Here is an 86,722-nt window from a genome sequence, read left to right on the forward strand (position 1 = left end):
ATTGAATTAACTTCGTAGCAAGGTAAGATATGGAGTACTCGAAGAGTGCAACCAAATTAATCATCGTATCTTCGTCGAATTAACTTCGATGTAAGATGAAATATGGAGTACTCGAAGAGTGCAACCAATTTATTTACCGCATCTACATTGAATTAACTTCGTAGCAAGGTAAAATAGGAAGTACCCGTAGGGTGCAACCAAATTAATCACCGACAATATAATACATACTAAAATGTAAATTTAATTTAAAACAAAATGGTCCGGTAGTTCAGTTGGTTAGAATGCCTGCCTGTCACGCAGGAGGTCGCGGGTTCGAGTCCCGTCCGGACCGCCATTTAAATAACAGATCTTATGGCTTGGTAGCTCAGTCGGTAGAGCAAAGGACTGAAAATCCTTGTGTCGGCGGTTCGATTCCGTCCCAAGCCACCATTTTATTTGGAGGGGTAGCGAAGTGGCTAAACGCGGCGGACTGTAAATCCGCTCCCTCAGGGTTCGGGAGTTCGAATCTCTCCCCCTCCACCATTTTTATAAATAGGGGTATAGTTTAATGGTAAAACGAAGGTCTCCAAAACCTTTGATGTGGGTTCGATTCCTACTACCCCTGCCATTTTAATATGGCGGTCGTGGCGAAGTGGTTAACGCACCGGATTGTGGCTCCGGCATTCGTGGGTTCGATTCCCACCGGTCGCCCTCAATCTTTGGGCTATAGCCAAGCGGTAAGGCAACGGGTTTTGGTCTCGTCATTCCCAGGTTCGAATCCTGGTAGCCCAGCCATTTTGCGGAAGTAGTTCAGTGGTAGAACACCACCTTGCCAAGGTGGGGGTCGCGGGTTCGAATCCCGTCTTCCGCTCCATGGCGGCATAGCCAAGTGGTAAGGCAGAGGTCTGCAAAACCTTTATCACCGGTTCAAATCCGGTTGCCGCCTCTCTGTTACAATCGTTATGAATATTGATTGCTGCCGTTTTATTACATGCCAGTGTGGCGGAATTGGCAGACGCGCGGGACTCAAAATCCCGTTCCCTTCATCGGGAGTGTCGGTTCGATCCCGACCACTGGTATACCAAGTCAAGTGACTTAGAATTAAAACCGTTAAAATGTTGTTCTATCAACGTTTTAACGGTTTTTTTGTGTTTGAATGTCGTCAGAAAGACTAAGTTTTAACCTATGCTACACAAATGCTACACATTGAAAACTGAAAAATTTATCAAACTAGACCAAAAGAACCTACCTTGAGCCAGTATATTATATGTTTTATAATCTTGATAACAGTTAGTAATAACATCCTTTTCAGCTTCTAACATCTCTACACCTTCTTAACCGCGTGCAGGATAGCATTATCGCTGATTAATTTTTTAGTTAAATCGAACAATGTTATAAATAAAGGAAATTTATTGGATATTGTCGAATTACTAGTAAGTAAGAGGGGAAAACCAAATAACGGTATTTTAAAGCTTCTAAATCGTTTGTCCCGAATAACAGACGGAACCGTTAACCATCAGGAGGATTCTTTTATGAAAAATCGAATAAAGTTTTCAATGACAGTATTTATTTCAATGATTATTATATTAGCTGCATGTGGATCAACTGATGAAGAAATTACGACAGTTAATAGTAAGAAAGAAGTGAATGATTTAACTGTAAGTGCAATTGAATCTAATAGTTCGATGGATGATGTTGAATCAAACGAATCTGATTCTGCTGAAAAAGAAAGTAAAGAAGTAAAAGTCCTATCGGAAACCAATGAACCTATTCAAATTGGTAGTGGGGAAGAAGCGATCAAATTCCTGAAGCAACAATTACTAGAGGGAAAAGATGATAATATTTCGTTTGGTACAAATGGTGAAATCGAAGAAGATGAAAAGGGTACATATTATACGGTTCAATTGGTCGACATATCGTTGCGTGTATCTGGGAAGACAGGGAACTTAGGTTATTATAAAGTGTATCAAGACGGTACGTATGAACTCTATCAATTAAGTTCTAATACAAATGTAAGCGACCAATCTACGGATGATAAAGAGAAATATCTAAGTAGACTTCGTGAGGTTGAAAAAGAGATGGAAACTTTACGAAAGAATTCCGACGCTATGACAACATTAGACATGGAGAAAGAACAAGTGTTTAGATATGAAGTTTGGGATAAAGAGCTGAATGAAATTTACGGCGTGTTGAGGGAAAAACTTAGTAAAGAACAGGCGGACCAATTAAGAAATAAACAACAAGAATGGATAGAATACAGAGATGAAACCGCTAAAGAAGAATCACTAACATATGAAGGTGGTTCCAAGGAATCTTTGCATTTTGTAGCAACTCAAGCAACTCTAACAAAAGAAAGATGCTTTGAGTTAGTATTAGATTATATGAATTAATCATTGGTGACAAAGTAAAACCGGCTCAGAGGTTATGTATGGAGTATATGAAGCCTTAAATAAATTAGGGTAATCGGTTACCCGGTTGGGATTCTCTTTTTAACAAAATTTGTCTTGGTCGCTTCAGTAATATATACAAGTATCTAACTAATTACGAATATCATAAGCTGTAAAGAAAGACCTTTTTATCGATATTCATATATGCCACTATACAATGAGTAAAAATGGAGGTGTCCGGATGACCAATCGTTATCATTGTTGTGCCACATGTAAACATTTTCGGATTGATCGATTTGAGGACGGTAGTAGACGAGTTTATTGTAAAAGACTAGGCTTTGATACGAAACCAACATACCAATTTAATTGCTGGGATCCAAAAGACCGCGTAGTGAAAGCGATGAAAGAAGAGAAAGAGTGATTAGAGAGATTTTATCATTCTATTCAAATAGTTGAGTTTATTAAAGGTTAAGTATAGAATGAAAAGTAATAGAATAATAAATGAATTGTTTCTACTAGGGGAGCTTGTGTTTCAAGCTGAGAAAAAAGGTACACTTTTTGACCCTCAGGACCTGATCTGGATCATGCCAGCGTAGGGAAGTAGTTTAAATGTTAACTACCAAACCAGGTCCTTGTGATCTGGTTTTTTATTTTCCCTATTAATACATAAATATGGAGGTAAATATTATGGAGCTAAACAAACAAACCGTATTAATTACTGGAGCAAGTAGAGGGGTGGGTGCTAAATTAGCCACTACTTTCGCTGAACAAGGTGCAAATGTTGTTGTGAATTATTTTAAAAGTAAAGAAAAAGCTGAGGAGCTATCAACAACGTTGGGGGAAAAAGCTATTGCACTACAGGCAGATGTCCGTGATACAGAACAAGTTGATGAAATGGTCAAAAAGGCTGTAGAACACTTTGGTACACCGATTACGACGATTGTGAATAACGCATTGGTAGATTTTCGTTTTGACCCAGTCGCTCAAAAGAATGCATTTGCCCTCGACTGGGATGGTTTCAATACACAGTTCGAAGGAAGCATTAAAGCCTCCTTAAACACGATACAAGCATGCTTAAGCGACATGAAGGAGCAACAGTTTGGTCGTGTGATTAACATTGGAACGAATCTCGTCCAAAACCCAGTCGTTGCGTACCACGAATATACAACGGGTAAAGCGGCAATGATTGGATTTACGCGTAATATGGCGAAGGAATTAGGTCAATACGGTATTACTGTCAATATGGTCTCTGGCGGGTTATTAAAAGAAACGGATGCAAGTAGTGTAACCACAGAGGAAGTGTTTGGAATTATTGAGTCAACCACACCTTTACAAAAAGCAACTAGGCCTGAGGAATTAGCTGATGCAGCTTTATTTTTTGCTTCACCTTGGGCACGAGCAATTACTGGACAAAACCTCGTCGTAGACGGCGGACTAGTGATGGATTAAAACAGGAGGGAATCGAGCATGTATAAGAATTTAAAGGTCGTACAAGAACAGACCCCGTTAGTTCATAATATAACGAATCAAGTGGTGACAAATTTTACGGCGAATGGATTGTTAGCTGTTGGCGCATCACCGGTCATGGCGAATGCGATTGAAGAGGTTGCAGAAATGGCTTCGATTGCAGGAGCAGTCGTCCTAAATATAGGGACGTTAACGACAGACACAGTTGATGCCATGATCGAAGCTGGCAAAGCGGCAAACGAAAAAGGTAACCCTGTCATTTTAGACCCTGTGGGGGCAGGCGCAACAAGTTTCCGCACTGCAAAAGCAAAGCAGATTTTAAATGAAGTAAACGTTACTGTTTTAAGAGGGAACACAGCTGAGATTGCTCATTTAACGGGTGAGCAGTGGGAAATCAAAGGTGTTGATGCTCGTTCGGGAGATGGAGACGTCACACAATTGGCTAAGAGAGCTTCAGAACTCTTTAACAGTACAGTAGTGATTACGGGTGAAATAGATGTCATTTCAAATAATAAAGGTACAAATCTCGTCACAAATGGTGATCCCTTACTGATAAAAGTGACAGGAAGCGGTTGTTTATTATCTTCAGTGATTGGTGCATTTGCTGCTGTAAATAACAATATTCTTGAAGCGGCTACATCGGCTGTTTCCTTTTATGGTATTGCTGCAGAGAAAGCGGCAAATTTAGTCGGAGACAGAGGACCTGGAAGTTTTCAAATTGAGTTTTTAAATCAACTTTCGAAAGTAACAAAAGACGATGAAGTTCTTAGTAAAATCGAAAAAACTACGAAATAAAGGAGCCGAACTATGGTTATCGCAAAAGCATTAACGATCGCTGGGTCAGATAGTGGTGGTGGAGCGGGGATTCAAGCAGATCTTAAAACTTTTCAAGAGTTAGACGCTTATGGAATGTCCATTATAACTGCAGTAACAGCTCAGAATACGTTAGGCGTTCATGGGGTTTATCCGATACCTTTAAATGGGATTGTTGAGCAGATTGATGCAATCGGTAAGGACATGGGAACGAACGCATTGAAAACGGGCATGTTATTTTCGAGTGAGATCATAGAGGCTGTTAGTGAGCGAATTCATCATTACCAATGGGACAATGTTGTCATTGATCCAGTTATGATTGCTAAAGGTGGGGCAAAGCTTTTGCAAGATGAAGCTGTTAACGCATTGATCGATACACTGATTCCACTATCGACGGTCGTAACACCTAATATTCCTGAAGCGGAAATAATCACCGACAGAAAAATAAAAACCATGGATGACCGAAAGAGAGCCGCTCAAGATATCGTTCGAATGGGCGCTACGTCGGTTGTAATGAAAGGCGGTCATGGAAGCGAAGATGACGTTGTTGACTTATTTTTTGATGGTGAAACATTCGTTGAAATGACTTCTCCAAGAATAGACACCCGTCATACACATGGAACAGGCTGTACGTTTTCTGCTGCGATTACAGCCGAACTAGCAAAAGGCGTTGAAATAAAGCAAGCAGTCCTAACAGCAAAAGATTTTACCCGTGCAGCAATCGAAACGGAATTAGGGATAGGCGAAGGACATGGGCCTACTAATCATTGGGCGTATAAAAAAAGGGGTGTAAAAAGTTTCTGATATGATAGACAAAAGAACAGAACAAATCAAAGAATTACTTCCTGTTTATTTTATTATGGGGAGCCCTAACTGTAATGGCAGGGACCCGGTTAACGTGCTTGAAGAAGCGATTGAAGGAGGCATTACTCTATTTCAATTTCGAGAAAAAGGAGAAAAAGCTCTAACTGGAAACGAGAAAGTGAGGTTGGCAGAGCGCTTGCAAAGAGTATGTCAGGAAAACCATATTCCCTTTATCGTAAATGACGATCTCGATTTAGCAATCGAGCTAGATGCTGACGGCGTTCATGTTGGCCAAGACGATTTGGAAGCGGGTATAGTAAGAGAAAAGTTTAGCAATAAGATTTTAGGCGTTTCCACGCACACGATTGAAGAAGCAGCACAAGCGATCAAAGATGGGGCGGATTATTTAGGTTTAGGTCCAATTTATCCGACGAGTTCTAAAGACGATGCTGAAGAAGTCGCAGGGACAGAGATTATTGAACGCTTTAGAGATCATGGGATCACTTTACCGATTGTAGGGATCGGTGGCATTACATCTGAGAATGCTGAGCAAGTGATTCAAGCAGGTGCGGATGGAGTCGCCGTAATCTCTGCTATTGCTTCTTCACCTAATGTGGAAGAGGCAGCCAAAAGCTTTCTCCGTGCTAATAATAAGTAATGGGGGTGTGACATATGTCCATTCCTGAGAAAATTATAAAAGAGATTGATATGTAGAGTGGACAAGAAAGGCAAAAGGTACTTGAAAAGATTGAGGAAAAAATCGATATAATTACTGTGCAGTTTTGGATTAAGCAACTTGAAAAAAGTAAAACATCTTCTTGAATGAATGATAAAAAAATTGCTTCGTCGAGATTTTTGACGAAGCAATCCTTATCATTCACTGTACTTCAAAGTCCCATATTTCCTACATACTTAAGCATCATTTTTAATTGATTCATTCAACCAGTTTCTTGCCTCCAAAGCGACTTCCTGTGTTAAATTATGTCCGTTCACCCAAGCTGTCGTTACATCGGCTCCTCGGTCTTTAAAGAGATTGATCACCCGTTCACTTTCGGATTCCGGTACAATCGGATCGCCTTTTCCAAGGGATAAGAAGACGTCCATATCGCTGAAGTCTTGCGTCTTTTCAACATCAGCTGGATACAACGGGGCGAATAAAGCAGCTTTCTTGAATGATTCTGGATACTCTAACATCAATTGAATCGCGATGTTGGAACCGTTTGAGAATCCGACAAAAATGACATCTTCCAATTTGAAATCATGCTCTTGTGATTTTTCGACGATGAAGTCATAAAGCTCAGTTCCACGAAATTTCAGATCTTCCCAATCATACTTGCCTTCGCCGTGACGTTTAAAGAATCTGTTCATCCCATTTTCTTGTACATTGCCTCGAACACTTAAGATGTTATATTCAGGGTTTAGTAACTCTCCAAGACCAATCAAGTCTTTTTCTGTGCCACCTGTTCCGTGAAGAAGTACGAAAACTGGTGCGCCTTTTTTATTTTCCATGTAAATGTGTTCCATGTAATTCCCCTCCATTTTTATTCAGGTCGATTGATTGTAAATAATTTACTTATTGTAGCGTAGTCATTACCCGCTAGTCTGCTGACAGCATCTAACTTCTTCAGACTGCCAAACTGTTAATACATTCATTCCAGAAACAGCTTTCCAGTTAGATACTTTACCTAATCGTTAACCGGTAAACTCACTTAACATGAATTTATATATTATGAATTAGAGATATTATCGAAAAAAATATAAATCCAAGTATTGCTTATGAAATTTTTGCACATTAACTTCAATGAGTTGTTAATTTGCATTGTACGTGAGTTTATTTAAAAAGTAAAGGATTATGGATGATCAAAGGCCGTCTTCAGTGTTAATTCGTTCGGCTTCAGTGTTTATCAGCCCAGCTTCAGGGTTAATCCGCACCGCTTCAGTGTTTATCAGCCCAGCTTCAGGGTTAATTTGCACCGCTTCAGGGTTAATCCGCATAACTTCAGCGTTAATCCATGCAGCTTCAGGGTTATTCTGCACACCTTCAGGGTTAACCGTATAGCTTAGTAACTTATAAGGCTTGAATCCATAATCCTTTATCGTACTTATTTTTCTTCTTTTACAAACAAGGTGAGCAAGAAAAAGAAGAAGAAACTGGCTAGTAATGCAACACCACCACCGATATAGACTGATAGCGTGACGCCAGTAGGAAGTTCAAATGGCTTCACCATATATAACCACATGCCGATCGTTAATCCTACAGAACCGATAATGGCTGTCCAAACATGAAGCTTCGTTAATAGTGAATCCTTTTGTTGAAAGATCTTGTAATAAACGGCCCATCCGAAAAGGGTTAGCCAGCCGACGACAAGAATATGGGCATGCACCGCACGGAATGCATAAGAACCAGAACCGGCCATATGTGCACCTAAGATAGCACCAATCAGTCCGAATATTCCCGCAAACTGCAATAAAATCTTACTGTTTTTATTCATTCAATACCCCTCCAATTGTTCAAGGTTTCATTATATAAAGTATATCTCTTGAATATGAACGGGGTATGAACAAAGGTTAATGACAGTTGCGATTAGTTAAACTTAACTTTTCGGTAATTCCACATCAATTGTTGTTCCTTCGTTTTCATTACTGTTTATATGAATTGTTCCACCATGCAATTGGACGATGGCTTGGACAATCGATAGTCCTAATCCTGTACCTTCAATCAATCGCGTTCTCGCAGAATCGACTCGATAAAAACGATCAAAGATTTTCGCTTGTTCATCTGCTTTTATTCCGATGCCTGAGTCGATGAAGGAGACGCGCACAGATTCAGGTTTTTCTTCAACTAACAATTCAATGCTGCCATCTGGCCTGTTATATTTAATGGCATTCGTTAATAAATTTTCCCAAACCGTATGGAGTAAAGCAGGATCAGCAGTAATCGTTACGTCCGGTAGTTTAAATCCGATTGATATATTTTTCTCATCCATTTGCCACTGATGATTCCTGATCAGTTCTTTAAGCTGTTCACCTATATGAACGGTAGTCTCTTTCATCAAATCTTCGTCGCGATCCAATGACGCAAGCAATAGTAGTTGTTTCGTTAATGTCGAAAGTCGGCTAATCTCACCATTAATGATGGAAATGTAATTGCTTTTTTCTTCTGGATTGAGAGAATCACTTTCTAGCAGGTTTGTATAGCCTTTTATATTGGATAAAGGTGACTGTATATCATGTGAGATGTTGGAAATAAATTCTTTTCTCATTTCGTTTGTCTGTTCTAGCCTGTTAGCCATTCGTAAAAAATGAGAAGAAAGCTCCCCAAGTTCATCATTCCGCTCTGTATCGAGCTCATCCACATTAAAATTACCTTCAGATAACGTTTTTGTTGCTGTCGTCAGTTTTGAAATGGGTTGAACTAAGTATTTTGTACTGAAAAGAACCATAATAATACTGAGCAGAATGGTTAGGGCTAGCAGCCAACCAAATAAAATATGCATCTCATTGAAAAGCAGTTTAATGTCCGGACGAAGAAAGAGTGCATAGTTTTCATCATTATGTGCTAATGGCACACCAATTGTATTTTTTAATTCATTCGCAAAGAAACCGGTCACGAATGTTTCTTGTGGGAAGTTTAAAATTCCATGAAAAACATTACCGCTTAATACTTGTTCAACAGCGGACTTTGAAAGGTTGTATTCCCGGAAAGGGGCACCGAATGACGTCTCATCGCCAGATTCATCGACTAAATAAAGTTGATATCCAATCGAAGAGATGTTTTCCAAGTAATCATGCAGGTTGACCTCAGGATGTTGTTCGGTGAATTCAGCGATATTCAATGCAATTTCCGTGTTCTTTTCGTCGTTTTCAGGTTTTAATTTTTGTTGATAATACGTATTGGAAATGAAAAAGGCAATAACGCTACTAAAAATCATAATGCCGATTGTAATCCATACAAATTTAACATAAAGGGACCTCATTTGCGTTTAGCCTCCAATGAATACCCAACGCCACGCACGGTTTTAATTTGAAAATCATCTGTTAAATTAGAGAAGCGTTGCCTTAATCGTTTAATATGAACGTCGACTGTTCGTTCATCGCCTTCATAATCCCAACTCCAAACATGTTCAATTATATGTTCTCTTGAAAACACATGCATCGGATTGGATGCTAAAAAGTAGAGGAGTTCGAATTCCTTTAAAGGTAAAAGAATTGTTCGATCATCGATTTGGACTTCATATGTTTGTTTATTGATTATCGTATTGCCGAATCGGATCTTCGAATCGTCATCTGAATGACTGTCGTACCGTCGAAACAATGCTTCGATTCGAAAGATTAATTCTTTCGGCTCAAACGGTTTAACGAGATAATCATCTGTACCGGATTTAAACCCTTCCTCTTTGTCATTAATTTGATCTTTGGCTGTTAAAAGGATGACGGGTATATCGAATTCTCTTCGTATTTCTCTCGTTAAAGCAAAGCCATCCATGAAAGGCATCATGACATCGACGACTGCTAAATCACATTGTTCCTTATGAAGAATTTTTAATGCATCTGTCCCGTCTTTTGCTTGAACGACGTGATAACCCGCTTCGGTTAAATGGATGGATACCAACTGCAAAATGTTTATATCGTCATCGACAACAAGAATTGTTTTCATTGCGTAGCCTCCTTCTTAACCATTTTCAATTGCAAATAGAGCTTGGGACAAATCTGAATTATAAACTCAGAAACACGAATAACAATCTAACTTAGCGTAGGAAATATACGGAGTCTTCTGCGGGAGCAAAAGCCTAGGTGAGACCCCGCAGTGCGAAGCACGAGGAGGCTCAACAGCTGCCCGCGAAAAGCGCAGTATATTTCCGAAGCGAGTATTTCCGGCACACTAAATTAGAATATTCGTATCTGTGTCAACTTTAAAGGTATTGTCTCAGCCTCTTTATATTCTCACTATCGTTAATCGTTTTCTACTAATGTCATTTATTTTCTAGGACCATTCCATCACTCATTTGTAGAATCCGGTCTACGTAAGTGAGCATTTCTTCATCGTGAGTAACCATTAACGTTGTAATATTCATCTTTTTCGTTAAGTCACGTATTAATTCCATCATATCTTTGGATCGTTTTGAATCCAAGCTTGCCGTCGGTTCATCAGCAAAAAGAACTTTTGGTTTGTGAATGATCGCACGAGCAACGGCAACTCGCTGTTTTTCACCACCCGATAATGAAGAAGGGTAGGCATTTTTTCGGTGTTCCATTCCAATCACATTTAGAAGCTGATCAATTTCTTTTTTTTGTTCTCTCTTTGATAATGTAGATTCAGAGACTTCCAGCATAAGCATCAATTGTTCTTCCACTGTGAGGAAAGGAACAAGGTGAGCAAATTGAAAGACGAAGCCAAATTCCTTTGCACGTATTTTACGTACTTGTTCAGAACTCATGGTTGTCAGGTTATTGCCATCAAACAGAACTTCACCATCGGAAGCGGGTTGTAATCCTGCAGCAATCGTCAACAGTGTACTCTTGCCAGAACCCGATGTACCGACGAGTGCGGTGATTTCTCCTTCTTTTAGCGATAGGCTAATGCCTTTCAATATATTTTCCTCTATTTCACCATTTGTAAATGTTTTCTCTACTTCGTCCAATGTGAATATCGTCAAATTAATCCTCTCCTTGTTGGATCGCCCGAAGCGGCTCGATTTTTCTAATTTGTAATCCTGAAAGTGTAGCTCCGATAAAACCGACAACTAAGAAAATGATTGATAGCTGTGTTGTCGTCTCAAAGGTTAAGTGAAAAGGCATTCCTTCAGGTGCGATGCTATTGAACGCATGACTTAGCGAAATGGACAGCGCCAAAGCAATGATGGTAATGAATAACATTTGTGTCCAGATCATCTTGAACAGTCTACTTGTTTTGATTCCAACGGCTTTTAGAATTCCATATAAACCAATCTTTTGAATGTTCATCATGTAGAAAAAGATTGCAAACAACATGCCACTGATGACGATTAAAAACGAAACAATCATTGTTAAGGACATTTGTTCTGCGTTATAACTCGGAATCGTACTTAAAAAATCTTTATTCGAGTAGGATTGTAATCCAGTGAAATTTTGTGCTGAATTTTCTCCTGGTAGGAAAACTAATTGCATTTGTTCAACGTTATACATCTTTTTATAGTCTTCACTATTAATATACGCGACTGGCGCATGGCTGAATTTCTTTTGATCAACGAAACCTTTGACGACTAATTCATCACGGAGTTGATTGTTTGTTAATAGATCCCCCACTTTTATACCTTTCTCTTTCAACGAGCGATCTACGATGACTTCCCTTTCATCAACTTGTGTAAATAGTTTTGAATCGGTTGCTGTAACGAATGCAACACTTTGCTGTTTGTCCTCCTGATCAATCAAGAACCCCATTTGAATCGATAAGGCAACCGCATTTTGATGGTCATTCATGATTTCATGTTGAACATCCGAATCTATTCTAGATAGATTGTAAGTTTCCTCAGCATCTTCACTCATATAGAAATGACCTTCTGGTAAATCTTTTATTAAAGCGGCATTATCCTGTGACAATCCGTTCGCTAAGCCGGATATAATCATTGTCAATAAACTAACAAGGAAAATGATTGAGCCTAGAATCAAAAATCTACTTTTATTTTTCTTGATTTCTTTCCAGCCAATGTTCATCTTTCCATTCCTCCAAGCATTTTGATAATTTTAGTTTACCCATTGAATATGAACGACAGATGAACGGGGGAGAGTAAACTTGTACGAAAATCAAAAGAGTGATGGAGAGAGTATGCAGGAGATTGTTAACACGAGCGTGAAACTATTAAATAAGACATTTGGACTTGGCCAGTGGTGTAACAGGCCAAGCGATTATCATTGATGGAGGGTATACTGCTCAGTAAAGCCGTTTAAAACCGGAAAATGAATAAAAAAATCAGGCAAACAAATCCCGAATTCATGATATTAAAATTGAATGATTTCCCTTGCTGCGTAAACAACTAGATAAATTGGAAAAAACTTTGTCACAATTTGTCTAAAAATTCACTTAAAAAGCATTGAAATATAAACACAATCGTAGTACCATAAGTTTCGCTTGATAAATTAAATATTTCAGAAAAATCACAGAAATTAATCATCGATGGGGGAACTCGATTGTGAAATTATCATTCTCATCCTATGCAGCAGTAGGAGTTATGTTATTCGCGTTATTTTTTGGCGCTGGAAATCTGATTTTTCCGGCAAGTTTAGGACAGAATGCTGGTGAAAATCTCTGGCCAGCGGCAATTGGCTTTTTAATCACGGGTGTTGGCTTGCCACTCCTCGGAATCATCGCCATGAGTTTTTCAGGGAGTCGAAATTTACAAGAGCTTGCGGCACGGGTGCACCCGTTATATGGAGTGTTTTTTACATCATTATTATACTTAACGATCGGGCCATTCTTCGCCTCCCCTCGTACGGGAACGGTGGCGTTTGAAATCGGTATATCCTCTTTTGTCAGTGAGTCGTCTCAGCAACTAGCATTATTTATTTTTACGTTATTATTTTTCTTAGTCGTTCTTTTCTTTTCCTTAAAGCCAGGACAGCTAGTTGATACAATCGGTAAAATGTTGGCGCCTGGGTTAGTTTCTTTGATTGCGATCTTATTAGTAACCGCTTTCGTCAATCCGATGGGTGAATTCCAATCACCACAGGAATCTTATTCGGATGGAGCATTTCTGACAGGGTTTCTTGAAGGCTACAATACAATGGACGCACTTTCATCTTTAGTTTTCGGCATTATCGTCATCAATGCGATTTATGCGATGGGTGTTACGTCGAAAAAAGATATACTTCGGACGACTATTAAAGCTGGTAGCATAGCCATTTTACTTCTTGGAACCATGTATGTGGGGATTGCTTATTTAGGAGCAATCAGTACACAGGTTCTTCCAATATTTGATAATGGTGGGCCTGTTTTAAGTGGCGCAGCCTCGCATTATTATGGAACATTCGGCTCTGTATTGTTAGCGATTGCCATTATACTGGCATGTTTAACGACAGCGATTGGATTGACTGTGGCCAACGCTCAATACTTTCATTCATTGATGCCGAAATTCAGCTATAAAACCTATGTTATTTTCTTTGTGACAATCACGTTTGCCATTGCGAACTTTGGACTGACAAATATCATCACTTATTCCGTACCGATTTTAATGTTTTTATACCCATTAGCGATCGTTTTAATTTTATTAACGTTTTTATCACCACTATTTAAGCATGCACAACTTGTTTACATCACGACGATTTCGGTCACTTTTGTAATCGGTTTCTTTGACGGGTTGAAGTCGCTTGCTGAATCATTAGGAATCGATTACTTCGCTTGGATGCAACCGATAATAACCCTTTTTGAGAAATGGTTACCATTATATGGTCAAGGACTCGGTTGGTTAGTGCCAGCAGCTATATCCATTGTTATAACTGGCTTGATCAGTCGATTCCAAATGAGCAAAGTATCTACATCACGACAAACTACGTAAAATAAATGAGGGTTAAAAAATAGAAAGACGGCACCTGCCATGAAAATAAATGGTTAGGTGCCGTTTTTTGTTCTGTTCATTTAAAAAAATGTTTTAATCAGGGATAGCGTGTGAAAATTGCTCCCTATCGTTGAATAGAAGCACTCTAATCGGGGGTAGCGTACGAAAATACCTCTCTAGCTTCGAATAGAAGCGTTCTAATCGGGGGTAGCACACGAAAATAGCTCTCTACCTTCGAATAGAAGCGTTCTAATCGGGGGTAGCGCACGAAAATAGCTCTCTATCCTCGAATAGAAGCTTTCTAATCGAAGATAACGTACCGAAATAACGCTCTACCCCGGAATAGAAGGGCTCTGAATGATAAAAGCACTTAAATCCGAAATCCGTTCACGAAGTACTCCATAATTTCTTTTTCTTCTTCATTTAATTCGCGTTGCAAAAGTGAGGCCATCTCATGAGCCATAGAATCTCGTTCTCCTTGATGCTTTTCCGCTAACCGCGCGCAGGTTTTCAACAATGATCGAAAGGAAGAGAATTCTTCTTTCGTAAATGGTCCAGGGTGATGGGACAAGAAGAATGTTTCTGCGTCGAACTCATCAATTCTGTCTAGTAGCTTCGTTATGTTTTCAGTCGTATAGTGCCACTTTTCTGCATACATATTTGCATAGAGGCAATCTCCGAGAAAGAGCATTTTTTCCTCGGGTACATAAATTAGCGTCGAGTCAGGTGAGTGGTCGCCGCCAACGTGCTCGATGATACAGGAAACCCCACCGAGATTTAGTTTGATTTGATGATCAAACGTAATGGTTGGGTCTGGAATCATAACGTTTCGATCAGCACCTAATTCAAGCTTGATTGCTTCCGAACAAAAAGGGATTTCAATACCTTGTTCGACACGGCGGTCTAATGCTTGGTCATTCCAAGAATAGCCTTGCAGTTTTTTCATTCCTTGAAGAGTCAGGTTGTTCGCAATCGAAGGGAGGTTCATTTCCTGCAACCCAAATACGTGATCCCAATGCCAATGGGTAAGTGCTAATAAGTGACCACAAATCCCATGAACATTCAGTTGCTGGTTGAACAGTTTTGCATGTTCCGCAGAATTTCCGGCATCGATGAGTAGTGTCCGTGAATCCCCAACGACCGCTGCCAAAATTGGACGATCTGTTTTGGGATACGGTGGTAGGTAATAGATTCGGTCAGAAAGTTGTTGGACGGTCTGCATGATTTAATCTCCTTTAAACTATTTCTTCTATTATAAGGAATGAAGATAAGATTGACCAACTATTGCAGGTTAGACATTTTTGAGCTAAAATTAAATCAAATAATTCTGATAATACTAAAGTTTTTGAATTTAAGTTTATATAACGAAATGGAGGAGATGAAATGAGATCCAACACCATTGCTGAAACAGTCAAACGGACAGCGAAACGGACTCCGCACCACACGGCAATCATTTATGGGGAAAGAACGTGGACGTATGAACAGTTAGATCAAGCAGTCACCAGTGTAGCTCTCGAATTACAAAACCAAGGTGTGAACAAGGGAGAACGTGTTGCTGCGTATGGAAAAAACTCCGACTTATATGTATTACTTTATCTGGCGGCGGTTCGCTTAGGGGCAATTCACGTACCAGTAAACTTTCAACTGAAAGGGGCGGAGCTAGACTATATTTTAAGTGATTCAGACCCGACATTGGTTGTTGCCGATCGCGATCTTGCAAGCGAGATCGAAAAGACCGAGAACAATCACGATCAAGAAGTAATTTACTTTGAAGATCATATTTTAGCGTGGACGACGAAACATGAGGATTCTACAGAGGTTGCTTTCGAAGTGGAGGATACGGATGTTGCCCAGCTGCTTTACACATCTGGAACGACTTCCAATCCAAAAGGTGCGATCATGACACATCGGGCATTAGTTCATCACTATGTAAGTTGTATCCAAGGACTAGATATTAAAGAATCGGATCGAGCACTTCATAGTATGCCACTGTATCATTCTGCACAAATGCATGTTTTCATGCTACCCGCCTTAATGGTTGGTGGCTGGAACAAAGTGTTGAAAGCTCCTGTGCCTGATCAAGTTCTACAGTCAATAGAAGAAGACGAAATCACTTCATTTTTCGCGGCGCCAACGGCATGGGTTTCTTTAGCGAATCACCCAGATTTTACGAAACATGATTTAAGTACATTGAAAAAAGCCTATTACGGTGCTTCGATCATGCCAGGTCCAATTTTAGAACGACTGCAAAACCATCTTCCTGAATTAGGATTTTACAACGTGTTTGGCCAGTCTGAAATGGGACCAGCCTGTACGGTTTTACTTCCTGAAGAACATGAAGACCGTCCAGGTTCAGCAGGACGTCCGCTTATTTTCGTCGAAACACGGGTAGTTGATTCGGAAGGTAAGGATGTTGCTGTTGGTGAGCTTGGCGAAATCGTATATCGATCCCCGCATTTATGTCTAGGTTATTGGAATAAGCCAGAAGCAACGAGCGAAGCATTTAGAGACGGATGGTTCCACTCTGGTGATCTTGTGAAAATGGATGAAGAAGGTTATATCGAAGTCATTGACCGTGTAAAAGATGTCATTAATACGGGTGGTGTCGTTGTAGCTTCGAGAGAAATTGAGGATTGTATTTACGAACTACCTCAAGTTGCAGAAGTCGCGGTCGTCGGTGTTCCCGATGAAAGGTGGATTGAAGCGGTGACCGCATTTGTCGTCACAAAAGATCAGGTTACTGAAGACGAAATCATTCAACATGTGAAAGACAACCTTGCAAGCTTCAAAGTACCGAAACATGTTGAACTCGTCGACAAATTGCCGAGAAACGCTAGCGGAAAGATTCTAAAACGACAACTCCGTGACGCCATAACAAGATAACAATTACTAACCTCTCGAATAAAGTACTTCGAGAGGTTTTTTGATGTGTTGAAAAACAATCTGTCGTTCATCCGTTTCAATCTTCCATCTATAATCTGCAAACTTTCTTATCCAGTTGTTTCGTATTATTATAGATGTAGGAGAGAAAGAAAGGAAGAAGCAAGATGTTTATGTTTGTCACACGTTGGCTGTTTTATTTTATCGGCTTACTTACATTTAGCTACGGAATTACAATAGCACTTAGTATGCAACATCTGGGAATTCATCCATGGGACGTCCTTGCTGTTGCGCTATTTGAAAAATTGGGGTTATCCATTGGTACCTGGGCAATTATCATTTCATTAATTTTAATCATCGTCTCTTGGTTTTTGGATAAAAGCTATATTAAATTAGGGACATTTTTGAACGGTGTGCTGGTTGGTGCCTTTGTCGATTTATTTCTGTGGATTGATTTTCTGCCGAACGCGAGCCTCACTTGGACAGATTCACTTATCATGATCGGCGGAATGGTCGTAATGGGTATCGGTGGCGGATTATATAATTCGGCTCAGGTCGGGTCAGGGCCGAGAGATGGATTTATGTTATCCATTGCAGACAAAACAAATGCACCAATCGGAAGAGTGCGAATCATCGTTGAAAGTTTTATCCTACTTCTAGGATTGATTCTCGGAGGGCCTGTGTTTTGGTTTACACTTATTTTTACATTCGTTCAAAGCCCAGTATTTGCTTATTCATTCACAAGGTTTAAAACCGTATTATCTTTTATTGAACGTCGACACCATACAACGAAAAATAAATCTGAAGCTGTCTGAGTATAAAATAGCCAAATTATATTACAATAATCGAGAAGTCAGACCTTACGATTTATTTACAAATCCACTTTGGTGTTTATGAATTCTTTTACGTGGAATGCTATGATATAAGGTCAAAATCATAGGTGGATTAGGTTATTTTATCGTTAAATTCTCAATTAACATGACTAATTAATGATACTAAACGAATAAAAATTGTGACCAAAGTTTAAACATTGTTGCATAACGACCGTACTTGTTGACAGTTCTGCGGGTTTATTATAATATGTATTTGATTGTAATTATTATTAATAAATATCTATTAGGAGGAATAATTACTATGTCATTAATCGGAAAAGAAGTACAACCATTTCAGGCGAAAGCTTATCACCCTGTAAACGATGAATTTATAGACGTTACAGAAGAGAGCTTAAAAGGTCAGTGGAGCGTTGTTTGTTTTTACCCTGCAGACTTTTCTTTCGTATGTCCTACAGAGCTTGAAGATCTTCAAGAACAGTATGACACATTGAAAGACCTAGGTGTAGAAGTTTATTCCGTATCAACAGATACTCACTTCGTACACAAAGGTTGGCACGATAACTCTGAAAAAATCGGTAAAATCAAATACCCAATGATTGGTGATCCATCAGGTACTGTTTCTCGTAATTTCGATGTATTAAATGAAGAGTCCGGTCTTGCAGATCGCGGTACTTTCGTCATTGACCCAGATGGTGTCATTCAGACAGTTGAAATTAACGCAGATGGAATTGGCCGTGACGCAAGCATCATTGTCGATAAAATTAAAGCAGCACAATACGTGCGTAAGAATCCAGGCGAAGTTTGCCCAGCTAAATGGGAAGAAGGATCTGAAACATTAACACCAAGTCTAGACTTAGTAGGTAAAATTTAAGGAGTGCGATAAGCATGCTTGAAGCAAATATTAAAGCACAATTAGAACAATACCTTCAGCTGCTCGAAGACGATATTGTTTTAAAACTCAGTGTGGACACAGATGACGTGTCAAATAAAATGGAAGAGTTTGTGAATGAAATAGGTTCCATGTCATCGAAAATAACGGTTGAAAAGACAAGCTTAGAAAGAACACCAAGTTTTACTGTAAATCGTGTTGGTGAAGACACTGGGATTGCATTTGCTGGCATTCCACTCGGTGAAGAATTTACATCACTTGTATTGGCTTTATTGCAAGTCAGTGGAAGAGCGCCTAAAGTCGACCAAAGTGTTATTGACCAAGCAAAAGAAGTCAAAGGCGAGTACCACTTTGAAACGTACGTAAGCCTTAGCTGTCATAACTGCCCAGATGTCGTACAAGCATTAAACATGATGAGCGTTCTTAATCCAAATATTTCCCATACGATGATTGACGGAGCGACAAACAAAGAAGAAGTGGAAGCGAAAAACATCATGGCTGTACCGACTGTTATGTTAAATGGTGAAGAATTCGGTAGCGGACGTATGTCTGCAGAAGAAATCTTAGCTAAGCTTGGTAGTGGACCAGATGCATCTGAGCTATCTGCCAAAGATCCATTCGACGTACTCGTTGTCGGTGGTGGACCAGCTGGTGCAAGTGCCGCTATTTATGCAGCACGTAAAGGTATCCGTACAGGAATTGTCACGGAGCGCTTAGGTGGTCAAGTGTTAGACACGATGAGCATTGAAAACTTCATCAGTGTCACAAAAACGGAAGGACCAAAGCTCGTTGCAAGCCTTGAAGAACATGTGAAAGATTACCCAATTGATATCATCAACTTACAACGTGTAAGTGGTATCGAGAAAAAAGACATGTTTGAGATTGAGCTTGAAAACGGTGCGGTTCTGAAAAGCCGTACAGTGATCGCTTCAACAGGAGCGAGCTGGCGTAAGCTTGGTATTCCGGGCGAAGCAGAATTCTCGAACAAAGGTGTTGCTTACTGTGCACACTGTGATGGTCCACTGTTTGAAGGTAAAGACGTTGCTGTTGTCGGCGGCGGTAACTCCGGTGTAGAAGCAGCAATTGACCTTGCAGGCATTGTAAACCACGTAACTGTTCTTGAATATTCTTCAGAATTGAAAGCAGACGAAGTGCTACAAAACAACCTAGCTAAACTTCCAAATGTGACTGTGGTTAAAAATGCTCAATCTACTGAAATCACAGGATCCGATCAAGTCGAAGGACTGAAGTATATCGACCTTGAGACGAAGGAAGAAAAGCAAATTGACTTAGCAGGTGTGTTTGTTCAAATTGGTCTTGTTCCTAATACAGGTTGGCTTGGCGATAAAGTCGAGAAAAACCGTATCGGTGAGATCATCGTTGACAAACAAGGTTCTACGAATGTTCCAGGTCTTTTTGCAGCAGGTGATTGTACGGATGTATTCTACAATCAGATTATCGTTTCAATGGGAACAGGAGCGACCGCAGCATTAGGCGCTTTTGATCACCTCATTAGAAACCCTGTGGAAACAAAAGAAGAACAAGGTGAACCTGTAAGCACAAAATAAAATGAAGCAACCATTAGATCCTCATAAGAGTAGAGCGTACGGCATCTACTTTTATGGGGATTTCTTTATGGATAAGTGAATGAGGAGAAAAAAACCAATACCTTAGTGAAATAAATGAAACTGAGATATAAAAATGTTGATGCAAGATAATGATATAAACAGATATGAAGCGAGAGCGGCTTCTGACTGCTGAAGATTGCCTACTTACTGTTGAAGTTTGCCTGCTGACTGCTGAAGATTAGCTTCTGACTGCTGAAGATTGACCGCTCACTGTTGAAGTTAGGTCTCCCACGAAAGAGTTAGCTTATTAATTATCGGGCTCAATGCAATATAACTTCTAAAATAAAAAACGGCCACAGAATCTGCAATATGGAGGGCACTGCGATTTATGGTAAATGTCGTCTTATGACCTGTCGGTAGAAACAAATTACTTGATGCCATTCAAATATAAAACCCGAACGATTTATTATATACTTAAATCGTTCGGGCTTTAATATCTTAACTTTTATAAATTCGGCTCTTCATAGTAGTAATCTACAGGCACAGGTGCGACTGCAGAACGCTCAAGAGCAGGTGTATCCTTTCTTGCAACTTGATAAACGGCTGATCCGACTATTTTTGCTACATCGAGCATTTTTTCTTTGCTGATATAATCAATTAAATCCTCTTCTGTATGATACCAAGGTTCAAGCGGTGTGTGAATAAATAGTGCCGCAGGAATGCCTAAATTATGAAATGGAACATGATCGCTTCGTCCAAGTTCACTGTATGGAACGAGTTCGCTAACTCGAGATCCAGCTGCAGCTCCAAGATCTGTTACTGTATTTTGTTCGCCATCAGCTGTAAACATAACTAAATCCCCTGCATCCGCACTACCAACCATGTCTAACTGAAACATCGCTACTGTTTGTTCGGCTTCGGCTTCTGACATTGCTTCGGCATATCTTCTGGAACCCCATAGACCATATTCTTCAGCTCCAAAAGCGACGAACTTAACGGTTGTACCTGTTGGAGCTTTTGAGAATACACGCGCTAATTCAAGTAAGACACCAGTACCTGATGCATCATCATTTGCGCCTGGCCCCCAAGGAACTGAATCGTGGTGTGAACCAATAATAATTTGTTGGCCGGAGTCATGGTTTTTCTTCGGCTCTTTAACCGCTTCAACATTATAAGAAGTGACTTCTTTTCCTCCTGATAGGAAAGTAAATTCTTGTACATTGACTTCTTCGTAACCATAATTTTCGAATTGTTCTACCAGGTAATCAACGGTTTCAAGCTCAGCTTCTGTACCTGCACCACGTGGACCAATTTCTTCTGAAAGATGTGACACGTGTTCATAGATTCGGTCTTCATCAATCTTCTTGATGATTTTATTGTCAAATGCGTGGGCAGAACCTCCATTTCCATTATGATTAGCTGCTAGGCCAGGTGTTGTCCAAACCATGAGTAAAACAAGAACCATACTCAAAAGCCTGAATTGTTTCAATCCAATCACTTCCTTTCATGTGGTTGATTGTATGTATTCTGTCATATGTATTCTGTCATAAAGAAAAGAATCCTGTTAATAATCAGAAAATGATAAGAAAGTAATAACGTTCTTGTTGCACTTGATACTTAAGTAGGAAGAAAAAGCAGATGAAAGTCGTAGGTAAATGGTTAGCCTATGAAATGAAAGAAACAGAAATAGTAAAATGCATCATCATTTTTTTGTTGATATTCTTGGATTTAATGATTAAAATGAAGCATGGTATAAATGAATCTTAAATAGCGAACCAGCGAATACAAACGAAAGAACGAGGAGATTCAATATGAAAGAAAATTTCTGGCGTGATTTACCACGGCCATTTTTTATATTAGCACCGATGGAAGATGTAACAGATGTTGTTTTTCGACATGTCGTCAGTGAAGCGGCAAGGCCTGATGTGTTTTTTACAGAGTTTACGAATACAGAGAGCTATTGCCACCCAAAAGGAAGACAAAGTGTTCGTGGCCGTCTGACGTATACGGAGGACGAACAACCGATTGTCGCACATATTTGGGGTGATAAGCCAGCGTATTTCCGAGAAATGAGTATAGGAATGGCGAAGGAAGGCTTTCGTGGAATCGACATTAATATGGGATGCCCTGTTCAAAATGTCGCAGGAAACGGTAAAGGTTGTGGGCTGATACGCCGTCCGGATGTAGCGGCCGAGATTATTGAAGCGGCTAAAGCTGGCGGACTGCCGGTCAGTGTGAAAACAAGACTCGGTTACACACGCGTTGATGAATGGCGAGATTGGCTCACGCATATTTTGAAACAAGATATCGTCAATCTATCCATTCATCTCCGTACAAAAAAAGAGATGAGCGATGTCGATGCGCACTGGGAATTAATTCCGGAAATTAAAAAGCTTCGAGATGAAATTGCACCGGATACATTGCTGACGATTAACGGTGATATTCCAGATCGTCAGAAAGGTTTGGAACTCGTTGAACAATACGGTGTAGATGGTGTCATGATCGGACGAGGGATATTTAAAAATCCATTCGCGTTTGAAAAAGAAAAGAAAGAGCATACACACAAGGAATCGTTGGATTTATTGAGATTACATCTCGATTTATTTGATCAATATGCTGAGCAGATGGAAACACGTCCGTTCAAGACATTGCGGAGATTCTTCAAAATATATGTCAAAGGATTTCGCGGCGCAGGTGAATTACGAAATCGGTTGATGATGACTGAAACGACCGATGAGGTTCGTGAGTTGATCAACGAATATATGGATTAACTAAAACATCTCCTCTCTTTGGTTTTCAAGAGAAGAGGTGTTTTTTTATTCAGATACGGTTTTGGCGCGAGATATTTTTTAGGTAAGTCTAACAATGGAGAGGGAGCCAGTTACCGAAGCAATAATTAATGCTTCCTTAAGCTATACTTACTTAATTTGCACTACAGTAGGTTCATTTTCGCTTATTATTTCGATAATCTGATCCATTAAATAGATATGATGCTCTAAATGTATATCGGTACTCCCAAGTGTTGGGAGAGTATCATACCAATCAATAAAACCTGATTTGTTGGACTTGAAAAAAAGAAAATTGGTCAAAGGTCCTTTTTCTGAACCACCTAAATATTTTTGTATCGCATTCTGTGTGGGTATACTGAGATCAACGCGACTTGCTTCAGGTGTCACTCTAATTGCAAGCACTTCATGGAAAGAATAGGAGAGCTTGAATTGATGGTTGTCATTTGTATCTATAATCATTTCAACATTCGGGTAGTGTGTAATCTGTATAAGGTTTAGGGGTGGTTCGTATGATGTAGATATGGGCTGCCAAACCTCAAAAATGTCATTACTCATCTGTATAGCTCCTTAATAATAACGAATTTTATCAAATTTTGTGCCATAAATTCCATTGTAATCCCCAGTGTACTAAACTAATTATAAGAAAAAACCCATTCTATTACATTATTATGAATATTCAATGTAATTATAATAGGAAAATATTATTAAGTAAACTTGTTTAACTAATTGTATTTAGGAGCCGGCGAGCTAAGGAAACAACTGATGACGACTGAAACAATCGATGAGGTCCGTGAGTTGATCGATCAATATTAAGACGATTGGCCTTTTATAAACACATATTCAAAATATGAAAAAAGCCAGTTACCGAAGTATCGGTAACTGGCTTCTTACATACTAGATTGTTTATTCACTTCGGTCTTGCATTCGTTCGTCTTCGCTCAAAGTACCGATGCCTTTCATCGCAGTACCTAGGTCTTTTGAAAGTTCAGCAATTAACTTATAATCCTTATAATTAGCTGTTGCTTGTACAATCGCCTCTGCAAACTTTTGTGGATTATCGGATTTGAAAATACCTGAGCCGACAAATACTCCGTCAGCACCAAGCTCCATCATTAACGCGGCATCAGAAGGTGTTGCAACACCACCTGCTGCAAAGTTATTGACAGGCAGACGACCTTCTTTTTGAATTGTCAAAAGCAGCTCATAGGGTGCCTGGATATTTCTCGCAAATGTCATCACTTCATCTTCGGACATCGAGGCAAGCTGTCTAATTTCTCCTTGCACTTGTCTAAGATGGCGGACTGCTTCTACAATATTGCCTGTCCCGGGCTCTCCTTTTGTCCGAAGCATGGAAGCCCCTTCTCCGATTCGGCGTGCTGCTTCCCCGAGGTTACGGCACCCGCATACGAATGGTACTGTGTAATCTGATTTTTTTAAATGAAATACATCATCTGCTGGTGTGAGAACTTCACTTTCATCTATATAATCGACACCGATTGCTTCAAGAACACGCGCTTCTACAATATGGCCGATTCTGCCTTTCGCCATGACAGGAATGGATACAGCATTCATCACTTCTTCAGTGATTGTCGGGTCAGCCATACGTGCAACACCGCCCGCTGCTCTGATATCTGAAGGTACACGTTCTAGTGCCATAACCGCGACTGCCCCTGAGGCTTCTGCAATTTTTGCTTGTTCAGCATTCACGACGTCCATGATAACGCCGCCTTTAGGTATTTCTGTTTCGATTTTCGTCATTTGTCCTCATCCCCTTGTAATCCGTCTATTTAAGACTGTCTCTGAACGGTATTATATCACTTGAAACTAGCTTTTAACAGTACTGGTTGTTACCATCGCATCTAACTTCAGGTTCAACAATGGAAAGGATTTATGGCTTTAGCAGCAGTTATTTTCGGTAATTGGCATCCATTCGGTGCAATGGGTGCTGCGCTGTTCTTTGGTTTAGCAAAAAGTTTAAGTGTGGTTAGTGGAGGGATCCCATTATTGCAAGATATTCCACAAGTATTCTTGTTAATCGCTCCTAATGTTTTGACCATTCTTGCCTTAGTAGGACTTATCGGACGTGCTGAGGGCTCCAAGGGCAAACGGTGTACCATATATCAAAGAAAGCAGATATAAAGGCGACGACCGATCCTACTTCATGATTTTTTTAATAGATAAAATTGTCGAAAAATTCTTGTAATATATTGCATTTTGCTTAAGGAAGTAGTATGATATTTTTATCCGATATATTGCATATTGCTAAAACTAATCATCTTAGGAGGAAACTTATCGTGAAATTATCTTTTTCATCTTACGCAGCCGTTGGAGTTATGTTATTCGCACTATTTTTTGGAGCTGGAAATCTGATTTTTCCAGCAAGCTTGGGTCAAAACGCAGGAACGAATCTTTGGCCAGCAGCAATTGGCTTCTTGATCACCGGAGTAGGTTTACCTCTTCTTGGAATCATCGCCATGAGTTTTTCCGGGAGCCGTAACTTGCAAGAACTTGCAACACGAGTACACCCGGTTTATGCCGTGTTTTTTACATCTTTACTTTATTTGACGATTGGACCGTTCTTTGCATCTCCTCGTACAGGAACCGTTGCATTTGAAGTTGGTTTTTCATCTTTCGTCAGCGAATCGTCTCAACAATTATGGTTATTTATTTTTACGTTAGTATTCTTTGCAATTGTTCTATTCTTTTCATTAAAACCTGGGAAATTGGTTGATACAGTTGGTAAAATGCTGGCACCTGGATTGGTGGCTTTAATTGCAATCCTATTGGTTACAGCTTTTGTTAGTCCGATGGGTGAGATTCAAGCACCGCAAGATTCTTATTCAAGCGGAGCCTTCGTAACGGGATTCCTCGAAGGTTATAATACGATGGATGCCTTGGCGTCATTAGTGTTCGGGATTATCGTCATCAATGCTATTCGTTCCATGGGTGTCACATCGAAAACAGACATTCTTAAAACAACGATTAAAGCGGGAAGTATTGCGGTCTTGCTATTAGGATCGATCTATGTAGGAATTGCTTACCTTGGCGCAACTAGTACCCAAGTTCTACCGATTTTCGATAATGGTGGTCCAGTACTAAGTGGAGCGGCTTCTCATTACTTTGGTACATTTGGCTCTGTCCTGTTAGCGGTTGCGATTACCTTGGCATGTTTAACGACAGCCATCGGCCTGACTGTAGCGAATGCACAGTATTTCAATACGCTATTTCCGAAGTTCAGTTACAAATCCTTGGTTGTTTTCTTTGCAACGATTACGTTTGTGATCGCAAACTTCGGACTAACAAACATCATAACGTATTCCATTCCAGTCTTGATGTTCTTGTATCCATTGGCGATTGTCTTGATGATTTTGACATTCGTATCTCCATTGTTCAAGCATTCAAGAGTCGTTTATGGTTCAACAATTGCCGTCACGTTTTTGATTAGTATTTTTGATGGTTTGAAATCTCTAAGTAAATCAATCGGAGTTGAGTTTGCTTGGATGCAACCGATTGTGGATTTCTTTGAAAATACACTACCTCTTTACGATCAGGGTCTTGGCTGGTTACTGCCAGCAGTTGTGGTAATCGTCGTAACAGGCGTCATCAGTCGTTTGCAACCTGATAAATCGCCTGCAGCACAACAAGCTTCCTAAAAATTAAACAAACGAAAACCGGCTTCCTCAATAGGAGCCGGTTTTTCTATATTCAATCATTCAAATTCTTTTAACGTTCGAAGCCAATTTTCCTTCATTGTGGCGGAGGCTTTTTCTTTATTCCCTTTCCTCATGGCTTCAATAATTTGATCGTGTTCTTCGATTGATTTTTCTTCCAATACAATCGAGTTATAGAAGAAATGTCTGCGGACATGTGCTTGTAACGATTCTAGTACGTTATGAATATATGGATTTCTGGCTATGTCAACGATTACTTGGTGAAACTCCTCATCAACCTTCAAGGCTGCATATTCATTTTTGGATTGAATGGTTTGAGCGAACTGATCATTAATCTGCTTTAGTTGTGAAACATGTTCTTCCGTCAAATGTTCAATGGCGAGTTCAGCTGACAATGCTTGTAATGCCGCTAATGGAGGGAGAAGGTCATTAATGGCATCCCGTTTGATTTCGGTAACCTGTGTTGCTTTTCCGGGAAACATTTTGACAAATCCTTGCACTTCCAAAAGCTGTAGTGATTCACGGACAGGGGTTCTGCTGACACCTAGCGATTCGGCTATTTCGGAATCATTCAGTTTTTCGCCAGGGAGCAGTGTCCCTTCGATGATCCACTGTTGAATCTGATTGAATGCGCTTTCTTTTGCTGACTGACGAACAGGTTTGGAGTGATTTGCAGGTACTGGCATCCTACTTCTCCTCTCTAGATACTTTTTTAGTTTATTTATAGTATACATGAAAAATCTATCTAATGGAATATGCAATATATTAGATGAATTGTCAGTAATAGTTTGGTTTTATAGTGAGGTATAAAAACGATAGAGACGAGCTTGGATTATATTTTCTTGGCTCGTCTCTAAAAGCCAGTTTGACGGACAGTGATTGACCACTTTTTATAGTCAAAATTTATATGTTTTATTGAGGGAAGTGAATGATCGCCTAGCAAAAAACATTATCTACTAGGGCAGTTACGACTTTGCAATTAATATAATTTCCGTAACTCTTCGCGAGCCTCTTTAGAAAGCGATCCACCGATATCCATCAATTCCACAATATCTTTAAAAGCTCTTTCAGGGATAGCTAGATCAGGAACTTCTTCTGCTGTAAAGCCTAAGTCGATTTCATTTTCGCGCCCTTCTCGAAGTTTCGCGACAAAGTCAGGTTCTGTTACGAATGGGGTGGACATGCCGACCATATCCGCAAATTCCATGGCTTCCATCGCTTTTTCGGGTGAATTGATGCCGCCGGTTGCCATGATTGGTACGCGATCGGATAGATGATCATAGATCACGCGATTCATGTATTCACCTTTGAATTTTCCTTGACGGATCGTTTGTTTATATATGTTTTTCCCCCAGCTGGCCGTCGCCAGATAATGGATCGTCGAAACATCCATGATTCGGTTCATAAAATCAATGAACTCTTCCACGCTATAACCGATATCGTTGCCTCGCGTTTCTTCCGGTGTGCCTCTAAAGCCGAGGATGAAATCAGCTGGTGCTTCTTCATCAATGACCTTCTGAACGGCTTCCATTACTTCGACCCCGAAGCGTGAACGGTTTTCAAGATTCTGTGGTCCGTATTCATCCTCACGTTCATTAGAAAATGTGGAAAAAAACGTCTGTATCAATAGCCGCTGGGCACTTGAGATTTCTACGCCATCAAAGCCAGCCGCAATCGCACGACGAGTGGCGTCAGCATATTGGTTAATGACGTGTTTGATTTTTCGTTTGGTCATCGGTAAAACCGTGTGTTCAATTGGCGTTTTCAACTCCATTTTACTCGGTCCATATACTACGCCAAAATCCTTCAATGAAATTTTCGAAAATCGCCCAGCATGCGTTAGCTGAATGATCGCTTTCGCACCGTCTTTTTTCATCGCTTGAGCGAGTTTCTTTAAGCCTTCGATACTTCGGTCGTCATCGATGCTAAATCCATATTCGAATAGCTGTCCATACTCCTCAATATAAGCTGCGCCCGTGATTTGCAGTGGGGCGGAACCTGCACGGCGCTTGGCATAAGCCAAATCCTCTTCAGTCACATAGCCCTCGACGGTTGAGGAGTTCGTGATCATCGGGGATAAAACAAAACGATTATCTAATGGAACACCATTTGGTAGTTTAATGTTTTCAAATAAAGGTTTGAACTGTTCGGATGTTTTCATATGTATTACCTTCCATAGTGTATTATTTTAATCTAGTTTTACTATAACATTTTTCTTCAAAGATGTTATCCTACAAGACTCACCACTTTAAAGCGTCTTGCTCAGCTTGTAAAACCGATTATGTTATACTGAAATTTGTATAACTTAACGATCTCAGAGGAGGCTTTTTACCATGAAAAAAAGAGCGAATTTCTTATTTATTGAAAAACAAGATGATGTGTATACAGTAAGCATGACGCCGGAATTGCAAGATGATATCGGCACGGTTGGATTCGTTGAGTTCGTCAATGAAGACAATGTGAAAAAAGATGATCCAATTTTGAATTTGGAAGCTTCAAAAACAGTCCTTGAAGCGTATTCGCCGCTAACAGGTAAAGTTGTCGAGCGAAACGAGAAAGCAACGAGTGAGCCAGCGCTATTGAACTCTGCGAAAACGGAAGAGAACTGGTTGATTAAATTATCGGATGTGGATGAAGCTGAATTTAACCAATTGGAAGATGCATAGGAGTCTACGATGAATCAAAATGAACGGTTAGATTATTTGATCGGTTATTTATTGGAAGAAAATCCGAATGGTCACGAGTTGGCACAGGTAGAGGCTAATTCGATTGCAGATAAATTCGAGTTGTTTCGAGGACTATGCAATATTCGCAAACCAAAGCCTGTAACTGATGAATTCGTCGAAGTTCAGGATGCTTTTTTAACCAAGTGGAATCATGACCGAGAAATTACGCGATTAGGTGATTTGAAACCGGTCCAACCGCAGATTTATCTCTGGAAGGGCGATATTACGACGCTTGCAGTCGATGCGATTGTCAATGCGGCAAATAGTCGGCTGTTAGGCTGCACGCAAGCAAATCATGACTGCATTGATAATATCATTCATACGCGAGCTGGTGTGCAGCTGCGCTTAGCCTGTCACGACATTATGACTGAACAAGGTCGAAAAGAAGCTGCGGGAAAAGCAAAGCTGACAGATGCGTATAATCTACCTTCATCCTATGTGATCCACACGGTCGGTCCATTCATCGACCAACGTGGAGTTTCGCCGATCAAGGAACAGTTGTTGGCATCCTGTTATCAATCCACCTTGGCTTTGGCCGACCAAAAAGAAATGGATTCCATTGCCTTCTGTTGTATCGCTACGGGTGAATTCAACTTTCCGAATGAGCGGGCAGCCGAGATTGCCATCCAGACGGTCAACGATTATTTAAGGGAAAATGAATCCCAACTAAACGTTATTTTCAATGTGTTTTCAGAGAAGGATTTATCCATCTATCAACGATTACTACAAACGAATGAATAGGAGATTAGTATGCAACAACGAAATGAATTTTGGCAGACACCCGTGCATGAATCTTCCTTATCCCAAGCGGATGTTTTGAACCGTCTGATCGATGAAGCGGAAGCGGTCGTCGTCGGGATTGGTGCGGGAATGTCTGCTGCGACGGGTTTTACATATGTAGGAAAACGGTTCACTGACGCGTTTCCTGATTTTATCGAAAAATATCGCTTCTTCGATATGTTGCAGGCAAGTCTTTTTGAATTCGAAGACTGGCAGGAGTATTGGGCTTTTCAAAGTCGGTTCAGCTTATTGAATTATTTTGACCAGCCTGCAGGACTTGCTTATGTCGATATGAAAGAAATGCTCAAGGATAAAAACTATCATGTCATTACGACCAATGCCGATAATGCTTTTTATGCCGCCGAATATGATATGGACAAAGTTTTTCGGATTCAGGGGGAGTATGGATTGTGGCAATGTACGGAGCATTGTCACCAGCAGACGTATCAAAATGAAGATTTGATTCGTGAAATGGTTGAGAAACAATCTGATATGAAGGTCCCTGCCGATTTGGTTCCGTATTGTCCGGAATGTGGTGCGCCACTTGAGGTCAATAAACGGACCGAGGAGAAGGGGATGGTGGAAGATGGCCATTTCCATGAACAAAAAGAACGTTATGAGCAATTTTTGGATGAAAACAAGGACAAAAAGGTGCTTTATTTGGAAATCGGTGTTGGCCATACGACGCCACAGTTCATTAAACATCCATTCTGGAAGATGACCGAGGAAAATGAACAAGCACTGTTTGTGACGATGAATCAAAAACAGTATTTCATTCCGCATGCGATCCGACCGAGAACCGTTCAATTGGATGAAGACATTGCCGAAGTTTTTCATGAAGCAGCTAAAAGTAACGCACATGGGGGATGACCGATGTATTTAATCGAACCAAAGCGAGATGGCAAATGGGTTTATGATCCTGGCACGTCTATGGCCATTCAAGATTATGTGAAGGACCATGTTTTTTTGGATGATGATGTGTTGTTTCCATATATGATGGAGCCGGTTGTTCAGATCGGAAAGTATCAGAATGCGTATGAGGAAATCAATCAGCCATACATGGATGAACACGGAATTAAAATTCTGCGCCGTGTGACGGGTGGTGGAGCAATCTATTTGGATGACCGGAATATGAGCTTTTGTTTTTTAATGAACGGAACGAATGATATTTACGGGAATTACGAACGATTATACGAACCAGCAATTGAGGCATTGAAAAATTTAGGTGTAGACGAGGCATTGCTTGAACAAAAAGGTCGGAATGATCTCGTATTAGATGGCAAAAAGATTTCCGGAGCGGCCATGACGGTAGAAAAAGGCCGTGTGTACGCAGGCTATTCGTTGCTGCTGGATCCCAACTATGAAGCAATGGTGTCCGCGTTGAATCCGAACATGAAAAAAATAGAATCGCATGGCATTCAATCGGTCCGAAGTCGTGTAGGTTCCATCCGACCATATCTTGCGCCTGAATATCGGGACATGACGGTTTGGGAATTTAGCGATTATATGATTTGTCAGTTTTTGGGCACTAATGACGTCACTGAGGCGAAACGATACGAATTAACGGAAGAAGATTGGGCGAACATTGATCAACTGACTGCTGAAAAATATCATAACTGGGATTGGAACTATGGTCGTTTTCAACAGTTCGAATACACTATGACCGAGCGTTTTCCTGTGGGGACGATGACGGTCGGGTTGACGGTCAAACAGGGGAAAGTAGCGGAATGTCAAATTACTGGTGATTTTTTTGGAAAGAGAGATGTATCCGAAGTTGAATCAGCTCTCATTGGTGTCCGTTTACGAAAAGAAGACTTGCTGGCTGCTTTAGAGCGGTTCGACCTAAGTGAGTACTTTGGTAACATTTCAATTGATGAGTTTGTGAGCTTTTTGTTGAGCGAAAAAGTACCGACAACATGAAGAAAGAAGAATGTAAATGGTTCGTTTAGGGATCTTGGATTACGCACAAATTGATGAAGGCGGTAATGCTCGGCAAGCGTTAGCGGATTCAGTCGAGTTGGCGAAGCTAGCTGAATCACTCGGCTATGAACGATTTTGGATGGCCGAGCATCATAACGTACCGGCTTTTGCGTGTAGCTCACCAGAAATGATGATGATGCGAATTGCCGATGCGACCGATCGAATTCGTGTTGGATCGGGCGGGGTTATGCTGCCGCATTACAGTCCATATAAAGTCGCGGAAAATTTTCGGATGCTTGAAGCGGCTCATCCAGGTAGAATCGATTTAGGAATCGGAAACACAATTGGAACGCCGATCGTTAATCAAGCGTTGAATGAGAAGAAAAAAGGAAAGCTCAATTACGAACAAAGTATCACGGACTTGACCGAGTACTTAAGCGACCAAGTCGGAGAAGACCATCGTTTTGCGGGAATTAGCGCAAATCCAGTAATACCGACTGTCCCTCAAATGTGGGCGCTTTCTACAAGCGTCCGAAGCGCAAAAATGGCTGCGAAACTTGGCATTGGCTATACGTTTGGCCTGTTTCCTGCGCCTGGTGTCGATAAATTTGCCATTGGTGTAGAGGCTGTCGAAGCGTACCGAGCTGAATTTGAGTCGTCACCTTTTATGCCGGAGCCTACCGTGTCAATCGCGCCATTTATCGTCATTGCCGAAACGAATGAATTAGCAGAAGCATATGCTGAAGCCTTGGACTTTTGGTTGCTCGGAAAAGATCAGTTCAGTTATGTGAAGGAATTCCCTTCGGTTGAAACCGCGAGAGCTTACAACTACTCGGACGAAGAAATTTCCACGATTGAAGAGAACCGAACACGCATGATTGTCGGCGACCCAGCTCGAGTCAAAGAACAACTGGAAGGTTTGATTCAAGATTTCAAAGCCGATGAAGTATTGCTGATTCCATTGATGCCAGGAATCGAAGTGCGTAGGCGAGCGATTGGATTATTGGCTGAGTTGTTTTGATAATAAATAAAGCAAGAGGGAATGAGTGGTGAGCTCGATTCTTCTCTTGCTTTTTTTGCTTATAGAAGGGTTGCGCTAAATAATTAAGCGGCTGCACTGCATAATTCGGCGGCTTCGTCACATAATTAAGCGGCTTCATCGTATAATCCGGCGGCTAGCGCCTAGAAATCAACGGCTAGAACAGATAATTCGGCGGCTAGAGCCGATTATTCAACGGGTGGAATAGATATTTGAGCGGCTGCACCAAAGGATTAAGCGGCTCCATCACTTAAAAGCAGCTACACTACTAATTCACACATCTAATAGAGAGCTTTCAATGGGGCCCCTTACCGGAACGATCGATCCTCTCTAATAAACATCGAAAGTACAACACCGACAAGCGCAAGTACAGCCATCACAATAAACGCATACGTCGTTCCCCAATAGGTGCCAACTTTATATGGAGCATCCATCGTGGAAGTCGTCACACTAATGATGGTCGTAAGGACAACAATGCCGAATGTCATTGCGAATTGGCGGACGGTGTTGACGATTGCCGAGCCATGTGCGATGTCTTGGTCATTCAGGGCATTCATTCCCATGGTCACCAAAGGCATGAGCGTCAATCCGAAGCCAATCATGAAAAGACAGAAATAAATGGCAATCCAATATGGAGAATCCTGCATTCCCACAGTATTCAGTAGAATCAATGAAATAAACGTACAGCTAAATCCAACGATGCTGATCATTTTCCCGCCATACCGGTCATACAAGTTTCCAGAAACAATGGTAACAATCGATAGAATAATCGTGCCCGGAACTAAAATGAATCCGGATAAAAAGGCGCTGGCATCAAGAACATCTTGCGCAAACATCGGTAAAATTGTCTCGGCAGATAATAGCAGCATCATGTTGATGAAAATTAACAATAACGCCAAGCGGAACGTCGAATGCTTGAATAATTTGATGTTCAAAACCGGCAAACGCAAATTCAATTGGCGACGGATAAACAAGATAATCGTAAAGGCGCCAATAACAACCGGTGCAATAACGAGCGGATCGGCAAAACCAGTCACACTAATCCGACTTAAGCCGAAAATAAACACCGAGAAACCGATTGCTGAAAGAGCGATTGAAACAAAGTCCATTTTTTCCTCTTGTTTATCCAGCACATTTTTCATTTTAAAAGCAGCCAGGATGAGCACGATCGCCACAATCGGAAGCAGCATCCAATGAAGTGAACGCCATCCCAAATAGTCGATGACGATACCGGAAAGGGAGGGAGCTGAAGCGGGTGCGACATTGACGACTGCGCCTAAAAGCCCCATCGCAAATCCTCTTCGCTCATACGGAAAAACTTTTAACAGAATGGTTTGCACTAAAGGAAGCATGATCCCCGCACCAACGGCTTGAATGACCCTCGATAAAATCAATGTTCCAAAGTTCGGTGAATACCCACCAATAATCATTCCAATAACTAAACAACTGAGCGAAAAGACGACAAGCGTTTTTGCTTTATATGTATTCGATAAATAACCGGTCATTGGAATGAAGACGATTGTCGTCAGTAAGAAGGCCGTTGTCAGCCACTGGACCTGTGTCGCGTTGACCCCAAATTCATCCATGATGGTCGGATAGGCGGTAATTAATAAAAATTGACTGAACGTAAATAAAAACGCTGTTGCCATGATCACAACAACGACGGCTTTATGTTCGATTTTTTGCATGCATGTTTGACCCCCGATCATTCATTTTGGGAAAGATCTTTTATGTATCGTTCATCAGTAGCTTCATTATTACATACACCTCACTATTCGTCTAATAGGGATTCATTACCGTTTGTAGCAACAATAAATATATTAGAAACTAACATAGTAAATGGAGAAAAAGAGAGTATCTCCCTTCACAATAGATTTAGTTTCAAATAAAAAACCAGAAGTTACTACTGAGAAGGAACAAATAGACGAAGATGATAAAAATTCTAAAAAATCCACAACGTCAAGTGATGACTTAGATAGTATAATGACCACACATGGAATTTATCTAAGAACAGAAACTCAAGACTGGGGAGTAAATATGGGGTGTTATCTTGAAAAACATATCTATTGTACTTATTACATTTATGTTGATGGGAGGCTGTGGAAGTCCAAAGCAAGATGCAATTGACAGTTTATCTTCACCTTTAAAGGAGTATTTTATCCTCTACGTGTTCGTTGAAAATGAGGAGCAAATAGAAAAGCTAGGAATAAACTTCAAAGAAGATCTAAGTGAAGAAAGTCGCCATAGTGAAGGAATATTTCATTGGGATAGAGAACATGCAAATTACTCAGAGGTTTTGGAGGTAGATGATTACCCAACGTTTATCATCTTCAATGAAAACGAACTATTATTTAAATCAACGAGCATTGAAGAAGTAGACAGTTTTCTTGTTAATAATGAGCCTTTAGGAGAATATAACAGGTAATCATTCACCTACTTCAAGCATCGCTTATTATTCCACCACAATTTCCTTCGCTCACACGAACAAACATTCGATTCGACATAAAAAATATGGTATAATGAAAAGGAATAGCAAAGTACGGACAAGGTGTGGGCTTCCTTTTTCTTTCCGTCTTCTCAGGCGAGAAAGGAGGGTTGCCTATGGACAAGGTTTATTCGTGGTTGTTACTGCTTATAGTAGTATCAATCACGATAAACGTCCAATTTATCCTAGTACCGCTCATTTTCATCATAAATGGCGGGAAAAGAAACACACCTTGCTTCCGCAAAAAGCAAGGTGTGAAGAATAGTTAATCGCCAGTGTATAAACAGCCCACACTTTGTCTTGAGCTATTCTGCAAATAGGGTGGAATGAATACATTCTGCCCTACTTTGCGTTAGGGATGCCTTGTTAAAATGGTTCCCTATTTGAATGTTATTTAACAGATAACATTCATATTCTCTATATTTAATATATCGTTTGGGGAAAGATGTGTCAATCAGTTCACACCTTTTTGTTCAACGTCATCGCGTCTTCAATAAGCGATTTAAGGATTTCCTGCATAATGTCTTCCATCATTTTTAATTTGTTATGTCTTATTGTTTACCGAAGCCTTCCAACAATTCTTTGGTGTCCTTTTCCTGTACCTCGTTTCCTTTATAAAGACAAAGATTAACATGGTGTTTGACGCTTTGTAAGTAATATACTAACCCAACATAAGCACAAGTCGGCATTTTCATTTTCTCAATCCGAGCATAATGGACTTTTGAAATTGGAAAAATTAAAGAACATAAGAGTTTATTATTGACTCATATACTGTGCGGGGGTATAGTATAAATAGAAACGAAAGGAAGTGATGATCTTGGATAATTTCCTACATGATCACCCAATACAACCACGAACGAAAGATGAAAAGCAAGCGGTCATCAATCGCTTGAAACGAATAGAAGGTCAAGTACGAGGCATTCAAAAAATGGTGGAAGAGGATCGCTATTGTATGGACATTTTGGTTCAGATCAGTGCGATTCAATCCGCCTTGAAAAATGTTGGCTACTCGGTCACCGAGCGACATATCAAGCACTGTGTCAGTGATGCGATTAAACAAGGTGAAGGGGAAGACACCATCGATGAATTGATGAGTGTGATGAGACAGTTTTCCAAGTAAGGGGGGACTACAATGAGCGAAGCAAAGCATGAAACAATTGGTGTAACGGGAATGACCTGTGCCGCCTGTTCAAGCCGTGTCGAAAAAGTGCTGAACAAAATGGACGGCGTAGAAGCACAAGTGAATTTGACAACTGAAAAGGCATCGATCGATTATGATCCGGAGAAGACGTCCTTTGATGATATCACGAGTAAAATCGAACATATTGGTTATGGGGTATTAACCGAAAAAGTTGACTTAGATGTTTTTGGCATGACGTGTGCGGCTTGTTCCAATCGGATTGAAAAAGTATTGAATAAGCAAGAGGGGGTATCGGAGGCTTCCGTCAATTTGACGACAGAAAGTGCAGCCATCGAGTATAACCCTGGCTTGGTCGACATTCAAAACTTGATTGAACGGATCCAGAAGCTGGGCTATGATGCGAAACCGAAAGCTGAAGCAGAAGAGAAGAAATCATATAAAGAAGAAGAATTGAAGAAACAGAAGACGAAATTGATTGTTTCAATCATTCTTTCAGCACCTTTATTGGTGACAATGCTTGTGCATCTATTCAACATGACGATCCCAGCAATTTTCATGAATCCGTGGTTTCAATTTGCCTTGGCGACACCGGTTCAATTTGTGATTGGCTGGCAATTTTATGTTGGAGCCTATAAGAACCTCCGGAATGGCGGAGCGAATATGGATGTGCTTGTTGCATTAGGGACAAGTGCTGCGTATTTTTATAGTTTATATGAATCGTTCAAGACAATCGGAAACCCAGGATATGAACCACATTTATATTTTGAAACAAGTGCGATATTAATTACCTTAATTTTATTCGGAAAATATTTGGAAGCGAGAGCGAAAAGTCAAACAACCAACGCGCTTTCTTCCTTATTGAATTTACAGGCGAAAGAAGCACGCGTCATTCGACATGGTGAGGAAGTCATGATCCCGGTTGAGGAAGTCGATGTAGGCGACCGTTTAGTCGTTAAACCGGGTGAAAAAATACCCGTAGACGGTACCGTTGTGAAAGGCCGTACGTCTGTTGATGAATCCATGATCACCGGTGAATCGATTCCAATCGAAAAAGAGATTGGCACCGGTGTCATCGGATCGACCATCAATAAAAACGGATCGATCGAAATGGAAGCAACGAAAGTCGGAAAAGACACCGCATTGGCATCCATCGTTAAAGTGGTGGAAGAAGCACAAGGGTCCAAAGCGCCGATTCAGCGGTTGGCCGATGTCATATCAGGCTATTTTGTTCCGATTGTCGTCGGGATTGCGATTTTGACGTTTATCGTATGGATTACCCTAGTCCAGCCAGGTCAACTCGAGCCGGCATTAGTCGCATCGATTGCCGTTCTCGTCATTGCTTGTCCGTGTGCATTAGGACTCGCGACACCAACTTCGATTATGGTAGGAACCGGTCGTGCTGCAGAAAGTGGCATTTTATTCAAAGGTGGCGGTCATTTAGAACGTACACATGAACTGGACGCCATTGTATTGGATAAGACAGGTACGATCACCAAAGGGAAACCGGAAGTCACTGATTTTACGGGTGATCAAGAGACGTTACAGTTATTGGCGAGTGCGGAAAAGGGTTCTGAACACCCACTAGCCGAAGCCATTGTTGCTTATGCGACTGAACGAGAAAGTGAATTTGTCAATGTGGACGAATTCAGTGCGATCCCAGGGCACGGGATTCAAGCAACGATTGGCGGAAAACAAATTCTCGTCGGTAACCGAAAATTGATGAATGACCACGATGTGATAGTTTCTGACTATGAAGATGACATGATCCAACTCGAAACAGATGGAAAAACAGCCATGTTGATTGCGGTTGATGGTGAGTACCGTGGAACAATCGCCGTTGCGGATACGATTAAAGAAACTGCTCCTCAAGCCATTCGTGAACTGCAAGAGCAAGGTCTTGAAGTCATCATGCTGACCGGCGATAACGAACGAACCGCTCAAGCCATCGCCAGACAAGTAGGTATCGATCAAGTCATTGCTGAAGTTTTACCGGAAGAAAAGGCTGATAAAGTCAAAGAAATTCAATTACAGGGTAAAAAAGTCGGCATGGTCGGAGATGGTGTGAACGATGCACCGGCATTGGTGACTGCGGATATTGGGATTGCGATTGGCACAGGGACTGAAGTAGCAATTGAAGCAGCAGATGTCACGATTCTCGGTGGCGAATTACTGCTTATTCCAAAAGCCATCAAAATCAGCCATGCATCCATCCGAAATATTCGTCAAAACCTATTCTGGGCATTCGGCTACAATACAGCAGGCATCCCAATAGCAGCTGTCGGACTTCTTGCTCCATGGGTTGCCGGTGCAGCGATGGCCTTAAGCTCAGTCAGCGTCGTTACCAACTCACTCCGTTTGAAACGGGTGAAATTATAGATCAACCCCTGCTTTAAAAGGAGGTGAAATAAATGGAACAAACACTTAACGTTCAAGGCATGACATGCGGTCACTGCAAAATGTCCGTCGAAAACGCTTTGAATAACTTAGAAGGCGTCCAAACAGCAGAAGTAAACCTTGATGCTGGTAATGTCGCCGTTACTTACGATGAAGCCAAAGTCAACCAAGAAGCGATGAAAGAAGCCATCGAAGATCAAGGCTATGACGTTGAATAGTATACGAAAGCTGGTTTTCTATTGATGAAAGCCAGCTTTTTTTGTAGAGAAAAATTCTGTAGGTAAAAAATTCATACTATTCACATCAATCCTCTACAATGCTAAGATAGAGTAAGCTGAAAACCAATGGGGGAAATCCAATGAAAGACTATCATTGTTGTGCGACCTGCATTCACTTTGAAGTATACAGAACCGAAGACGGCCGTCCAAAAACTCGCTGCAGTCGTTTAGGCTATGACACAGACCCAACCTATAAATTCAATTGCTGGACTCCAAAAGATCGAATTAAAAAGTTGATGGAGAAAGAAAAGTAGGGTGAATCCTTTAGTGGATTCGCCCTTTTATTATGTTTTGTGTTTTTAACATAGGCGTCAATCGCAAAAGGTTGAGCCTCTAGAGTGCGAGGTTAAGCCTTTAGCTCGCCGAGTTGAGCCTGTAAAGTCCGAAGTTGAGCCTCTAGAACGCCAGATTGAGCCTCTGTATCAAAAGGTTGAGCCTCCATAGCAAAAGATTAAGCGTCTAGCAGCGTTTATTAAGCGTCTGGAGTGCGAGATTAAGCGTCTAGCCGTGTTTATTAAGCGTCTACATTAAAAGATTGAGCGTCTGCATCGAAAGATTAAGCGTCTAGGTTATTTTGTTAAGCGTCTATTACTCTCCTAGACTATGTCCTCCCTCAAAAAAGCACAGTTCATGCATTTCCAACGTAAATTATATGAATACATTAAAGTCATCATTTGATTGAATAACAAAAAGGAATTATACTATATTCAAACGGACTTTTGAATGAAGGTGTGAGACATAAATGAATCGTCAAGATACTTGTGAAATATTTTGTTATAACGAGGAAAAAGTCAATCAAGTTCAACAGGATCTAAATGCGGTGAACATTTCTGGTGCAGCAAAAATGTTAAAGGCGATTGCTGATGAAAATCGAGCAAAAATTGTCTATGCGCTTTGCCAAGAGGAGGAGCTTTGTGTCTGTGACCTAGCTAATATTATCGGTGCAACGGTCGCGACGACATCTCATCACTTGCGAACGCTTCATAAACAAGGCGTCGTACGTTTTCGGAAAGAAGGCAAGCTGGCATTTTATACGTTAGACGCTCAACATATTAAGCAAATTATGATGTTTGCCCTAGAGCACCAGGAAGAAGTGGTGGCCAATGGCTGAACAATTGCGTGAAGAAAAAAATACCTACCGTGTACAGGGTTTTTCTTGTGCAAACTGTGCGGGCAAGTTTGAAAATAACGTCAAAAAACTGCCGAATGTAGAAAACGCAAAAGTGAATTTTGGTGCCTCAAAGATTTCTGTATATGGAGAAGCAACGGTTGAAGAACTAGAGAAAGCCGGGTCATTTGAGAATTTGAAGGTCTTCCCCGAACATACAACGAACGAACCTGATGAAAAGAAAGAAGAAAAAGAGCCTTTTTACCTAAAATACAGTACATTGTTTTATTCGTCTTTGTTCATGGCATTTGGCTTTCTATCCATGTTCATCAATGGCAATGATAACATCGTAACGGCACTTCTTTTCATTGCTTCGATGTTGGTCGGAGGATTATCTTTACTGAAGACCGGTCTCCACAATCTTGTGCGATTTGAATTCGACATGAGAACTCTAATGACCATTGCTGTCATCGGTGGGGTCATCATTGGTGAATGGGCAGAAGTAGCTGTCGTTGTTATTTTATTTGCGTTAAGTGAAGAACTGGAACGTTTTTCGATGGACCGTGCAAGGAAATCCATTCAATCGTTGATGGATATTGCGCCGAATCAAGCCATCGTCAAACGGTTCGGTCAAGAAACGACCGTTCATGTCAATGATATTGTGATCGGTGACATGATGATTGTGAAACCAGGGCAAAAAATTGCGATGGATGGTGTCATTGTAGGTGGTTCCTCATCGATTAATCAGGCGGCCATCACGGGTGAGTCCGTCCCTGTTGAAAAATCTCTGGACGATGAAGTCTTTGCCGGAACGTTGAATGAAGAAGGTCATTTGGAGGTCAAAGTCACGAAACTCGTTAATGATACGACATTGGCGAAAATCATTCATCTTGTTGAGGAAGCGCAAGCCGAACGTGCACCAGCACAAGCATTTGTTGACCGCTTTGCGAAATATTATACACCAGCAATCATGGTCATCGCTGCCATGGTTGCGGTCTTGCCACCATTATTTTTCGAAGCAAGCTGGGAAACCTGGGTCTATCAAGGGTTGGCCGTCCTCGTCGTCGGTTGTCCTTGTGCGCTCGTCATTTCCACACCGATTTCCATCGTTTCCGCGATCGGAAATGCCGCGAAAAAAGGCGTACTCGTAAAAGGTGGAATTTATTTAGAAGAAATCGGTGGATTGAAGGCGATAGCTTTTGATAAAACCGGTACGTTAACAAAAGGCGTTCCCGTCGTTACGGACGTTGAAATGATCGACCAAGATGCGGAGCAAAAGGAATTACTCGGAAAGATCTCCGCATTGGAAAAACGTTCTCAACATCCACTCGCTTCAGCTATTTTGAAAAAAGCAGACGAGGAAGCCGTTGATTATGAGAAGATTTCTGTTGATCACTTCACTTCGTTAACCGGCAAAGGAATCCAAGGTGACATTGATGGAGTTACTTATTATGTCGGTAGTCCGAGTTTATTTAATGAGGTAAGCACTTTAGATGCGGGCGTTAATGATAAAATCAAAACCCTTCAAAACGAAGGGAAAACCGTAGTAGTTGCCGGCACAAAAGAGAAAGTCCAAGTAATTCTCGCTGTAGCCGATGAAGTCAGAGAAGCGAGCCAAAACGTGATTCAAAAACTCCACCGTGAAGGTATCGAAAAAACAATCATGCTGACAGGCGATAACGCCAATACAGGGAATGCGATTGGTAAGCAAGTTGGCGTCACAGATGTGCGTTCTGAACTATTACCACAGGATAAACTAAAAGTCATTCGAAGTTTGCGAGAACGCCATCAAAAAGTGGCCATGGTTGGTGACGGTGTCAATGACGCCCCAGCCTTAGCTGCTTCAACCGTCGGAATCGCCATGGGAGGAGCAGGCACGGACACCGCACTAGAAACCGCTGATGTGGCGTTAATGGGAGACGATTTGGAAAAACTCCCATTTCTCGTTAGACTTAGCCGTAAAACGTTAAATACGATTAAAGGCAATATTACCTTTGCAATTGCGATCAAAGTCGCCGCATTACTCCTTGTAATTCCAGGATGGTTGACCTTGTGGATTGCCATTCTATCAGACATGGGCGCAACGATATTGGTCGCATTGAACAGTATGCGGTTGATGCGGGTGAAAGAAGAATAGATTCAATTAATCAGCACAGTATGAGTAGGTGATTACCGTACTGTGCTATTTTTTCATGAAGAAATACCCCCACCACGTTTATTGAATGGGATATGAGGTAAACAAAATCATAGACAATTTTAGGAGGAGGGGTATCTTGAATCCTTATGTAAAGTTCGGTTTGATGATTTTGACTTCGACCTTTGTGATGTATTGGCTGATGTATTTAAATGTGTTTCAAATTAACCATATATTTTTCAGTGAAATGCGTGTGTATATGGCGTTAATTATGGGATCTTGTATGTCCGTCATCATGATGTTATTTATGTGGAAAATGTACCAGAAGAAAGTACTTAATTGGATCATCATCGGTGCAAGTGTTCTTGTCTTTGGCGTCTCCCTGTGGCTTGTCCGTAGTCAGATGATTGTAGACGACACGGATTATATGCAAGCAATGATTCCTCACCATTCCATAGCCATTTTGACAAGTGAGCGCGCAGAAATTGAAGATCCTCGCGTGAAAAAGCTCGCTGCTGAAATTTCTCAAACCCAAAAAGAAGAGATTGCGCAGATGGAAACATTGATAGCTGATATTGAGAAAAATGGCCCGGAAGATGAAGAAGACGAGGAAGAGGAAAAAGATGCCCCTCAATAAGAGGGGGGTTCTACCCCTTGTTTAGAACTTTTTATAGACCATAAGTGCAAGTTTCCCTGTAGTAACTATGCGTAGATACCGAATTATCCCAATAGTTATACCATATGCTCTTAAATAACTCTAACCTTTAAAATCCCATAGAGGATGAAGAACAATTACCATTAAAGCTAACTGAATTAAATTTTATGGCCGGTAAATGGGCTTCACCCATATAATTTATAACTCTGTTAACAGGGAAAAAATTACAAAATATTACCATATATTGTTTGTACCCTTACGATTCTTCTCACTTCCATTAACTTTGAAGATAATTTTTTAGAATGAAACAGTTGTAGTGTTATATAACCAGAAAATAATTACATAAAATAAAAGAATTACGGCAAGGGTTATACCAATTATTTTTAAAAATTTAGACTTTTTCAAAAAAACACCTCCCTTTTTATCCAATATATGATAGAATGGCAATAATAACAAATAAAAAAGGAGTGTTTTCCTTGAAAGGTTTTAAATTGCTATTCATGATGATTGTTTCCTTACTAGTAATTGGATTATTTACTATCACTGTTTCAGCTGATGATTCAAAAATTATGACACCTGCAGAGTATGAGAGTTATCTATTAAACAAGTCTGATGAAGGTGCTCTAGAAATTCTTGAGGGTTTTAAAAATTTGACGGACAAGGAACAAGAAGCTTTCTTGGAATTTATGTGGTCTGATGAATATTTTGAAACACTTAGTTACGGAACACAAAATGGAGAAGAATTTTCTGTTCAAATGAATGAAGTTGATATTCCAGTGAAGGTTAGTCACTCTATGGACCATTCTTCAAGTCATCAGCCGGCTTCAAATTTTGACTCAGGTATTCAATCAACAACTTATAGATCATGGACTACGGGTACAATTGATTTGACAATGTTTGGTTTTAACACTACTACTATGTCTACAAAGTTAACTTGGCAACATAACAATAGTCAAGCATTACAAGTCTACTCTGTTGAACAAACAGATAGTAACTATAACCCTACCTTTTTTCTTACTAAAGATGGAACTAATGACTATATATCCAACGGTTATGCATATGGAACAGGAACTTGGTCTATGACTTTATCAGCAGCACCTTGGGTGCAAGATACCACTCATGTTGATGTACGGGCTAGAACTCTAGATGACAAAAGAAAAAGAATTAGATCTACTCATAGTAATATAGGTCATACTGGTTGGTTAGTATATTAATATTAATTGCTGTACCCCCTTCTCTTTAAACTTTAAAGGGAAGGGGGTAAAATATATAATAAAATTTAATGATAATTGCATACTAAATGAGTCAATTTTATAATCGCTCTTAAAAAATAAAGAATTGCAGTAATACAAAATTGATTTTTTTAAAATATTTTAGTTGTGTTACCTATGTTCCTCTCGACACATGCTTACCGGAAACAGTGCCTTAGCTAAAAAATTCCATGAAAGATGTGATCACTAGTAATACGCAAGAAGCATAATAAATCTGCCTGGTGAATCTTTTTCCTTCTGCCATCTTTATTCCTCTGGAAAAAAACAACATACAGCCTAGAATAATAGTCACGAATAACATCGGATTTGTTAACTCGAAAAAAACTCCTCATTAAATGCGGCTTTTTAATTATATTTTCTTATCAATCTTGAGATGTAAGAACCTTTTGTAACCAGTATATTTAAAAGAAGGTTATCTCTCAAATAAATGAAAGTTTTGTGTTTGCTTTTTTACCCTACAGGGTATATATTGAAAACGAAATAATAAAAGAATTGAATTAGGGAGAACCGATATGGGTGTAGTTGAATGGATCATTATTGCAATTATTATTGCATTATTAGTGAATCGATTCATGCCGGTGAAAGGCATTACTAATATCAATGTAGAAGAAGCGAAGAACAAAATGAAGGATAAAAATGTGCAATTCATTGATGTAAGAACACCGGGTGAATACAAAGCAAACCACCAAAAACGTTTTAAAAACTATCCGCTTTTCAATTTAACCAAAGATCTATCTTCATTGGATCGAGAAAAAGAAGTAGTTGTCATCTGTCAAAGTGGTATGCGAAGCACAAAAGCGGCAAAACTATTGAAAAAGAATGGTTTTTCTCAAGTGTACAATGTCCAAGGTGGCATGAGTAGCTGGAGATAATATTACCAAAATCAAAAGGAGTGGGTTCAGATGTTTGATTACACTGTAGAAACATCAAAATCTGTCGAAGAAGCCGTCAAATCATTGGAAGAAAATTTGAAGGAAAAACAATTTGGTGTTCTGTGGCAATTCGACGTAAAAGAAACGTTGGAGAGTAAGGGCCTGGACTATGAGAAACCTTTTATGATCTTGGAAGTTTGCAATCCGAAAGAAGCACAAAAAGTGTTGACCGCCAATCAGAAGGTTGGTTACATGTTGCCGTGTAAAATGGTTGTTTACGAGGATGACCAAGACGGTAAAACGAAAATCGGTATGCCGAAACCAACAGAGTTAATCAATATGGTTGGCGATGATTCCATTAATGATATCGCGAAAGATATTGAGAACCGATTAATTGAAGCCATTGAGCAAAGTAAGTAATGAAGAGGAACACGAGATGAATAAACAAGTTACGCTTTATACGACAACCACATGTCCAGTCTGTGCGATGACGAGAGACCTATTGACTGGATTGTCGATTGAATTTGAAGAGATTTATGTAGACCTACGACCGATTGCTCGCATGAAATTAATGAAGCAAACTCGACGATTGACAGTCCCTCAGCTAAATGTCGATGGCGAGTGGGTCTCTGGATTTGATCCAATACGGACGTTAGAGTTGTTGAATGCGCCATCAAAAACTGACATGTTATCTGAATAAAAAACCGGTGATTCTTCTACTGTGAATCGCCGGTTTTTGTTTATCTAGCAATGATCGTATATGATAGGCTTAGGATCAAAAGAATGAGCGGGCGGATGAAAAAGCTCGATATTAGCACGACAGACCCAATCGGCTGATTAACTGTTGATAGAAGTGGTCTAACTGCTGAAAGAAGCGGTCTAACTGCTGAAAGAAGCGGTCTAACTGCTGAAAGAAGTGGTCTAACTGCTGAAAGAAGCAGTCTAACTGCTGAAAGAAGTGGTCTGACTGCTGAAAGAAGATGACGTACAATAGTTTGTGTAAAACTCTTGAAGACAAAAAAAGAGGTAGGGTATCCTCAGAGTAAACAACGAAATCAACTCATGAAAGGAGAGGCCCTACCTCATGTCTACAAGTATAGGACAAAACAACCTCGAAAATCAATTGGACGAATTAGTCCGCTCTTTCGTCCAGGAGAAGCTGGAAACAATCATGAAGGAAGAAATGAATCAATTCTTCGAAGAGAATCCAGAGCTAAAAAACTATAAGAACGGCAGTTACGGTCGTCAATTGGACACGAAATACGGGCGCATCGAAGATCTACAGGTGCCACGCGATCGAGAAAATGCATTTCAGACTGAAGTATTCCAACCCTATCAGCGTTATGAACGGTGGCTGGGAGAAACAATCATCACGATGTATCAGAAAGGCATGAGTACGCGTGAAATCGGAAATTTCCTCGAGCGTATTCTCGGTCACGCTTACGCCCCAGGCACCATCAGTAACATCACCGATGTGTTGATGGAAGATATCCGTGCCTGGCAGGAGCGTCCTCTTCAGAAAAGATATGCCGTTCTTTATCTCGATGGCACCTATCTGAAGTTGCGCCGGGATGATGTAGCGAACGAAGTCGTATACGTCGTCATTGGTGTCACGGAAGACGGCTATCGTGAGATTCTCGGCTTCTATGTCGGTGGCCAGGAAAGTTCCCTCGGCTGGGAGGAAGTTCTCTCCGATATCTACCGTCGTGGCTGTGAAGAAGTGCTTCTCGGTATTTTCGACGGTCTTCCAGGCCTGGAAGAAGCGATGAAAGCTATCTATCCGAAAGCTGATGTGCAACGTTGTGTCGTTCACAAAGTACGGAACACGCTGAACAAAGTTCGACAGAAGGATCGTTCAGCGATCAGTGAAGACATGAAAGCTATCTATCAATCTAAAAGTAATGAAGAAGCTGAAAAACAGCTTGGTGCCTTCTGTGAAAACTGGCAGAAGAAATATCCGAAGATCACCAAGTCCTGGAGGGAGGACTTCAACGTCCTGACGACGTTCCTGAACTACCCTTCCTCTATCCGTCCACTGATTTACACGACAAACATCATCGAGCGCACCATGAAGGAATTCAAGAAACGTCTAAAAACGATGAACAGCCTTCCTTCCGAAGAAGCAGTGGAAAAGGTGATTTATATGGTTTCAGATGAATGCAACACCAAATGGTCTACACGCAAACTCAGTGGGTTCAAAATCGCAGGTCCTGAACTGCGCGACATGTTTGAGGACCGTTATGGATCTCAGACCGAAAGTGAGGAGGGAAAATAACCCTCCAAAGGATCACCCTACTTTTTTACACAAACTTATTGACGGTACCTGAAAGAAGCGATCTAACTGCTGAAAGAAGCGATCTAACTGCTGAAAGAAGCGGTCTAACTGCTGAAAGAAGCGGTCTAACTGCGGATAGAAGCGATCTAACTGCGGATAGAAGCGATCTAATTGCGGATAGAAGGGGTCTAACTGTTGATAGAAGCTCTCTAACTGTTGATAGAAGTGGTCTAACTGCTGTTAGAAGCCGCCTAACTGTCGATAGACCCGTCTATAGTGAAAAGGAGTAAGCGAATTATCCAAAAAAATTTCTAAGGATGATGTACATAATGCGTAATAAAGATCGACGAATTGAACAACCGGACCTTCCGGAGAAACTAGACCAAAGAGAACTAACTACAATCGAAGAGCATTCACTGATCGAAACGGCACAGATTCGTTCAATTGCAGGACCAGTTACAGCTAATCATGTTCGATTTCGGGAAGTTCATCTAAAAGGTATTCATTTTGATGAGGTGAATCTACCATCCTCATCCTGGGTTGATGTGATCTTTGAAAACTGCGACCTATCGAATATAGAAATGAATGAAGCTCGAATGAACCGAGTTGAGTTTAGAAATTGCAAACTGGCCGGTACAAATTTTGACCGTGCAGAGTTACAGGACGTGCGTTTCGTAAATTGCCAAGCTCCCTATGCCTTATTTAACTTGGCAAAAATGTATGATGTTCGTTTCAACGATTGTTTATTGAAGAGTGCTAATTTCATTGATGCGAATTTTTCCAACGTTCAGTTCGGAAAGTCAATCATGGACGATGTGCAATTCACCGGGACTTCGCTCAAAAACGTTGATCTTAGTGAATGCGAGTTGAGACAGATACACGTGGAAAAAGAAGATTTGCAAGGGGCGATCGTTTCAGCTGATCAAGCCGTGTCATTGATTGAATTGTTTGGTGTGCATGTGAAGGATGATTAATGAATTCTTTTGATATAAAACACTCACATGCTACGATGAAAATGTGATTGTTTAACCAAAAGAGGAGAATCATCAAATGAGCAACAACGTTCAACTTGGAAAATCAGATTTATATGTCAATCCGATTGGCCTTGGAACCAATGCGGTTGGTGGACACAATCTATATCCGAATTTGAGTGAGGAACAGGGGAAAGATACTGTCCGTCAGGCAATCGAAAGTGGTGTGAACTTTTTGGATACGGCATTTATGTATGGAATGGGCCGATCTGAAGAATTGGTCGGTGAAGTGGTAAAGGAGCTTGGTCAGCGTCAGGATGTTGTGATCGCGACAAAAGCGGCACATCAGGTAACTGGTGATGACATGAAGCTTGATAACTCACCAGAATTTTTGAAAGATGCCGTACATGCTGCTTTAAAGCGAATGAAAACAGATTATATCGACCTGTTTTATATTCATTATCCAGATGAAGATACGCCGAAAGCAGAAGCGGTTGGGGCACTTCAAGAATTGAAAGAGCAAGGGAAAATTCGCAGTATCGGTGTTTCTAATTTCTCAGTCGATCAGTTAAAAGAGGCCAACCAAGATGGTTATGTAGATGTGATTCAGTCGGAATTTAACCTGTTCAAACGACAGGCTGAAAAAGATATGCTCCCATACACGGCTGAAAATCAGATTTCATTCGTTCCGTATTTTCCATTGGCGTCCGGATTATTGACAGGAAAATATGGTGAGAAAGATACATTCGATGATTTACGGAAAAATCATCCGCTTTTCCAGGGTGATGTGTATAAAGAAAATTTGAAAAAAGTTGATCAACTCCGCGGTGTGGCAGAACGAAAGGGTGTTGAATTGACGCACTTAGTTCTAGCTTGGTACTTAACGGTTGAGAGCATTGATGCCATCATTCCGGGTGCCAAAAATCCAGAACAGGTCAAAAATAATTTAAAGACCTTGGATGTTCAATTATCCAACGACGAGGTTGAAGAAGTAAGACGAATTTTTGATTAACCGAACAAAAATATATATTTCATAACCAAATCATCTAAATGTTCGGCTTTCAAAGGAATTTTTCTGACATCATTTATCGAATGTAAGGGTTTACTTTAATCTACCCGAAAATTTCTATGAAAAAACTCTTGTCAGTTCACAGATAAATGGTATACTGAAAGCGAACAATTTCATAAGCGTTTTTCATATAATCGCGGGGATATGGCCTGCAAGTTTCTACCGGTTTACCGTAAATAAACCGACTATGAAAAGCACGTACGGGAGCATCTTCTAATCAAAGATGCTGATTTCATTTTCGACTTTTACTAGCTCGAAGTACATGCTTTTTCATACAAAGCGTGTAGTTCGAGCTTTTTTAATGGTTCGAAATACGTACTGTGTGAATTCCATTTCAAGCCTTTTGAATTGGATTATATGAAAAACGTCCAAAACCAATTAAGGGAGGACGTTAAACAATGGAAAGTGTGCAAAGAGAGTTAGAGCCAGTAAAACAAGAACAACAATCAGAACAACCGAAGGAAGAAAAGCTTTCAGCCGGTAAGTCAGTTTTCGTCGGTTTCCAGCATGTGCTGGCGATGGATCTATTTATCCCACCGATTATTTTAGCTGGACTATTATCCTTTACCGTGGCTGACACAGCGTTATTGATTCAAATGACGTTCATCGCATGCGGACTTGCAACATTAATCCAAGCAGGTTTCGCAATGAAGCTTCCTGTCATGCAAGGGCCGTCATTTGTGCCGCTCAGTGCACTTGCAGCGATTGGAACGACATCAGGAATCGGTGCAATGATCGGAAGTTTAATACCCGGTGCGATTCTCATCGCCTTAATCGGCAGACTGAAGTTATTCAGTAAAGTGGTGAAAAAATTCATTCCACCCATTGTCGCTGGTACGGTGATTGTGGTCGTCGGTATTTCCTTGATGCCGAGTGCAATCAGTTCGATTTATAACGCGCCTGGCAATGCCAATGTCAATATGATGATTGCCTTTATTTCAGCAGCTATCTTAATTGTTTGTATGTATATCGGTGAAAAAGCGACCCAGCGTTTTCGTTTTGTCAAATTGGCATCTGTCATTTTAGCACTCGGAATTGGAACGATTATTGCTTCATTCTATGGAATGGTTGATTTTTCATCCGTAAAAGAGAGTTCATGGATTGCATTTCCTAGTATTTTCGCATTTGGCATGCCGACATTTGAATTGGATGCGATTTTGATTATGTTGGCGATTTACTTGATCATTGTCATCGAAACGACCGGAACGTGGTTTACGGTCGCAGAAGTGACAGACAAAAAACTCGATGAAAAACGCTTGAACGGCGGGGCAGTCGGTGAAGGAATAGGGTGCCTGACGGGTTCATTTTTCGGAGGGACACCTGTTACGGGTTATTCATCCAATGCAGGAATCATCGCGGTGACTGGAATCAAAAGCCGCAAGCCGATTCTCGTAGGGGGAGTCATTTTGATTTTGCTTGGGATGATGCCGAAATTGACGAGCATCATTGCCAGTATACCGGTCGTCGTCATTAACGGAGTATTCGCCGTTCTTTGTGTCGTCATTATGATGAACGGTCTAAAAGTCATCAAAAATGAACCCTTTACAGAAAGAAATATGATTGTCATCGGTGTTCCGATTATGCTTGCATTATTTGCAGTGATGATTCCGCAAGAGGTCATGAATGGCTTACCAAATATCATTACGTATTTCGTCGCATCCGGAACGGCCGTTGGGGCAATCGGAGCATTAGTACTCAACATCGTTTTACCTGAAACCATAGAAGATAAAAAACCAATCAAACCAAAAGGAGAGGTCGAATATGCAGCAAGATAGATTATGGAACGAGTGGCACCCAGTTTGTAAGGCGGAGGAGCTAGGCGATGATCCGAAGCAGGTGCAAGTCTTGGGCGAACGCGTCGTGATTTTCCGAAATGAAAAAGGCGTTCACGCTTTCAAAGACTTATGTATTCACCGTGGTGCAGCTCTTTCATTAGGGAAAGTCGTCGACGGAAAACTTGTCTGTGCCTACCACGCATGGGAGTATGACGAACAAGGTGCTTGTACGAAAATCCCAGCGCTTCCTTGCGACCGACCAATCCCGAAAAAAGCACGTGCGGTTGTCTATCATTGTGAAGAATATTTGGGCTTGATTTGGGTTTGTCTGGGTGATGAGCCAGAAGAATTGATCAAGTATCCCGAGGGCGAAACAGAAGGATACCGGACAATCGTTTGTGGACCTTACGAAGTGAAAGCCAACGCTCCAAGAATTATCGAAAACTTCATTGATGTGGCTCACTTGATGTTTGTTCACGAGGGGATGTTAGGTGATGCGGATCATGCAGAAGTGGTAGATTATCAGGTCGATTTCGTCGATGGACGTTTGATTACGAGCAAAATCCCCGTTTATCAACCAAATGCGGATGGACGCTCAAAAGGTGGATATACCGATTATGTTTATGAAGTCTTATGCCCAACGGTTGCCCGTTTCACCAAAACGACAGAAGGATCTGATGAAGAATTTACGATTTTAACGGCCGTCAACCAAGAAGATCACGAACAAAGTCGCGTGTTTATGTTATTGACTAGAAACTATGAACTCGATCAACCAGATGAACCATACCGTGAATTCCAAGATACGATCTTTTATCAGGACTTGGACGTCGTCGAGAGCCAAAAACCAGAATTACTTCCATTGGATTTACAAGCGGAAATGCATTTGAAATCCGATGCATTGACGATAGCTTATCGCCGTTGGTTGTCTGAATTGGGGATTGAAACAGGGACAATTCCATTGGATGAGGAAAAACAAAACCGATTGAAGAATAAGGCTTCGGTAAAATAGTAGAAAGAAGCTTCCATTCGTCTGAATCTAAATGGAAGCTTCGTTTTATTTTTATCCGGCGGGTGCAAAGTCCTCAAGCGAGTCAATTTCCATATAGGATGGAACAGCTAAACCAAGCTTACCACCTTCGATATTTTTACCGACTTCTACAAACTCACCTTCATACTCTTCAGCTAGGGCGCCATGTGTCGTCGGTAACCATGGAGCAAGCGTGACATCGATGTCACCTGATGCGATAGATTCAAATAAAATAGCCGGATCCAGTGATGTGAACTCAACATCGTAGCCATGCTGCTCTAATACGATCTTCGCAACATTCCCTGTGAAAAGCACTTCGTCCCAGAGGGTTGCTCCGACCGTGATTTTTTCACCATTTCCTTTTTCGATGCCATCTGTCCATTCTGCAACCGTTTCTTCATTTTCTTCGACCCATTTTTCAGCAAGAACATCCATTTCTAACTCTTCTTCTTGTGAGCGTAAAAGGGTCTCTTCAATTTTATCAATATCCCAATAGAAGTTCTTGATCACTTCTAGGGCAGCTGGATGGTCCTCTTCAAATCCTAATCTTGTCAGTGTAGCTGCGTATATCTCTTCACCAAAAATTCCTTTAGGGTCTTCTAAGTATTTGATATCCCATTTAGCAAACTTATAGTGTGGAGACCATGCAGTAATGATAATTGGTTCTTCATTTTGAATAGCGGTATCCAAAGCAGTTAACATCGCGCCAGTTGAGGACGTTTGTTGTTCCCAGCCTGCTAGACTTTCGTACTCTTCGATCGCTTGGTTATTCAGCTCAGTTTGGCCAGCACCTGGCTCAAGGCCTGTAATCGTATAATCCATTTCTTCACTATATTTAGCACCGATATCCTCACTACCTTCCTCAGTGGAAGCATTCGTTTCATCTTCTCCACATGCAGCCATGAAAAGGACGAAGGATAGCACGGCGAAAATCATTAGTGATTTCATGTTGCTTTGTGACATTTCTTTCTCCCCTTTACTATTTCTTATTGGTAAACGGTTGTATTTTTAAAACAACACACAATTTAAAATTGTAGAACTCTTTGGCGGTTAACTCAAACAGCGAATAAAGCGATTACTATACAAATATAACGCCTAGCGCGTAAAAAGTGTTCCTCAGAACAAAAGAACGATAACTTACTTTATATAACTCGCTTAAATTATGTCAACTGATTATTTGGGGGATACCCTCAAGTGAAATGAAAGAAATCAATGAAAAGTAGTTTATAGTAGCGGTAATGATCGAAAATGTGCTAGACCTAGACATCTTATTTGAAAAAAGGAAGAAAAACTCCGTGAGCGCAATAGTACCTTTATTTTCTTAGCTATGTTAGATGTCATTGCTGATTTTTGTATCGTTGATTCGAACGAAAGGTGTAACACCTGCAAAGAGAAGCCGCCGAATAAACGTATGTAGCCGTTGAAAAAAGGAATGAAGCCGCCGAATAAACGTGAGCAGCCGCTGAAAAAAGGAATGAAGCCGCCGAATAAACGTGAGCAGCCGCTGAAAAAAGAAACTAAGCCGCCGAATAATCGGTCGAAGTCAAAAGGCGGTCGCAAATAGGCATAAGATATAGCTTGGAAAGCCGTTAATTGACCGATCATCTGAAAAAAGAACCTAATGCTTCAATATCTAATCCCGCCCCCTGAATAAATAAATCCAACACTCCAACATATGAGCCCACCAGTAAAATAAATGCTACCAACTCAAGCGTATATACGCCCAGGTCTCGAAAATATGGTTCCGACAACTGTTACGCACAAATAATTATCGAAGCATACCAGTCATCAATTTAATTGTTGTCAGCTGAAGCCGATTTCCGAGAAAAATGGACTAGCTTTCTATTAGAAGATACAATATATGTAACATCCCTAAAGTAGGTGATTTGCTTGTACAAACGTGTCAAAGAAGCTACATATTTAACTGCGGAAAAGGCGTGGAGTTACCGTGCGATTCTCCGTTATTTTTATATACAGCATGAAAAGATGAGGGAATTTCTCTTTCCTGAAGAAATTATGGATTATTTAAAGACTGATGAAGCTTTTTCGGATTATACGATGGAATCGCTGCATCAAGATCTGGATGCACTTGTCAAATGGGGTAATTTAAATGCCCGGCAAGAACATGGAAAATCACGTACGATTGAGGAGTTCAAAAAGAAACGTTTTCGCTACCAATGTACACCTTATACGGTCGAGTTCGAACGGATGTTAGTGAATTTGGAAGGATCAGGCGAGACATTTGGTGGTTCACTCGAACGGACTCAATTCGAACGTCTCTATCAATCCTTGCAAAAAATTGAATCAATCGCCAGCGGTAAAGTAAAAGAGTCGAACGAAGAATGTGCCCAATTGTGGAAAGACCTCACGACGTATTTTCGTCAAATTAACCAAAACACATCCGACTATATGGCGTACCTGAACAGTGAGGAAGTCGAGGAGCAAATGCAGTCGGAAGCATTTTTGGTTTATAAGGATCAGTTTACGATGTATTTGCGCGAATTCATCATTGCTCTGCAAGGAACGGCTTTGCAGATCCAAGATATTTTGACGAAATTATCGACCGACCAACTAAATAGCTTCTTCCATCAAGTCATCGAACATGAAAAGCGCATTTTCCGATTCGAAGAGCAGTCCACAGAACAATCGGAAAATGATCTGTCAGATACCTGGAAGAACATTCGCGCTTGGTTTCTCGGAAATGAGCATGGTGAAAGTGAATATAACATGCTTCAGGAACGGACGAGCGAATCGATCAGAAGAATTACCCGCGTTGTGCAGCGATTGGGCGAGCGTCACCAACACTTCCGAAGTCGCAGGAAAGATTATTTGCACTTGGCAAAGTGGTTCGATCGGCTGGATGACCTAGATGAAGCACACCAGTTATCCTCGGTTGTATTTGGCGTTTTTCATACAAGACATTTTTATATCGATGATCAGGCGACGGATGATATCTATGCGAGTGTCTGGGATGAGCCACCGATGGAGCACATCACAAAGCCCGCCGTCAGACATTACCGGGAACGAACAAAAGCGGGCGCGGTCACAAGCAATAAGGATAAAAAAGAAGCGATGATGCAAAAACATTTAGAACAACGACAACACGAACAACAATTGATCGAAAAATATATCCATTCCAATCAAATCATCGTGAAAGACTTGCCAATGGTAGAAACCCACGTCCGGAAAATTCTCCTTTCTTGGCTCGGAAAAGCAATGGCGAAGAAAAACCGCGTGATAAAAACGGAATTTGGTACACAGGTTCGCGTTGACGTTGGATCTAATCGTGTGATTTTACAATCGGAAGACGGCATATTGGAAATGCCTGAAGTGACATTTCAATTCCTGGAAGGAGCTTAAATGTAATGGATCAGAATCATTTTGATGAACAAACCCAAGAAGCATTAGGACAGCTATTCGAACAGTTCTGGATCCTACGGTCGAAAGAACCAAAGGCGTATCAGCGAATCCGGGAACGGGAAAAAGCGTTGAAGCGGTATGTGTCCGATAAATTTGGTTTCGATTTGATCGTCCACCAACATTTCATTAAATTGGAAAAACTACCAGTGGAAGCAAAAAAATGGATGGGCATTCAGGAGTTTTCTTCCCCGCTTGATTACTCGATTTTTTGTTGTGGATTAGCTTTTTGTGAAAGACGGTCGATTGATGAGCAATTCCTTCTATCCGATATGACAGAGGATATCCAGGATTTATACCCAGGAGAATTCCCACTCGATTGGACCAATTACCAGCACCGAAAATCACTCGTCAGAGCACTCAATAAAATGGTCGAATTAAGCTTGATCAAAACCGTCGATGGGGATATTGAGCTGTTCAAAAATCATGAAGATCACGAAGTATTATACGAGGTCACGGTCTATTCCCGTTATTTCATGCGGACATATCCGGATGAGCTTTTTCATTATGAGACGAAAGAAGAAATTTTGACCAGCGAGTGGAATCGGCATCATACCGATGAGCGTCGGAAGCGGGTCTATCGCAAACTGATGTTTTCACCCGTCGTCTACCGTGAGAGTGAAGAGGATTCGGATTTTGCCTATATACGAAACTACCGGAATCGATTGCAAGATGATTTGGAGTTTCACACACCCTTTACATTGGAAGTATTCAAAAATGCCGCATTTCTCGTATTAAATGAACGAAAACAAAAGTACACGTTATTCCCCGACCAAAAAACCATTATGAGCATTGCGCTGCATTTTCAAGCTTATGTCCGTGAAAACGTGACGGAAACATCCATTAATTCCTTTGGTGAATACAAGCTAACAAATGCGGAATATATCCAGCTGGTTGAAAAGGTCAAAGAAAAATACGGACACGGATGGAGTAAAAAATACCGGGAGATGGATCCAAAAGCTATCGCGCAAGATTTATGGCAAGTCTATAAAGAGTGGGAAATGATGGACCGAGAAAAAGATACGGATTTGTTGATCATGAAACCAGCGATGGCACGGTTAACGGGTTCGTATCCAGCAGACTTTGAGATGGAGGTGGAATGAAAATGAGCTCGAAATGGCAAATGAACCGAGCGGGCGTCTTGAATTTTTGGTACTACGATGACGAAGTTTTTGACTTCTCAGATGGAAAGTTACTATTAAGAGGAAGTAATGGTTCCGGTAAGTCCGTCACGATGCAAAGCTTTATTCCGGTATTATTGGATGGGAAGAAATCACCTGACCGCCTTGATCCATTTGGTTCCAGATCCAGACGAATGGAAGATTATTTATTAGGTGAAAAAGAAGTCGTTAACCGTGATGAGCGGACAGGTTATTTATATTTGGAATTCAAACGCACGGATATCGAACAGTACATAACAATCGGGATCGGGCTTCAGGCAAAAAGGAATAAACCGATGAAATTTTGGGGATTCGTCGTTACTGATAATCGCCGTGTCGGGCAGGACATCGATTTATTTAAATATGAACAAAATGCCGGTGAGAAGCAAAAGATTCCTTTATCTCGAATCGAATTGGAAAATTTGATCGCAGACGGCGGGCATGTTGTCCAAACCCAGACCGAATATATGGAACTCGTCAATAAGTACGTTTTTGGTTTTGAAACGATGGAAGCTTATGAAGATCTCATCAAATTACTGATCCAATTGAGAAGTCCAAAGCTATCCAAAGATTTTCGCCCGACCGTCATTTACGATATTTTGGAAGCTGCCTTACCGCCACTGACGGATGAAGACCTCCGTTACCTATCGGATACCATCGAACAGATGGATCAAACGAAACAACAAATCGAGCAACTGAAACGGGAAATGGACGCCATCCAGAAATTGAATCACGTTTACACAACGTATAACAAACGTGTGCTGGCTGAACAAGCGGATGGGATGGTCGCCGCCAATCAGCGGCTTCAACAGAATCAAATGCGTTATGATGAACTGACGGAGGAAAAAACAACCATCGATCAACAGATTGACGAGCTGACGCAATCCATCCGCGAACTTGAAATCGAACAGGAGACGTACCGGCAAAAAGAAGAGCGACTTTCTGCTCATGACGTCTGGAATATCGAAAAAGAGCGGCTGAATGAGCAAGAACGGTTGGAAAAAGAATCAGAAAATCTGCGGAAAAAGACCCAGCAATTGGAGCAGCGGGAGTCCAAGGAACATCAATTGCGTAATGAAAATCGTACATTGGAAGAAACCATCGGCGAAAAAGAAACCGAAGCAGAAGAAATGCTAGCTGAATTGGAACAAGATGCTTTAGATATTTCTTTCGATGAACAACACCAGATCAACGTGCAAGACTACGAGCGAAACCAACAGGCCGAATTCAATTTTTCGGTGTGGATCAAAGAAGCAAGAGACCATTTATCCTTTCTGGAAAAAGTCACAGACGAGTTACGCCGGTTTGAACAGTTGAAAGAAAAGATTCAAGAACGGAATAAAGAATTGGCGGATGAAGAAAAGAAATTGGACGATGTGAAAGAACAAGAGCGCCAGTGGTTTGAACTTTTCGAAGAGGACAAGTCAAAGAAATTAGCGGAAATCCATCAATGGGTTAATGACATCTCTTTGATTTCTGTTTCGGAAGAGGTGCTTCAACAGGTTTCACGTGCTGTACAGTCACTATACGAACCGACATCCTACGAACAAGTCAAAGACCCATTCAGGCAAGCCGTGTATCAAATGGAACAAAGGAAGCGGGAAGAACTCTCAAAGCTTGAATTCCAAAACAAGCAATTAACCGAGGAAATCCGTGAAAAAGAAAGTGAATTACACGAGTGGAAACTGAAAAAAGATCCGGATCCAGAAACAGATCAAATCACAAAAGAAGCAAGAAAACAGCTCACCGACCAAGGGATTCCTCACGTCCCCTTTTATACGGCTGTCGAATTTCAGGATCATGTTGAAATGGATACGCGGAAACGTCTGGAAGCGGCCTTGACGGATAGCGGTGTGCTGGATGCATTACTGATCGATGAAAGCATTAAGATTCGCCATGACCGCGTGCTGACCTCTTCACCACAGCTCATGGCGCACACACTAGCAGATTATTTGAAACCTGATTTAGAGGAATCGAGTTTGATTTCCAACCGTCAAGTCGATGAAGTGTTGCGAAGTATTGTCGTCGGTGAAGAAGCTGAAGCGGGTGTGCATTCACTGGATGAACGGGGAGGCTATCAAATCGGACTCGTGAAGGGTCATGCGGTTCCGATCGATGAAGTCCGTTTTATCGGACGGAATGCACGAAAACGATACCGCCAAGAACAAATCGACCAACTGCAACAGGAGATCAAGCAACGAATCGAGCAAAAAGCAAGACTCGACAAGCACATCGAGGAAATTCATTCGGACATTGCACAAGCCCATGAACAATTGACCCAGTTTCCGAATGATGACGATTTACACCATAATTTTAACCAAATCGCCAAACTACGCATGCAAATGGAACACCATCAATCAAGAATGAGCGATTTATCCGATCAACTGAAGGAAATTCATCAGGAATATTCCAAAGTAAAGCTCCTCGTTGATGAAAAAACGCGTACGATGAACATCGAACGAACCATGCCCGCATATCAAGAAGCCATTCGATATGCGAAAACGTATTTGGATAATTTAAATCATTTGGAGAAAGTTCACCTCAAAAAAATTCATCACCTGAGTCGAAAACAATACATCAGTGAGCAATTGGAAGAATTAATCGATGAGGTGGATGAACTAAAAGGCGAGATGAACAAAATTGATGACCGGATCAAAATGAGCGAAAAGAACCTGCAAGAAATCGAAAACCAATTGGCTCAAGCAGGTGTACAAGATATCCGCAATCAAATTGTGGAAGTGCAACAAAAATTAAAGGACATTGCAGAACAATCGACCGAATGCCAAACGACCAAGCCGAGAAAAGAAGAAGCGTTAAAATATTTAGAGGAAAAAATCAACACGGAAAAACATCAATTGCACTTTTCACAGAAAATGTTCAAAGCCTGGACTGTTACATTCGAAAAAGAATTGAACTTAGGCTTTGTCGAAGAACCAGCTGATGAAGTGGATGTTGCTTTAGCGAAGGAAATCAAAAAGCAATATGGACATTTGCTGAAAGAAAAAGATGGCAGCCATCTATTAGGTAGATTGACGGACGAATACTATAAACAACAAACAGATCTCATGGAATACCGGATGACGAGCTATGACCAGTATACAGAACCATTTGATTGGATGAAGTCGGTCAGCGATGAACAAGAGCTCCTATTCATTAATCACTGGAAGCGAGTGGCGACAAGACGGATTATTGAACTTGATTACCAAGGTAAACTCGTCAACACGTATGCGGTGCAATCACTGATTGAAGAAGACTACGCCAGACAAGAAAATCGATTGAATGAACAAGACAAACAACTCTATGAAGAAATTTTATTCAATTCCGTCGGTCAAAAATTGCGTGCCCGGATTCGCCGAGCCGAGCAGTGGGTCAAACAAATGAAGCAATTGATGGAAAACCGTAACACATCATCAGGCCTGACGTTTTCGATCAAATGGAAGCCAAGAACGGCAGAAACCGAAGAAGAATTGGATACGGTCGATTTGGTCGATCTGTTGAGGCAAGACCCACGATTGCTGAAAGATAGCGATTTAGAGAAAATCACGGTCCATTTCCGATCAAAAATTGATAAAGCAAAAGAAGAAGTCGAGAACAGTTCAGAAATGCAAACATTACTTCAAGTATTAAAAGAAGTTCTTGATTACCGAAAATGGTTTTCATTTGTTCTCTATTTCCAACGCGAAGGCGAAAACCGCCGCGAACTGACCAATCATCAGTTTTATAAATTCAGTGGTGGCGAAAAGGCGATGGCGATGTATATCCCGTTATTTACGGCCAGTTACTCCAGGTATTTGGAGGCCGCCGATCATGCGCCTTATATCATTTCGTTAGATGAGGCATTTGCCGGAGTCGATGAAAACAACATCCGAGAAATGTTCGAAATCGTTGAGACGCTTGGATTTGATTATATGATGAACTCGCAGGTATTATGGGGCGATTATGATACGATCAGTAAGTTATCCGTTTGTGAATTGGTCCGACCGAAAAATGCCGACTATGTCACCGTCATTCGTTACCAATGGGAGGGTGAAAAAATGGCACTACAAGTTGATGACGAGCAGATGAAGGTGGAAATATGATGGACGAAGCGATTGATTATTTTACCGGTGAACCGGGTTTCGCACGTCTATTTGTACGGTTCAAGGAAAAATATGAATCACTGGGCCGAATCGGTGGGACAGTGACGATTTCAGACTTCAGTGAACGTGAACTAGAGTCGGTTGCAAGATTCCTTGGCCGGACGATCAATGAGTTAAGACAAGCTGGTAAGGTTTCCCTGATTCAGTTCGAACGACAACTAGAACGAACAAGGTTTCACACGATTGATCTGTTTGATTTATTGGAAGCTTTTTTTGAGAAACCATTGCTGTCAAAAAAAGAGCAAAAACAAAGTCGGCTAGCTGAAACGGAAGCTGTGTTGTACCAGCTTCAGGAAGAATGGAAGGAACTATCCTTTTGGTTTGACTACCTTCGCCAGAAAAATGCTGATTCTTACTGGATCCATAAGTTCATTGAAGAAACGCCAAATGTTTTCCAACTCACGGTACATTGGTTAGGGAAAGCCTTTCACGAATTACCATCGAAGTACGAAAGGCTTCCGATTTTTAGCAATCGAATCACCCGGGATCCACATGCTTTTGATTTAAACACGACCGTTGGGAAACTGTGGCTCCATCTGTTGGCTGTCCATTCTGCAAAAGATTCAGAATCGGTCAACGTACCAACCGATAGCGAATCGATGAATGATTTATTATTATCGTACAATATTTTGCGCGATGATATAACGAACGCAGTGACCGTCGCAAATCTCATCGCGGAAACAAACGAAGGAATCCACCCCGTTTGGAAAGCGGCAGCTGAGACAAACAGCGTGTTAAACATTCCATTACGCGAAATGGTTCAAATGGATAGAGCGTATCCAAAAGTAGGGAATCAAGTTTGGGTGATCGAAAACTCAGGTGTCTATTCGAGTATTCTGGATGAATGCCCGAATGCTCCAATCATCTGTACGCAAGGCCAATTTAAACTGACAGCCTTGCTGCTAATGGATCTACTGGTCGATGCAAACTGCGAACTCGTATACTCCGGCGATTTGGATCCAGAGGGGGTTGGCATGGCAGCCAGATTGCTCGAACGGTACCCGAATCATTTAACGTTGTGGAAAATGGACGTTGACCAATATAGTGAAAATCAATCAGAGGCCTCACTTACAACCGAGCGACTCAACAAGCTGAATTCCATAACCGCACCAGCATTGCAGCCATTGATTGAGCGAATGAAACAGGACCAAAAAGCCAGCTATCAAGAAGCATTTATTGAAGAAATGATCGATGAGTTGAATGCCGTTTTGCCGGTTTAAGCGGGTGAATTGTCTTGTTGAAGGACTAATCAATTCAAAATCAACAAAATCATGAATGAGGTGAATCAATTGGTACCTATTTCAATGAAAGAATACTTAAGAAAAGTAGAAGGATCAAAAGCAAAAAAAGCAGAGGTAAAAGCTAGTATTCAAGCAGCTGTTAAGGACAAAAAGAAAGGTGTAACATGCATTATATGCGACCAACCCATTTGGGCGATTGGAGCAGGTACGATGGATCAAAACATGTGTTTTACTTGTATGACAGGTGAAGCAGATAGTCCGGAAGATTATGAAATAGATACAGTTTGTCCATAGGAAGTGTTTAAAATAAACTAAAAATAGATTCTTTTGCCAAAAGTTTTCCTTAATTAGTGATAAAATAAATTTATCAAGAAAAACCTTTTACAAAAAATAACTTATAATAAAATACATCACAAAAATTATTAAGAGGTGGTTTCACATGACTGCTGATGAGGTTATGAGAGAAATTGAAAGCATGGAGAACGCTGAGCGTATAAAATTGCTGAACAAACTATTTGATCAATACTTCGATAATAGACCTCCTAAAGAACAAATTATCAAAGAAAAAGATGAGTCTTTTTGGGGAAAAGATGATGAATAGGAAAGGAAAACGAGGAGAATTATGGATTGTCGAAGTCAATGGAAAAAGAAGACCAGTGGTAATTGTGACCAACGATCAGGTAGTAGCTGAGTTAGACCACGTAATTGCAACGGTAACAAGTAAATCTCCTAGAAATAACTATGATGTCGTCATAAAATATTGGGAAAAAGCTGGATTAGCTAAACCTTCTGTTGTAAGGTGCACCAAACTAAACACACTTCACTTCGAAGAGCTGTTATTTAAAATTGGAAAGTTAGAGAATAGTGATTTAGAAAATGTTTTATCCACTATTAGAAATTATTTTTAATAACTGTAAAGTAGCTCGTATTCCATTTATGGGTTGCGGGCTTATTTTTTTAACCTACAGATAAATAAAGGTAATTTTCCCTCTATTGTCGTATAAGTTAGGTATATATAATAAATTGTTTAGAAAACGACAAAGAGGGTGCGAGATGAAAATACTCATACGAGTTTCAGAGATTCTGTTAGGAATTATCTTTTTAGGAGCCGGCTTGAACGGATATGTTGTTTTGTTTGGATATGAAGAGATCATTCCAACCAGCCCTGCTGCCATGGAGTTTTTCAACGAACCGTATTTGCTGGCAATGGAGAAAGGTGTCGAAATCATCGCTGGATTCATGCTTCTCATTCGTAGGTTTGTCCCATTGGCGATCATTCTATTAGCAAGCCTTGTTGCAAACATACTGGCTTTTCATATTTTCGTTGATTCGGAGTTATTACCACTCGCCATTGTCGTTACTTTATTAGAAGGTGTTTTAGTATGGGGTTATTGGGAGCACTTCAGGGGACTGTTCGCTAGCAAGCCTACAATAAGATGATTCTACAAAACTTGAAAACCGTCCAACCGGGTTACTAGCTCAGCAGGACGGTTTTATAATCCCTACTCAAGTACCAATACCCAAACTATTATGATGACTAAGATAAGATGAAAACATATTGAAGTGAGGAAAGAGGGAGGAAACGGATTGAGTATACAATTTGAGGTGGATCGAACCATTCAAGCACCGAAAGAGGACGTTTTTGCTGGATTACTTGATTTAAAATCTGCAGAACAATGGATGCAGGGACTTGTTCGGATTGAACGATTGGATGAAGGTCCAATGCATGAAGGCAGTGCATGGTTGGAAACGAGGAAAATGTTCGGTACAGAAGCGACGGAGCATTTTAAGTGAAGAATTTGAACGAACCCGATAAAATCGTTCTCTATTGTGATGGCTCAAAAGGAACAACCGGTAAAGGTGAGTATATTTATACCTATTTACTAACTGAAACCGGCGATAAAACGGAAGTGAAATTGCATGGAGAAATCAAGGGGCTCACTGGATTCGCGAAGCTACTTGGTAAGTTAATGTCGGGGACATTTAAGAAAGCTACCGCAAAAGACATGGATGCGTTGAAGAATTACTTGGAGAACAGATCATAAGACAAGGTAGAGCGCATATGTGATTGAAACAATCGATTAATTAAAAGATAAAAGGATGTTTTGTATGAATAATATGGAATCAAATAAGGAGCAAGCGGTCTCTTTCTTGAAGCTTGTATCATCTGGATTAGTTGAGGAAGCCTATTCAAAGTATGTCAGTCCAGAATTTCGACATCATAATCCATATTTCCCGGGCAATATTGAGGCGTTGAAAGAGGGAATGGAAGATAGTGCGGTAAAGAGTCCTGATAAAATTCTTCAGGTACACCAGGCAATTGAAGAAAATAATCTTGTGATGGTTCACTCACACATCAAACAATCACCTGAAGACATTGGATCGGCAGTCGTTCATATCTTTCGTTTTGAAAAAGAACAGATTGTAGAGTTGTGGGATGTGGGACAAGCTGTGCCAGAAGACTCACAGAACGAAAATGGCATGTTTTAATCTTTACAAAGGAGCGGATACACATGAAAAATGTTGAAATTGACTTCGTTGTTACGGAAAGTAGAAAGGCACTTGAGCTATATGAAAAAATCTTTGATGTAGAGCGAATCGAGGTAACCGATCTTCCAAAAGGAGAAAATGAAGTCATTTTTTCAATCTACGGCGTTCACTTTCATATGTTAGATGAGAACCCAGACTTTCATCTGAACGCCCCAAAACCAGGAGACCCCAAATCCACTTGGTTCAATATTACCGTCGAAGATATTAAGGAAACGTATGAAAAAGCAATGAATGCTGGTTGCGTAGAGATTCAGCCAGTCACGGAACTCCCTGATTACGGCGTTTCGAATGCCATGTTTGCGGATTCCTTCGGTTATATTTGGATGCTTCATCAAGTGCACCGGGAAGTGAGCTTGGATGAACGAGTGCGGTTGTGGGAAGAGAAAAAAGGTGATAAGTAAGAGAAAAAATAACAGGAACTATTGGGGTTAATATCCAAATGTTCTTGAGCCTTTTTTGGGGTTATCCTTTCAAACATATGATAAAATTATAGATAAGTTAACCAAAAATTCATACATGTTGGGGTGAGAACCTTGAGGCCACTCAGTGATGCGACAAAGAAGGAGCTTACAAAGGCATTAAATAATGAGGATTCTGCTATGTTCATTTCGGATGGAAAATTGGTTTCATTAGAAGTACACGAAAATACATCAAAATATCCCCAAATGGATAGCTTAACACATATAATTGAAAGCTATCCGGAGCTAAAAGAGTCACTTAATCGTTACAAAAATCAAACGAACATGAAGCGTTATACCGCTAAAGAGTTAAAGGAATACCGACATGACAAAAGATAGCGAAAAATTTACTGTCTATTTTACTGAGGAGTTCAGCAGTAGCTTAGATAGAATACAAGCATTCTTTCTAGAACAGGGAGAAGAAGTTCTTCTATGGTGGTTTTCTATGGAAGATGTCATTATTAAAGACATCGATGAACTTCTCTCTTCTTTTCCCTACTCCGGGAAAAAAGTTGGAGTAGGTCCTTTTGAAGGATTGCGCTGTATTACATATGGAAGAAGCAGACATCGAATGTTAAATTATATAATTTTTTACGAAGTGGATGATGTTCTTAAGGAGATTAATGTTATCAATATCTTACCTGCTCGTTCCAAAAGAAGCCGTATAAGATAAATTTGTTTTGTACTTAGTGCGAGCCCATCTTTACAGATTAATGAATCACAACGCTGGTAAGGTTGTTTCATTTAATCATTAACGGTTTTAGTGTCAATCCAAATAGAAACGAACTAGTTGGATGAGAGTTTAGATAATCTAAAGGTTCTTAGCAAAGGTTTTTCGTAATACGGACTAACCTATTTGTATATCTTAGTTAGTTTTGCTTTTTATAACGCAGTCTGATGCCCTTAATATCATGATCAAACAAAGGGATCATCCCCCAAAGAATGTTCCAGATTCCGGCAAATAGATAAATAAACATGATGTCTGTTACGTCCGCTAGATAACCTCCTAAAATAGCCAATGGTGGCATCAATATCGAAGCAAATGCCGCTGTCGTTGTGAAAACCCTCCCACGATATTCGTCCTCGACCAACAAAATGATTAACGAGCTGAACAATATATTTACCACAATACTTCCTGAAGTTAATAGTAAAAAGAACAACAACGCCACATAGAATTGACTCGTCAACCCCATGCCTATAAACCCAATACCGCCAGCTACCAAGCAAAGGAAAAAGGTCATATTTATTCGGTACCGATGAACCAATTTTTCCGCAAACAATCCAATCAAAATCCCTGCTCCAGCCCCAACTGAATTCAAGAGGCCAAAATGAACAGGTCCGACACCATATTGATCATTGACAAGTACAACTAACAGCGAACCAGCAACGGTTGACATGGGGCACCGATCAAACCAGCGCCGGATGCTGTATTGACAATGCTTCCTTGTCCCTGTTTTTTCATGACTGGAACGACATATTTCAAGCCATAGAAAGATAAATTAGTTAAAAATAATAATTCGATTAATTTACAATATTCTGATGTAAAATGAAGCCAATTTTCAGACGAATGCGCCTGAATCCTTTACAATGATAATAGATCCAAAAAGGGGGAGTACCATGCTGCATAAATTAACGGAAGATCAATATACTGAACCATTCAAAAAGCCCGTTTCCATAACGAGAGTTCCACCGGGGAAAATTATAGACCGAGAAGCGGAAGATGCCGCACTTGGATCACTAGCTTTTATTGACCATGCTGTCTTGCAAAAAGGGATTACCATCAAAATGCATGAACATGTGAACGATGAAATCTTAAGCTATGTGTGGAAAGGGACGATGTATCACAAAGATTCGGTTGGCTATGAAGTGCCAATTACGCCAGGAAATTTAATGATGATGAATGCCGGTGAGAGTTTCTGGCATGAAGAAAAGGTCAAAGAAGGCGAAGTGGACATGCTTCAAATTTTTGTTCGGCCAAGGGAAACGGATATGGAGCCAGAGATCCAATTTCATCAAAAACCCGAAAGAAACGATGATTGGTATCTCATGGTTGGCCCAGAAAATAGCGAAGCACCGATGTTTGTTCGTAACCAGGTGTACATCTATGACATTCACCTGAAAGCAGGAGATCAAGTCAAGGCTCCGCAAATTAAAGGTTATCAGCCATTTTTATATGTCATGGATGGATCAATCGAAGTCGGCGACCAAACCCTACAACGAAGAGAAGCAGTGACAGACTCAGATGAGAAGTTGCCAACGATTTATGTGGAGAAGGATGCTAGTTTGGTATTGTTTCTGACGGATTTGGATACTGAAATGTCGATGGCTGGGACGATTAGTGGGGTGAAATCTGAATAGAGTTGGATATTTCAATCTCTTCTTGCAGTAGGGAAGAATCAAATGTAGGTTCTTTTACTACTGTTAGTCTCCACATCAAAAGTATGCTAATGAATCCCATGACAGAAATCATAGACGTCATGACAATAGCAGGGAGCCATGTGCTGATGATTAACAAGATGCCAGCTGTACTCACGCCCAAAATCGCAGCAATATTATAGATGGCCATATAGGAGCTTCGTTTATTATCTGGAATACTATTTGCGAGCATCGTTTGAATGATCGGCGCATACATAATTTCGCCAACGGAGGCAATCAACATCGCTCCTAAAACGACCCATGGAATTGTTTGATAACTGATGATTACATAGCCAATAAAAAAAGAGTGCTAATCCAGTCATTAATACGAATTTCTCATGATAATGGCTGACCATCCAAGCGATCACTAGCGTGCATGAAACCACGATCAGAGTATTGACCGTTTTCAGCATCCCAATTAAATTAACACCGTCTACTTCAAAAGAAAAGTAGGGTAGAAGTGGTGTGGGATCACTGATTTCATTGTCCATTCGTACTCCAATATAGTTGGTCAGTTGTTCCTCGACAGATACAAGTGAAAAACCAGCAATCGTCAAAATTAAAAAGAAACGGTTTGATACGACAGTTCGAAATGCTTTTGTCAGATGTCCGGACGGCTTTTGTTTGGTTATTGAAACTGTGTCGACCATTATCTCAGGCTACAATATTAGTAATGTAAAAATCAACACCAGAATGATTGACTTTCATTCTGGTGTTGATAAAAATTTATTTTAATTTTGTAGGAGCTTGTGATTTAGAGAGTGTTTTGATAGTTTGGTCAATCCGTTCAATTTCTGCTTGTGGATCATTCCACCAGTTTCTGCTCCAAATTCTTTCTATTGTCCAACCTTTCGATTCCAAGTATCTTTGTCGATAAATATCTCGCTCTCTTGCAGATGGAGCACTGTGATACATTGCACCATCACATTCAATTCCTAATACGTATTTACTTGAGTCATTGGGATCAACTACTGCCAAGTCGATTCGATAACCAGACATACCAATTTGTGTATTAACTTGATAACCTATGTTTCTTAGTTGATCATAAACTTGCTCTTCAAATGGTGAATCAAAATGTAGAGCAGTTTGCTGAGTCTTTGTATTTGTTTCTGTATTAATTTCTGAAATGACATATTCAATTTTTTCTTTATTCAGGTTGGAGACTTCATAAGCATATTTTAAATAATGCTTCAATAATTTTGGTCCTAAGTTTTTGGTATTGGTTACATCTAACTCATTTGGATTTATACTTGAAACGATGTGTATAGCTTCCTTGGCTCGAGTGACAGCAACATTCAGCCGATTTTCGCCGCCTTGTTGTCCTAGCGTTCCAAAGCGATTATACACTCGACCCTCAGCATTTTTTGCATAAGCAATTGAAAAAATGATAATATCTCGCTCATCACCTTGAACGTTTTCAATGTTTTTTACAAAAATTCGCTCATCCAAATCTCGACTCATCACCTCTTCGTAAATAACGCCAAATTCAGGATCATCTTCTGCATACTTATCAATTACATCCTCAATCGCTTCTTGTTGTTTCGCATTGAATGTGATGATTCCAATAGTTTTCTTATGGTCCTGAATTAATAGTTGTTTTAAAAGCTTTACAACATCTTCAGCTTCCACTGTATTTCTTTGATTAATCCAACGCCCGTCCGATGAATGCCACTGTATCGCAGCAGGATTCTGTAAGTGGTTCACATTTGGCGCGATTTGCATTGAGCCGTTGTAAAATGCGTGATTAGAGAAGTTAATTAGCTCTTCTGATTTAGAACGATAATGCCACTCTAACATTTGGTTTGGCAGAATCCGTTTCGCTAAGTTTAATAGACTCTCTGATTCTTCAAATTCATCCAACTCATCTTCATCCAGTTCATCATCAATATCAACAGTGCTCTTAAATAAGTTAGTTGGAGGAAGTTGTTGTTCATCACCTGCTACAACGACTTTGTGGCCTCTATATATTGCCGGGATTCCATTTTCAACGGTACATTGGGAAGCTTCATCAAAAATTACCAGATCAAAGAGGTTTTCTTCCAATGGAAAAATAGCTGATGAGACTTCAGGTGATACAAGCCAAACAGGCATGATATCGAGTAGTCCATCTAAAGAAAACTCATTGACAAATTTTCTGACTTTCCATAGCTTTCTTTTCTTGTTTGTTTGATGACTCATATCTTTAAATGCCTTAACGTTCTGCCTTCTAACTTTCTCGATTTTTTGATTCAATTCATTTTGCAACAGTTTAATCGTAATATTTTTCTTTTCTTTTAAAAGAATTTCTAGTTTATTTTGAAGTTGCTGAAAGGAGCCATTGCCAATTTTAACTAACTCAGGGTGTTTAGCTTCGATTTCGTCAATCCAATGAATGTAAATCGATTGCTTCGTAATATCTACCCAAGCCTTTTGTAATGAATGTGCTTTGGGAACCTTTTCAATCAGCGCATTAATAATAAACTGAACGTGTTTTTCTCTGGATTGATAAAATTGATCCATTTCTCGCAGTTTATCAAAGTATTCCTTGATATAATCTAATCTCTTTTGAAAATCTATTAAAGGTATATCTCCTTTAGAGATTCTTTTTTCAAATCTTTTAATTGATTCATCTTGAAAATACTTACTCAAATTTTGCATTTCTTCAAGTAATTCACTGCTTCCCTGAGATAGTTCATATAAAAAAGATAAATTTTCTCTTAATTTTGGCCATTCTTTTGAGTTTAAACCTCTAAATTTATCTCCATCTAACAAATCTTCAATAATTGTCTTTCCAGTGAAGCTTGTCCATAACCAAAGTCTTAGCTTTTGAAGCGTTCTTTGTTCATTTGTATTTAAATCATCATAGATTTTTTCAACTTTCTTATCAATGCTCAGGCTATACGCTGGAGTTATTTCTTCGTCTTCAAAGTGATCTAAATAATTGGTAATTTCTTTAGAGTGATCGATTGATTTCTGGAGAGTTTCAATTAAGGCCATTCGGTCAGCTAAGGTTGTTTCGTGAAAAGGCTTTCTATCACTGACGGGATTATTATTGCCATCGAATGTTTCAAAATAATTGGCATAAGTTGCTACACTAGCTAAGATGTCGTCAATATTGCTCTTGTTGATGGATTTTAGAATGCTTTTCACATCGATGATTGTTTCTTGATCTTTATATGGTTTGCTAAATCCGTAAAGATCGTACGCTCGATAGCCGTGTTCCTGAGGTGTGAAAATTGCCTTAGTCACCTGATTCATTTCATCTTCTGTTCGAATAATTTGATCAGATAGACTTTCATGTTCATAATAAATGTCTTCTAACTGATTACTTTGATTCAAGTTGCTGTTGATCTTGCTGTATAAGCTTTTTCGATCATTTTTTTCATCATGTAACAGGGCCACATGGTTGGATAATTGTAATGAATCCAATCTTTCATAGACTACATCCAAGGCAGCCCGCTTTTGTGTGACAAGCATTACCCTTTCGCCTTTGGCCATTGCATTAGCAATCATATTAACTATGACCTGTGATTTTCCCGTGCCAGGGGGTCCATGAACGACCAATCCATCTTGTTCCTCCAAGATATCGATAATTTTCTCTTGGGATGCGTCGGTATCCAATACCAAAAACTTTAATTTTTCATGATTAACCCGTTCTATAAAAGGTTTATCGCTGGGTAGTTGGTCTGAGTTGAAATCTGTAGTCATCGCCTGTAAATTTAAAAAATCACTGACTTTTCCAAGGTCCTGATCTTCCTCAACCAAATCAATAAATTCATTGTAATCTTTTAATATTGCTGAATCTCCTTGAGGGAAATGACCTATGACTGCTTGGTTATTAAGACGGAAACTATTTCGATTGAATACTGGAATCTCATCTCGTTTATAATCTTCAATCTGCTCCAAATATTCTGTACGATTATCCGATATATTGAAATGATACCCCTGTAAAAATTCTAGTATTCCCTCAGGGTTATCTTCTTGAGCTAGTTCTTCCACTTGATCAAAAAAATCATCTGGAAAATAAATTTCATTAAGTTTTTGAAAAGCCAAGAAGAACGTTCTATTTACCTGTGGTTGTTGATCGTTAACAGGTAAGGCATCCCATTGAATATCTGCCTTTTTGACTCGCTTTAATTCAACAGGGTATAGAAAGAGTGGAGCTCTTATATAGGTTCCATCTGCCAAACATCCTTCGATGAAAGGGTAGCCCAAGTACAATTCATATAATCCAGTTTCTTCTTCAATTGATTTAATATTACGATACAGACTAGTTAGTTTTTTGGATTGTTGCATCGATACATCATCACTTGAACGAGCTGTGACGATTGTCTGACCTTGGTTAGAACGTAATTTTTCTAAAATTTCTAGTGGGTCTTGAGCATTTTTATGTAATTCGGACAAGTCAAACGTCCACTTATTATATTTTTTTAACAGACGGATCGAACGGTTGCTTTTACTGATATTATTTAATTTGTCACGTAATGAGACTAACTTTTTCTTCACATAAACCACCCTTAAGAAGAACATTAATTACCAAATATTATACATGAAATAGAACTACAAAAAAATACAATTGCTGAGCAAGTTTGACACCACTATCTATTTTATCAAGTAAATGTCTTAACCTATAGGAAATGAAGTAATCGATTCTATCTAATATGTACAAATTTTGTTATATTTATATGTAAGTAGGGGTTAAATTTGAGGAGGAAATAGAATGTCAAAACTGACGTTACAACAATTAGAATCCCACCTATGGGAATCGGCTAACATATTAAGAGGATCGATTGATTCTTCAGATTATAAGAATTACATATTTGGATTGTTATTTTTAAAGCGGTTGAGTGATGTTTTCGTAGAACGCGCGAAAATGATTGAACATGAAGAAGGCGACGACTACGCTTGGTACGATCGTGATGAACACCAATTCTTTGTACCCGAACGAGCGCGTTGGGAGCATATTCAGGTGCAAACACACGACATCGGTAACACAATTAATAAAGCGTTTGAAGCATTAGAAGAAGAGAACCCTTCTTTGGACGGTGTCTTAGCTAGTATAGATTTTAATGATAAAGACAAATTACCTGATAAATTATTGATGCAATTGATTCAGCACTTTTCTTCCATTGATTTAAGTAATGGGAACTTGTCTGAACCTGATATGCTAGGACGAGCATATGAGTACTTGATTAAACAGTTTGCGGATGATGCAGGTAAAAAAGGTGGCGAATTCTATACACCTTCTAAAGTTGTTGAATTAATTGTTAATCTAATTAAACCTGAGGAAGGTATGCGAGTGTGCGATCCAACGGTTGGCTCTGGCGGTATGTTAGTTCAATCCGTAGATTACATAAAATCGCAAGGTGGAAATCCTAGAAACCTTACGCTGCATGGCCAAGAGCGTAACCTAGGTACTTGGTCAATTTGTAAGATGAACTTACTTTTACATGGGCTAAGTGACCACCAAATTGAACGTGGAGATACGATTCGTGAGCCAAAACTTTTAGGTGATGATAAAGAGTTATTGCTATATGACCGGGTCATTGCCAATCCACCTTTTTCATTGAAAAATTGGGGACGTGAAGAAGCAGAAGCTGATGAATACGGGCGTTTTCGTTTTGGTATTCCGCCTAAAAACGCCGGGGATTATGCATTTGTTCAACATATGGTTTCTACCCTGAATCATCAAGGAAAAGCTGGAGTCGTTATGCCGCATGGTGTGCTATTTCGAGGCGGAGCAGAAGGTAAAATACGAGAAGGTCTACTGAAAGAGGATCTAGTAGAAGCGATTATTGGTCTACCTTCTAATTTATTCTATGGTACAGGTATTCCTGCTTGTATCTTAGTGTTAAATCGTAAAAAAGCTGATGAACATAAAGATAAAGTATTTATCTTAGACGGTTCAAAAGATTACCAAGAAGGAAAAAATCAAAACGTATTAAGAGATGAAGATATAGAAAAAATCGTCCAAGCCTATAATCAATGGGAAGACCAGGAGAAATATTGTCGAGTAGTTGACTTAGAAGAAATTGAAGAAAATGACTACAACCTAAACATCGCCCGATACATTGATACAACTGAAGAGGAAGAAGAGATTGACGTTCAAGCAGCATTAAATGATTTGAAAAAGCTAGAGCAAGAACGTGATAAGATAGAGAGTAAGATGTATGGGTATTTGAAGGAGTTGGGTTTTAATGAGTGATTTGTTTCCGAATAATTGGCAAGTTAGTAATTTGAATGACTTGGGTCAAAGTTATTCAGGCTTAAAAAGCAAATCGAAAAAAGATTTTGAAGAAAATGGTAATGCATCATTTGTAACTTATAGAAATATTAATAGAAACTACTTTGTAGATAAATTAGATTTAGCGCCAGTCCACGTTCAGTCAACTGAAAACCAAAATGTTGTAAAAAAAGGTGATGTTTTATTTACCGGCTCATCAGAGACTCCTGACGAAGTAGCAATTAGTAGTGTTATGGCTATTGAAATTGATAATTTGTACTTAAACAGCTTTTGCTTTGGTTACAGGTTTAATGATGTTAGTACAACATTACCAGATTTTTATGCGTATTATTTTAGAGGGGATAACTTCCGAAAAACTGTACTTCCTTTAGCGCAGGGTTCAACAAGATATAATATTTCAAAGAATGAATTACTCAAAGTTGAAGTTCCAATACCGTCTAAAACAGAACAAATAAAAATCGCAGCAATCCTCTCCTCCGTCGATGAAGCGATTGAAAAAACAGAACAAATCATCGAACAAACAGAAACGGTGAAAAAGGGACTGCTTAAGCAGTTGTTGACTAAGGGACTGAATCATAAAAAATTTAAAGATTCTCCTATTGGATCAATACCGAATGAATGGAGTACCACACAACTAAAGAATATTAGCTTCAAAATCACGGATGGTACGCATAAGACACCAAAATATACTGAATCAGGCATACCATTCTTAAGAGTTACAGATCTAAAAAACCAAAAAATTGATTTTAAAAATACTAAATATATTTCAGAAGAAGAACATAAAGAGTTAACTAAAAGATGTTATCCCGAAAAAGGCGATATTTTACTATCTAAAAATGGGACTATTGGTTTGACGAAGGTAATTGATTGGGATCAGGAATTTAGTATTTTCGTTAGTTTAGCATTAATAAAATTAAAACAGGATATTGTGTTGCCTAAGTTTATAGAATACTTTTTACAATCAGAAGTAGTTTGGCAACAATTACGCAGAAGGTCAAAACAGGGAACTGTAACCAATTTGCACTTAGTTGAAATCAAAGAACTCATTTGTGGAGTTCCTTCAATAGATGAGCAAGAGAAAATAATCAATAAAGTGAATAGTATAGAACGAAAAATTGAAAATGAGAAAGACAAATTAATAAAGCTTAAGGATCTAAAAAAAGGCCTTATGCAACAACTTCTAACAGGAAAAGTCCGAGTACCATTTGATGAGAAGGAGGAAGTTCCATCATGAGTGAAGTCCAAGCTTGGAACGAAGAGACGTTAGTTGAAAATCGAATGATTGATCAACTGAAGAAGCTTGGCTACACGTATGTCAATGGAGCGACTCTTGATCTTGAACGGACGTCGCAAAATGAAGTTGTGCTTAAAGAGCGTTTAATAAATTCTGTTAAGAGACTTAATCCATGGATTAGCGAAAACAACTTAAATAAGGTTGTTCGCAAAATTACACACATGGAAGCTACTAGTTTGATGGAAGCTAATCAAGAATTCCATGAAATCCTGATCAATAAGTTATCTGTTCAACAAGATTTAGGAAGCGGAAGGAAGAGTCAGACGGTTCAGTTGATCGATTTTGATAACATCGATGAAAATGAATTTATTATTACCCGTCAATTGAGCTATACGAATGCGAATGAAACGATTCGTCCGGATATTATGCTTTATGTCAATGGTCTTCCGTTAGTTGTGATTGAGTGTAAAAGTCCGACTCTCCCTCCAGATGAACAAATCGGCCAAGGGGTTAAGCAGCTGAAACGGTACCAAATCGTTAATGAAAATTTGTTTTATTACAATCAGTTTATGGTCTCAACGAGTAATGATCGAGCCAAGGTGGGAACGATTGGTGCCAGTGTCCAACATTATTCCACGTGGAGAGAACCTTACCCATTAACGGTTGATGAGATTGGTTCAAACGCCACACCTCAAGATGTTCTGACCCAAGGTATTTTGGACAGGGAGAGACTGTTTGATATCATTCTAAATTTCATCGTCTATGAACCGGAAGATGGTCGTGTGATTAAGAAAATGGCACGATATCAACAATATCGAGCGGTGAATAAAGCGGTAGAACGAATCTTAACGGGTGAACACCCACAAGCTCGAGGAGGGGTTGTTTGGGCAACACAAGGTTCAGGAAAATCTTTATCAATGGTCTTTTTATCGATGAAATTAAGGCGACTAAAAGAACTAGAGAATCCTACAATCGTCGTCGTAACTGACCGTCAAGATTTAGACCGTCAAATTACGAACACATTTAAACGTTGTGGTTTCCCGAATCCGAAACAAGCTGAGTCCGTTGAGGAGTTAAAAAGTCTTCTCCAACAAGGCCCTGGAACAACGGTGATGACCTTGGTTCAAAAGTTCCAAACGGATGAAGGGGAAGAGTATCCATTATTGACGGACTCAGAGAATGTGATTGTTTTGGTCGATGAGTCGCACCGTTCCCAATATAGTTCACTGGCGATGAACATGCGGACAGGGTTACCGAATGCGACGTACATTGGTTTTACTGGAACACCAATCGATAAAGAAGATAAAAGTACCGTGCGAACATTTGGTACATACATCGATAAGTATCCAATCGAAAAAGCCGTTGAAGATGGGGCAACAGTACCTATTTTTTATGAAGCTCGGTTGATTGACTTGCATGTGCAAGGTGAGACGATCGATGAGTTGTTTGATCGCTTTTTCCGTAATTACTCGGATGAAGATCGAGAACGGATTAAACAGAAGTATGTGACCGAAGAAGCGTTGACTTCATCACCGAAGCGGATAAGAGAAGTCGTTTTAGATATTGTCGAACACTACGAGGAGCATATTGAACCGAATGGATTTAAAGCACAAATCGTTACAGTTTCCCGTGAGGCGGCTGTTGCATATAAAGAGCTGCTGGATGAATTAAGTGATTATGAATCGGCCGTGATTATCTCCAGTGGTCATAATGACTCCGAGCGAATGAAACAATATGGACTTTCTCAAACAGAAGAGAAAGAAGTTATTCAGCGATTCAAAAAGCCATTACATGAGGACCCGCTCGCTTTCTTAATTGTGTGTGATAAATTGCTGACAGGATTTGATGCTCCTGTGGAACAAGTCATGTATTTGGACAAGCCGCTAAAAGAACATAATCTCTTACAGGCAATTGCGAGAACGAACAGAACCTATGATAAAAAGTCTTATGGTTTAATTGTGGATTACTATGGTGTCTCTCGTTTCTTGGAAGAAGCTTTAGGAATCTTTCATGAAGAAGATATTAAGGGAGCGATGCATCATGTCGACGAAGAAATCCCTAGATTAGAGAGCCGCCACCGAAAAGCAATGCGATTTTTTGATCACGTAGACAAAAAAGATTCTGATGCCTGTCTGAAAGTGCTTGAACCTGAAGATATTCGGAATTCATTTGATATGGCATTTAAAAAGTTCTCGGAAAGTATGGATATGATCATGCCGAGTCCTAAAGCCCAGCCGTATTTAGAGGATTTAAAGTGGTTAGGGAAGATTCGAAAACTTGCGAAGTCACGATATCATATCGACGAAGGAATGGATATTTCCGACTGTGGGGGGAAGGTTCGTCAATTAATCGAAGAATATATTTACGCATCTGAGCCAGAGATTTTATTTGAGCCGGTTAATATTCTGACAAGCAGATTCGATGAAAAACTAGATGAGATTAAAACACCAGAGGCGAAAGCTGCCGAAATGGAACATGCTATCAAGCATGAGATTCGAATCAAGTTAGATGAGAACCCAGTGAAATATACTTCACTGAAAGAGCGATTGGAAGAACTTATCGAGCAACGGAAATCACGCCAGCTAACGATTGAAGAATTGTTAGAAGAATATCAGGCAATCCGGCAAGAAATGATCAGCATGGAAGAAGAAAGCCAATCAATTGGACTTAAAGACCCACGACAGTTGCCATTCTATCAAACGTTGGAACATTATGTACCTGGGTCTGAACATGAAAGTATAAAAGACTTAACTGAAATCATCACTGAAATCATACAAGAAAATGCAGTTATAGATTGGACAGAAAAAGAAGATGTGAAGCGCGAAATGCGAAAGAAAGTCAAGCGACAACTACGCGCGAGCTCCATACCCAATCACATAGTTGAAAACGTCGCTAGAGAACTATTGGATTTAGGAGAAGTCCACTATAAATAACTTTATGTATGAAGAAGAGACATGACTTAAACTGAGTAAGTCATGTCTCTATTATTTTGTCCTTCTTTTAAACCGACACAATGCAACTCCACGCCATGCACTCTTAACCATTCTTTAGCTTCTTCATAATGAGGTAACGTTGCTTTAACTAATCGCCAAAACTTTTCATTGTGCTCAGGAATTTTTAAATGAACGAGTTCATGAACAACCACATAATCAATCACCCAAATAGGAGCCATCGTGATTCGCCAATTAATATAAATATCACCAATCGGTGTACATGTTCCCCAGCGTTTATGTTGCGTCCTCAACTGAAGTGAATTTGGTTCCACACCGAGAATGTCTTGATAGTAATCAGCACGTTCTAGAATCTTTTTGTGACCGTGTAGTCTATACCATTGGATTAATTTCTGTTCAAGGGTATGTTGAATTTGATCTTGATTCCATTGTTCTGGAACCCTCGCAATAAACCGCCCTTGTTTAAACTGAAAGTCGGCTCTTTGGACAGGTTGCTTCAAAACTTTCAAACGATAATTTCGTCCCAAGTATGGCAGCTTTTCACCACTGACGTACTCTTTCGGTTGAACGGACGTTTTTACTTCATTAAGTTCTTGGAGTTTTTGAGTAACCCAAGGCGCTTTTTTGTAAAGAATTTCAGTAAGTTGATCGTCACTTATATCCTTTGGAGTATATACCTCAACACCATTGACTAGTGTGACAGATACTTTGATATCTTTTCTATTTTGTTTGTAATGACAGTAGTGAATAGTTGTAGTTCCGTATTTTAGACTAGGCATTTATTAATCTACCTTCTTTCTATACTTATCTTAAACTGAATTAAAGTAAGCGGCAAATGTTATTGATTCCAGTGTAATTAATTAAGTCAGAAAAATAAGAAATTTGAATGAATATGTCAAATCAACTACTAATATATGGTATAATTTATGTAAATATATATTTAATTTTAATGGTTTTTGGGGGTGTTTCTTCAGTGATGGATAGAACTGATAGCTTTTCGGGTGCCATTACCAATAAAGTAGAGAAAACTTCATAAATAGTGAATTTGATTCTTATACATATTGTAATAACTACGTTTATAGCAATCGAATTGCTATAAACAGTGATTATAGAATCTGTAGATGGTGGAATCCAGCGATTGAAAATCAGGCGACGGATCGTGTCTATCGTATAGGTCAAGAAAAGGAAGTCTATGTATACTACCCGATTGCTTCAGCTGATGGCAATGGAACATCTGTTGAAGAAGTATTACATAATCTCTTGGTAGAGAAAAAGAAATTGGCAGAACACGTTATCGTACCAAGTAAAGAAGAAGACTTTAAACGAGAAGTTTTAGCAAAGATAGGTTTATCAAATTAATTGATAAGGATTGGAGGTAGATTTTTGTGGAGAATTATTTCTATGATTTCTTAAATCAAATTTCTGAAGAATTTACACGAACGCTAAGAGAATTGGAGAATGCCATTTATAATAGTCCGCGATCGATGTTAACACATAGCCGGACATTTATTGAGACGCTTCTCGAAAAAGTGATGATCCATGAAAATATGGAGAATGAACCTTATTTAACGATAATTGAGAGAATACAAGATTTAGATGAGAGTGGCTTATTAACAGACGAAGTGAAAAACTCACTACACGAAGTCAGGAAATTGGGGAATAAAGCAGCACATGATACACGACAATTTAGGTTTTCTGAATCATTAACTGCATGGGAACATATCTATATCATCGTAAAATGGTTTGTTGAAGTTTATGGCTCTCATGATATTGAGGTTCCAGAGTATGTGGATCCGGTAATGAGAAGAGATCACTCTTATGACTTAGAAGAGATGAATTTTCGCTTTCAAAAGATTGAGGAGCTGTTAAAGCAAGCGGTCCAAAACGAACAGCCAAAACAGGTATCAGTTGATTCGCATAATCTGAATGCAAAGAGTACAAATGATGCCGATAGTGAAACAGGAGGTCCTGTTGAGAAACAAGAAGTATCTCTTTCTGAAACCATGGATAAAGCGCCGGGTTTAATTCCTATAAGAACAATTTCTTATGGGAATGATGGCGTTGAGGTTCCTTATTTTCTTAGAGATACCTTCTTGTTGCCACAGAGATTTGAAAACTCAGAACGTTTCTTGGTCCGCTTAGGCGGTGTGGAAGAAGCAAGAATTATGAGCGAACTGCCTGAAAGACTAGATGGATTCCACAACCGAATCGTTCGTTATAATGAAACTCATTCAGAAGTATTTTTCTCAGAGTTAAAAAACTTCATAAATGAAGAAATTAGAAGAAGAAAACTAATGCAAAATCGACCAGGAGAATTGTTCTTATTCTACAAGTCAGAAGAAATAGTCGTAACAGAGGAACTAGGGAAGATTGAGATTAACAAAGAAAACTTTACAGGTATGCCAGGATTAATTGATCAACTCAATGAAGATGGGATTAAATTCGTGCGTGACTTACCGAAGGAACTTGTTATTCTGGGTAAGTATAAAGGCGTAGGAACAAGTAGAGTAGAAAGTTTCTTTAATCAATTAAAGGAGAAACAAGTCTCCAAAATAGAAGAACTGGTTTAATTACGAGGTAGGGAGAAAATCCCTGCCTCTTTCCTTATTGAAGTTAATACCCAAAACACTTAAACAAAAATAACCAGTTGTTATAAGAACATTTGTTCCTTGTTAGTTGAATTAATGCTATAATATTTATACCCCCTAGCAACCCTGGTTGTTATCGAGAAGAAGATTCTTTCTTCTGGAAAGGGGGTGTGTAGATATGGAAGTGTTGGTGTTTGTTACTGCGGTGATCAACTTTGTAGTCGCAGCCATAGAGCTGTCGATTGCAATACGTCACTCTAGTAACAATAAAAGAGACTCCCGCTCGGCAAAGCGAAAGTCTCAGTAACCCAACCGGGAAGGGAGAAATCCCTTCCCACTCCATATTCTACTCTTATTATAACTGCCTTATTCGAAAAAAACAAGACATACGGTATTGGGCAATATTTGATTGCAATCCGACTCTAGTAACGAAAACGAGACCCCCGCTCTACCAAGCGAAAGTCTCGCTACCACCCGGGAAGGGAGAAATCCCTTCCCACCCATATCTTACTCTTATTATAGCTTCCTTTTCGAATAAAACAAGAAATGAGGTTGGAAATATGCTTTGGACAGCATTTGTTCTTTCCATTCTTGCTCTGATTATGTCAACGATTGCATTACTTCTAATGAAGAAACTATGAACTTACCACCTTGCTTTTTGAATTGACCTTCCCATATTCAACTGTATGAATGATTCATCCTTCTCAGATACTCACAGAATAGATTCCTATTATTGAATAAAGTTTTTCGGGTGACTATGTATGATTGTCGTGTAAACGAATGAGCATTCAATCAGGATAAGGAGGAACTCCAGTGAATATAACAGTAGGGGATAAAATCAAATTTAAGCGAACTTTTACAGAAGCGGATGTAGAGTTATTTACGAAAGTTTCAATGGATGAAGGTGATCACCATACGACACCGGATGAACTTGGTCGACTTGTTGTTCAAGGATTGCTTACGGCTACGCTGCCGACAAAAGTCGGTGGGGATTACAATGTGCTTGCTAGGACAATGAATTTCGAATTTTTGAGACCTGTTTTTACAGATGACACGGTTGAGTGCGTCGTAACAATCGAGGAGCTTGAAAGAAGAGATGAAAAGCGGATATCGATTATGGCGTCATTTATTTGCACGAATCAAAAAGGTAAGCAAGTGCTAACCGGGAATTTTGCCGGGATTATTCTACAAGATGAAGAGGAGGTGGGAGATTAATGGAGAAAACAATACCGATCAAAAATCAAATGAATGGAATCTTTGTTCATGTAACTGATTTGAAGCGTTCAGCGCAATGGTATTCTGATTTGGTCGGCTTGTCGATCGATTTGGACCAGGTAAAATCCCCTGTATTTAATTTACCAGTGACCGGGACGACTTCGCTAACGTTGGATGACCACACATTTGACCCGAATTTCAAGCATCAAGTGACACCGAATCCGTTGTTTAATTTGTTTGCACCGAATATTGATGCTGCGTATCAATATGTTCGCGATAAAGATATTCCAGTCGTGCGAGAGATTGAGTGGGTCGGTAAAACAGCGTAGTTTAATATTGAAGATCCTGATGGAAATGTGATCATGATTTGTAATTGTTAGTTTTTCTGCAAACTCCATTTCAGACAAGGATAATTCCTTGTCTTTTTTAGTTTAAAAACGCTCGCAAAGCCATTTTTAGAAAGTGTTAGAAAATTCATTCTTTTCCGCTTTAATTAGTTGATAAATCGAGAGTAAACGATTAAATGTGTCCAAAAATAAAAAGATTTAAAAGTATATGTTTAACTATTTACTCAAACGTTTATATTTGGTAGTATATCCTTGTAAACAAAGAAATTTGAAGATTTTTAAGAAAGGAAGGGTGTTCGTTATGAATTTATCACTAGTAATTATCACTTTAGTCGTATTAGCGACTTTTATGATTATGGCTGCGGTTACAGATGCTGTTCAACATTTCCAGAACAGAAAAAACCGTCATATGATCGACCCACAGATTTCCAACCAAATGGATATGGAAGTTGGTCATAGATAATGAAACCACTTTAATAACAAGATGCGTAGACAAAGAATAAAACGCATCTTGTTTTTTTATGTAAAAAAACTACACTAAGTTATAAAAAATGATCGACGCCAATAAATAAAAAACCGGACGAACAGCTCGCCCGGAGTAGTATTATGAAGCTCTTTCAATTTGAGGATTTTCTTTTCTAACTTTGTTGTGACTGAATTGATCCCACAAGAATCCGAGTAAACCACCGACGAATGCGGGTACAACCCACCCTAAATCGAGTGATGCAAAAGGTAATACACTCATGAATGATGATAATGCTTCTACATGAAATCCAAGCATTTCAAGTCCGTTATAAATGCTGACGAATCCAGTGAACGCCATTGTACCTCGGTAAACTCCTCTCGAACCGCCAAAAAATCGGTCGATAAATGGTAATGTGACAAGGACGATTGTTAATGGATACAACATGACGAGGAATGGAATCGTCACTTCGATAATTTGATTCAGTCCGAGATTCGCAATTAGGAAACTAGCAAGTGTTACGAGAAAAACAACTCCACGGTAGCTCAGCTTCTCCGATAATTTTGAAATGTATTGACCACAAGCAATCGTCAAACCAACACACGTTGTAAAGCAAGCTAATGTAAAAATGAATCCGAGTAATATTTTTCCGTTATTACCTAACAAAAGAGTGACAGCGGTAGATAATACTTCCGATCCATTATCAAATGTTTCTTGACCTGCTACTTGAGTTCCCATAAATCCAATGCCGGTATAGACTAGTGCAAGTGCTGTACCAGCGATTAGTGCAGCTTTCACTGTATAGCTTCTTAACTGTTTATGTTCGGTAACTCCTTTTTGTTTGATTGCCGTTAAAATAACAATTCCGAATGCCATTGCCGCTAATGCATCCATCGTCGCATATCCATCAATGACTCCTTTGAAAAACGATGCCGTTTGATAGGTTTCATTCGGTGCTTCAAATGATTTATCCAACCGGAAAAAACCGATTAAAAATAATGTCACAATTGATATTAGCAATGTTGGTGTGATGACTTTCCCCATTAAATCCACAACTTTAGATGGATACAAACTCAATAAGAAAACGAAGAAAAAGAATAATGCTGTAAATCCGAGTAACAGCAATGATTGGCTAAAGGAGCTTCCTGCCATAAGCGGGTTAAAGCCCATCTCAAATGCGACGTTTGCGTTACGTGGTACGCCAAAGAATGGTCCAATCGACAAATAAATCAATAAGGTAAAAACAGCACCAAACCAAGGATGAACTCTGCTGCCAAGTTCATTCGCACCATTTTTAACCAATGCGATGGCAGATACGACTAGCAGAGGCAAGCCGACTCCTGTTACGATGAACCCAATCATTGCCGGCCAAAAGGAAGTGCCAGCCCCACTACCAAGAAATGGTGGAAAAATTAAATTTCCAGCCCCAAAAAACATTGAAAATAACATAAGTCCTACAAAAAACGTTTCTCTCTTTTTCATTCCACTCGCTCCTTTTCTGATGTTGTTTAAAAATACTTCCATGCCTAAGTGCGTTTCGTTTGATGATCGATGTACTACGGAGTAGGTAGAATTGATTGGAATGCTTTTTTCATTAATGCTTGAATAAAGAAGGAAAGCAATTCAATCTGAAGGAACAAAAAAAGCTCGTCCCTATAAATAGGGACGAGCTTATACTCGCGTTACCACCCAAATTCCACAATCATTATAATTGTGGCACTCGATCAACGTACTATCATACGCGTCCTATTGTAACGGCAGGAATTCCGGCAAATGCTTACTAAATGATGATTTCAGCATTGCATCTCAGAGATGATTTTCACTTGATCCGCTGACGTCCGCTTTCACCAATTGCGGACTCTCTGTAGTCTTTAGATTAACAAGCTACTATTCTCTTCATCGATTTTTGTTTTTAAACTTTTAAATAATTGATTAAATTCATTATATTGCTTTTAAATAAAATATCAAGTGTTTTATTGATTTTATTTTTAAATTTTAATTTTGGATGAATTTTCTTCTTAAGTTGTGTGAGCTAGTCTATGTGAATGTTGTATACTATGATGGTGAAAAGATTGGATACATAAGAAAGGAATATTTCAATTGAAAGAGGATTTAACGACAGGTTCGATCTATCGGAAGTTGTATATATTTGCATTGCCGCTTGTATTTACGAATCTACTACAAATGTCGATGCAGTTGACGGATAGTTTATGGGTTGGGAATCTACTTGGAAGTACGGCATTCGGAGCGATCACTATCGGTTTAACGGTCATGTCAATTGTCCTGGCATTTGTTTTAGGAAGCAACAATGCCATACTGACAATTTTCGCTCAATTAAGTGGAAAAAACGACCCGAAAGAAATTAAATCTTATTTAAGTTCTTCGGTTATTTTGTTAATGGGTCTTACGTTCATTGTTGCACTCGTTGGTTCGTTCGTGGTTGATCCGTTACTAGGATGGTTAAATACACCCGATTCGATTAAACCGATTGCTAAAGAATATTTACTCATTAACTTTTTCGGGATGTTTTTTCTTGTTGGCTATAACTTCGTCGCAACAGTACTTCGTGCATTCGGTGATAGCAAAACACCGCTTTATTTTATTTTGGTCGGGGCATTGTTGAATGTTGTCCTCGATCCCATTTTCATTAAAGTGTTAAACCTTGGTTTGGCTGGTGTGGCTTATGCGACGGTGATTGTATATATCGTTATTTTTCTCGTCAGCTTGTATTATGTAGGTCGAAAATATCAGACATTTAAGTTTCGATTTCAAAAGCCTCGTTGGGTGGAAGTGCGGACGATTTTACAATTAAGTATACCGTCAATTACCCAAATGATTGTCATTCATGCGGGATCGAATGTCATTTTATCGATTGTGAACAGTTTTGGTGAATCGACGGTTGCTGGGTTCGGTGCGGCTCAACGGTTGAATCAACTGATTCTACTGCCAGCATCGGCTCTCGGAACAGCAGTCAATACGATGGCTGCTCAAAACATAGGGGCAAAACAATGGAATCGTGTTTTCAAAACGACAAAAGTTGGGTTGATCTATAATGCGATTTTGATGGCTCTCGTCACGATCACCTTTTACATTTGGGCAGAGCCGCTTGTCCGTTTGTTTATTCAAGAGGAGGCTAGTGTCGCTTTCGGTACGTTATATGTTAAAACAATCGCATTCTTCTATCTATTTATCGGATTAAATTTTATTTTGAATGGTGTCGTCCGCGGTTCAGGAGCAATGTTCCAAGTGTTGATGTTAAACATTATATCCCTATGGGTATTACGTGTTCCATTAACTTATTTCTTTTCATCCATTTATGGACAAATTGGGATCCCACTTGGAATGGGTTCGAGCTTCTTTCTTAGCTGTCTATTCTCAATTGCTTATTACAAATGGGGAAATTGGCGGGAAAAGGAATTGTTCCGCTAGTTTGGTGAAGGCCGTTCGGATAGAATAACATCTCACTAATAAAAAGGTGAGATGTTTTTCCGTTTATCACTCTTTATAAAAATCAATTCAATTCCTTTGACCAACTCTGATCTGATTGACGCCTTCACCAAATTAGCTTTCACAAACGAACTCATTATAACTGATTGTGGCGTTGAGGGCTGGCGAGCCAACCGATTAGCACGTGCAACCGCCCGACAAGCGCGAGCAACCGCCCGACAAGCGTGTGGAACCGCCCAACAAGCGTGTGGAGCCGCCCGACAAGCGCGTGGAACCGCCCGACAAACGCGTGCAGCCGCCCGACAAGCGCGTGGAACCGCCCGACAAGCGCGTGGAACCGCCC

At 40.0% G+C, this 86,722-nt stretch carries 82 protein-coding genes, 9 tRNA genes, 3 pseudogenes, 2 riboswitches and 1 other annotated feature; of the genes and pseudogenes, 70 read left to right on the forward strand and 24 right to left on the reverse strand.

Annotated features, from left to right (window positions below):
• The first annotated feature begins 257 nt into the window (after positions 1-257).
• The 15 genes from KQ486_RS09355 (at position 258) to thiE (ending at position 6,108) form a co-directional block, all read left to right on the forward strand.
• Positions 258-334: transfer RNA gene (locus KQ486_RS09355), tRNA-Asp, on the forward strand.
• Between the two features lie 19 nt (positions 335-353).
• A tRNA-Phe gene (locus tag KQ486_RS09360) sits at positions 354-429 on the forward strand.
• Between the two features lie 8 nt (positions 430-437).
• Positions 438-522: transfer RNA gene (locus tag KQ486_RS09365), tRNA-Tyr, on the forward strand.
• Positions 523-533: 11 nt separating this feature from the next.
• Positions 534-607, forward strand: a tRNA-Trp gene (locus KQ486_RS09370).
• 10 nt (positions 608-617) lie between these two features.
• Positions 618-690: transfer RNA gene (locus KQ486_RS09375), tRNA-His, on the forward strand.
• Positions 691-699: 9 nt separating this feature from the next.
• Positions 700-774: transfer RNA gene (locus KQ486_RS09380), tRNA-Gln, on the forward strand.
• 4 nt (positions 775-778) lie between these two features.
• Positions 779-853: transfer RNA gene (locus KQ486_RS09385), tRNA-Gly, on the forward strand.
• Position 854: 1 nt separating this feature from the next.
• A tRNA-Cys gene (locus tag KQ486_RS09390) sits at positions 855-925 on the forward strand.
• Positions 926-972: 47 nt separating this feature from the next.
• Positions 973-1,058, forward strand: a tRNA-Leu gene (locus tag KQ486_RS09395).
• Positions 1,059-1,511: 453 nt separating this feature from the next.
• Positions 1,512-2,369: a lysozyme inhibitor LprI family protein gene (locus tag KQ486_RS09400; protein ID WP_216687451.1), complete on the forward strand. Its 858-nt coding sequence runs from the start codon at positions 1,512-1,514 to the stop codon at positions 2,367-2,369.
• 238 nt (positions 2,370-2,607) lie between these two features.
• On the forward strand, positions 2,608-2,787 hold the full coding sequence (locus KQ486_RS09405; RefSeq protein ID WP_212371051.1) for a hypothetical protein: 180 nt from the start codon (positions 2,608-2,610) through the stop codon (positions 2,785-2,787).
• An 86-nt stretch (positions 2,788-2,873) separates the two neighbouring features.
• A riboswitch (TPP riboswitch) is annotated at positions 2,874-2,982 on the forward strand.
• A gap of 71 nt (positions 2,983-3,053) precedes the next feature.
• Complete coding sequence (locus KQ486_RS09410; RefSeq protein ID WP_144163668.1) at positions 3,054-3,815, forward strand: 3-oxoacyl-ACP reductase; 762 nt, start codon at positions 3,054-3,056, stop codon at positions 3,813-3,815.
• Positions 3,816-3,833: 18 nt separating this feature from the next.
• Positions 3,834-4,628 carry a hydroxyethylthiazole kinase gene (gene thiM / locus KQ486_RS09415; RefSeq protein ID WP_216687452.1) on the forward strand — a complete coding sequence of 265 codons (795 nt, stop codon included), beginning with the start codon at positions 3,834-3,836 and terminating at the stop codon, positions 4,626-4,628.
• 12 nt (positions 4,629-4,640) lie between these two features.
• A complete protein-coding gene (thiD, locus tag KQ486_RS09420) occupies positions 4,641-5,450 on the forward strand; it encodes a bifunctional hydroxymethylpyrimidine kinase/phosphomethylpyrimidine kinase (RefSeq protein WP_216687453.1) in 810 nt (269 codons plus the stop codon).
• 1 nt (position 5,451) lies between these two features.
• Positions 5,452-6,108: a thiamine phosphate synthase gene (gene thiE, locus KQ486_RS09425; RefSeq protein ID WP_216687454.1), complete on the forward strand. Its 657-nt coding sequence runs from the start codon at positions 5,452-5,454 to the stop codon at positions 6,106-6,108.
• Between the two features lie 254 nt (positions 6,109-6,362).
• Here thiE and KQ486_RS09430 read toward each other — a convergent pair whose 3' ends face one another.
• From KQ486_RS09430 to KQ486_RS09460, 7 genes are all read right to left on the reverse strand, one after another.
• Entirely contained in the window at positions 6,363-6,974 is a 612-nt protein-coding gene (locus KQ486_RS09430) for an alpha/beta hydrolase (protein WP_216687455.1), read from the reverse strand.
• 336 nt (positions 6,975-7,310) lie between these two features.
• On the reverse strand, positions 7,311-7,487 hold the full coding sequence (locus tag KQ486_RS09435; RefSeq protein WP_216687456.1) for a hypothetical protein: 177 nt from the start codon (positions 7,485-7,487) through the stop codon (positions 7,311-7,313).
• Positions 7,488-7,552: 65 nt separating this feature from the next.
• Entirely contained in the window at positions 7,553-7,942 is a 390-nt protein-coding gene (locus KQ486_RS09440) for a hypothetical protein (RefSeq protein WP_144163663.1), read from the reverse strand.
• 102 nt (positions 7,943-8,044) lie between these two features.
• Entirely contained in the window at positions 8,045-9,427 is a 1,383-nt protein-coding gene (locus KQ486_RS09445; RefSeq protein ID WP_216687457.1) for a sensor histidine kinase, read from the reverse strand.
• Complete coding sequence (locus tag KQ486_RS09450) at positions 9,424-10,107, reverse strand: response regulator transcription factor (protein ID WP_216687458.1); 684 nt, start codon at positions 10,105-10,107, stop codon at positions 9,424-9,426. Before KQ486_RS09450 ends, KQ486_RS09445 begins: the two co-directional genes overlap by 4 nt.
• A 316-nt stretch (positions 10,108-10,423) precedes the next feature.
• Positions 10,424-11,107 (reverse strand): ABC transporter ATP-binding protein, encoded by a 684-nt coding sequence (locus KQ486_RS09455; protein ID WP_216687459.1) that lies wholly within the window; start codon positions 11,105-11,107, stop codon positions 10,424-10,426.
• A gap of 1 nt (position 11,108) precedes the next feature.
• Positions 11,109-12,143: an ABC transporter permease gene (locus tag KQ486_RS09460; protein ID WP_216687460.1), complete on the reverse strand. Its 1,035-nt coding sequence runs from the start codon at positions 12,141-12,143 to the stop codon at positions 11,109-11,111.
• A 476-nt stretch (positions 12,144-12,619) separates the two neighbouring features.
• Between KQ486_RS09460 and brnQ (KQ486_RS09465) the strand changes: the two genes are divergently transcribed.
• Positions 12,620-13,981 (forward strand): branched-chain amino acid transport system II carrier protein, encoded by a 1,362-nt coding sequence (brnQ, locus tag KQ486_RS09465; RefSeq protein WP_144163658.1) that lies wholly within the window; start codon positions 12,620-12,622, stop codon positions 13,979-13,981.
• Between the two features lie 370 nt (positions 13,982-14,351).
• Here brnQ (KQ486_RS09465) and KQ486_RS09470 read toward each other — a convergent pair whose 3' ends face one another.
• Positions 14,352-15,203 carry an MBL fold metallo-hydrolase gene (locus KQ486_RS09470; RefSeq protein WP_144163657.1) on the reverse strand — a complete coding sequence of 284 codons (852 nt, stop codon included), beginning with the start codon at positions 15,201-15,203 and terminating at the stop codon, positions 14,352-14,354.
• A 161-nt stretch (positions 15,204-15,364) separates the two neighbouring features.
• On the opposite strand from KQ486_RS09470, the gene KQ486_RS09475 reads away from it, so the two are divergent.
• From KQ486_RS09475 to ahpF, 4 genes are all read left to right on the forward strand, one after another.
• Complete coding sequence (locus KQ486_RS09475; protein ID WP_216687461.1) at positions 15,365-16,864, forward strand: fatty acyl-CoA synthetase; 1,500 nt, start codon at positions 15,365-15,367, stop codon at positions 16,862-16,864.
• Positions 16,865-17,028: 164 nt separating this feature from the next.
• Positions 17,029-17,676, forward strand: coding sequence for a YczE/YyaS/YitT family protein (locus KQ486_RS09480; protein ID WP_246569272.1), 648 nt, complete (start codon positions 17,029-17,031; stop codon positions 17,674-17,676).
• Positions 17,677-17,995: 319 nt separating this feature from the next.
• Positions 17,996-18,565: an alkyl hydroperoxide reductase subunit C gene (ahpC, locus tag KQ486_RS09485; RefSeq protein WP_216687462.1), complete on the forward strand. Its 570-nt coding sequence runs from the start codon at positions 17,996-17,998 to the stop codon at positions 18,563-18,565.
• Between the two features lie 14 nt (positions 18,566-18,579).
• Positions 18,580-20,151 (forward strand): alkyl hydroperoxide reductase subunit F, encoded by a 1,572-nt coding sequence (ahpF, locus tag KQ486_RS09490; protein ID WP_216687463.1) that lies wholly within the window; start codon positions 18,580-18,582, stop codon positions 20,149-20,151.
• 505 nt (positions 20,152-20,656) lie between these two features.
• Here the strand turns inward: ahpF and KQ486_RS09495 are convergent.
• Positions 20,657-21,640: a M28 family peptidase gene (locus KQ486_RS09495; protein WP_246569273.1), complete on the reverse strand. Its 984-nt coding sequence runs from the start codon at positions 21,638-21,640 to the stop codon at positions 20,657-20,659.
• 149 nt (positions 21,641-21,789) lie between these two features.
• Between KQ486_RS09495 and KQ486_RS14555 the strand changes: the two genes are divergently transcribed.
• On the forward strand, positions 21,790-21,918 hold the full coding sequence (locus KQ486_RS14555; RefSeq protein ID WP_274236832.1) for a hypothetical protein: 129 nt from the start codon (positions 21,790-21,792) through the stop codon (positions 21,916-21,918).
• A gap of 44 nt (positions 21,919-21,962) precedes the next feature.
• Complete coding sequence (locus KQ486_RS09500) at positions 21,963-22,922, forward strand: tRNA dihydrouridine synthase (protein ID WP_144089194.1); 960 nt, start codon at positions 21,963-21,965, stop codon at positions 22,920-22,922.
• Between the two features lie 147 nt (positions 22,923-23,069).
• Here the strand turns inward: KQ486_RS09500 and KQ486_RS09505 are convergent, their stop codons facing one another.
• Positions 23,070-23,495 carry a hypothetical protein gene (locus KQ486_RS09505; protein WP_144163652.1) on the reverse strand — a complete coding sequence of 142 codons (426 nt, stop codon included), beginning with the start codon at positions 23,493-23,495 and terminating at the stop codon, positions 23,070-23,072.
• Positions 23,496-23,843: 348 nt separating this feature from the next.
• Positions 23,844-24,698, reverse strand: coding sequence for a pyridoxal 5'-phosphate synthase lyase subunit PdxS (gene pdxS, locus KQ486_RS09510; protein WP_216687464.1), 855 nt, complete (start codon positions 24,696-24,698; stop codon positions 23,844-23,846).
• Positions 24,699-24,821: 123 nt separating this feature from the next.
• On the opposite strand from pdxS, the pseudogene KQ486_RS09515 reads away from it, so the two are divergent.
• Both KQ486_RS09515 and brnQ (KQ486_RS09520) read left to right on the forward strand, forming a co-directional pair.
• Positions 24,822-25,074 (forward strand): annotated as a pseudogene (locus KQ486_RS09515) (ABC transporter permease); the annotation flags it as partial.
• A gap of 160 nt (positions 25,075-25,234) precedes the next feature.
• A complete protein-coding gene (gene brnQ / locus KQ486_RS09520; RefSeq protein WP_375713327.1) occupies positions 25,235-26,593 on the forward strand; it encodes a branched-chain amino acid transport system II carrier protein in 1,359 nt (452 codons plus the stop codon).
• 56 nt (positions 26,594-26,649) lie between these two features.
• Here the strand turns inward: brnQ (KQ486_RS09520) and KQ486_RS09525 are convergent, their stop codons facing one another.
• Together KQ486_RS09525 and KQ486_RS09530 are read right to left on the reverse strand one after the other, a co-directional pair.
• Positions 26,650-27,297 carry a GntR family transcriptional regulator gene (locus tag KQ486_RS09525; protein ID WP_216687466.1) on the reverse strand — a complete coding sequence of 216 codons (648 nt, stop codon included), beginning with the start codon at positions 27,295-27,297 and terminating at the stop codon, positions 26,650-26,652.
• 293 nt (positions 27,298-27,590) lie between these two features.
• Entirely contained in the window at positions 27,591-28,772 is a 1,182-nt protein-coding gene (locus KQ486_RS09530; RefSeq protein WP_216687467.1) for an NADH-dependent flavin oxidoreductase, read from the reverse strand.
• Positions 28,773-28,944: 172 nt separating this feature from the next.
• Here KQ486_RS09530 and KQ486_RS09535 point away from each other — a divergent pair, with 172 nt between their 5' ends.
• From KQ486_RS09535 to KQ486_RS09555, 5 genes are read left to right on the forward strand one after another with little or no spacing between them, the layout of a single operon-like run.
• Entirely contained in the window at positions 28,945-29,277 is a 333-nt protein-coding gene (locus tag KQ486_RS09535) for a glycine cleavage system H family protein (RefSeq protein WP_216687468.1), read from the forward strand.
• A gap of 9 nt (positions 29,278-29,286) precedes the next feature.
• Positions 29,287-30,078, forward strand: coding sequence for a protein-ADP-ribose hydrolase (locus KQ486_RS09540; RefSeq protein ID WP_216687469.1), 792 nt, complete (start codon positions 29,287-29,289; stop codon positions 30,076-30,078).
• Between the two features lie 9 nt (positions 30,079-30,087).
• Entirely contained in the window at positions 30,088-30,987 is a 900-nt protein-coding gene (locus tag KQ486_RS09545; protein ID WP_216687470.1) for an SIR2 family NAD-dependent protein deacylase, read from the forward strand.
• A gap of 3 nt (positions 30,988-30,990) precedes the next feature.
• Positions 30,991-32,037, forward strand: coding sequence for a lipoate--protein ligase (lplA, locus tag KQ486_RS09550; RefSeq protein ID WP_216687471.1), 1,047 nt, complete (start codon positions 30,991-30,993; stop codon positions 32,035-32,037).
• A 16-nt stretch (positions 32,038-32,053) separates the two neighbouring features.
• The gene (locus tag KQ486_RS09555) at positions 32,054-33,058 is read left to right on the forward strand and encodes an LLM class flavin-dependent oxidoreductase (RefSeq protein WP_216687472.1); all 1,005 of its coding nucleotides are present in this window, start codon (positions 32,054-32,056) and stop codon (positions 33,056-33,058) included.
• A 326-nt stretch (positions 33,059-33,384) separates the two neighbouring features.
• On the opposite strand, the gene KQ486_RS09560 is transcribed toward KQ486_RS09555, so the two are convergent.
• Positions 33,385-34,764, reverse strand: coding sequence for a DHA2 family efflux MFS transporter permease subunit (locus KQ486_RS09560; RefSeq protein ID WP_216687473.1), 1,380 nt, complete (start codon positions 34,762-34,764; stop codon positions 33,385-33,387).
• Positions 34,765-35,126: 362 nt separating this feature from the next.
• Here KQ486_RS09560 and KQ486_RS09565 point away from each other — a divergent pair, with 362 nt between their 5' ends.
• From KQ486_RS09565 to KQ486_RS09650, 18 genes are all read left to right on the forward strand, one after another.
• On the forward strand, positions 35,127-35,501 hold the full coding sequence (locus tag KQ486_RS09565) for a hypothetical protein (RefSeq protein WP_216687474.1): 375 nt from the start codon (positions 35,127-35,129) through the stop codon (positions 35,499-35,501).
• Positions 35,502-36,372: 871 nt separating this feature from the next.
• Positions 36,373-36,681 carry a metal-sensing transcriptional repressor gene (locus KQ486_RS09570; RefSeq protein ID WP_216687475.1) on the forward strand — a complete coding sequence of 103 codons (309 nt, stop codon included), beginning with the start codon at positions 36,373-36,375 and terminating at the stop codon, positions 36,679-36,681.
• A gap of 12 nt (positions 36,682-36,693) precedes the next feature.
• Positions 36,694-39,078, forward strand: a complete 2,385-nt coding sequence (locus tag KQ486_RS09575) for a heavy metal translocating P-type ATPase (RefSeq protein ID WP_216687476.1) — start codon at positions 36,694-36,696, stop codon at positions 39,076-39,078.
• Positions 39,079-39,110: 32 nt separating this feature from the next.
• Positions 39,111-39,314: a copper chaperone CopZ gene (gene copZ / locus KQ486_RS09580; protein WP_216687477.1), complete on the forward strand. Its 204-nt coding sequence runs from the start codon at positions 39,111-39,113 to the stop codon at positions 39,312-39,314.
• A 140-nt stretch (positions 39,315-39,454) separates the two neighbouring features.
• Positions 39,455-39,628 carry a hypothetical protein gene (locus tag KQ486_RS09585; RefSeq protein WP_216687478.1) on the forward strand — a complete coding sequence of 58 codons (174 nt, stop codon included), beginning with the start codon at positions 39,455-39,457 and terminating at the stop codon, positions 39,626-39,628.
• Between the two features lie 488 nt (positions 39,629-40,116).
• The gene (locus KQ486_RS09590; RefSeq protein WP_216687479.1) at positions 40,117-40,485 is read left to right on the forward strand and encodes an ArsR/SmtB family transcription factor; all 369 of its coding nucleotides are present in this window, start codon (positions 40,117-40,119) and stop codon (positions 40,483-40,485) included.
• Positions 40,478-42,619 carry a heavy metal translocating P-type ATPase gene (locus tag KQ486_RS09595; RefSeq protein WP_216687480.1) on the forward strand — a complete coding sequence of 714 codons (2,142 nt, stop codon included), beginning with the start codon at positions 40,478-40,480 and terminating at the stop codon, positions 42,617-42,619. The genes KQ486_RS09590 and KQ486_RS09595 overlap by 8 nt, the downstream gene beginning before the upstream one ends.
• Positions 42,620-42,755: 136 nt before the next feature.
• Positions 42,756-43,253 carry a DUF305 domain-containing protein gene (locus KQ486_RS09600; protein WP_216687481.1) on the forward strand — a complete coding sequence of 166 codons (498 nt, stop codon included), beginning with the start codon at positions 42,756-42,758 and terminating at the stop codon, positions 43,251-43,253.
• Between the two features lie 494 nt (positions 43,254-43,747).
• A complete protein-coding gene (locus tag KQ486_RS09605; RefSeq protein WP_216687482.1) occupies positions 43,748-44,485 on the forward strand; it encodes a hypothetical protein in 738 nt (245 codons plus the stop codon).
• Positions 44,486-45,054: 569 nt separating this feature from the next.
• Complete coding sequence (locus KQ486_RS09610) at positions 45,055-45,414, forward strand: rhodanese-like domain-containing protein (protein WP_216687483.1); 360 nt, start codon at positions 45,055-45,057, stop codon at positions 45,412-45,414.
• Between the two features lie 30 nt (positions 45,415-45,444).
• Positions 45,445-45,834: a DUF302 domain-containing protein gene (locus tag KQ486_RS09615; RefSeq protein ID WP_216687484.1), complete on the forward strand. Its 390-nt coding sequence runs from the start codon at positions 45,445-45,447 to the stop codon at positions 45,832-45,834.
• Positions 45,835-45,850: 16 nt separating this feature from the next.
• Positions 45,851-46,114, forward strand: a complete 264-nt coding sequence (locus tag KQ486_RS09620) for a glutaredoxin family protein (RefSeq protein WP_216687485.1) — start codon at positions 45,851-45,853, stop codon at positions 46,112-46,114.
• A 384-nt stretch (positions 46,115-46,498) separates the two neighbouring features.
• Entirely contained in the window at positions 46,499-47,689 is a 1,191-nt protein-coding gene (locus KQ486_RS09625; RefSeq protein WP_212370054.1) for an IS256 family transposase, read from the forward strand.
• A gap of 38 nt (positions 47,690-47,727) precedes the next feature.
• Positions 47,728-47,979, forward strand: a complete 252-nt coding sequence (locus KQ486_RS09630; RefSeq protein WP_216687486.1) for a hypothetical protein — start codon at positions 47,728-47,730, stop codon at positions 47,977-47,979.
• Positions 47,980-48,018: 39 nt separating this feature from the next.
• Positions 48,019-48,663: a pentapeptide repeat-containing protein gene (locus KQ486_RS09635; protein WP_216687487.1), complete on the forward strand. Its 645-nt coding sequence runs from the start codon at positions 48,019-48,021 to the stop codon at positions 48,661-48,663.
• 76 nt (positions 48,664-48,739) lie between these two features.
• The gene (locus KQ486_RS09640; protein WP_216687488.1) at positions 48,740-49,672 is read left to right on the forward strand and encodes an aldo/keto reductase; all 933 of its coding nucleotides are present in this window, start codon (positions 48,740-48,742) and stop codon (positions 49,670-49,672) included.
• Positions 49,673-49,835: 163 nt separating this feature from the next.
• Positions 49,836-49,937, forward strand: a riboswitch (purine riboswitch).
• A 190-nt stretch (positions 49,938-50,127) separates the two neighbouring features.
• A complete protein-coding gene (locus KQ486_RS09645; RefSeq protein ID WP_216687489.1) occupies positions 50,128-51,504 on the forward strand; it encodes a uracil-xanthine permease family protein in 1,377 nt (458 codons plus the stop codon).
• The gene (locus KQ486_RS09650) at positions 51,491-52,513 is read left to right on the forward strand and encodes an aromatic ring-hydroxylating dioxygenase subunit alpha (protein ID WP_216687490.1); all 1,023 of its coding nucleotides are present in this window, start codon (positions 51,491-51,493) and stop codon (positions 52,511-52,513) included. Before KQ486_RS09645 ends, KQ486_RS09650 begins: the two co-directional genes overlap by 14 nt.
• A gap of 51 nt (positions 52,514-52,564) precedes the next feature.
• Here the strand turns inward: KQ486_RS09650 and KQ486_RS09655 are convergent, their stop codons facing one another.
• On the reverse strand, positions 52,565-53,494 hold the full coding sequence (locus KQ486_RS09655) for a glycine betaine ABC transporter substrate-binding protein (RefSeq protein ID WP_246569274.1): 930 nt from the start codon (positions 53,492-53,494) through the stop codon (positions 52,565-52,567).
• A 457-nt stretch (positions 53,495-53,951) separates the two neighbouring features.
• Between KQ486_RS09655 and KQ486_RS09660 the strand changes: the two genes are divergently transcribed.
• The 14 genes from KQ486_RS09660 to KQ486_RS09720 all read left to right on the forward strand — a co-directional run bounded on the left by KQ486_RS09660 (position 53,952) and on the right by KQ486_RS09720 (position 66,169).
• Positions 53,952-54,095: a hypothetical protein gene (locus KQ486_RS09660; protein WP_216687491.1), complete on the forward strand. Its 144-nt coding sequence runs from the start codon at positions 53,952-53,954 to the stop codon at positions 54,093-54,095.
• A gap of 326 nt (positions 54,096-54,421) precedes the next feature.
• Complete coding sequence (locus tag KQ486_RS09665) at positions 54,422-55,891, forward strand: TIGR02677 family protein (protein ID WP_144163087.1); 1,470 nt, start codon at positions 54,422-54,424, stop codon at positions 55,889-55,891.
• Between the two features lie 5 nt (positions 55,892-55,896).
• A complete protein-coding gene (locus KQ486_RS09670) occupies positions 55,897-57,051 on the forward strand; it encodes a TIGR02678 family protein (protein ID WP_144163090.1) in 1,155 nt (384 codons plus the stop codon).
• 2 nt (positions 57,052-57,053) lie between these two features.
• A complete protein-coding gene (locus KQ486_RS09675; RefSeq protein WP_186278622.1) occupies positions 57,054-61,187 on the forward strand; it encodes a TIGR02680 family protein in 4,134 nt (1,377 codons plus the stop codon).
• On the forward strand, positions 61,187-62,467 hold the full coding sequence (locus KQ486_RS09680; protein WP_216687492.1) for a TIGR02679 family protein: 1,281 nt from the start codon (positions 61,187-61,189) through the stop codon (positions 62,465-62,467). The genes KQ486_RS09675 and KQ486_RS09680 overlap by 1 nt, the downstream gene beginning before the upstream one ends.
• A gap of 69 nt (positions 62,468-62,536) precedes the next feature.
• Positions 62,537-62,782, forward strand: a complete 246-nt coding sequence (locus KQ486_RS09685; RefSeq protein ID WP_144163097.1) for a hypothetical protein — start codon at positions 62,537-62,539, stop codon at positions 62,780-62,782.
• Between the two features lie 145 nt (positions 62,783-62,927).
• On the forward strand, positions 62,928-63,089 hold the full coding sequence (locus KQ486_RS09690; protein ID WP_186278624.1) for a hypothetical protein: 162 nt from the start codon (positions 62,928-62,930) through the stop codon (positions 63,087-63,089).
• Positions 63,082-63,396, forward strand: coding sequence for a type II toxin-antitoxin system PemK/MazF family toxin (locus KQ486_RS09695; RefSeq protein ID WP_144163099.1), 315 nt, complete (start codon positions 63,082-63,084; stop codon positions 63,394-63,396). The genes KQ486_RS09690 and KQ486_RS09695 overlap by 8 nt, the downstream gene beginning before the upstream one ends.
• Positions 63,397-63,541: 145 nt before the next feature.
• The gene (locus KQ486_RS09700) at positions 63,542-63,928 is read left to right on the forward strand and encodes a hypothetical protein (RefSeq protein ID WP_144163101.1); all 387 of its coding nucleotides are present in this window, start codon (positions 63,542-63,544) and stop codon (positions 63,926-63,928) included.
• Between the two features lie 147 nt (positions 63,929-64,075).
• On the forward strand, positions 64,076-64,282 hold the full coding sequence (locus KQ486_RS14375) for an SRPBCC family protein (protein ID WP_246569275.1): 207 nt from the start codon (positions 64,076-64,078) through the stop codon (positions 64,280-64,282).
• Positions 64,279-64,533, forward strand: a complete 255-nt coding sequence (locus KQ486_RS14380; RefSeq protein ID WP_246569276.1) for an SRPBCC family protein — start codon at positions 64,279-64,281, stop codon at positions 64,531-64,533. Before KQ486_RS14375 ends, KQ486_RS14380 begins: the two co-directional genes overlap by 4 nt.
• Positions 64,534-64,597: 64 nt before the next feature.
• Positions 64,598-64,978, forward strand: coding sequence for a nuclear transport factor 2 family protein (locus KQ486_RS09710; RefSeq protein WP_216687493.1), 381 nt, complete (start codon positions 64,598-64,600; stop codon positions 64,976-64,978).
• Between the two features lie 23 nt (positions 64,979-65,001).
• Entirely contained in the window at positions 65,002-65,439 is a 438-nt protein-coding gene (locus KQ486_RS09715; protein ID WP_144163105.1) for a VOC family protein, read from the forward strand.
• Positions 65,440-65,821: 382 nt separating this feature from the next.
• Complete coding sequence (locus KQ486_RS09720) at positions 65,822-66,169, forward strand: type II toxin-antitoxin system RelE/ParE family toxin (protein WP_216687494.1); 348 nt, start codon at positions 65,822-65,824, stop codon at positions 66,167-66,169.
• Between the two features lie 196 nt (positions 66,170-66,365).
• On the opposite strand, the gene KQ486_RS09725 is transcribed toward KQ486_RS09720, so the two are convergent.
• On the reverse strand, positions 66,366-66,893 hold the full coding sequence (locus KQ486_RS09725) for an MFS transporter (protein ID WP_144163109.1): 528 nt from the start codon (positions 66,891-66,893) through the stop codon (positions 66,366-66,368).
• Positions 66,893-66,988, reverse strand: a pseudogene (locus KQ486_RS14385) (oxidoreductase); the annotation flags it as partial. The pseudogene KQ486_RS14385 and the gene KQ486_RS09725, both read right to left, overlap by 1 nt.
• Before the next feature lie 125 nt (positions 66,989-67,113).
• On the opposite strand from KQ486_RS14385, the gene KQ486_RS09730 reads away from it, so the two are divergent.
• Entirely contained in the window at positions 67,114-67,854 is a 741-nt protein-coding gene (locus KQ486_RS09730) for a pirin family protein (RefSeq protein ID WP_186278625.1), read from the forward strand.
• Here KQ486_RS09730 and KQ486_RS09735 read toward each other — a convergent pair.
• From KQ486_RS09735 to KQ486_RS14660, 4 genes and pseudogenes are all read right to left on the reverse strand, one after another.
• Complete coding sequence (locus KQ486_RS09735) at positions 67,832-68,155, reverse strand: MFS transporter (protein WP_216687495.1); 324 nt, start codon at positions 68,153-68,155, stop codon at positions 67,832-67,834. The genes KQ486_RS09730 and KQ486_RS09735 overlap by 23 nt on opposite strands.
• On the reverse strand, positions 68,091-68,561 hold the full coding sequence (locus tag KQ486_RS09740) for an MFS transporter (RefSeq protein WP_216687496.1): 471 nt from the start codon (positions 68,559-68,561) through the stop codon (positions 68,091-68,093). Before KQ486_RS09740 ends, KQ486_RS09735 begins: the two co-directional genes overlap by 65 nt.
• Before the next feature lie 76 nt (positions 68,562-68,637).
• Positions 68,638-71,943, reverse strand: a complete 3,306-nt coding sequence (locus tag KQ486_RS09745) for a PDDEXK-like endonuclease domain-containing protein (protein WP_246569277.1) — start codon at positions 71,941-71,943, stop codon at positions 68,638-68,640.
• A gap of 21 nt (positions 71,944-71,964) precedes the next feature.
• A pseudogene (locus KQ486_RS14660) lies at positions 71,965-72,420 on the reverse strand (DUF4011 domain-containing protein); the annotation flags it as partial.
• A 190-nt stretch (positions 72,421-72,610) separates the two neighbouring features.
• Here KQ486_RS14660 and KQ486_RS09750 point away from each other — a divergent pair.
• The 3 genes from KQ486_RS09750 to KQ486_RS09760 are packed head-to-tail and all read left to right on the forward strand — an operon-like array spanning position 72,611 to position 78,301.
• Positions 72,611-74,095 carry a type I restriction-modification system subunit M gene (locus tag KQ486_RS09750; RefSeq protein ID WP_216687498.1) on the forward strand — a complete coding sequence of 495 codons (1,485 nt, stop codon included), beginning with the start codon at positions 72,611-72,613 and terminating at the stop codon, positions 74,093-74,095.
• Positions 74,088-75,368, forward strand: a complete 1,281-nt coding sequence (locus KQ486_RS09755) for a restriction endonuclease subunit S (protein ID WP_216687499.1) — start codon at positions 74,088-74,090, stop codon at positions 75,366-75,368. Before KQ486_RS09750 ends, KQ486_RS09755 begins: the two co-directional genes overlap by 8 nt.
• Complete coding sequence (locus KQ486_RS09760; RefSeq protein ID WP_216687500.1) at positions 75,365-78,301, forward strand: type I restriction endonuclease subunit R; 2,937 nt, start codon at positions 75,365-75,367, stop codon at positions 78,299-78,301. The genes KQ486_RS09755 and KQ486_RS09760 overlap by 4 nt, the downstream gene beginning before the upstream one ends.
• A 26-nt stretch (positions 78,302-78,327) precedes the next feature.
• Here KQ486_RS09760 and KQ486_RS09765 read toward each other — a convergent pair whose 3' ends face one another.
• The gene (locus KQ486_RS09765) at positions 78,328-79,098 is read right to left on the reverse strand and encodes a M48 family metallopeptidase (protein ID WP_216687501.1); all 771 of its coding nucleotides are present in this window, start codon (positions 79,096-79,098) and stop codon (positions 78,328-78,330) included.
• A gap of 606 nt (positions 79,099-79,704) precedes the next feature.
• Here KQ486_RS09765 and KQ486_RS09770 point away from each other — a divergent pair.
• The 4 genes from KQ486_RS09770 (at position 79,705) to KQ486_RS09785 (ending at position 82,932) form a co-directional block, all read left to right on the forward strand.
• Positions 79,705-80,889 carry a DUF4145 domain-containing protein gene (locus tag KQ486_RS09770; RefSeq protein ID WP_212367906.1) on the forward strand — a complete coding sequence of 395 codons (1,185 nt, stop codon included), beginning with the start codon at positions 79,705-79,707 and terminating at the stop codon, positions 80,887-80,889.
• 831 nt (positions 80,890-81,720) lie between these two features.
• The gene (locus KQ486_RS09775) at positions 81,721-82,122 is read left to right on the forward strand and encodes a hotdog domain-containing protein (protein WP_216687502.1); all 402 of its coding nucleotides are present in this window, start codon (positions 81,721-81,723) and stop codon (positions 82,120-82,122) included.
• Positions 82,122-82,451 carry a VOC family protein gene (locus KQ486_RS09780; protein WP_216687503.1) on the forward strand — a complete coding sequence of 110 codons (330 nt, stop codon included), beginning with the start codon at positions 82,122-82,124 and terminating at the stop codon, positions 82,449-82,451. The genes KQ486_RS09775 and KQ486_RS09780 overlap by 1 nt, the downstream gene beginning before the upstream one ends.
• A gap of 319 nt (positions 82,452-82,770) precedes the next feature.
• A complete protein-coding gene (locus tag KQ486_RS09785) occupies positions 82,771-82,932 on the forward strand; it encodes a hypothetical protein (RefSeq protein WP_186278628.1) in 162 nt (53 codons plus the stop codon).
• A gap of 141 nt (positions 82,933-83,073) precedes the next feature.
• Here KQ486_RS09785 and brnQ (KQ486_RS09790) read toward each other — a convergent pair whose 3' ends face one another.
• Positions 83,074-84,414 (reverse strand): branched-chain amino acid transport system II carrier protein, encoded by a 1,341-nt coding sequence (gene brnQ / locus KQ486_RS09790; RefSeq protein WP_216687504.1) that lies wholly within the window; start codon positions 84,412-84,414, stop codon positions 83,074-83,076.
• 176 nt (positions 84,415-84,590) lie between these two features.
• Positions 84,591-84,841 (reverse strand) — a binding site (T-box leader).
• 191 nt (positions 84,842-85,032) lie between these two features.
• On the opposite strand from brnQ (KQ486_RS09790), the gene KQ486_RS09795 reads away from it, so the two are divergent.
• Positions 85,033-86,361: an MATE family efflux transporter gene (locus KQ486_RS09795; RefSeq protein WP_216687505.1), complete on the forward strand. Its 1,329-nt coding sequence runs from the start codon at positions 85,033-85,035 to the stop codon at positions 86,359-86,361.
• Positions 86,362-86,396: 35 nt separating this feature from the next.
• On the opposite strand, the gene KQ486_RS09800 is transcribed toward KQ486_RS09795, so the two are convergent.
• A partial coding sequence (locus KQ486_RS09800; protein WP_216687506.1) for a hypothetical protein occupies positions 86,397-86,722 on the reverse strand: 326 nt, incomplete at its 5' end.

It is taken from the genome of Allobacillus halotolerans (assembly GCF_018967645.1).
In the GTDB taxonomy this organism is placed as follows: Bacteria; Bacillota; Bacilli; order Bacillales; family Alkalibacillaceae; genus Allobacillus; species Allobacillus halotolerans.

Bases quoted from the DNA above. Each gene is read 5' to 3' on its own strand.
- KQ486_RS09410 (WP_144163668.1), top strand. From the start codon at position 3,054: ATGGAGCTAAACAAACAAACCGTATTAATTACTGGAGCAAGTAGAGGG.
- KQ486_RS09765 (WP_216687501.1), bottom strand. From the start codon at position 79,098: ATGCCTAGTCTAAAATACGGAACTACAACTATTCACTACTGTCATTAC.
- KQ486_RS09450 (WP_216687458.1), bottom strand. From the start codon at position 10,107: ATGAAAACAATTCTTGTTGTCGATGACGATATAAACATTTTGCAGTTG.
- lplA (WP_216687471.1), top strand. From the start codon at position 30,991: ATGTATTTAATCGAACCAAAGCGAGATGGCAAATGGGTTTATGATCCT.
- thiE (WP_216687454.1), top strand. From the start codon at position 5,452: ATGATAGACAAAAGAACAGAACAAATCAAAGAATTACTTCCTGTTTAT.
- KQ486_RS09615 (WP_216687484.1), top strand. From the start codon at position 45,445: ATGTTTGATTACACTGTAGAAACATCAAAATCTGTCGAAGAAGCCGTC.
- KQ486_RS09755 (WP_216687499.1), top strand. From the start codon at position 74,088: ATGAGTGATTTGTTTCCGAATAATTGGCAAGTTAGTAATTTGAATGAC.
- KQ486_RS09730 (WP_186278625.1), top strand. From the start codon at position 67,114: ATGCTGCATAAATTAACGGAAGATCAATATACTGAACCATTCAAAAAG.
- KQ486_RS09695 (WP_144163099.1), top strand. From the start codon at position 63,082: ATGAATAGGAAAGGAAAACGAGGAGAATTATGGATTGTCGAAGTCAAT.
- KQ486_RS09735 (WP_216687495.1), bottom strand. From the start codon at position 68,155: ATGTTGATTGCCTCCGTTGGCGAAATTATGTATGCGCCGATCATTCAA.
- KQ486_RS09720 (WP_216687494.1), top strand. From the start codon at position 65,822: ATGACAAAAGATAGCGAAAAATTTACTGTCTATTTTACTGAGGAGTTC.
- KQ486_RS09625 (WP_212370054.1), top strand. From the start codon at position 46,499: ATGTCTACAAGTATAGGACAAAACAACCTCGAAAATCAATTGGACGAA.
- KQ486_RS09470 (WP_144163657.1), bottom strand. From the start codon at position 15,203: ATGCAGACCGTCCAACAACTTTCTGACCGAATCTATTACCTACCACCG.
- KQ486_RS09710 (WP_216687493.1), top strand. From the start codon at position 64,598: ATGAATAATATGGAATCAAATAAGGAGCAAGCGGTCTCTTTCTTGAAG.
- KQ486_RS09680 (WP_216687492.1), top strand. From the start codon at position 61,187: ATGGACGAAGCGATTGATTATTTTACCGGTGAACCGGGTTTCGCACGT.
- KQ486_RS09585 (WP_216687478.1), top strand. From the start codon at position 39,455: ATGAAAGACTATCATTGTTGTGCGACCTGCATTCACTTTGAAGTATAC.
- KQ486_RS09760 (WP_216687500.1), top strand. From the start codon at position 75,365: ATGAGTGAAGTCCAAGCTTGGAACGAAGAGACGTTAGTTGAAAATCGA.
- KQ486_RS09780 (WP_216687503.1), top strand. From the start codon at position 82,122: ATGGAGAAAACAATACCGATCAAAAATCAAATGAATGGAATCTTTGTT.
- KQ486_RS09620 (WP_216687485.1), top strand. From the start codon at position 45,851: ATGAATAAACAAGTTACGCTTTATACGACAACCACATGTCCAGTCTGT.
- KQ486_RS09740 (WP_216687496.1), bottom strand. From the start codon at position 68,561: ATGGTCGACACAGTTTCAATAACCAAACAAAAGCCGTCCGGACATCTG.
- thiM (WP_216687452.1), top strand. From the start codon at position 3,834: ATGTATAAGAATTTAAAGGTCGTACAAGAACAGACCCCGTTAGTTCAT.
- KQ486_RS09500 (WP_144089194.1), top strand. From the start codon at position 21,963: ATGAAAGAAAATTTCTGGCGTGATTTACCACGGCCATTTTTTATATTA.
- KQ486_RS09725 (WP_144163109.1), bottom strand. From the start codon at position 66,893: ATGTCAACCGTTGCTGGTTCGCTGTTAGTTGTACTTGTCAATGATCAA.
- KQ486_RS09645 (WP_216687489.1), top strand. From the start codon at position 50,128: ATGGAAAGTGTGCAAAGAGAGTTAGAGCCAGTAAAACAAGAACAACAA.
- KQ486_RS09610 (WP_216687483.1), top strand. From the start codon at position 45,055: ATGGGTGTAGTTGAATGGATCATTATTGCAATTATTATTGCATTATTA.
- KQ486_RS09575 (WP_216687476.1), top strand. From the start codon at position 36,694: ATGAGCGAAGCAAAGCATGAAACAATTGGTGTAACGGGAATGACCTGT.
- copZ (WP_216687477.1), top strand. From the start codon at position 39,111: ATGGAACAAACACTTAACGTTCAAGGCATGACATGCGGTCACTGCAAA.
- ahpC (WP_216687462.1), top strand. From the start codon at position 17,996: ATGTCATTAATCGGAAAAGAAGTACAACCATTTCAGGCGAAAGCTTAT.
- KQ486_RS09545 (WP_216687470.1), top strand. From the start codon at position 30,088: ATGCAACAACGAAATGAATTTTGGCAGACACCCGTGCATGAATCTTCC.
- KQ486_RS09750 (WP_216687498.1), top strand. From the start codon at position 72,611: ATGTCAAAACTGACGTTACAACAATTAGAATCCCACCTATGGGAATCG.
- KQ486_RS09405 (WP_212371051.1), top strand. From the start codon at position 2,608: ATGACCAATCGTTATCATTGTTGTGCCACATGTAAACATTTTCGGATT.
- KQ486_RS09675 (WP_186278622.1), top strand. From the start codon at position 57,054: ATGAGCTCGAAATGGCAAATGAACCGAGCGGGCGTCTTGAATTTTTGG.
- KQ486_RS09445 (WP_216687457.1), bottom strand. From the start codon at position 9,427: ATGAGGTCCCTTTATGTTAAATTTGTATGGATTACAATCGGCATTATG.
- KQ486_RS09715 (WP_144163105.1), top strand. From the start codon at position 65,002: ATGAAAAATGTTGAAATTGACTTCGTTGTTACGGAAAGTAGAAAGGCA.
- KQ486_RS14555 (WP_274236832.1), top strand. From the start codon at position 21,790: ATGAAAGTCGTAGGTAAATGGTTAGCCTATGAAATGAAAGAAACAGAA.
- KQ486_RS09560 (WP_216687473.1), bottom strand. From the start codon at position 34,764: ATGCAAAAAATCGAACATAAAGCCGTCGTTGTTGTGATCATGGCAACA.
- KQ486_RS09785 (WP_186278628.1), top strand. From the start codon at position 82,771: ATGAATTTATCACTAGTAATTATCACTTTAGTCGTATTAGCGACTTTT.
- KQ486_RS09650 (WP_216687490.1), top strand. From the start codon at position 51,491: ATGCAGCAAGATAGATTATGGAACGAGTGGCACCCAGTTTGTAAGGCG.
- KQ486_RS09475 (WP_216687461.1), top strand. From the start codon at position 15,365: ATGAGATCCAACACCATTGCTGAAACAGTCAAACGGACAGCGAAACGG.
- KQ486_RS09440 (WP_144163663.1), bottom strand. From the start codon at position 7,942: ATGAATAAAAACAGTAAGATTTTATTGCAGTTTGCGGGAATATTCGGA.
- KQ486_RS09640 (WP_216687488.1), top strand. From the start codon at position 48,740: ATGAGCAACAACGTTCAACTTGGAAAATCAGATTTATATGTCAATCCG.
- KQ486_RS09530 (WP_216687467.1), bottom strand. From the start codon at position 28,772: ATGAAAACATCCGAACAGTTCAAACCTTTATTTGAAAACATTAAACTA.
- KQ486_RS09480 (WP_246569272.1), top strand. From the start codon at position 17,029: ATGTTTATGTTTGTCACACGTTGGCTGTTTTATTTTATCGGCTTACTT.
- pdxS (WP_216687464.1), bottom strand. From the start codon at position 24,698: ATGACGAAAATCGAAACAGAAATACCTAAAGGCGGCGTTATCATGGAC.
- brnQ (WP_216687504.1), bottom strand. From the start codon at position 84,414: ATGAAAAAGAGAGAAACGTTTTTTGTAGGACTTATGTTATTTTCAATG.
- KQ486_RS09590 (WP_216687479.1), top strand. From the start codon at position 40,117: ATGAATCGTCAAGATACTTGTGAAATATTTTGTTATAACGAGGAAAAA.
- KQ486_RS09670 (WP_144163090.1), top strand. From the start codon at position 55,897: ATGGATCAGAATCATTTTGATGAACAAACCCAAGAAGCATTAGGACAG.
- KQ486_RS09595 (WP_216687480.1), top strand. From the start codon at position 40,478: ATGGCTGAACAATTGCGTGAAGAAAAAAATACCTACCGTGTACAGGGT.
- KQ486_RS09525 (WP_216687466.1), bottom strand. From the start codon at position 27,297: ATGCCAGTACCTGCAAATCACTCCAAACCTGTTCGTCAGTCAGCAAAA.
- KQ486_RS09430 (WP_216687455.1), bottom strand. From the start codon at position 6,974: ATGGAACACATTTACATGGAAAATAAAAAAGGCGCACCAGTTTTCGTA.
- thiD (WP_216687453.1), top strand. From the start codon at position 4,641: ATGGTTATCGCAAAAGCATTAACGATCGCTGGGTCAGATAGTGGTGGT.
- KQ486_RS09555 (WP_216687472.1), top strand. From the start codon at position 32,054: ATGGTTCGTTTAGGGATCTTGGATTACGCACAAATTGATGAAGGCGGT.
- KQ486_RS09570 (WP_216687475.1), top strand. From the start codon at position 36,373: ATGATCTTGGATAATTTCCTACATGATCACCCAATACAACCACGAACG.
- KQ486_RS09460 (WP_216687460.1), bottom strand. From the start codon at position 12,143: ATGAACATTGGCTGGAAAGAAATCAAGAAAAATAAAAGTAGATTTTTG.
- KQ486_RS09700 (WP_144163101.1), top strand. From the start codon at position 63,542: ATGAAAATACTCATACGAGTTTCAGAGATTCTGTTAGGAATTATCTTT.
- KQ486_RS09400 (WP_216687451.1), top strand. From the start codon at position 1,512: ATGAAAAATCGAATAAAGTTTTCAATGACAGTATTTATTTCAATGATT.
- ahpF (WP_216687463.1), top strand. From the start codon at position 18,580: ATGCTTGAAGCAAATATTAAAGCACAATTAGAACAATACCTTCAGCTG.
- KQ486_RS09635 (WP_216687487.1), top strand. From the start codon at position 48,019: ATGCGTAATAAAGATCGACGAATTGAACAACCGGACCTTCCGGAGAAA.
- KQ486_RS09655 (WP_246569274.1), bottom strand. From the start codon at position 53,494: ATGTCACAAAGCAACATGAAATCACTAATGATTTTCGCCGTGCTATCC.
- KQ486_RS09505 (WP_144163652.1), bottom strand. From the start codon at position 23,495: ATGAGTAATGACATTTTTGAGGTTTGGCAGCCCATATCTACATCATAC.
- KQ486_RS09690 (WP_186278624.1), top strand. From the start codon at position 62,928: ATGACTGCTGATGAGGTTATGAGAGAAATTGAAAGCATGGAGAACGCT.
- KQ486_RS09540 (WP_216687469.1), top strand. From the start codon at position 29,287: ATGAATCAAAATGAACGGTTAGATTATTTGATCGGTTATTTATTGGAA.
- KQ486_RS09535 (WP_216687468.1), top strand. From the start codon at position 28,945: ATGAAAAAAAGAGCGAATTTCTTATTTATTGAAAAACAAGATGATGTG.